This is a genomic window from Leptospira noguchii serovar Panama str. CZ214 (assembly GCF_000306255.2).
Lineage (GTDB): Bacteria > Spirochaetota > Leptospiria > Leptospirales > Leptospiraceae > Leptospira > Leptospira noguchii.
Window position 1 is genome coordinate 167501 of record NZ_AKWY02000020.1, and the last position, 115343, is coordinate 282843.

The 115343-nt window shown below is 35.5% G+C and carries 108 protein-coding genes and 2 pseudogenes (2 of these 110 running past the window's edge); 66 read left to right on the forward strand and 44 right to left on the reverse strand.

Annotated features, from left to right (window positions below; translation table 11 throughout):
- The 4 genes from LEP1GSC059_RS09480 to LEP1GSC059_RS09500 all read left to right on the forward strand — a co-directional run.
- Nucleotides 1-976: the 3' portion of a 1-acyl-sn-glycerol-3-phosphate acyltransferase gene (locus LEP1GSC059_RS09480; protein WP_020980657.1), read on the forward strand. 167 nt of this gene lie to the left of the window's left edge; the window shows 976 of its 1143 coding nt (coding positions 168-1143); the start codon falls outside the window, past its left edge; its stop codon occupies nt 974-976.
- 20 nt (nt 977-996) lie between these two features.
- The gene (locus LEP1GSC059_RS09485) at nt 997-1908 is read left to right on the forward strand and encodes a hypothetical protein (RefSeq protein WP_020980679.1); all 912 of its coding nucleotides are present in this window, start codon (nt 997-999) and stop codon (nt 1906-1908) included.
- Nucleotides 1905-2693: a magnesium transporter MgtE N-terminal domain-containing protein gene (locus LEP1GSC059_RS09490; protein WP_002179715.1), complete on the forward strand. Its 789-nt coding sequence runs from the start codon at nt 1905-1907 to the stop codon at nt 2691-2693. Before LEP1GSC059_RS09485 ends, LEP1GSC059_RS09490 begins: the two co-directional genes overlap by 4 nt.
- 793 nt (nt 2694-3486) lie before the next feature.
- Entirely contained in the window at nt 3487-3687 is a 201-nt protein-coding gene (locus LEP1GSC059_RS09500) for a YgaP family membrane protein (protein WP_002179936.1), read from the forward strand.
- 242 nt (nt 3688-3929) lie between these two features.
- On the opposite strand, the gene LEP1GSC059_RS09505 is transcribed toward LEP1GSC059_RS09500, so the two are convergent.
- The 3 genes from LEP1GSC059_RS09505 to LEP1GSC059_RS09515 all read right to left on the reverse strand — a co-directional run bounded on the left by LEP1GSC059_RS09505 (nt 3930) and on the right by LEP1GSC059_RS09515 (nt 7668).
- A complete protein-coding gene (locus LEP1GSC059_RS09505; protein WP_002180014.1) occupies nt 3930-4577 on the reverse strand; it encodes a hypothetical protein in 648 nt (215 codons plus the stop codon).
- A gap of 179 nt (nt 4578-4756) precedes the next feature.
- Nucleotides 4757-5494 (reverse strand): LytR/AlgR family response regulator transcription factor, encoded by a 738-nt coding sequence (locus tag LEP1GSC059_RS09510; protein WP_002179774.1) that lies wholly within the window; start codon nt 5492-5494, stop codon nt 4757-4759.
- 281 nt (nt 5495-5775) lie between these two features.
- Nucleotides 5776-7668 (reverse strand): PAS domain S-box protein, encoded by a 1893-nt coding sequence (locus LEP1GSC059_RS09515; protein ID WP_017213449.1) that lies wholly within the window; start codon nt 7666-7668, stop codon nt 5776-5778.
- A 204-nt stretch (nt 7669-7872) separates the two neighbouring features.
- On the opposite strand from LEP1GSC059_RS09515, the gene LEP1GSC059_RS09520 reads away from it, so the two are divergent.
- Together LEP1GSC059_RS09520 and LEP1GSC059_RS09525 are read left to right on the forward strand one after the other, a co-directional pair.
- Nucleotides 7873-8301, forward strand: coding sequence for an Hsp20/alpha crystallin family protein (locus LEP1GSC059_RS09520; protein WP_002180045.1), 429 nt, complete (start codon nt 7873-7875; stop codon nt 8299-8301).
- Between the two features lie 104 nt (nt 8302-8405).
- Nucleotides 8406-8798: an Hsp20/alpha crystallin family protein gene (locus tag LEP1GSC059_RS09525; protein ID WP_002179744.1), complete on the forward strand. Its 393-nt coding sequence runs from the start codon at nt 8406-8408 to the stop codon at nt 8796-8798.
- A gap of 52 nt (nt 8799-8850) precedes the next feature.
- Here the strand turns inward: LEP1GSC059_RS09525 and LEP1GSC059_RS09530 are convergent, their stop codons facing one another.
- Together LEP1GSC059_RS09530 and LEP1GSC059_RS09535 are read right to left on the reverse strand one after the other, a co-directional pair.
- Nucleotides 8851-9510 (reverse strand): LIC_20245 family lipoprotein, encoded by a 660-nt coding sequence (locus tag LEP1GSC059_RS09530; protein ID WP_036057406.1) that lies wholly within the window; start codon nt 9508-9510, stop codon nt 8851-8853.
- The gene (locus LEP1GSC059_RS09535; RefSeq protein ID WP_002179918.1) at nt 9507-11819 is read right to left on the reverse strand and encodes an ATP-binding protein; all 2313 of its coding nucleotides are present in this window, start codon (nt 11817-11819) and stop codon (nt 9507-9509) included. The genes LEP1GSC059_RS09530 and LEP1GSC059_RS09535 overlap by 4 nt, the downstream gene beginning before the upstream one ends.
- Before the next feature lie 55 nt (nt 11820-11874).
- Between LEP1GSC059_RS09535 and LEP1GSC059_RS09540 the strand changes: the two genes are divergently transcribed.
- A complete protein-coding gene (locus LEP1GSC059_RS09540) occupies nt 11875-12483 on the forward strand; it encodes a lytic transglycosylase domain-containing protein (protein WP_017213446.1) in 609 nt (202 codons plus the stop codon).
- Between the two features lie 413 nt (nt 12484-12896).
- A complete protein-coding gene (locus tag LEP1GSC059_RS09545) occupies nt 12897-13586 on the forward strand; it encodes a TetR/AcrR family transcriptional regulator (RefSeq protein WP_002180006.1) in 690 nt (229 codons plus the stop codon).
- Nucleotides 13587-13821: 235 nt separating this feature from the next.
- On the opposite strand, the gene LEP1GSC059_RS09550 is transcribed toward LEP1GSC059_RS09545, so the two are convergent.
- From LEP1GSC059_RS09550 to epmA, 3 genes are all read right to left on the reverse strand, one after another.
- Complete coding sequence (locus LEP1GSC059_RS09550; RefSeq protein WP_017213445.1) at nt 13822-16095, reverse strand: aconitate hydratase; 2274 nt, start codon at nt 16093-16095, stop codon at nt 13822-13824.
- 305 nt (nt 16096-16400) lie between these two features.
- Complete coding sequence (locus LEP1GSC059_RS09555; protein WP_020980698.1) at nt 16401-17549, reverse strand: OmpA family protein; 1149 nt, start codon at nt 17547-17549, stop codon at nt 16401-16403.
- A gap of 238 nt (nt 17550-17787) precedes the next feature.
- On the reverse strand, nt 17788-18735 hold the full coding sequence (epmA, locus tag LEP1GSC059_RS09560) for an EF-P lysine aminoacylase EpmA (protein ID WP_020980669.1): 948 nt from the start codon (nt 18733-18735) through the stop codon (nt 17788-17790).
- A gap of 88 nt (nt 18736-18823) precedes the next feature.
- Between epmA and LEP1GSC059_RS21785 the strand changes: the two genes are divergently transcribed.
- Both LEP1GSC059_RS21785 and LEP1GSC059_RS09565 read left to right on the forward strand, forming a co-directional pair.
- Complete coding sequence (locus LEP1GSC059_RS21785) at nt 18824-19045, forward strand: hypothetical protein (RefSeq protein WP_081099763.1); 222 nt, start codon at nt 18824-18826, stop codon at nt 19043-19045.
- A 56-nt stretch (nt 19046-19101) separates the two neighbouring features.
- Complete coding sequence (locus LEP1GSC059_RS09565; RefSeq protein ID WP_017213443.1) at nt 19102-19431, forward strand: hypothetical protein; 330 nt, start codon at nt 19102-19104, stop codon at nt 19429-19431.
- An 898-nt stretch (nt 19432-20329) separates the two neighbouring features.
- Here LEP1GSC059_RS09565 and LEP1GSC059_RS09570 read toward each other — a convergent pair.
- Nucleotides 20330-20725, reverse strand: a complete 396-nt coding sequence (locus LEP1GSC059_RS09570) for a DUF4279 domain-containing protein (protein WP_017213442.1) — start codon at nt 20723-20725, stop codon at nt 20330-20332.
- A 228-nt stretch (nt 20726-20953) separates the two neighbouring features.
- Between LEP1GSC059_RS09570 and LEP1GSC059_RS09575 the strand changes: the two genes are divergently transcribed.
- Together LEP1GSC059_RS09575 and LEP1GSC059_RS09580 are read left to right on the forward strand one after the other, a co-directional pair.
- Nucleotides 20954-21679: a response regulator transcription factor gene (locus LEP1GSC059_RS09575; RefSeq protein WP_000849259.1), complete on the forward strand. Its 726-nt coding sequence runs from the start codon at nt 20954-20956 to the stop codon at nt 21677-21679.
- Entirely contained in the window at nt 21676-21954 is a 279-nt protein-coding gene (locus LEP1GSC059_RS09580; protein ID WP_017213441.1) for a helix-turn-helix domain-containing protein, read from the forward strand. Before LEP1GSC059_RS09575 ends, LEP1GSC059_RS09580 begins: the two co-directional genes overlap by 4 nt.
- A gap of 516 nt (nt 21955-22470) precedes the next feature.
- Here the strand turns inward: LEP1GSC059_RS09580 and LEP1GSC059_RS09585 are convergent.
- The 3 genes from LEP1GSC059_RS09585 to LEP1GSC059_RS09595 all read right to left on the reverse strand — a co-directional run bounded on the left by LEP1GSC059_RS09585 (nt 22471) and on the right by LEP1GSC059_RS09595 (nt 24105).
- Entirely contained in the window at nt 22471-23130 is a 660-nt protein-coding gene (locus LEP1GSC059_RS09585) for a hypothetical protein (protein ID WP_017213440.1), read from the reverse strand.
- Nucleotides 23131-23132: 2 nt separating this feature from the next.
- A complete protein-coding gene (locus LEP1GSC059_RS09590) occupies nt 23133-23432 on the reverse strand; it encodes a 4a-hydroxytetrahydrobiopterin dehydratase (RefSeq protein ID WP_002179969.1) in 300 nt (99 codons plus the stop codon).
- Nucleotides 23433-23691: 259 nt separating this feature from the next.
- Nucleotides 23692-24105, reverse strand: a complete 414-nt coding sequence (locus tag LEP1GSC059_RS09595) for a hypothetical protein (RefSeq protein ID WP_001104042.1) — start codon at nt 24103-24105, stop codon at nt 23692-23694.
- A gap of 232 nt (nt 24106-24337) precedes the next feature.
- Between LEP1GSC059_RS09595 and LEP1GSC059_RS09600 the strand changes: the two genes are divergently transcribed.
- The 5 genes from LEP1GSC059_RS09600 to LEP1GSC059_RS09620 all read left to right on the forward strand — a co-directional run bounded on the left by LEP1GSC059_RS09600 (nt 24338) and on the right by LEP1GSC059_RS09620 (nt 27038).
- Nucleotides 24338-24616 carry a DUF883 family protein gene (locus LEP1GSC059_RS09600; RefSeq protein WP_002179703.1) on the forward strand — a complete coding sequence of 93 codons (279 nt, stop codon included), beginning with the start codon at nt 24338-24340 and terminating at the stop codon, nt 24614-24616.
- Between the two features lie 16 nt (nt 24617-24632).
- Nucleotides 24633-25016: an LBF_4227 family protein gene (locus LEP1GSC059_RS09605; protein WP_002179734.1), complete on the forward strand. Its 384-nt coding sequence runs from the start codon at nt 24633-24635 to the stop codon at nt 25014-25016.
- Entirely contained in the window at nt 25013-25273 is a 261-nt protein-coding gene (locus LEP1GSC059_RS09610; RefSeq protein ID WP_017213437.1) for a hypothetical protein, read from the forward strand. Before LEP1GSC059_RS09605 ends, LEP1GSC059_RS09610 begins: the two co-directional genes overlap by 4 nt.
- 187 nt (nt 25274-25460) lie before the next feature.
- Nucleotides 25461-25919 carry a hypothetical protein gene (locus LEP1GSC059_RS09615; RefSeq protein WP_020980684.1) on the forward strand — a complete coding sequence of 153 codons (459 nt, stop codon included), beginning with the start codon at nt 25461-25463 and terminating at the stop codon, nt 25917-25919.
- Nucleotides 25920-26597: 678 nt separating this feature from the next.
- Entirely contained in the window at nt 26598-27038 is a 441-nt protein-coding gene (locus LEP1GSC059_RS09620) for a DUF1761 domain-containing protein (RefSeq protein ID WP_002179854.1), read from the forward strand.
- A 604-nt stretch (nt 27039-27642) separates the two neighbouring features.
- Here LEP1GSC059_RS09620 and LEP1GSC059_RS09625 read toward each other — a convergent pair.
- Genes LEP1GSC059_RS09625 through LEP1GSC059_RS09645 form a run of 5 tightly spaced genes read right to left on the reverse strand, consistent with a single transcriptional unit; the run spans nt 27643 to nt 34216 of the window.
- Entirely contained in the window at nt 27643-28053 is a 411-nt protein-coding gene (locus tag LEP1GSC059_RS09625) for a hypothetical protein (protein ID WP_002179776.1), read from the reverse strand.
- On the reverse strand, nt 28050-29510 hold the full coding sequence (gene pyk, locus LEP1GSC059_RS09630; protein ID WP_004445967.1) for a pyruvate kinase: 1461 nt from the start codon (nt 29508-29510) through the stop codon (nt 28050-28052). Before pyk ends, LEP1GSC059_RS09625 begins: the two co-directional genes overlap by 4 nt.
- 38 nt (nt 29511-29548) lie before the next feature.
- The gene (locus tag LEP1GSC059_RS09635; protein ID WP_020980726.1) at nt 29549-31510 is read right to left on the reverse strand and encodes a hypothetical protein; all 1962 of its coding nucleotides are present in this window, start codon (nt 31508-31510) and stop codon (nt 29549-29551) included.
- A gap of 12 nt (nt 31511-31522) precedes the next feature.
- Nucleotides 31523-32572, reverse strand: a complete 1050-nt coding sequence (gene asd, locus LEP1GSC059_RS09640; protein ID WP_002179712.1) for an aspartate-semialdehyde dehydrogenase — start codon at nt 32570-32572, stop codon at nt 31523-31525.
- A gap of 51 nt (nt 32573-32623) precedes the next feature.
- Nucleotides 32624-34216 (reverse strand): hypothetical protein, encoded by a 1593-nt coding sequence (locus tag LEP1GSC059_RS09645; protein WP_020980673.1) that lies wholly within the window; start codon nt 34214-34216, stop codon nt 32624-32626.
- 502 nt (nt 34217-34718) lie between these two features.
- Between LEP1GSC059_RS09645 and LEP1GSC059_RS09650 the strand changes: the two genes are divergently transcribed.
- A complete protein-coding gene (locus LEP1GSC059_RS09650) occupies nt 34719-36287 on the forward strand; it encodes a hypothetical protein (protein WP_017213431.1) in 1569 nt (522 codons plus the stop codon).
- Here LEP1GSC059_RS09650 and LEP1GSC059_RS09655 read toward each other — a convergent pair.
- The 6 genes and pseudogenes from LEP1GSC059_RS09655 to LEP1GSC059_RS09680 form a co-directional block, all read right to left on the reverse strand.
- Nucleotides 36258-37706 carry an MBOAT family O-acyltransferase gene (locus LEP1GSC059_RS09655; RefSeq protein WP_020980671.1) on the reverse strand — a complete coding sequence of 483 codons (1449 nt, stop codon included), beginning with the start codon at nt 37704-37706 and terminating at the stop codon, nt 36258-36260. The two genes, LEP1GSC059_RS09650 and LEP1GSC059_RS09655, sit on opposite strands and share 30 nt — an antisense overlap.
- A 1021-nt stretch (nt 37707-38727) precedes the next feature.
- A pseudogene (locus LEP1GSC059_RS23645) lies at nt 38728-38942 on the reverse strand (hypothetical protein).
- 651 nt (nt 38943-39593) lie between these two features.
- Complete coding sequence (locus LEP1GSC059_RS09660; protein ID WP_002179690.1) at nt 39594-39965, reverse strand: phosphatidylinositol phospholipase; 372 nt, start codon at nt 39963-39965, stop codon at nt 39594-39596.
- 48 nt (nt 39966-40013) lie between these two features.
- Nucleotides 40014-40940: a hypothetical protein gene (locus LEP1GSC059_RS09665; RefSeq protein WP_061231616.1), complete on the reverse strand. Its 927-nt coding sequence runs from the start codon at nt 40938-40940 to the stop codon at nt 40014-40016.
- An 82-nt stretch (nt 40941-41022) separates the two neighbouring features.
- Nucleotides 41023-42033, reverse strand: coding sequence for a hypothetical protein (locus LEP1GSC059_RS09675; RefSeq protein WP_002179898.1), 1011 nt, complete (start codon nt 42031-42033; stop codon nt 41023-41025).
- A 1-nt stretch (nt 42034) separates the two neighbouring features.
- Nucleotides 42035-43405 (reverse strand): helix-turn-helix domain-containing protein, encoded by a 1371-nt coding sequence (locus LEP1GSC059_RS09680; protein WP_020980712.1) that lies wholly within the window; start codon nt 43403-43405, stop codon nt 42035-42037.
- A gap of 245 nt (nt 43406-43650) precedes the next feature.
- Between LEP1GSC059_RS09680 and LEP1GSC059_RS09685 the strand changes: the two genes are divergently transcribed.
- The 5 genes from LEP1GSC059_RS09685 (at nt 43651) to metF (ending at nt 50039) form a co-directional block, all read left to right on the forward strand.
- Nucleotides 43651-44403, forward strand: a complete 753-nt coding sequence (locus LEP1GSC059_RS09685; RefSeq protein WP_002179679.1) for a ParA family protein — start codon at nt 43651-43653, stop codon at nt 44401-44403.
- The gene (locus LEP1GSC059_RS09690; protein ID WP_017213423.1) at nt 44387-45232 is read left to right on the forward strand and encodes a ParB/RepB/Spo0J family partition protein; all 846 of its coding nucleotides are present in this window, start codon (nt 44387-44389) and stop codon (nt 45230-45232) included. Before LEP1GSC059_RS09685 ends, LEP1GSC059_RS09690 begins: the two co-directional genes overlap by 17 nt.
- 487 nt (nt 45233-45719) lie before the next feature.
- Nucleotides 45720-46610, forward strand: a complete 891-nt coding sequence (locus LEP1GSC059_RS09695; protein ID WP_020980699.1) for a helix-turn-helix domain-containing protein — start codon at nt 45720-45722, stop codon at nt 46608-46610.
- A gap of 23 nt (nt 46611-46633) precedes the next feature.
- Nucleotides 46634-49147 (forward strand): discoidin domain-containing protein, encoded by a 2514-nt coding sequence (locus LEP1GSC059_RS09700; protein WP_020980731.1) that lies wholly within the window; start codon nt 46634-46636, stop codon nt 49145-49147.
- Between the two features lie 10 nt (nt 49148-49157).
- On the forward strand, nt 49158-50039 hold the full coding sequence (metF, locus tag LEP1GSC059_RS09705; protein ID WP_017213420.1) for a methylenetetrahydrofolate reductase [NAD(P)H]: 882 nt from the start codon (nt 49158-49160) through the stop codon (nt 50037-50039).
- Nucleotides 50040-50348: 309 nt separating this feature from the next.
- On the opposite strand, the gene LEP1GSC059_RS09710 is transcribed toward metF, so the two are convergent.
- Nucleotides 50349-51173: a 1,4-dihydroxy-6-naphtoate synthase gene (locus LEP1GSC059_RS09710; protein WP_020980690.1), complete on the reverse strand. Its 825-nt coding sequence runs from the start codon at nt 51171-51173 to the stop codon at nt 50349-50351.
- Between the two features lie 1040 nt (nt 51174-52213).
- Here LEP1GSC059_RS09710 and LEP1GSC059_RS09715 point away from each other — a divergent pair.
- Both LEP1GSC059_RS09715 and LEP1GSC059_RS09720 read left to right on the forward strand, forming a co-directional pair.
- Nucleotides 52214-52744, forward strand: coding sequence for a DUF1564 domain-containing protein (locus LEP1GSC059_RS09715; protein WP_017213419.1), 531 nt, complete (start codon nt 52214-52216; stop codon nt 52742-52744).
- Nucleotides 52745-53184: 440 nt separating this feature from the next.
- Nucleotides 53185-54045: a Cof-type HAD-IIB family hydrolase gene (locus LEP1GSC059_RS09720; protein ID WP_017213418.1), complete on the forward strand. Its 861-nt coding sequence runs from the start codon at nt 53185-53187 to the stop codon at nt 54043-54045.
- Here the strand turns inward: LEP1GSC059_RS09720 and LEP1GSC059_RS09725 are convergent.
- On the reverse strand, nt 54016-54234 hold the full coding sequence (locus LEP1GSC059_RS09725; RefSeq protein WP_036057411.1) for a hypothetical protein: 219 nt from the start codon (nt 54232-54234) through the stop codon (nt 54016-54018). The two genes, LEP1GSC059_RS09720 and LEP1GSC059_RS09725, sit on opposite strands and share 30 nt — an antisense overlap.
- Before the next feature lie 108 nt (nt 54235-54342).
- Between LEP1GSC059_RS09725 and LEP1GSC059_RS09730 the strand changes: the two genes are divergently transcribed.
- The 10 genes from LEP1GSC059_RS09730 (at nt 54343) to hemG (ending at nt 65484) form a co-directional block, all read left to right on the forward strand.
- Complete coding sequence (locus tag LEP1GSC059_RS09730; RefSeq protein WP_002179831.1) at nt 54343-55212, forward strand: Rossmann-fold NAD(P)-binding domain-containing protein; 870 nt, start codon at nt 54343-54345, stop codon at nt 55210-55212.
- Nucleotides 55197-56825 (forward strand): type 2 periplasmic-binding domain-containing protein, encoded by a 1629-nt coding sequence (locus LEP1GSC059_RS09735; RefSeq protein WP_020980660.1) that lies wholly within the window; start codon nt 55197-55199, stop codon nt 56823-56825. Before LEP1GSC059_RS09730 ends, LEP1GSC059_RS09735 begins: the two co-directional genes overlap by 16 nt.
- Nucleotides 56794-57747: a porphobilinogen synthase gene (hemB, locus tag LEP1GSC059_RS09740; protein ID WP_017213416.1), complete on the forward strand. Its 954-nt coding sequence runs from the start codon at nt 56794-56796 to the stop codon at nt 57745-57747. Before LEP1GSC059_RS09735 ends, hemB begins: the two co-directional genes overlap by 32 nt.
- Nucleotides 57744-59075, forward strand: coding sequence for a glutamate-1-semialdehyde 2,1-aminomutase (gene hemL, locus LEP1GSC059_RS09745; RefSeq protein ID WP_017213415.1), 1332 nt, complete (start codon nt 57744-57746; stop codon nt 59073-59075). The genes hemB and hemL overlap by 4 nt, the downstream gene beginning before the upstream one ends.
- Nucleotides 59075-59998, forward strand: a complete 924-nt coding sequence (locus tag LEP1GSC059_RS09750) for a sensor histidine kinase (RefSeq protein ID WP_020980725.1) — start codon at nt 59075-59077, stop codon at nt 59996-59998. Before hemL ends, LEP1GSC059_RS09750 begins: the two co-directional genes overlap by 1 nt.
- On the forward strand, nt 59995-60687 hold the full coding sequence (locus LEP1GSC059_RS09755; RefSeq protein WP_002179894.1) for a response regulator transcription factor: 693 nt from the start codon (nt 59995-59997) through the stop codon (nt 60685-60687). Before LEP1GSC059_RS09750 ends, LEP1GSC059_RS09755 begins: the two co-directional genes overlap by 4 nt.
- Nucleotides 60677-61699 carry a uroporphyrinogen decarboxylase gene (locus tag LEP1GSC059_RS09760; RefSeq protein ID WP_020980681.1) on the forward strand — a complete coding sequence of 341 codons (1023 nt, stop codon included), beginning with the start codon at nt 60677-60679 and terminating at the stop codon, nt 61697-61699. The genes LEP1GSC059_RS09755 and LEP1GSC059_RS09760 overlap by 11 nt, the downstream gene beginning before the upstream one ends.
- Complete coding sequence (gene hemN / locus LEP1GSC059_RS09765; RefSeq protein ID WP_017213414.1) at nt 61696-63045, forward strand: oxygen-independent coproporphyrinogen III oxidase; 1350 nt, start codon at nt 61696-61698, stop codon at nt 63043-63045. Before LEP1GSC059_RS09760 ends, hemN begins: the two co-directional genes overlap by 4 nt.
- An 84-nt stretch (nt 63046-63129) precedes the next feature.
- A complete protein-coding gene (locus LEP1GSC059_RS09770) occupies nt 63130-64095 on the forward strand; it encodes an LA_0442/LA_0875 N-terminal domain-containing protein (protein ID WP_002179878.1) in 966 nt (321 codons plus the stop codon).
- 108 nt (nt 64096-64203) lie between these two features.
- The gene (gene hemG / locus LEP1GSC059_RS09775; RefSeq protein WP_017213413.1) at nt 64204-65484 is read left to right on the forward strand and encodes a protoporphyrinogen oxidase; all 1281 of its coding nucleotides are present in this window, start codon (nt 64204-64206) and stop codon (nt 65482-65484) included.
- Between the two features lie 162 nt (nt 65485-65646).
- Here the strand turns inward: hemG and hemH are convergent, their stop codons facing one another.
- Together hemH and LEP1GSC059_RS09785 are read right to left on the reverse strand one after the other, a co-directional pair.
- Nucleotides 65647-66759 (reverse strand): ferrochelatase, encoded by a 1113-nt coding sequence (gene hemH, locus LEP1GSC059_RS09780; protein WP_081099792.1) that lies wholly within the window; start codon nt 66757-66759, stop codon nt 65647-65649.
- Nucleotides 66760-66827: 68 nt separating this feature from the next.
- Complete coding sequence (locus LEP1GSC059_RS09785; RefSeq protein ID WP_017213410.1) at nt 66828-67925, reverse strand: putative porin; 1098 nt, start codon at nt 67923-67925, stop codon at nt 66828-66830.
- Between the two features lie 206 nt (nt 67926-68131).
- Between LEP1GSC059_RS09785 and LEP1GSC059_RS09790 the strand changes: the two genes are divergently transcribed.
- From LEP1GSC059_RS09790 to LEP1GSC059_RS09800, 3 genes are all read left to right on the forward strand, one after another.
- Nucleotides 68132-69049, forward strand: coding sequence for a ParA family protein (locus LEP1GSC059_RS09790; RefSeq protein ID WP_017213409.1), 918 nt, complete (start codon nt 68132-68134; stop codon nt 69047-69049).
- The gene (locus LEP1GSC059_RS09795; RefSeq protein WP_020980703.1) at nt 69042-69752 is read left to right on the forward strand and encodes a ParB/RepB/Spo0J family partition protein; all 711 of its coding nucleotides are present in this window, start codon (nt 69042-69044) and stop codon (nt 69750-69752) included. The genes LEP1GSC059_RS09790 and LEP1GSC059_RS09795 overlap by 8 nt, the downstream gene beginning before the upstream one ends.
- 98 nt (nt 69753-69850) lie before the next feature.
- Nucleotides 69851-70453: an NADPH-dependent FMN reductase gene (locus tag LEP1GSC059_RS09800; protein WP_002180047.1), complete on the forward strand. Its 603-nt coding sequence runs from the start codon at nt 69851-69853 to the stop codon at nt 70451-70453.
- Between the two features lie 407 nt (nt 70454-70860).
- Here LEP1GSC059_RS09800 and LEP1GSC059_RS09805 read toward each other — a convergent pair whose 3' ends face one another.
- Nucleotides 70861-72015, reverse strand: coding sequence for an acyltransferase family protein (locus LEP1GSC059_RS09805; protein WP_020980662.1), 1155 nt, complete (start codon nt 72013-72015; stop codon nt 70861-70863).
- Between the two features lie 95 nt (nt 72016-72110).
- On the opposite strand from LEP1GSC059_RS09805, the gene LEP1GSC059_RS09810 reads away from it, so the two are divergent.
- The 5 genes from LEP1GSC059_RS09810 (at nt 72111) to LEP1GSC059_RS09830 (ending at nt 76791) form a co-directional block, all read left to right on the forward strand.
- Nucleotides 72111-72470 carry a cyclic nucleotide-binding domain-containing protein gene (locus LEP1GSC059_RS09810; protein WP_002180072.1) on the forward strand — a complete coding sequence of 120 codons (360 nt, stop codon included), beginning with the start codon at nt 72111-72113 and terminating at the stop codon, nt 72468-72470.
- A 209-nt stretch (nt 72471-72679) separates the two neighbouring features.
- Nucleotides 72680-73426 (forward strand): SDR family oxidoreductase, encoded by a 747-nt coding sequence (locus LEP1GSC059_RS09815; RefSeq protein ID WP_002179955.1) that lies wholly within the window; start codon nt 72680-72682, stop codon nt 73424-73426.
- The gene (locus LEP1GSC059_RS09820; protein WP_002179901.1) at nt 73402-73947 is read left to right on the forward strand and encodes a low molecular weight protein-tyrosine-phosphatase; all 546 of its coding nucleotides are present in this window, start codon (nt 73402-73404) and stop codon (nt 73945-73947) included. Before LEP1GSC059_RS09815 ends, LEP1GSC059_RS09820 begins: the two co-directional genes overlap by 25 nt.
- Nucleotides 73948-73975: 28 nt before the next feature.
- A complete protein-coding gene (locus tag LEP1GSC059_RS09825) occupies nt 73976-75244 on the forward strand; it encodes an NAD(P)/FAD-dependent oxidoreductase (RefSeq protein WP_017213407.1) in 1269 nt (422 codons plus the stop codon).
- A gap of 602 nt (nt 75245-75846) precedes the next feature.
- Nucleotides 75847-76791 carry an ankyrin repeat domain-containing protein gene (locus LEP1GSC059_RS09830; protein ID WP_017213405.1) on the forward strand — a complete coding sequence of 315 codons (945 nt, stop codon included), beginning with the start codon at nt 75847-75849 and terminating at the stop codon, nt 76789-76791.
- Nucleotides 76792-76864: 73 nt separating this feature from the next.
- On the opposite strand, the gene LEP1GSC059_RS09835 is transcribed toward LEP1GSC059_RS09830, so the two are convergent.
- From LEP1GSC059_RS09835 to LEP1GSC059_RS09845, 3 genes are all read right to left on the reverse strand, one after another.
- A complete protein-coding gene (locus LEP1GSC059_RS09835; protein WP_002180035.1) occupies nt 76865-77245 on the reverse strand; it encodes a PIN domain-containing protein in 381 nt (126 codons plus the stop codon).
- A complete protein-coding gene (locus LEP1GSC059_RS09840) occupies nt 77226-77468 on the reverse strand; it encodes a hypothetical protein (RefSeq protein WP_002179888.1) in 243 nt (80 codons plus the stop codon). The genes LEP1GSC059_RS09835 and LEP1GSC059_RS09840 overlap by 20 nt, the downstream gene beginning before the upstream one ends.
- A 168-nt stretch (nt 77469-77636) precedes the next feature.
- Nucleotides 77637-78236 (reverse strand): hypothetical protein, encoded by a 600-nt coding sequence (locus tag LEP1GSC059_RS09845; protein ID WP_004443084.1) that lies wholly within the window; start codon nt 78234-78236, stop codon nt 77637-77639.
- 321 nt (nt 78237-78557) lie between these two features.
- On the opposite strand from LEP1GSC059_RS09845, the gene LEP1GSC059_RS09850 reads away from it, so the two are divergent.
- The 15 genes from LEP1GSC059_RS09850 to LEP1GSC059_RS09920 all read left to right on the forward strand — a co-directional run bounded on the left by LEP1GSC059_RS09850 (nt 78558) and on the right by LEP1GSC059_RS09920 (nt 93783).
- Nucleotides 78558-79361, forward strand: coding sequence for an SDR family NAD(P)-dependent oxidoreductase (locus LEP1GSC059_RS09850; protein ID WP_036026903.1), 804 nt, complete (start codon nt 78558-78560; stop codon nt 79359-79361).
- Between the two features lie 9 nt (nt 79362-79370).
- Complete coding sequence (locus LEP1GSC059_RS09855; RefSeq protein WP_002179897.1) at nt 79371-79793, forward strand: SRPBCC family protein; 423 nt, start codon at nt 79371-79373, stop codon at nt 79791-79793.
- A 62-nt stretch (nt 79794-79855) separates the two neighbouring features.
- Nucleotides 79856-80227, forward strand: a complete 372-nt coding sequence (locus LEP1GSC059_RS09860) for a hypothetical protein (protein ID WP_002179965.1) — start codon at nt 79856-79858, stop codon at nt 80225-80227.
- A gap of 312 nt (nt 80228-80539) precedes the next feature.
- Nucleotides 80540-81610: a DUF1574 domain-containing protein gene (locus tag LEP1GSC059_RS09865; protein WP_002179825.1), complete on the forward strand. Its 1071-nt coding sequence runs from the start codon at nt 80540-80542 to the stop codon at nt 81608-81610.
- Nucleotides 81611-82092: 482 nt separating this feature from the next.
- Nucleotides 82093-83412, forward strand: a complete 1320-nt coding sequence (locus tag LEP1GSC059_RS09870; protein ID WP_020980707.1) for an LIC20035 family adhesin — start codon at nt 82093-82095, stop codon at nt 83410-83412.
- Between the two features lie 135 nt (nt 83413-83547).
- Entirely contained in the window at nt 83548-84162 is a 615-nt protein-coding gene (locus LEP1GSC059_RS09875) for an LIC20036 family protein (RefSeq protein WP_002150854.1), read from the forward strand.
- A 249-nt stretch (nt 84163-84411) separates the two neighbouring features.
- Entirely contained in the window at nt 84412-85386 is a 975-nt protein-coding gene (locus tag LEP1GSC059_RS09880) for an AAA family ATPase (RefSeq protein ID WP_017213402.1), read from the forward strand.
- 6 nt (nt 85387-85392) lie between these two features.
- Nucleotides 85393-86223 (forward strand): DUF58 domain-containing protein, encoded by an 831-nt coding sequence (locus LEP1GSC059_RS09885; protein WP_002179866.1) that lies wholly within the window; start codon nt 85393-85395, stop codon nt 86221-86223.
- Nucleotides 86220-87089 carry an LB_053 family protein gene (locus LEP1GSC059_RS09890; protein WP_017213401.1) on the forward strand — a complete coding sequence of 290 codons (870 nt, stop codon included), beginning with the start codon at nt 86220-86222 and terminating at the stop codon, nt 87087-87089. The genes LEP1GSC059_RS09885 and LEP1GSC059_RS09890 overlap by 4 nt, the downstream gene beginning before the upstream one ends.
- On the forward strand, nt 87086-88024 hold the full coding sequence (gene batA / locus LEP1GSC059_RS09895; protein ID WP_002180059.1) for a VWA domain-containing protein BatA: 939 nt from the start codon (nt 87086-87088) through the stop codon (nt 88022-88024). Before LEP1GSC059_RS09890 ends, batA begins: the two co-directional genes overlap by 4 nt.
- Entirely contained in the window at nt 88021-89064 is a 1044-nt protein-coding gene (batB, locus tag LEP1GSC059_RS09900; RefSeq protein WP_017213399.1) for a VWA domain-containing protein BatB, read from the forward strand. The genes batA and batB overlap by 4 nt, the downstream gene beginning before the upstream one ends.
- Entirely contained in the window at nt 89061-89747 is a 687-nt protein-coding gene (gene batC / locus LEP1GSC059_RS09905; protein WP_002179777.1) for a TPR repeat-containing protein BatC, read from the forward strand. Before batB ends, batC begins: the two co-directional genes overlap by 4 nt.
- A complete protein-coding gene (locus LEP1GSC059_RS09910; RefSeq protein WP_020980661.1) occupies nt 89744-91375 on the forward strand; it encodes a BatD family protein in 1632 nt (543 codons plus the stop codon). The genes batC and LEP1GSC059_RS09910 overlap by 4 nt, the downstream gene beginning before the upstream one ends.
- Nucleotides 91372-93195: a molecular chaperone HtpG gene (gene htpG, locus LEP1GSC059_RS09915; protein WP_017213398.1), complete on the forward strand. Its 1824-nt coding sequence runs from the start codon at nt 91372-91374 to the stop codon at nt 93193-93195. The genes LEP1GSC059_RS09910 and htpG overlap by 4 nt, the downstream gene beginning before the upstream one ends.
- Nucleotides 93196-93213: 18 nt before the next feature.
- A complete protein-coding gene (locus LEP1GSC059_RS09920) occupies nt 93214-93783 on the forward strand; it encodes a hypothetical protein (protein WP_017213397.1) in 570 nt (189 codons plus the stop codon).
- Here the strand turns inward: LEP1GSC059_RS09920 and LEP1GSC059_RS09925 are convergent.
- Nucleotides 93764-94255, reverse strand: a complete 492-nt coding sequence (locus LEP1GSC059_RS09925; RefSeq protein ID WP_017213396.1) for a hypothetical protein — start codon at nt 94253-94255, stop codon at nt 93764-93766. The genes LEP1GSC059_RS09920 and LEP1GSC059_RS09925 overlap by 20 nt on opposite strands.
- Nucleotides 94256-94503: 248 nt before the next feature.
- Here LEP1GSC059_RS09925 and LEP1GSC059_RS09930 point away from each other — a divergent pair, with 248 nt between their 5' ends.
- On the forward strand, nt 94504-96108 hold the full coding sequence (locus tag LEP1GSC059_RS09930; protein ID WP_036026897.1) for a PhoX family protein: 1605 nt from the start codon (nt 94504-94506) through the stop codon (nt 96106-96108).
- Between the two features lie 7 nt (nt 96109-96115).
- On the opposite strand, the gene LEP1GSC059_RS09935 is transcribed toward LEP1GSC059_RS09930, so the two are convergent.
- Together LEP1GSC059_RS09935 and LEP1GSC059_RS09940 are read right to left on the reverse strand one after the other, a co-directional pair.
- Entirely contained in the window at nt 96116-96460 is a 345-nt protein-coding gene (locus tag LEP1GSC059_RS09935) for an STAS domain-containing protein (RefSeq protein WP_002179716.1), read from the reverse strand.
- Nucleotides 96457-97356 (reverse strand): NAD(+)/NADH kinase, encoded by a 900-nt coding sequence (locus LEP1GSC059_RS09940; protein WP_002180067.1) that lies wholly within the window; start codon nt 97354-97356, stop codon nt 96457-96459. The genes LEP1GSC059_RS09935 and LEP1GSC059_RS09940 overlap by 4 nt, the downstream gene beginning before the upstream one ends.
- Nucleotides 97357-97547: 191 nt before the next feature.
- Between LEP1GSC059_RS09940 and LEP1GSC059_RS09945 the strand changes: the two genes are divergently transcribed.
- Both LEP1GSC059_RS09945 and LEP1GSC059_RS09950 read left to right on the forward strand, forming a co-directional pair.
- Entirely contained in the window at nt 97548-98468 is a 921-nt protein-coding gene (locus LEP1GSC059_RS09945) for an ATP-binding protein (protein ID WP_017213395.1), read from the forward strand.
- A complete protein-coding gene (locus LEP1GSC059_RS09950; RefSeq protein ID WP_017213394.1) occupies nt 98465-98965 on the forward strand; it encodes a hypothetical protein in 501 nt (166 codons plus the stop codon). The genes LEP1GSC059_RS09945 and LEP1GSC059_RS09950 overlap by 4 nt, the downstream gene beginning before the upstream one ends.
- An 82-nt stretch (nt 98966-99047) precedes the next feature.
- Here LEP1GSC059_RS09950 and LEP1GSC059_RS09955 read toward each other — a convergent pair whose 3' ends face one another.
- The 9 genes from LEP1GSC059_RS09955 to LEP1GSC059_RS10000 form a co-directional block, all read right to left on the reverse strand.
- Nucleotides 99048-99392 carry a nucleotide pyrophosphohydrolase gene (locus LEP1GSC059_RS09955; RefSeq protein ID WP_002179981.1) on the reverse strand — a complete coding sequence of 115 codons (345 nt, stop codon included), beginning with the start codon at nt 99390-99392 and terminating at the stop codon, nt 99048-99050.
- Nucleotides 99389-100456, reverse strand: coding sequence for a DUF1574 domain-containing protein (locus tag LEP1GSC059_RS09960; protein ID WP_036057416.1), 1068 nt, complete (start codon nt 100454-100456; stop codon nt 99389-99391). The genes LEP1GSC059_RS09955 and LEP1GSC059_RS09960 overlap by 4 nt, the downstream gene beginning before the upstream one ends.
- A gap of 10 nt (nt 100457-100466) precedes the next feature.
- The gene (locus LEP1GSC059_RS09965; protein ID WP_017213392.1) at nt 100467-101864 is read right to left on the reverse strand and encodes an MBOAT family O-acyltransferase; all 1398 of its coding nucleotides are present in this window, start codon (nt 101862-101864) and stop codon (nt 100467-100469) included.
- Nucleotides 101861-103021, reverse strand: a complete 1161-nt coding sequence (locus LEP1GSC059_RS09970; RefSeq protein WP_020980656.1) for an SGNH/GDSL hydrolase family protein — start codon at nt 103019-103021, stop codon at nt 101861-101863. The genes LEP1GSC059_RS09965 and LEP1GSC059_RS09970 overlap by 4 nt, the downstream gene beginning before the upstream one ends.
- A gap of 13 nt (nt 103022-103034) precedes the next feature.
- Nucleotides 103035-104447, reverse strand: a complete 1413-nt coding sequence (locus tag LEP1GSC059_RS09975; protein ID WP_017213390.1) for an MBOAT family O-acyltransferase — start codon at nt 104445-104447, stop codon at nt 103035-103037.
- Between the two features lie 71 nt (nt 104448-104518).
- A complete protein-coding gene (locus LEP1GSC059_RS09980) occupies nt 104519-105904 on the reverse strand; it encodes a hypothetical protein (RefSeq protein WP_155243425.1) in 1386 nt (461 codons plus the stop codon).
- A 323-nt stretch (nt 105905-106227) separates the two neighbouring features.
- Nucleotides 106228-106818: an LIC20162 family protein gene (locus tag LEP1GSC059_RS09990; protein WP_002180085.1), complete on the reverse strand. Its 591-nt coding sequence runs from the start codon at nt 106816-106818 to the stop codon at nt 106228-106230.
- A 4-nt stretch (nt 106819-106822) separates the two neighbouring features.
- Nucleotides 106823-107965 carry a glycosyltransferase family 4 protein gene (locus LEP1GSC059_RS09995; RefSeq protein WP_017213387.1) on the reverse strand — a complete coding sequence of 381 codons (1143 nt, stop codon included), beginning with the start codon at nt 107963-107965 and terminating at the stop codon, nt 106823-106825.
- A gap of 19 nt (nt 107966-107984) precedes the next feature.
- On the reverse strand, nt 107985-109394 hold the full coding sequence (locus LEP1GSC059_RS10000) for a glycosyltransferase family 87 protein (RefSeq protein ID WP_017213386.1): 1410 nt from the start codon (nt 109392-109394) through the stop codon (nt 107985-107987).
- A 227-nt stretch (nt 109395-109621) separates the two neighbouring features.
- On the opposite strand from LEP1GSC059_RS10000, the gene queA reads away from it, so the two are divergent.
- Together queA and LEP1GSC059_RS10010 are read left to right on the forward strand one after the other, a co-directional pair.
- A complete protein-coding gene (gene queA / locus LEP1GSC059_RS10005) occupies nt 109622-110674 on the forward strand; it encodes a tRNA preQ1(34) S-adenosylmethionine ribosyltransferase-isomerase QueA (RefSeq protein ID WP_020980680.1) in 1053 nt (350 codons plus the stop codon).
- Nucleotides 110675-110698: 24 nt separating this feature from the next.
- Nucleotides 110699-112321 (forward strand): AAA family ATPase, encoded by a 1623-nt coding sequence (locus LEP1GSC059_RS10010; protein WP_002179851.1) that lies wholly within the window; start codon nt 110699-110701, stop codon nt 112319-112321.
- Between the two features lie 10 nt (nt 112322-112331).
- Here the strand turns inward: LEP1GSC059_RS10010 and LEP1GSC059_RS23650 are convergent.
- Nucleotides 112332-112606, reverse strand: a pseudogene (locus tag LEP1GSC059_RS23650) (hypothetical protein).
- On the opposite strand from LEP1GSC059_RS23650, the gene LEP1GSC059_RS10020 reads away from it, so the two are divergent.
- The 3 genes from LEP1GSC059_RS10020 to LEP1GSC059_RS10030 all read left to right on the forward strand — a co-directional run.
- Nucleotides 112577-113923: a hypothetical protein gene (locus tag LEP1GSC059_RS10020; protein ID WP_020980709.1), complete on the forward strand. Its 1347-nt coding sequence runs from the start codon at nt 112577-112579 to the stop codon at nt 113921-113923. The pseudogene LEP1GSC059_RS23650 and the gene LEP1GSC059_RS10020 sit on opposite strands and share 30 nt — an antisense overlap.
- Nucleotides 113924-114026: 103 nt before the next feature.
- Nucleotides 114027-114332 (forward strand): YbaB/EbfC family nucleoid-associated protein, encoded by a 306-nt coding sequence (locus LEP1GSC059_RS10025; RefSeq protein ID WP_002180083.1) that lies wholly within the window; start codon nt 114027-114029, stop codon nt 114330-114332.
- 440 nt (nt 114333-114772) lie between these two features.
- A protein-coding gene (locus tag LEP1GSC059_RS10030; RefSeq protein WP_020980683.1) for a hypothetical protein crosses the window boundary here: on the forward strand, nt 114773-115343 show its 5' portion. Its footprint extends 182 nt past the window's final position; the window shows 571 of its 753 coding nt (coding positions 1-571); the start codon lies at nt 114773-114775; its stop codon lies off the right edge, out of view.

Genomic DNA, 115343 nt, shown 5'->3' on the forward strand with positions numbered 1-115343 from the left:
CCCCTATCCTACCATCATTATGGGCAATCACGTTGAAGAAGGAGACGTCCCCGCTCTCTCCGTGATTCATAGAATGGTTCAACCAAAAATTAAATTTGCAATTCCTGCAAGGGAAGACATATTAAAAAAAGATTTTTTAATCAAAGAGTTTAGACCCAAAGGTACTTTAAAATTGATTTTAGGAATGATCGATAAAACAAATCTAATTCCAATTTTTTTAAAATACATCGGATGTTTTCCAGTCAAACGTCCGTTTCGAGACAACGCTAGAGAACTTCTAAAAAGTGGAGAACTTAGAAACATGGTCGACCAAGAATGGAATTCTTTAGTCGAAAGAGTTTCTTCCGGTAAAAATCTTTTTTTATTTCCAGAAGGAACCTACAATCATGACGGTTATCTGAATCAAATCAAAAAAGGTGTCTATTTTATTCGGACAAAAATCAAAGACGTTCATTTTATTTCGTTCACCCTCACATACGATTATATTTCTGCAAAAAAAACACAACTTCACATCGCCTATGGAGCGAATTTTGACATTCCCGAAAATGCAAATAGCGACGAGGTAATCAACATCGTAAAAGAAAGACTAGGAAAAAATTATGTAGTTACTCCAGGCAATCTTCTTTCGATGATTTTAATGCGACTGAATACCGAAGCAGCGATCGGGAAAGAAGTACTTTTCAAACGGTTGCAAAATTTCGCTACAGAAATCAAAAGAAGAGGAAAAGAAATCCACGTTTCTGGAAAGTTATTCTCCTCTCATTTGGAGAATAACTTTCAGAACATTTTAAAAAAAGGATTAGAAAATAAACTTCTAAAACTGAACGGAAACGGAGAGGTGCTCGGAACCGAAAAACTGATTCAGCAAGAAGGAGACATTAGAAATTTAAAAAAAAGAAATATACTTTTATATCATTCAAATCAACTTACTTATCATAAATCCGAGTTGGATAAAATTTTTCTTTCTTTAACTTAAATCAAGGATATGAAATCAGAATGGGTTTTTGGAAGCGGTTATTTTCCTCAAAAAAAAATTTTCGATCCGCGGCAAAAATTTGGATCGAAGATCCAGAAAAATTACAGAAAAGCATCCATCGGATCTTAGACCTACTATTTAATTCTACTCTCAAAGAACTAATGCCCGAGAAAATTTCTTTTTCTTTGGAGTCCTTAAGTGGTGTTAAAATTCCAGAAGATAAGATCAGAATTATATTAAAAGAAATTAATATCCAAGAAACTTTTGCTTTCCGTTCGACTTCGGATGCGATGAGTTTAGAAACCCAAGAAGCGATTTTAAAGCTCGCCGCCGGGACCGTAGCGGCTCCGTCCAAATTTTTTCTGATGAAAATTCTAAATCAATCTCCCATTCAAGAGATGTTTTCTTTAGGTTTAGAAAAGATACTATTAGAATTTAATAAAAAACTCAATCCTCTTGCGGGTATGTTTCAAGCCGCTGGTTTTGAAAAACAAATCTCAGGTTTTCTTTCCACTTTACTTCCTGGTTTTACCGAAAAGATCGCTGAAATGATCCACAACTCTTCTGAAAGTGAAGCGGGTAAAATTTTTATTTCTAATACGTTAAAAATTCTTTTTCAAACCGGCTTTTCCGATTTAGGTCATTTAGAATCTTCTGACTTTAAAAAACATCTGGAAGAACTTAAGGAAGCAATTTCTAAAGATCCTATTTTAGAAAAGAATTTAGAAAAACTTTATGAAACTTTTAGAGACACAATCTTAAATGAATACAGAGGAGAAACTCTGAAAGAATTTTTAGGTTATTCCGAAAAGGAATACATTCTTTTTAGGGACTCAATTTCTAAAACAGTCGCCGAAAACATTCTCGCCATTCATAAACAAAAACCTCTGACAGAGCTGGTTGCCGGTCTTTTAGAGGACATACTGGGATGAAAAAAGTAATCAACCAAATCAGTAAGGCTTTGGAATACCTGGATAAACTAGGTACTGGCAAATCCTTTCAGCTATTTCGTTCTTTAGGTTACGAAAAGTTATACTCTATTTCCGAAAAAGTGGATCATAAAAATCTTCTTTATATCAGTCAAAATCTGAACGAGAAAACGATCATAGAATTTTTAAACCGTATTCCGGAAGAAATATTAATTGATCTTATTTCGAAAGTTCCTCCAGAAGATATTACGTATTTTGCAAATAGTATTCCTATGGACGACCTTATTTTATTGTCCACTTCGATTCCCCCTAAGTTTATTGCAGAGATGTCTCTGAAAACCGGGAAAGAATCTGCTACCGAACTTTTAAAAAACATAGGAACACAAAAATCTATCGAATTGTTAAACGAAGTAGGAATTCAAAATTTCATTGAACTTTCCTTAATAGTTCCTACCATTCAACTAATTCCTATCGTTCGAGAATTGACTCCTAAACAATCTGGGATTTGGGTTCGCAAAAGAGGCATCGAAGATATTCCCAAACTGATCGAAGCGTTTGGTGTTCAAAATCTTTTAGTATTTTTAAGAACTCTAGGTTTTGAAAAAAATATTCATATCATGGACGTATTAGGCTTAGAAGAATTGATTGAACTTGCATATACAATTTCCGGAATGAAACTTCCGGGATTACCCACATCAGGCAAAAAACAGAAAAAAGTCTCTAAAAAAATCCCAAAACAATCTAAAAAGAAAACCGCATCTTGGAAGAAAAATATTAGAAAATTCTAATATTTTTAATAAAAAGCCAACACTCCAGTCTATATCGAATTGCTAAAACTAAATTTTATTGTTTTTAGAAGATTTCGTTATTTTTAAAAAAATTATCCGTTAATTTTCGATACCATTTTCATGCATCTGAGTAGTAATTTGTGAAAATTCCCACAAATTCCAATTTTGAAAAAGTCTTTATTAGAGTTGTTGAAGAATCTCATAGTTCAGATAAACAAAATTGCTTCAATCAACTGTTTCTATGAAACAGAAATGAATGAAGAATTAATTTTTCAACAACTCTATTATAAATTTAAACAAATCAGCTTAATATTTATTTTTGATATGGATTACTCGGACGCACGAAAATAATACTTATGCTGAATTTGTTTCAAAACTTAAAATGTCGAATCTACTTAAAAAAGTTAATATGGATAGTTGAGTAAATCAGAATATAGTGCACTTTTTAAAAGAATCGATATTTCACTGATTCTTAACGAAAATCAATAGATGCTATAAGCAAAAACGATTAAATATGGAAGTTAAAACAACATGTTTCCTAACCAACCTGTAAAAAGAAATACTTTGTGCCTCTATAATCATATTTGCCAAACTTTACTATTCAGATTCATACTGTAAAAGACTCACACAAATTGTTCGCGGATTTTAAAAATGAATTAATACTTCATCTTTCTTTAAAATTAAATCCCTTACATAAACTTTGAGAAATATTTTTTTATTTTCTAAATTTGTTGCTAAATGATCTTTTTTAGTTTCTTATAATAGATAAGAACTTCTCCAAGGAGACAAATATATGAAAGTGAACGAAGGAAGTATTGATCGAATCTTACGAATTATTGTCGGTATCGGTTTAATCGGTTTTGGATATTGGTTTCAAGGTTCGGTTGGAATTGGAATGATGGTTGTAGGTCTCATTCCCTTAGGAACCGGATTGGTAGGATGGTGCCCAATGTATTCTATTTTAGGATTCAATACCTGTCCGTTAAAAAAATAATCCCGATTCAATAAACCGAAGTTTTATTTTTAAACTTCGGTTTAATGCAAAATTCTTAGAAATATTCAATAGAGTGCCGCAATTTTGAGTGCAGATATAAAAACTCGGTTTAGTTATCAGATAAGTATATTAGAGTTGTTGAAAAATTAATCCTTCAACTGTTTCCGTTGCATTGAAATAGAAAATGAAGCAGTTTTGTTAAACCCCACTACTATGACTCTATACATTCCTCTGAGCAATTTCTATTCTGCAAATTCTAAATTCCTGTTCTCAGGACTGTTAAACCAACGTAACGCTGTTTTCGAAACCAATTTCCATTTTTGCGGTTCGTCAAAATGACTATGAGTTCCGGGAATTAGATAAAGACGTTTTAATGGAGTATGAATCTGATTTAAGAATATTTGATTAGATTCAATACTTTTGAAATCTAGCTCCCCTAGAATATTCAAAACTGAAATTTCACTAAATACCATATTTAAAGGAGGCAAACCATCTCCAATCAAAACCAGACTTTCAATTTCCCCTTTTAAAATCGACACCGCGCGAAAAATTCTATCTGCAACGTTTGATAGACCCAAATAAGAAAATTGTAATTCTCTTGTCTCGGGTAAACTTCTAAGTTGAGAAGTTATTTGAATCAATCTATCTGCTAATAAAGATTCATCAAATCGATTTGCAGCAATTCTTTTTTCATCTTGGGTTAATAATTCAGGTACAAAAAAAGTAGCAATTGTACATTCGTTCAAAATGTCTCGAAGTTGGATGAATTGGTTGTAGTATCTTTCATTCCTCTCTCCTAATACAATAATTACTAACAACGTAGAGTTTTTCGGACATCGTAAATCTCCTCTGATTTTGATTTGATTTACTGGAACAGTTAAAGTTTGCATAATATTCTTCCTGTTGTTGGATTCGATATTCTAAGCGTGTAATCCAACAAAAGTCAACTGGCGAAGGGAAATTCTGCAAATATATGGGTTTTACTGCAAACTAAGAGGGTAAAAATAACAGAACTTTTTGCCAACTTTAGCACATTAGGTGAAAACTATGATAGAATTTTTCAAAAACCTTACTCTAACAACTCTTTGATCTTAGAAATATATTTTCTCCCAACGGGTAACTGAGTTTCCTCTTCATCTTTTAAATAAACAATATAATTTCCCATATTATCACTTTGAAGATGAGAAAGTTTTTCTAAATTTATGATGTATTGTTTGTAAATTCTTAAAAATTTAGAGGGCGGTAACTTAGATTCCATACTTTTCAAAGATTTATACGTTACATATTCTCTGGAATCGGTATGCACTAAACTGAAATTATCCCTGGACGAAATATAATTGATTTCTTTGTAGGGAATTAAGAAATGATTTTCTTTTTCAAGTATAAATAGTCCGTGTTCATTGAACAAATTCTTCACAACCGGTTCCGCTTTTCTTTCTAAAAAGCCAACAGCTCGGTCAACCGCTTTATAAAAACGTTCTTTCGAAAAAGGTTTTAAAAGATAATCGATAGCTCCCATCTCAAAGGCATCTATGGCTTTATCTCGAAGCGCAGTTATAAAAATGATATAAGGTGGGGCTTCTAATCGTTCTAGAATATCCAATCCGGAAAGTAATGGTAAATTGATGTCAAAGAACGCAAGATCAACTTTTTCGGAAAGAAGATACTCCAACGCTTCTTCTCCATCCTTTGCCACTTTCGAAAGTTTCAACTCCGGACGGGAAAGACAGAAATTAACTAGTAATTCTCTGGTGGGAGCCTCGTCTTCAACGATAAACGTTTTCCATTCTCTTTTGGCGTCAGTCATAATCTAACCTATTTCAAAATTTCAAATGCAGGTATTCATACCAAAATACAAACGAAAAAACAATTTAAAACCTAGTAAACTTTGGTGGAAGAACAATTATTTACTTTGAACTTGTCCCAAAACCTCAAAATGTGAGAGTTACTGCAAAATTTAACAAGATTAGAACTACTCGAAAGTTTGCAAAGTGCCACATGTGAACTAATTTATAGGAGCTACTGCGTTTTATTAAAAATTTCTAAAGAATGATCGCATAAAATTCTTTGAGATTTTGGGATAAATTCTTATTTAAATTTAGGATTTTGAAATGAAATACTAACTAAAGTACCACCTTGCGAGTGATTTTCGATTTTAACTTCTGATTCGTAAAAATAAAATTTAAGACGCTCTGATATGTTTATAAGAGTTCTGGAATGTGTCTGATCCGATTTTAAACCGACCCCGTCGTCACGGATCACTATGTAAGTTTTTCTCTCATTGGTAAATGCATTAACCGATATATTACCTTTTCCTTTCTTATTTCTTAACCCATGTAAATAAGAATTTTCTACAATTGGCTGAATAGTCAAAGGAGGAATCTGGCAGTTGGAAAAATCTCCTGTCTTTTCTACTTGTATATCTAAAAAATCAGAAAATCTAAGTTTTAATAAAAGAAGATAATTTTGCATAAATTCCCATTCTACTTCAAAAGGAATCAGTTGTTTGGTCGCGTGATCCGTCAAAAAACGATAGTTATCGGCTAACATTAAAATGGCGGAATCGGCCATCTCCGGATTAGTCTGCAAATACGAATGAATAATACTTAAAGTATTAAATAAAAAATGTGGACTCATTCGATCTTGAAATGCTTTAAGATTGTTCTCTGCGTGCCTTGCCTTCTCCTCGGTTTCTTTTCTTTCAGTTATATCATTTCGAATCGCTAGATACTGATAGGGTTTTCCTTTCTTATCTAAAATTGGAGAAATAGTCGTGTCTACCCAGTAAAATCTTCCGTCTTTTGCCTTGTTTTTAATTTCTCCTTTCCAAATTTTTCCCTTAGAAATTGTTTTCCAAAGGTCTATAAAAAATTCTTTAGAATGATACCCAGAATTTATGATCCTATGATTTTGTCCTAGTAGTTCATCCCGCGAATATCCACTTATATTACAAAAATTCTGATTTACATATATGATCGTTCCGGTTCGATCTGTAAAAGCAACAATCGAAACAGCGTTCAATGCGGTTTGAAAATCAGAAAGTTCTTTCAAAGAACCTGTTAACTCATGTTCAATTTCTTTTGTTGGAGTAATATCCACTCCTACAAACCATTTTTCCGAACTAGATTCACAAGATAAATTAGAAAGAGATATAGTTTTTGTTTTTCCATCTTTTGCAAAAAATTCCAATTCCCAACTTTTAAAATCAGAATTGAAAATTTTAGAATTAATTTCACTAAAAGGAAGAACATTCAATTTTTTGAATAATATTTCCTGTATAAATTCGTCTTTATTAATCACTTCCTTTTTTGTATATCCCAAAACCCGTTCACATTCAAGATTCCAAGAAACAATTCGAAAAAAACTGTCTACTGCCATAAACAGAACTGGCATATTTTCTAAAACTTTCCGAATACCTTCTTCACTTTCCTGCAAAGAACATAATATTCTCTTTTCAGAAATCAAATCTCCAAAATACTGATTGATACAATTTAAATAAGAATCTATAGTTTCCGTTTCAATTATTCTATCTTTTTCAAAATACAAAAGAAAGGTCCCCATAATTTCATTCTCTTTTAAAACTGGAACAATTAGAACCGATCGTAATCGGTCCCTCAATTCAACGGGAATCGAATATGTGAGATCTAATGAATTTTTCCATAGAATATTCTTATTTGTTTTAGAGTTTAGTATCCACGCTTTTGGATCTGTTTTAAATAAAGAAGTTAAAGAGAGTTTTTTTTCTTCCAATACATTCTCTATTAAGGAATCGCTCAAGTCAGCTTTCAAAATAAAACAATCAGAATGAGAATCAAAAAGCCAAATTTGGCTATATATGTTTCCAACTTTGACAGATAATCTCTCCAAAGTTATTGAAAGGGATTTTTCCAAAGAAATATTATCCCCACATAAAGTGGAAAATAGTTTTAAAAAATCCATTGTCAATGTTAGTTGTTTTAATTCTCTTTCGATTTTTTTCATCTTAGATTATTTTCGTTCGAAGTTACGGTTTTTTCGATCAGAATCTATCATAATAATGAAATAAAAATATAGATATAAATCCGAAAACCCTGCAAATCCGCAGAATCCAATCAATTCCGAACGGTTTATCCCAACGTGTCTTGACGGACCTAAAACAAAATGATATAAAATTTTTCACAAACAACAACTATAAGGAGATTTTCAATGAATAGTCTTACGAAAGTACAAGACCCATTTTTAAACTTTAATGATATGGAACATTTTTTTCAAAACTGGAATGATAATTTTCATAGGAATGGCGTCAGACACATCCCCGCTATTAATGTAAGCAAAACAAAAGACGGATATGAACTAGAATGTGCAGCTCCGGGCCTGGAAAAAAAAGATTTCAAAATTGATTTAGACGGGAGCCTAATAACAATCAGCGCCACGAAAAAAAACGAATCTAAAGAAGAAAATAAACACTACAGCAAAAGAGAATATAATTATTCTTCCTTTTCTCGCTCTTTTAACTTACTGGAAACAATTGATAAAGATAAAATTTCCGCGAAATACGAAAATGGGATCTTAAAACTTAGTCTTCCAAAAAAAGCAGAGGCGGGTAAATTAGAACATAAAATTAATATTGAATAACGACAAATTCGCCAAACAATAATTTGGCGGCATTTAACTTGAATTTCTCCTAAATTGGTAAATCGAATAACGATAAATTTAAGACCTGCAAAAGGAGGTCTGCTATGGGCCATCTTACAAAAACAAAAAATCTAAACTACATCGATCCTTTTTTTCAAGACTGGGATAATTTTATCCATAAAAATTGGGTTTTAAATTCTCCAGATGTAAATGTACATCAGATGTTCGACCGTTATATACTGGAATGTGCAGCACCTGGTTTAAAAAAGGAAGATTTTAAAATTGAATTAAATGGAAATCTTCTTTCGGTTGAAGTTTCCAAAAAAAGTTTATCTGAAACAGAATTGAACTATTCTTCTTTTAGTCATTTTTTCAATCTTCCACAAATAATCGAATCGGATCAAATTTCAGCAAAATATGAAGACGGAATTCTAAAATTAGAACTCCCGAAAAAACAAGAGTCCGAGCAAACAAAATTGAAAATTAAAGTTTACTAATTTAATCAAACCACCAAATAATAATTTGGTGGAGTTTTGTTTTTATGTAGGTTTAAGGTATTTCTAATTTTTTTTTCGCCACAACCAACTCTTCCGTACTTTTACGAAGAGAAACTAAACGTTCTTCCATAAGTTTTAAAGAAGAACCCTGATCATTTTTACGAGAATCTTGAAAAAATTTCATACTATACTCTAAAATCTCAACCATATCTTCCGTTTTTTTGATTTTAGAATCCAAATAAAATTCCATTTCAGGTCTTACGACTTCCCTTCCTTCCAACAGTGCCATTCGAATTTCAAACATTCTTTCTTCATCTTTTTTACGTTTGTCTTCTTGTTTTTTAGTCAACTCTCTAGGAATCAGCGAATTGTTTGGAAAACGATCTGCAAATGACTTTAGTCTTTGAATCACTTCTTTTCGAATTCTATCTTTTTCCTCAAGGGACAAACTAGAATATCCGTTCTTTGACAACGTTGTTTCTGAAGTTTCCTTCGAAAAAGACAAGTCTTCCGACTCGGTAAAGTTCAAAAAATTTCCGGATTCAAATAGAGAGTTTTCTTCCCTAATTATGGTACTTCGACTGAGCCCGTTTGACAGTTTTATACTTTCAGAAGAATCATTTTTGGAAACTTTCTCTTCTTTTAAGAAAAGCAAACACACAGAAGAACATAAGAAAATTAATAAAATTGAATATAATATTTTTTTGTTCATTTAGAAGACTGCAGAGGTAAAAAAACTCTAAAATTACTCCCTCCATTCACTCTGGATTCTAAAGTAATTTCTCCATTCATTTTGTGAAGAATTGTTCTAGAAATCGAAAGCCCCAATCCCGTGCCCCCAACCCTTTTGTTTCGATCGTTTGGAATTCGGAAAAACCTCTCGAACACTTTTTCGATATATTTAGGATCGATTCCTACTCCTGTGTCTTTGATATTAATTTCCAGTTTGTTATCACCGGTGAATTTTACCATTTTGATTTCGATTTTTCCCTTTTCTGTATATTTGATCGCGTTTACGAAAAGATTTGTAATCACCTGAGAAAATTCGAAACGAATCCCACGAACCTTCAATCCTTTGATTAGATCGAGTTCTACAACCAAACCTTTTTCTTTTGCGGAAGGTTCATTTGAATATAACACTTCCTCAACCACCAAAGCTGGATCAAAGTTTTCAACCAAACCAGAGTTATCTTCTCCACGAACTTCCTCAAATTTTAAAAGATTTTCTATCAGGTGATTGAGTCGTTTGATGTTTTTTTCAATCACGTCCAACATACCGCTTTGATCGTTGGATAAGGAAGTGTTGATCTCAGTTCTTAGAAGTTCAAAGTAACCTTGTATGTTTGTCATCGGAGAACGTAGTTCATGACTGATATTAGAAATGAATTCGTGTTTAGCCTGCTCCGTTTCTTTTTTTTCAGAGTCATACAAAATATGAACCTGATATATCTTCCTGGCTCTTTCAAACAAAGCCGTGATACTCAAAGAAACATCCATCTCCGACTTATCCCTCAACTTCATTCTTGCTTGATCCACACGAAGCATCGTTTCCAAAGACTTAGTCGGAGTTGACCAATCTCCCATCTCCTTGATACCAGGAAACAGATCTTCTAGTTTCAAATTATGCACGTTATCTTTACTATAACCGGTCAGGCTTCGGAAATTATAATTTCCCGCAATCAACGTTCCAGAAACAGAATCCAATAAAATTACCGGAATAGGAGAAAACTCAAATAAATAATTAAAACGATCATCCAAGAATTGAAGTTCTATATTTCTTTTATCCATCTCGAGTCCCTGCATCATCAGAACGTTTTCAAATGCAGATGATCGGACTTCTTGAGCACGAATATCTTGAAATAAAAAATCTAATATGGAATTGATTCCAGTTCTGATTGCAGACGCAGTTCCTTTAAGAGGTAATATAGGTAAACGTACTCCTTTTTTAGAATTGTAGATATTCAAAACCAAATTATGAATGTCTGAAACTAAATCTCCTAACTCTCTTCGATCTCCAGCTTTTTCCAAGATTCTATTGGATTCGTCTTCTCTGCGGAAGTGTTCTTCCATCAGTGCTGTCTTTTTTACTTTCAACGCTTCGGGATATGTAGGAATTGGATCTTTAGCGGCCAAATCAAGAGCTTCTAAAAGAACCGACGGAGGATCCGTTAGATGTTCTATAGCTCTCCAATAAATACTTCCTAAATAATTTAACTCTTCGAGTGTTGCAACCGGAGAAAGAATCTCTTTTAGGTCCTGAGAAGGTTGTTTATAAAAATAATGAAGTTGTTCCAACTCCACTTTGAAACCAGGTATGTTTTCCTGAATTACGTGTTCTGTAGAATCACTCGTGTTTTCAATTAAAGCTTCGATTGCACGATACAAAGCAGTCTGGACCTTATTGATTTTATCCGGATATGTCTTCGCAAACTTTCCGTTAAACGCAAGTATGTTGACCGGAAGACGATACGGCGGTAAATCTCTGCCTTCTGAAATTCTAAATCCGTTATTTAAAAAGTGAAACTCTTGAACTGAACCGATAAATCCAAGAGTTGTAGTCTGTGCAAATTCATATTCTAAAAGATAAGATCTGGAATAAATGAACTTATAAGAAATTTTTTTACGAAACCGACTAGAATTTATAAACTCTCGAGCCAGTAGTTTATCCACCGAAGTATTTTGTAATACGGGTATTAAATACGAAGTCCCTTCCAAAATAGAATCTGTGCTTGAATTGTATCTGGAATAAAAAGAATGAATCATTCGAGAGAGAATCATTCCTCGAACGATGGATTTGTTCGGTACGGTTTTTTTTAAATGAAGATCTAACCAAGTGGTAAACGGGATTTCTCCCACTTCTATTTTTCCTGAACTTAAAAAAGCTAAAATCGCGTCGTAACTTTCTAAAACTCGAATCTGGACCTGAATTCCTTCCTTTTCGAAAAAACCTCTAGATTTAGCATATAAAATTGGAAACGCGGATATTCTGGATGTGACGGCAATTTCAATCACAAAAGACAATATTTCCTAAGCTGCTGATTTATCAAGAATCCCTTGAAAAAGTCAAAAAAAGATCATGATTTTGGAAGAATCTTCCGAGAGACATAATATGAGAATTGAAGAAATTCCAAACGTACAATTGGTCTTAAGTAGAATCCAGGAAATCGAAAATCGTTTTGTAAAAGAAGCTCCAATTCAATCAAAAGAACAAACATTTGACTCTATTTTAAAAGCGGAACGGGAAAAATCCATTTCCAATTTTGAAAAGGAAAAAAGTTTCGGCAAAGATCTAAAAAATATAGAACCAAGTCTCTCCAAAATTATCCACCAAGAATCCGAAAAAAACAATCTTGATCCTAGACTGGTTCAGAGTGTTATCAAAGCAGAATCTAATTTTAAAACAGATGCGGTTTCTCCCAAAGGCGCAATCGGTCTAATGCAACTCATGCCTTCCACTGCAGATTCACTTGGAGTTGAAGACCCTTTTGATCCTGCGGAAAACGTGGCAGGAGGAACTAAATTTTTGAGCGACCTTTTGAACAAATACAAGAATTTAGATCACGCTCTGGCTGCTTACAACGCTGGTCCCAGCGCCGTAGATCGTTACTCCGGAATTCCTCCTTACAGAGAAACTCGTAATTACGTGGAAAAAGTAAAAAAGTTTTATTCTTCAAAGACTGAATAAAACCCGTTCTATAATATTTCAAACATCGTATATTCTAATTTTAAAATAAACTTAATAACTGCTTGATCTTATTTCAAGAAAAACAAATATCCTTTTCAGATTTAACGGTTACTTTAGAATCCAAACGAACCCTTCCATCAAGCCGTATTGATTTCTTTTTCTTTGTAAAATAATTCAAATAGAAAGTCGTTTTTTATAAATTCAGACACGAATGGCTTGGATTAAAAAATATCTTTTCATATCTATGAATTGTATGATAGTTTTTGCGTTTTAAAAGTTCAAAGATGTATAATAGTTTAATAATCTTTAAACATATTCAATTTAGATCCCATAGACTATTTAAAATAGATTCAATTACTTTTTCGAAATAGTGAGTGACACTATCTACCGTTTTAACTTTTATAGGGAGCAAAATGAAATCGCTTAAATCAAAGATAAACTTACGAACAAAAGATAACGTTATCTCTGAAGCGATGATTCGCAAAAGAGATCGGGCCGCTACCGAAACGGCTATTCTTTTAGCGGCTATTCAAGTTTTTGCAAAAAAAGGTTACGATGGAGCGAATACTAAAGACATAGCAAAGGTTGCAAATGCAAATGAAGCTTTGATCTTTAGATACTTTGGAAATAAAAAAGGACTTTTAGAAGCGATTCTCACTCGATCAGAAGAAATCAAAAAAGAGAACTCTAATCGCATTTCTGAAAACTCAGAAAGTTATTTGGATTTAGAAACAAGTCTTCAACGTATGATTAGTCGTAAATGTAAAGACTTTAAAGAAGCCGAAGACTTTATGAAAGTTGCAGTAAGTCAGGTCATTTTAGATTCTGAAGTAAGTCGAATCATTCAAAAGAAAATTTATACAAAAATCATTCCCGAATTTATGGGAGAATTGGAAAAGTTTAAAAAAGTAGGTAAAATCGATTCTAAGGCAGACTTAAAATCGGTTGCTTATGCGATCTCTTCTCTTACTTTTGCTTTAGGTTTTATGGGCCAGTGTGTATATAAAATACCTCACACTGAAATTCAAGCCACCATCAAAGAAGCCTCAAGAATTTTTAGAAAAGGTTTAGAACCGGAAACAGCTAAAAAAAAGTCTAGATAACGTTAGTTTGATATATGATATGTAGAACTACTTTACAAGTAAAGATTTCTATACTTTAAAAAAGTAAAATATTTCAATATATCTGATCAAATTTTAAACACAAAAAATCATAACCCCCGAACAAAAATACGTTATGTGCAGTTGTATGATTTTAAAGATAAAAGTTTTCCTTTCAAACTCCAATTGAAATTTAAAAGGAAAACTTAGAAATTTACACCAACAAATCTTTCGCGAGTTATCCTTTTTTCTTTTGTTCTTCGCTGATTAAATTAAGCGCACTACCCGCTTTGAACCAAACAATCTGTTGTGAGTTAAAAGTATGATTGGCTTTAATCTCTTCAGAAGAACCGTCTTTGTGGTGTAATACGAGAGTCAAAGGAACTCCCTCTTGGAAAGAAGTCAGACCCAAAATATCAATAGAGTCCTCTTCTTGGATCTTATCATAGTCCGACTTATCCGCAAACGTAAGAGCAAGCATCCCTTGTTTTTTTAAATTCGTTTCATGAATTCTAGCAAAGGATTTTACGATAACCGCTCTCACTCCAAGATGTCTAGGTTCCATTGCAGCGTGTTCTCTGGAAGAACCTTCTCCATAGTTTTCATCTCCTACTACGATGGACCCGATTCCTTTGGCTTTATAAGCCCTTGCAGTTTGAGGAACTGACTCATAACTTCCTGAAAGTTGATTTTTGACTTCGTTGGTCTTATCGTTAAACGAATTCACCGCTCCGATCAAAAGGTTATTGGAAATATTGTCTAAATGTCCTCTGTATTTTAACCAAGGACCCGCCATAGAAATATGATCCGTAGTACATTTCCCTTTGGCCTTGATGAGAAGTTTCAAACCTTTTAAGTCCGTTTTTTCCCAAGGAGTAAATGGAGCAAGAAGCTGAAGACGATCCGATTTAGGATCTACCGCAACGTTTACTTTAGAACCGTCCGCAGCAGGAGCGATAAAACCGGCGTCCTTTACGTCAAAACCGTTTGGAGGAAAATCAAGACCAGTTGGCGGGTCCAATTTTACATCTTTTCCATCCTTGGTTTTTAAGGAATCTGTAATCGGATTAAAATCCAATTTACCAGCAATCGCAAAAGCGGTTACAATTTCGGGTGACGCAACAAATGCGTGAGTCCCCGCAAGACCATCATTCCGTTTCGCAAAATTTCTGTTAAACGAAGTGATGATCGAATTTTTTCTCTCAGGATCTTTTGTATGACGGCTCCACTGACCGATACAAGGACCGCAGGCGTTTGCAAGAACCACTCCTCCTATATCTGAGAATGTTTTTATCAGGCCGTCACGTTCAATTGTATAACGTATCATTTCCGAACCTGGAGTTACAGTGTATTCTGCCTTTACTTCTAAGTTTTTATCCGCCGCTTGTTTTGCTACAGAAGCGGCACGGGTAATGTCTTCGTAAGAAGAATTTGTACAAGAACCAATCAAACCTACTTCTAAGTTGGTAGGCCAACCGTTTTGTTGAACCGCTTCCTTAAACTTAGAAAGAGGAGTCGCAAGGTCAGGAGTAAAAGGTCCGTTGATAAAAGGTTCGAGTTCCGACAAATTGATTTCTATAACCTGATCAAAATATTGAGAAGGGTCCGCATATACTTCTTTATCCCCGGTTAAATGTTCCGCAATTTTATCTGCAAGATCGGCGACGTCTTTACGATTTGTCTTTAAAAGATATTCTCTCATGTTCCGATCATAACCAAACACCGAAGTAGTGGCTCCTATCTCCGCGCCCATATTGCAGATCGTTCCTTTACCAGTGCAAGAAAGACTGTCTGCCCCTTCGCCGAAATATTCCACGATTGCACCGGTCCCACCTTTTACGGTAAGAATCCCAGCAACTTTTAAGATAATATCTTTTGCAGAAGCCCAACCAGAAAGTTTACCTGTGAGTTTTACACCTATGAGTTTTGGAAATTTTAATTCCCAAGCCATACCAGCCATAACGTCTACGGCATCGGCACCACCAACTCCGATTGCGATCATACCTAAACCACCTGCGTTTACAGTATGAGAATCGGTTCCGATCATCATTCCGCCTGGGAAGGCATAGTTTTCTAAAACGACCTGATGGATAATTCCAGCACCCGGCTTCCAAAAACCGATTCCGTATTTGTTAGAAACGGAAGAAAGAAAATCGTAAACTTCTTTGTTTACCGTGTTTGCCGTTTTTAAGTCTTCTGCCGCACCATCTTTCGCTTGGATCAGGTGATCACAGTGAACGGTGGACGGAACTGCGACCTTACTTCTACCCGCAGACATAAACTGCAACAGAGCCATCTGAGCCGTAGCGTCTTGCATCGCAACTCTGTCAGGCGCAAAATCCACGTAAGACTTTCCTTTTTCATAATGGGTTTTGGGTTCGCCATCCCAGAGATGGGAATAAAGAATTTTTTCGGTAAGAGTAAGAGGTCTTCCAACGACTTTTCTTGCTTTTGTAACAAGGCCCCCGATCTTATCGTATCGGGAGCGAATCATTTCTATATCGAATGCCATTGTTTTCTCCTGAGTGAACCTGCCCTTCTACGAGTTGTCCTTCCAGTTCATCAACAAAATAGGACAAGTTATAAAATTCATGCTGTTGCAAGCATTTAGTTTGTATAGGATTTTTCAGAGGAAGATTGAAAAATAGGGTTTTGAAAGCTTTAGAAAAGAATTTTACAACTTGCCACTTAAAAACCTGATTCACCAATGCAAAAGCAAATCATTACACTTACGAATTCAAACACGGTCTGAGTTTTTCAACCAAACTTTCTTATATCAACTCAGGTTAAAATCGACAAAAAAATTTGAGTGAATCCTCAGTTATAAATTCTAAGCTCCACTCTACGATTCATTTCCTTCCCCTCTTCCTTAGAATTATCGCCGATAGGAACACTTGCACCTTTAGGAATAATTTCAAAACGATCTTTGGAAATACCGTTCCCAGCAATATAATCTCGGACCGTTTGTGCACGAAGCAAAGAAACTTTTTGATTGGTGTCTTCGGTACCTTCCAAAGAAGTATGACCAATAACTTTAACTCGGATCGAAGAATCTTGTTTCATCCAGCGAGACAGGCGATTAAGACCTGGCCTTGACTCTTTATGAATCTGAATGCTGTTTTTTTCAAAACGAATTACATTAGATTCAATTTCTCTAAATTGAGGATTGGAAGAAAATTCTTCTGTGGAAGCGAACGAGGAAAATAAGGATTTAGATTCTAACTTTTTTCCAATTTGAGGTTTTAAAATTGTAAGAGCGTTTTTTGGGATTTCCGATTCTTCTTTTTTAGATCTTACATTTTTTTTTCTGATTTCCTTTGTATTTATAGATTTTACTTTTTCCGTCGAAACGTCGGATTGTTTTTCTTTTGGATCAGAAACGATCGTAGATTCCACTTTTACGATCTGTTCGAAATTTTCTCGATAAAATAAGGTTCGAAAAAAATAAACCAAACCTAGTAAAATCAAAAGACCAGAAAGAAAAATTAAAGTAGGAACGATTCTTTTATTTTTTTTAGAGTGAGAAGTTATGGATGAAAGATTTGAATTTTCTCTCCAGCCTCTCGTAGAAGTTTCTGTGATTTCAACAACTTCGATTTTGTCTTCCCCCCAACTAGAAGGAAAGTTTACTTCCGGAACCTCAGAATCATCAATCACAATGGATTCTACATTACTTTTCTTTTTAGCTTCTTGCACTTTTTTAGCAGCCCATTTACGGATTTCTGAACGGAACCATTCGTCCGATTTTTCGGTGAATTTATAATTCTCACGAATGTATTCGATCGTATGTTTTTCTATGTCCGTATAAGCATTGTTATCCTTGACAATTTTTAAAAGACGTTTTGCGTCGTTGATCGAAATCCTACCGTCCCGTTTACCGGAAGTGAATTCTTCCACAAGTTGGATCAACTTACGATCGTATTTTCTACCTTTGATGGTAATATAGTAGTTTTCTTTCTTCGCCATAATCTTTTACCGCACCAAAATTTAGAGAAGAATTTATTCCCTGCAACTAAAGTTTTATTCTTTTTTATAAATTCGGTATCAACCATTCAAAAATTGATCTAGAACGCGATCCATAGAGAGCGTTCTGCTGAGTTTGACGCGATCCATAGAGAGCGTAGCTTGCATTCAACACGGTCTGTCAAGCGCCTGCGAGGCAACGTTCTACTAAGTTTATTATAGGTCAGCCTTACGACCAATCCTAAAATTTACCATAGTAAGGACTAACTTCTCGCAGAGAATTTCCTCCTAAAATACAGAGAAAAAGTCTATCCAAGCCGATCGAAATCCCACAGGAATCTGGAATTCCTTCCTGAAGAGCCCGTTCCAAACCGGAATCAATTGCAAAAACTTCCTTTCCTAAATTTTTCCTCAGTTCCTTTTCAAAATGAAACCGTGAAATCTGTTCAATCGGATCGGTCAATTCCTCAAACGCATTTCCCAACTCTAAATTTCCGAAATAGAGTTCGAAACGTTTTGCGAAACCGGATCGGATTTTAGAAAGAGCCGCTAACTCCGGAGGATAATCATATAAAAAAGTGAATCCTTTTGGTAAATGTTTTTCAACAAGATTTAAGAATACAATAAAAAACGAATCTTCATAAGCTCTTTTTTCCGCTGGAATTTCGCTTAACGTATGTTCCGTGATCACTCTGTCCAGTTCCAATTTAGAAATTCCACAAAAAGCGTATCTCTTAAGAGATTCTTCCACGGATATTTTTTGAACCTGATTGCGATCAAATCCGTAAGAATGAAATTCTTGATCTAATACTTCTAAAAGATCTGTGCAAAAATCCATCAAACCTTCGAGTGAAATCCCAACGGTATAAAATTCTAACATTAAAAATTCAGCACTATGAAACGGACTCCCCTCCTCTCCGGAGCGAAACGTATGAGTAATTTCGTATATTCTTTCTAGTCCTTTGGACAATACCTCTTTAAGGGAATATTCGGGAGAAGTAATCAAATATCCTTTTTCTTTTCCGGAAGGAGATCTTACTAAAAAAGGATCCAAATAGGGTTCCATGGAAGGAACAGATTTCAGACAAGGAGTATCTATTTCTAAATAATTTCTTTTTTCAAAAAACTTTCTAAGAACGGATAAAAACTTGGCTCTCTGGATTAAAATTTCCTGACTCAATTCGTTCATGTTACTTCTTGTCGGTTCTTTATGATTTAAAAGAGCAATTGAATTTTTCAAAATTTTCAGATGTGGGAACTCTTACAAATACGAAAAGATCTCTTCTTCTAAGAAAACCAAAATCCACTTAATAATAAGTAGTAGTTCCCACATTTTAGTATTTACGGTAATTTCAAGGTTTTGTAAGAGTTCCCACACCCATTTTTTCGCGGTAAAACAAAATTTTAAGGAACAGATTTCTTATACCGAACTCACGTTAAATAGTAGCTCCCACATTTTCTTTAAAAACGAAAGGATCCATTTAAAAAATTGTCGTTGAATTTTCATTTCTTAAGAAAACTCTTTCTTTGAATCAAAATTTTAAAAAGATCCGACATGAATCCGATCCAAAGATACGAACGTTTTGAAATTAAAAGAAACCGTCAAACCACGGAAGTTACCCCTTTGATTTCATCTTTTGACGAAGTAGCTTTAGACGAATTGAAATCCGTACTTGCTCTTTTATTTTATCAGTCTAATCTCCATGTGAAAATCAATCTAAATGAAGTCAAGGTCCTACCCCTTCCAGCCGTAATGAAACTGATTTCTTTTGCGTTTGATCTTAGACTTAAAAATAGAACGTTAGTTATATCGGGAGCAAGCGGCTCTTTAAAAAAACTAATTCAATTCTATAAAATGGACAGTGTCATTCTAATCCTTTCCTAAACATTTTCTTTCAAAAACATAGAACACAAATGAGTCGTGCAGAATCTCTCAAAAAAGAACGTTAGTCTACATTCATCGTAATTTCAGAAAATATAAAAGTTTGTAAACAGTCCCAATAGTAAAAAATAAATCTACGGCATTTTACTGATTTCTATAAATTGAGTTTCTAGAATTCCATATAAATGGTAATTTAGTTTACAATTCGATATAAAAAAAATAGATAATTTTCTAAAAGTAAAAGTCCCTACATTTTCAAAGTTTAACTGCAAAATCTAGGTTTGTAACAGTTCCTACAAATTAAGTCTCATTGATTTGTATTGAGGTATAAAATAGATTTTTTAGCACCAGTGTTTATGTAAGAGTTCCCACACTTTCAAAAAGATTACTATTTTTTACCCATCAGATTATTCAAAATGTTACCTTTTTTAGATTAGAGCTGTTGAAAAATTAGTCTTCTTGCGTTTTTCCATTAAAACGAATCGATAAATCCGTTTTGGTTAGTCGCAGATTTGGATTTTTTTAACAATTCTATTATTCTTTTCAATTTTCTTACACCAAACTCAAGTTAGACGGTAATTTATTTCAAAATTACTACTCAGATGTATGAAAATAGTACTATGATTTGTTTCCAAAAAAATTAGAATGTGGGATTTCCTTCAAAAAGTTATGAGTTAGGCGCAATTTTTGAGTATTTCTACATCTTCGCAAAATTACCTATTTATTTTTAGTACCATTTTCATGAGTCCTAGGAGTGATAACATTCTATCAGAATCAGTAAAAAGTCTATTTTACAGTGGCTTCATTTTTCTAATTTTCTACATAAACTTATTTTAAGTACTTTATAAAATTTTAATATAAAAAAATTATTTATCAACTAACAGTTATTTGATAAATAGAATCATTCTTTCTGCCAAGGTTGGAAAACCAATTTAATTCCTAAATTTCCCAAAAGCAAAAGAATACGAGAAGAAATTTCCGTCTCTTGTTTTGAAGAATCCGAAAACTCTACAGAAACGTACAAACAAAGGGAATGTTTAGTTCCAAATTCCTTTACCTTATGGCGCGAAGATAATACCTTTTCCAATATCTGTAAGATATGTTCTTCTAAAGGCTCTTGAGCGTTCAAGGTAGAATGTAGTTGCCAATGACCAAAACCGAGAGGTTTGCCTTCCTTATCGGTGACGCCTATCGGAGTACTGAAGTCAGGTTCAAGGCCTAATTCACGAGTCACCGATTCAGAATCAAGATCGTCTTCGTTTACGGAAAGAATCACCCATGTCAGTGGATTGCTCATAGTTTTTTTACACACTTTCGAACTTTAATGATATTTGATATTAATTTAACACAATCTACGTTTTTACCACAGTTATTTAAAAAAACTTCGATCTTTAAAATCGAAAATCGATAAGAGATTTGGTAAAAATATAGCGAACAAAAAAAATTCCTTTATTAACATTTCATTGGTTTTATCTGTTGCAGATAAGGTAATTTTATCCTCTAATTATTTCACGGGAGTTTGGCAATGAAAACAATTTTAGTTATAGAAGACGATCCGGATATTGGAAATTTAATTCGAAAATCCTTGGATTCGGCTCACTATTCGACAACACTACAAACAAGTGGAGAAGAAGGTCTTAAATTTTACAAAGCAAATCATCCTGACATGGTTATCTTAGATCTTTCTCTTCCGGACATAGATGGAATCGAAGTTTGTAGAACCGTTAGACGAAATGACGAAAATACTCCTATTTTTATAGTAACGGCAAGAAACGAAGAAATCGATAGAATTATGGGACTTGAATTAGGCGCGGATGATTATATCACAAAACCGTTTTCCGTTCGAGAACTCAAGACAAGAGTAGATGTATTCTTTCGCAGATGGGATAAAAAAGCGGGAATCAAACCAAACGTAGGTGCTAGCGGCGAAATCATCCGAGGCGCTTTAAAAATTGATCCGGTCCGCAGAAGAGTAACTCTCAAAGACAATATAGTAAATATTTCCAGAAAAGAATTCGATATTCTGCAACTGATGGCGGCTTCTCCCGGAAAAGTTTTTTCCAGAGAAATGATCTTAGAAGCGGTCTGGGGAATGGAATGGGATGGTTTTGAAAGAATGATCGATTCTCATGTTAAAAGAATCCGCTCTAAACTAGAAAAAAATTCAGCTCAACCAGAATGGATTGAAACGATCTGGGGAATCGGTTATAGATTTACTGACAATTATGATAACATTGTTATCCCTGATTGAATTCTACTTTAAAAAGTTCTCCCGTACTTTTTAAAATTTCAAAGCCCGGTTCATACGGGCTTTTTTTATGGGTTAGAATTATATTCTTTTTCTACTTTGGCGCTTTAAAAATTGATCCGGTCCGCAGAAGAGTAACTCTCAAAGACAATATAGTAAATATTTCCAGAAAAGAATTCGATATTCTGCAACTGATGGCGGCTTCTCCCGTTATTAGAAAGATGAATTTAAACTTATTTGTGTTATTCGCTATTTTAACACTTTTTCAGGAAAACTAAATAACGCGAAAGGGATCAATGCGAGGTCAATAAATTGCAACTAAAGACGATTGTTATATTATGTTTCCTGTATGCAATTTATTGACCAAAGCTGAGAGCCCGGTCCGGCGGCCTAAGGCAAGCCGGATTCGCCCAGATTGTCTTACGTCAAACTCACGTGATTTATCAAAAATGAGTGTATTTTTTTTACGATATACGTTTTGTCCTGATGTCAATTGGTAAGTTATAGAACTTTCTATAAGTAAAATCTAATGTGAATTCGGTCTAAGTAAAGAATAGATAAACATTTGATTTCAGACTTAAAGATGTTTTTTTGGAAAAAACGAAATGCCTCTAAACCACTGAGTAAATTAACGGCTCAATTGAAAAAGCGAAATTACAATAAAGACATAGTTTTATTGTAATTAACGTGAGTTCGACGTAAGAAAATTGGGGCGAATAATAAACTCAATGCTGCTCACTATGGATCGCAGCATAATAATAGCTTTCGCATTTGTTATGCCGAACTCACGTTAATTATAGATTTCCAGTCAACAGTTTTGCAATTTCTTTTGCTTTGGTAATTTTCATCTTATCTAATATTCGATAGATTTGATTTTCGAATTCGTTTTGTTGTTCTCTTATTTTTCTTAGCTCTAAAACGAATTCTTTTTCGGGTAATTTATATTTCGCTTGAATATCATTGAAATCGTCAAGATTGGATTCTGTATAATTTGAAATTTCTATAAATCCATTCGCTCTTCTGTAAAATATCCAAGGATGTCCAATCCACAATTGTTTCCAAATGCTGTTTTGTGATTCTAAAATTTTCTCCCATTCTCTAAGATTCCCAATATCTCCACAACACATAGGAGTTATGATAATTGAATTTCCACTTTTTATAACAATTCCTCCATCCAAACTTCCAACTTGGTCTTCGTATTCGTCAAATTCAACTTCTTCTAGTTCTGTTTTTAAAATGGTTTCTAGTTCAAAGTCATCGATTGTTCTTATATCCACTAAATAAGAACCTTGATAAATCGACTTTAAATTTCCTAAATTCCGATCGGAGATACACTGAAGCCAAAATTCATTCCATTCTTCCGGATTTTCAATTTTAGTTGTATCCGGTATATCATACTCTTTTTCAGAATAGTCATATGGATTAACTTCAATCACATTCAAAAATTGTAACATTTTTAGCCCTGGCGTATTTTTTCGCATTCTTCCGCAAAACGAAGATCCAAATCGGTGATCGTATTTTTAGAATGTGTGAAAATTTCCACCGTAACCTTTCGATAACTTAGAAAAAGATCCGGATGATGGTTCAATCTTTCAGCGATATGTGCAAGAGAATTTACAAACTCCAATCCGCTTAAATAAGTTGAAAATGAAAATGTCTTGGATAAAAATGGAACTTCCTTTTGAAACTTGATTTCCCAGTCACTAGGAAGTTTTTGTTTAAAAAGTTCTAAGTCTGCTTTATTTAAATCGCCCATAAAGATCTCCCGCAATGTATTATATTTTTATTTTATTATAGTTTTATTATAAAACAAGAAAACTTAGGATTTGACATTCCGGTAAAAATCTTGTATTCAAAAAACTGAAATGTGGGAACTCACACTGCAGCAGGAATTCTTTTTTGTTAAATCGCGTTTTTATATGCAGCTTTCTTTAATTACTTTTCTGAAGGGAAAGAAAGGTTGTCTTTTGCCGCTACTGCTCTTTGAACAGCAATTCAGGTAGATTTCGCCTAACTTAAAAAACCTTTTTTAGGGTTTGTTTGATTTTTTCAGCGTCGTCTATCGCACCATTGGAAAGAGAACCGGCTCTTGCCATCAGATTGACCGCTCCGTCCATTCTTGCTTTTAATTCTTCTATCTTTTGAAGTTGTTCGTTTAAAAATACGATTTTAGAATCCAATTCCATTTCTCTTCTTTCTAGTAAGAGTTTAAAATTATCTAATTCTTGAATTTTCTTTCTGGTTTTTTTAGCCTCGCTGTCCACGTCTTTTCTATAATACTTTTCCAGTTCTTTTTCAGCTTGTAGATGGCGGTCCCTTTCCGCCTTAAATTCTTTTTTCATCAACTTCAATGCTTGTCTGTAGGCTTTATTGAAGATTCTTTGTTTTTGACGTCTTCTCAGACGAATCAATTTCATAATCCAGTTCATACGCTTGTTCCATCATTTTTTGCAAAAAATTTTTCACCTTGAAACGTTTCGATCTTATATAAATTTTTTTTAGGATTTAATCATCGGAGACGTTTCATTTTTTCTTAGATGAATTTTTCCATCCTTTTTATTAGACCTCAAAATTCGAGAGAAAAAACCTACCTCCAAAACGGCGAAAGTAGTTGATTCCTCAACGGAAAACTTAGAAAAAGAATCGGGAGGAAACAAAACAATGGCATCCAAAACAGAAGATTTTAACGAGGAAGTAGAGTCTCTAAAAGACAAGGCAAAAAAAATCACCGGAAAAGCCCGCGAAGAATATTTGGAACACGTATCCGATTTTAAAGAAAAAATCAAACAAATTTCGGGTGATACTTCCGAAAGGGCAAAACAAGTTATTGACGAAACCGGAGCTTATATCAAAGAAAACCCACAAAAGGCAGCGTTGATTGGCCTAGGAGTAGGACTTGGAATCGGACTACTTGTAGGAATGCTCATCCGCAGAAAATAAAATATCGTTTCAATCAATGACAAAAAAAAGAAAATCAGATTCCACAAAGGAATCGCATAACAACGAATATACAAAAAGAGGAAACGATCTCAAGTCGCATTTTCTCGCTTTGGTAGATTCCATTTTGGAATACTTCCAAACCCTTCTTCTCTACGGACAAAAATTTTTAACAAAAAGATTTCAAGCGGGACTTCAAGCCTACATTTTTTTGAAGATCGGATTCCTCTTTCTTGCGTTTGGTTCTTTAGGCTTTTTAGGAGCCTTTTTTATTTTTTTACATAGAATCTCAGGCGGAGATCTTTTACTCTCTAGTTTAGGAGTTGGTGTTGTGAGTTTTTTTCTTTCTCTTTTTTTTCTTTGGCTCGCAGCCTCTTCTTTTAAGATAAAGGATCGATTATGAAAGAATTTCCGGATCTAAATCCATTTGAAGGAAGCGATCAATTTCTCGGAAAAAATCCTTCTGATATGAGTTTAGAAGAATTGAAACTCTATCTGCACATTCAAAAACTCAGAGTTCGTTTAGAATTTGAGAAATTTCAATCTTCAATTAATTATACAGGTATGGTTTTAGATGCACTTGAGAAGTTCGGGATAGGAGAATTTCTTCAGTCTTTTTTGAAGGTTCCGGATAACGTAGATCTTCCGGAGGACGTTTGATTTTTTAAATAGAATTTTTGAAAAAACCCATATCTATAAACGATTTTTCCCATTTGTTTTAATGAAAAAACGGAAGAAAATTAATTTTTTAACAACTCTAATTTATTTCATAAGTATTTGAAACTATTAGTGAACGATAAAGTCTGAAAATCATGCCGCCTATTATATAACTCATTAGAATCTTCGTATGAATACTTTGACCGATATATTTTTGCAACAGATTGTAGAATTATTTTTTTATATCATTTTTGGAGGAATTTCCTTCGCAGTCGTTTTTATAGTAATCTCCCTTACCCTAACAGGATTCGCTTTTCTATTTCAATGGAGTAAGACTGATCTAATATTGAAATTACAAAACGTTTTCCGATTTTTATTTTTGCTTTTCGTAGTTGGTGCGTTAGGAAATTCTTTGTGGTATTTTTTTTTAAAAGAACAATTTTATCATGCCGCCGATGTGCTAACTTATTTTGTTCCTGTTATACCCTTTCATAGTCGATATATCGATTTTGAATGCGGAGGTTATTTATTCAATGGAATACAAATGTGGCATCTAAGATTACTTTGGTTTGCCTGGGCTATTCCTTGTTACGGTATTGGTATATTCTTATTTTTAATCGACTATAAAAAACGCTTAAAACAATCATAACGTTCAACTTCTCGAATATGTTTGTACCTCATTTCTAAAGTAGTCAGAAAACTAATTTTTGAGGATGATTATCAATTAGATTCTGTTACGTACTCGGAAAAGATCATACATCCTCGATCAAAATTCTCAAATTTCATCTCCTTATAAAGACCAAAGTCTGGTTGAATTAATTTTTAAGCCTTCATGGTCAAATTTGAGACTTGCATAAATAGAGTTGTTGAAAAATTTTTTATTGATAGGTATAGCTCTGTTTTGCGAGACCAAAAACTGTTTTTTCTAATTCCTTACAAAGGACAAGATTAGAGTTCATCGATGTAAATTTGATTTATATCCCAATAAGCTACGAGAAAAGGCATTAGATAATTAACTTGAATTTGATATAACGCGAAAGGGATCGATGCGAGGAAACTAAAGCAGATTGTTGTGTCTTCTTTACTATATACAATTTATTGACCAGAGTTTAAAACTCGGTCCGGCTGTTTGTGGCAGCCGGATTTGTCCAGATTTTCTTACGCCGAACTCACGTTAATTAAATAATAAACTTTATAATTTCTGAATATATGCTTACAGACAAATTGAATAACCAAGAAAATTTTTGATTTGGATTCTTTGAAAGAAGCGCTTGACATCAGCTTAATTCCATTTTACGAATATCTTTTTAAAAAAGGAAGAATAATTATGCATCCAGAATTACATATCAACTTTTTAGCGGTGTTAGTCGCGGTCGTTGTCAACTTTATCATAGGGTCCCTTTGGTACGGACCGATCTTTGGTAAGGTTTGGAGAAAGGAAATGAATATTCCTTTGGATTTCAAACCCGAACAAAAGGAAATATGGAAAGCGATGGGAATCATGGTAATCGGTTCGTTTTTCACCGCTTATGTTTTGTTTTATACTACGAACGTATGGAGGGCCTCTTCTTGGAACGCGGGAGAAGACCAAGCCGCCTGGGTATACGGATTCTATTCCGGAATTTATACTTGGATCGGATTCTATCTTCCCGTTTTTCTCAATGTGGTCGCATTCGAAGGCAGATCTTGGAGATTTTTTTTCATCAGCGCTGGTTACAACTTGATTGCTCTCCAAGCGGTTGCGATGATTCTTTCTTATTGGAGATAATTTCCGTTTTTCCTTGCATTTGTTTCAACTGTATTTTAAATAATTTGAATGTATTCTAGAAATAAATATAAGGATTTCGATTTTTCAGAACCAGACTGAAAAAATTCTCCAAACAATTTTTACTACAACACCTTTGTCGGAGTTAAAACAAATATTCATTCGACTTTATCTTTTTACTTACGGACTTTTTAATTGTGTTTTCCAAGAACCAAAGTTTAAGACAGTTAAAATAACGCGAAAGGGATCGATGCAAGGTAAATAAATTGAAACTAAAGTCGATTCTTGTATCCTATTTCCTATATACAATTTATTTACCAGAGCGGAGAGCCCGGTCCGGCTTGCCTTAGGCAAGCCGGATTCGCCCAGATTTTCTTAGACCGAACTTACGTTAAAATATTAGAGTTGTTGAAAATTTCATAGTGACGATCAATAAAACTACTTCAATCGACCATTTCCATGAAGCAGAAACTTAAGTGGCGATTCATTTTTCAACAACTCTACTGATAACCATTGTAAATGGCTATAATCCTTTAAGAAATCGTAAGATGATTTATATAAGAATCTATATATTAAGTTTTCCCAATAATCAAAAGCGCGGGCAATTTTATGGGACAACGCCTATTCGGATTAAATATTCATTAAATTCTTTATAGTTTTTCAACTTAAACCATGGCTCTAATTGATAATTGAGATGTGCAAAATTACCTTCACGAGTATCATAAAGCCACCTACCACTATAAACTCTACGATGATCGTCATCTACTTCAATGTCAATATTGTGTGTCCAATTTCTCCCAAAGTCTTGAGGTATTTCAGTAACAGTCTCAAGAAACATCAATTGACTTTTAAATTCTGCAATTTCAGATTCCGTTTTTATGTTCTTAAGAAATTCAAATTGAGAATTACGAAATATTACTGATTTGATATTGGCATGTTGAAAATCAAAAGGTTTTCGATTTTGTAAGCAACAACTTAAAAATAAGGAAGATAAAATTAAAGGAATCTTCAGTTTCAAAGTTTTTCCACTTCCGAATTAAAATACGTTTTTACTTCTCGGATTTGGATCGTTTCTACTCGATCCTCTCCCGCAATGATGTCCGATAAAATTACAACCTGATCCCCGTCTTCAATCCTTCCCGTTTTTTTTAAAGTTTCGATTGCAAGTCGGATCGTCTTTTCAGGATCTTTGGAAAAATCGATTCTATGCGGGATCACTCCTCGAGTCAACCAGAGCTTTCGCCTAACAGTGGTCATGTTAGTAAACGCATAAATCAAAGGATAATGAGGATGAAAACCGGCCACGTTCAACGCGGTGGTTCCCCTTCTTGTAATTACTATAATCGCGGGACACTTTAGAGAATCTGCAAGTTTTGCAGCAGCTCTCGCCATCTGCTCTTTTTTATCCTGCGGAATTTTATCCTTAACGTAATCCACACCACCGGTTTTTTCTACACGTTGTGCGATCTTATCCATCATTTCCACACAACGAACCGGAAACTTACCTGCTGCGGTTTCACCCGAAAGCATAATCGCATCCGCTTCTTCATAAATTGCATTGGCGACGTCGGTCACCTCTGCCCTTGTAGGTGAGGGATTATGAATCATAGATTCTAAAAGATGTGTGGCAACAATCACCCTTTTTCCTTTGAGAGCGCATTCTTTAATAATGGCTCTTTGTAAAATCGGTAATTCTTCGATCGGAACTTCTACTCCCAAGTCCCCTCTTGCAACCATCACTCCGTCCGCGGCTTCCACGATTTCTTTCATATTACGCACCGCTTCTTGATCTTCTATCTTTGCGATAATTTGAGCGTGCCCATCATTTTCTTCTATAATTTGTTTTAACTGATTGATGTCTTCCGCAGAACGAACAAAAGAAAGTGCGATAAAATCTACGTCTTCTTCTAATCCGAACAAAATATCTTTATGATCCTTTGGAGTAATTGAAGGAAGATTGACCCGAATTCCCGGAAGATTGATATGTTTTCTAGAACCCAACCTTCCACCGTCTAACACCTTACACTTAAGAGCAGAGTCATTGATTTCTTCTACGACAAGATTGATCAAACCGTTATCCACGGTTACTGGATCCCCTACTTTTAAATCCTTAACTATATCCTTATAATTTACGAACACAGATTGCTCTTCAGATTCTTCTCCTGGAATAATATGGAAGGTGAATGTCTCTCCTACTTTGAGATCTAGATGATCCACTTGAAGATCCCCTGTTCTGATTTCCGGTCCTTGTGTATCGAGTAAAATTGCGATCGGGTTTTTCAATACGTCCTTATTGAGAGACTTAATATTACGAATAATACTTCTGTGAAAGTCGTGGTTTCCATGAGACATGTTCAAACGTGCCACGTTCATTCCGGCTTCGGCAAGAGCCTGAATCATTTTTTTGTCCGAGGTCGCAGGACCAATTGTACAGATAATTTTGGTTTTTCTAAAAACAGAGGATTCGCTCTTCATGTAATACCTTTATTCGGGAGAGCGCAACTTAGGACAATTCAGATTTTAGGTAGGGTTTTGCGCAAAAAAGCTTCGAGAGAAATACAAAAGTCAAATAAATCCTGATCAGGCATACTTGCATTTTTTTGTTCGTCTATGATCGAAGAAACTTTATCTAAAAGCTCCTTTCCTTTTTTCTTTAAATAACGTTTTGTAATCAAAATCGGAAACGTGTACTTATCTTCCTGATTTCTTACCATAAAAGAATAAATATCATTTTTCCCGAATTTTTTAAGAAAGTTGATCAAACCGTCTTCGTCTATTTCCCCATCCATCTCATACAAAAGAATGTTTCTATCCGGATATTGTTGATTAGACCAATAGTCGTCTAAAATATCTAAAACCCTTTCTAAAAGTTTTGCGTTTTGTGGATCTACTTCCTTAAACGTAGTTTGAGTTTTTTCCTGTTTCAGATTTGTAGTTTGTTGTTTACGAACATTTTTTTCCGCAAGTTCTTTGGCATCTTTTTCTTTCAGTCTTTTTTCTGCGAGTTTAGTCGCGTCTTCTTGAATCTTTTTACTCCTAACTTCAATGATCTTTTTATTCAACTCAATCGTATTATGAGCCTTGATTTGATCGGCTTCGGATTTATGAACCGTAACGTTTCCAAAAATATTTCTCCAAAGTCTCGTAAAAAAAGGAAGATATTTAAATAAACTAGAAAGTTCTAACTTATCAAAGGCGGTCGCTAACTCTTTATCTTCAATAAAGTCTTTTATCCTCATTCGATCCAAGATTCGGATTTCGTTATCATTTCCGGTGGAAGCAAAAATTTTTCTCGCCGCTTCGATAGCTCCGGAAACAGCAAGCTTATGAAGAACGTAATGATAAAGAGTATTTTTATCCGCAAACTCTGTATGAAGAATCTGATCGTGATTGGCAACTAAAGTTCGAATCTCTTCTTCGATCTGTTGACCTCGAAAGCGCAAAAAGTTCAAATCTACGAGACGGTTGGCGGACTTAATGTAATCTACAATTTCTCCCAACTTAACTTTCTTTTCTTCTTTTTCTTTTTTTTCCTTATCTTCTTCTTCAACGTGAAGCATAACCATCAGTTCTTCCATTGCCGTTTTTTGATCTCCATACGCTGCACTTAAATACGGCATAATCGAATTGACAAGAGAACGAGTGTTTTCTTTTTCCTCGTCGGATAAAACAGCTATCGCACCAATTTTTTGTAACTCTGGAACGATATTATCCATTAGAAAAATCTTATAGGCTTCAATTCTATTTAAAATCTCTGCATGAATATTATAATAAAATACGGAACGATTTCCTGGATTGAGAGCCTGTTCGTTCCTAAAAAAGAACAGAACTTTTTGTTCTACTAATTTTTTTAGAACGGGTTTGAGATGAATATTAATCGTGATCTGTTTTAGTTCGGGATTAACGTCAAATGGATCTTTGAAAAGATTACCAATTTCTGTGGAAGCATATGTACTAGAAAGTTTATTTTCCAAAATTGCGGAATGAATCCGCTTGATAAATTCATTTTTACCCAAAGACGTTCTATTTTCACGAATCCAACGCGAAATCGAATTGAATGTAAGTTGATTAATACCCTCCACGTAACGATGACTTGTAGAAGTATCTGTCAGTTGTGGTCTGGCAAATACCGAATTCATTTTAAGACAAGATTCGATCGTGCCGTCGGACATATCTCCCTTAGGATTTAAATCCACCATACAAATTTTTTTAATGATGGGGGGATTGTATTTTGTGCAAAGTTCTTTGAGGAATTGTAAGGTCTTGTCTTTATCAAGACTCAATTCCTTAGACAATTGATCCACATTGGGAAGCACCTTGTTTGCGAGAAACTTATCTGTCCAATCAGAGACGACAAGTAAAAGCTTATGAATTTTCTTATATTGAAAATCGTTTCTGGCCTCAAGCGACTGAGTCAATTGTAATGCGGTATTATAATCCGCTACCTTGAGTTCAGGAGATTGAGGTTCCAGCATGGAATGACATTATTATCCCAAGAAATTTTTTTTGTAAAGAAGTTCTGCATTTAATAATGCAGCGCCCGCAGCTCCTCGAATTGTATTGTGACTTAAAACGACATATTTCCAATCAAAAATAGGATCCGGTCTGAGACGGCCTATCACCGTAGTCATTCCTTTACCAGTATCCAGATCTAACCTAGGTTGTGGTCTATCTTCTTCTTCTCTAAAAAGAATAACCGGATTTGGCGCTGAAGGAAGGCCTAACGTCTGTGGTTCTCCAGAAAAATCTTTCCAAGAGGAAATAATTTCTTCCCTAGAAGGTTTCTTTTTGAATTGAACGGAAACACAAACCGTATGACCGTCAAAAACGGGAACACGATTACAATGTGCGGAAATGGAAAAATCGGCGTGTAAAATTTTTCCATTCTCAACCTTACCCAAACATTTAAGAGGTTCTATCTCCGCTTTTTCTTCTTCACCTCCGATATGAGGAATCACGTTTCCTAAAATATCCATCGTTGGAACTCCAGGATAACCAGCGCCGCTGATCGCCTGCATGGAGAAGAGCATAACGGACTCAATTCCAAAACGATCCAAAAGAGGTTTGAGAGAAATTGTAACACCCATGATCGTGCAGTTCGAATTGGTAATGATCTTACCTTTCGTTTTTTGAGAAGTTAAAACTTCCAGATGAGAAGAATTTACCTCCGCAGAAAGAATCGGAACCGTCGGGTCCATTCTATGATTTTTAGAATTGGAAATGATATGAATGCCGGCGTTCGCGTAATTTTTTTCTACTTCACCGGCGATGTTAGAATCTAAACCAGAAAAAGCTAATACAGCGTCTTTTGTTTTCGCTGGATCGGGAGTAGTGATCACTAAATTTTTAGCATAGGCAGGAATATCGGAAGAAATTTTCCACCGAGTTTTCATTACTTCACCGTATGTTTTACCGGCGCTATTCTCAGAAGCGCAAAGGTGAGTAACTTCGAAAAAAGGATGACGATCCAACAATTGAATGAACCTCTGACCAACGGAACCAGTGGCGCCTAAAACGGCAACTTTGACCCTACTCATAAATAAAATGAAACGCCTCTCAAACTGTAATTCGCCGAATACGGCTATAGATCATGGTTTTAAAAGATTACTACTCTGTCTTTCAGAAATTTTGACGAATTCATTCGCATAAATCGAACTCATTTTCATCATACCCGGAAACGTAAAATGATGATAGTCACTAAAATCCTGCATGGACAGAGAATCTTTTAAATCGCTAAAAAAAACCAAATCCCCCGAAAGTCCTTTTAAAAATAAAAGATGATCTTGATACCAATTAGATTTTACGTACCAATCTAAACTGATCGGATTTTCAGGATTGTTTACGATCCAAAGAGGGATTTTTTTTTCTTTTAAAAAGCCGGAAATTTTCTGCAAATATTGGAAGTGTAACACTGGAACAAAATTCTCTTCTTTAATTCTAAGTTTCGCATCCTTGAGCGCAATCAAATAGCCGATCCCGGGTCTTTGATCAAAATCTTCAAGCAATCTAAAATTAAAGTATTTAGAATATTCTAGATCACTCATATATAAATAACGAATATCCTCGAGCCTTTCCTCTCTGGTATACTGCATACCGTTTTTAGGAATCTCGGTTCCAAAAGTTTGTTGAAGCCTAACCCCCAGCCGGTCGTAATTCCAGTCCTTGTTTTCTCCTAACGCAAAAAAGGGAATCCAGGTGGAAGAAAGTTCCGCAGTAATAAGTAAATCTGGACTTTCAACCACAAAGGAATTGTCCAAAAGGATTTTCTTCCAACCAGGTTCTGCAAAAGAAAAAGACTGAATTATATTCTTTTTTTTGAATGTAATTTTCAAAGGACCAGACGTAAGAATTTCAGGTACAATCTGAACCCAAAAACCCTCCGTTTTCATCTTTTTCGTAAGGATAAAAGAGAATTTCTTACCGGTCCAACCCAGAGAAGTTACTCTTTCCGGAATTTGAACTCCATTGTATCCGTGATAGCTAGTATTTCTACCATAACGGTGATCATAAAGAGAACGAAGATTTTTCCAAAAAACATCTTTGTAACGATAAAAACCAAAAAGAAACGCGGAAACGTATTCGCTGGTTTTTGCAAATCCAAGTTCCGAAAAGAATTCGATCGCAGTTTCTAAAGGAAAGATAAATCTAGATTGAGGAGCTTCAAAAAAATCGAGCGCGTCCAAAAGCAAAATTTTTGAATCGATCGTTTCGTTTTTATATTCTGGGTTTAGAGAATACGCACGATGTAATCTCCAGTCGATAAAGTTAATCGGAAAAATTACAAAATCCGGTTTTAACTCCGCGATCTTTTGGCGACAAAGCCAAGCGTCCAAAGGAGTCATTCCAGCATAGGAAAGAAATTCTACTTCTACATTTTTACCGGATCTTTTGAAAATATCTTTCTCAAAAGATTTTCGATCGAAAGAATAATGAGCGATACTAGAACCTATAATTAGGATTCTATAATTTCTTTTTTGTTTTTCTTGAAGAGAAAAATATTCGTATAAAAAATTATAGAAGTGATTGGAACTCCAAGGAGATTCGTTCGGAACTTTCCAAATCAAAACCCGAAAGAAAAAAAAATCTAAAAGAAATAAAATTAAAAATCCAACGATTAAAATCAATCCGTGATTGGTTCGTTTGGATGTCGTTTTAAAAACTGTATTTTTTATCAAATCCAAAGTATAACTTCCTTTTTATAAAAAATCCTAAAAATCTCTACGTAAAAGTGTTGTTTGGCGACCTTCATCATAAAGTGAAAACGTATTTCGACCCATAAAGAGACATTCTGCTTAAGTTATTGAAAAACGAATTCTCCCTCTTCATACTGTTTCATGAAATGGTCGATTGAAGCAATTTTGTTAATCGCTGCTATAGAATTTTTCAAAACTATAGCAGTGTCAAACACAACAGATCGGAATATTCTATTTAGCTCAAAGATCCAATCGATTCCGCATTGGCCTCACATCACTTTATAGAATTTTACTGCTCGGAACTATAATAGATCCCGACATTTTTCGCTTAAATAAGGTTTTGCGATAAAAATTTAAAATACTCAATTTTTAGAGATCGATAAAACAACAAATTCTTAAAATCAAACTTTATGTCCAGGAACTTCTTTTTAGCTTTACCCTTGACTCGAAAAGAAATTCGTTTTACAAATCGAGTTTACTTTTTAACAGAATGTTACAATACACACTCAGTCTGATTTTATTTTTAGTTTCCCTTTTTTTTTCTTTGGCTTCCAGTCCGGAAAAAATCTACCTCAATTCGGACATACTCTATCTTCCAACCCTTGTGTTGGACGTATTTAGAGACGGGGGCGATTTTTTTTCATGGTCTTTTACTCCTTCTCCCTATTTCTTTCCAGACCTTCCGATCATTTCTATTTTGTTATTGATTTTCGAAAACGCACAAAAAGCGTTAGTCGCATTTGCATTCATACAAACGATCTTGTTTTTGGTTTTGATGGAACGTTTTTGGATTTTTGCAGAAGAGGAAATAAAACAAAAACCATTAAATCCAAAAGAAACAAAACGGATCCAATCTTGGGTATTGGTTTTAGTGTCGTTTATACTTTTAATGACAAAAAATTTTCCAGCCCTTTATATCCTATTTTTACCTTCCATCCATTTAAGCGCGTTCTTGACTTTATTATATGTCTGGCCAACGATCCACAAAACATTCCAAAAACATAAAGTATGGATTTTATCTTTATGGATCACGCTTACAATCGCATCTGATCAAATCCTAATCGTAGAATTAATCATTCCAGGAATAATGGCAGGACTATTACAATCGCGATTTTCATTCATTACTCAAACAAAAAGCGATTCCAAATGGAAACGTTTTTTACCTGAAAGTTCAAAGATCTTATTCGTATCCGGAATCGCTGGTTTAATTTTACATAGAATTTTAAAATCTTTTTTATTCATAGAAAAACCAGGAAGAATTCCAATTCAAAATTCTATAACTCAGGCAACAAAAGACGTTACTCTTTTTTTAACCCAAGCACAAACCTGGATATTTTCCGGATTTCAAGAAAACGTACCGATAGCCGCAATTCTAATTTTGATTCTAATCATTTCTTTGATAGTCGGTTTTATAAAAATTCGAAAAACGAAAACGATTTCTTTTTTATTTTTCTTTTTAGTAATACTATTTTTTTCTCCGATTTTAACCGGATCTTATATAGATGAATATAGCCTGCGTTATGCGACACCTTCCTTGATATTGGCTCCGTTTTTTTTGGCCTTTTTAGCCGGATTTCCAAAACAATTACTAACACTTTTAATTTTTATTATATTCGTATGTACAATCGGACAAAAAAAGACTCCAAACATCGAAAACACGTTTTTTAAACTTTTCCGGACAATACCACAGGAAGCGCTGTGTATAGACGAAATAACAAGAAAAACCCCGATTTATCTTGTCATTTCTGATTTTTGGACCGCAAAAAAGATTCGGGTCTTTTCCAAAGAAAAAGTCCAGTCGGTTCATGTTTCGTACGGAACATTAGAAGGTTCTCATACGATTTCAAATAGAGAATGGTATTTTAAAGATAGTTCGGGAATTATTGCGGTTTTTACGGAAGGATTAGGAGAGGATCGTTTATTGGAAATTTATGGAAGACCATTTTCCATAACCAAATGCGGAGAAAGAAAACTTTATCTCTATAAGGATGATCATCAAATAATTAAAGATACCCTACGCAGAACTTTTTTAGAAAACAAAATAAAGAAACGGTTTTGATTCCGCGGTTAAGACCACAGCAATCATAAAACCTAAAACGCTCGCAAAAGCAAATAAAACCCAAGACAGATTTTCTCTAAAATTGGAAAAAGCCCCGTATAACTCCTCTTTTTTTCCAATCCAAGTAGCCAAAAACACAAAGAACAAAATTATTAAAAACTGATTCTGCATTGTATAAGTCGGCTCGATACCGCCATGAAATGAAAATAAAGTTTTCAAAAGTCCAATCGATCCAGAAAAAGTTTTCGATCTAAAAAAAATCCAGATCAAACAAACTGAAAATATTACAAAAATATGATATACTAATTTAATGCCGCGGCTTAAAAAAGAATTTTCTTTCCAAGAAAGATTGATCGAGTCTTGGACACATTTTTCCAAAATAAGAAAAAACCCATGCAAAAAACCCCAGACTACAAAATTCCAACTTGCCCCGTGCCAAAGTCCGCCCAAAATCATAGTAATCAAAAGATTTCGATACGTAATAAAATTCGAAATACGATTTCCTCCGAGAGGGATGTAAAGATATTCCCTAAGCCAACCGGAAAGAGAAATATGCCACCTTCTCCAAAAATCTGAAAAGCTCATAGCAGTGTAAGGAAGTCTAAAATTCTCAGGTAAACGAACACCTAAAAGAAGAGCTGAGCCAATCGCGATGTCCGTATAACCCGAAAAATCGCAGTAGATCTGAATGGAATAAGAAACAACCCCCATCCAAGCAAAAAGGGTCGAAACCGATTCCGGAAATTGATAAACGAAGTCGGAAATAGTAGAAATTCTATCCGCAATCACAGTCTTCTTTACAAGACCCGAAAGAATCAACCAAAGTCCTTCTCGAATGGGAACGTATTTCCAAGAGAACATATTTTGCAAAGCGGGTAAAAGGGTTCTCGCGGAAACGATCGGACCAGCGACAAGCTGAGGGAAAAAGGAAAGAAACAACGCATAACGGAAAAAATTTTTTTCCGCCGGAATCTGTTTTCTATAAACATCTATAGAATAACTTAGCGATTGAAACGTATAAAATGAAATCCCAACCGGTAAAATTACCTTCAAACTCGGTGCGGAAAAATCCCAACCTAAAGAATGAAACAAAATCAAAAACGAATCTGTAAAAAAATGAAAGTATTTAAAAAAACCTAAAACAGAAAGATTTCCAAATAAGGAAAGAACGAGAAGAAGTTTCCGCTTTGAAAGTGTTTTTTGAAAATTCAAAGCCATTCCCACGGAATAATCTAAAACCGTAGTAAAAAGAATTAAAATTCCAAATCGATAGTCCCAAGAAAAATAAAAAAAATAACTAACACAAAGTAAAAAATAAAGAACAATCGATTTTTTTTTCAGAAAGGTCCAAGTAAGAATCCATCGAATACAACAAACGATTACAAAAAAAAGAAAGTATTGCGGAGTAGTAAAATTCATCTAAAAATCGTATCCAAAATTCGGGTAAAACAAAAAATTTTCAGCCGTTTTTCAACAGTTCCGACATTTTACGATTTGGCCAACACTACATTTTATGCAGCGCCCGAAGTAATAATAGAAGTTGTTGAAAAATTCCATAGTGGTGATTAACAAAACTGCCTCAATCTACCGTTTCCATGAAACAGATGGAGAATTAATTTTCAAAAATGGCTTACATTTTATTCTCTAATTTCTACAATTAAAAATATGATCTCGCATTCTTTTTTACTTTTTCCCTGTATAAATAACTTTTCTAAAAGAAAGTTCCTACACCATAATTCTTGTTATTTTACGCGAATTTGTGGAGAAAATTTTGGCGAATAAAAACTCAATATTGATTCCTAAATACCGGCATTCTTGATTTGACAGAGCCAAGAAAACCAGTACGGCAACACGGACTCACTTCTTTAAGGTTCGTTTGGAGAACCACAACATAATCATTCACTTCGTATTGATTATAGAGAACTTTTATTTTTTAATATGTTACCCATAAAATTCATAATTATTTTAATCTTTTATTTTAGATTATTTTTAATCCATTATTATAAATAATATTTAAGCGCGCAATAGGGGCCTATGTATTTATTTGCTTTCCAAATTAGAGATTTTGTGTACAAAATTTATGACGGCCGCAAAAACGGTAATTTGAATTTTTTAGAGACTCTGTATTTATTAAAATAGTGCAAATCTATCGCTAAAAAATTATTTAAAAGAATATGCGTCGTTATCAATTTTAAAATTTGTTTGCAAAATTGTACTTTTTCAGAGCAGTCCCCGCATTTAGAAATCAAGCTATAGCATTTTCATGTCTAAATTTTCAGAAAACGGATCATAGCTAACTTAAATTACATTTCAAAATCAATATTCGCTTCAGAATTCGAGCAGCATAAGCAGCAGGATCGCTTTATTTTAATCATTAAGCTTATTTTTATTTAATTTAAGTAGATTATTTTTAATCAAATATATGACCTTTAAATAATCACTATATAGTCCATTTATTTGCAACTCCGCAATTCGGGCAAATTGCTGAAATTTCGGCTTTTACTCTTCGACCTTTTGGAGTTTCTATTTTTCCAATCGCTACAAATTCAAAATTCACCCTTCTGGGACATAATGTCCCGCTCCGTACTTAGCAGAGCCTTCTATCATATATGAACAGGCGTGACATTTTACCCGCAATTTAATTACTTCAGCCATAGCTTTTGGCTTCTATTCTCCTAAATGTAGACGTTTCGTAAACTTATTTTCTGCCCTTTTTACATTCATATGAATTCTCATTACTCATGACAAGCTGGCATGGTTTCACATGTTCACGGTCTTGGTAGCACCGGGGCTTTAGACAAGATGCAGAATACGAAGCTTTATTTAGAACTGCCCATAAGTGGGCTTTAACAGTTCTCATTATTAGGGCGCTTATAGCTTTGCCTTTTATTTGCTTAAAATTCCGAATTATCGAAAAATTTTAGAACTGTCCCTACTATTTTCTATTCATTTGCTCATTTTTGGTCATTTATTTAGGTGGCACACCCATTTCTCTTCTTCTTGCTTACTTGAGCTATTCGCAAAAATACCAAAAAACGGACTAAAAGATTTTATACTCCTCTATTAAATTATTAATTTTTCAAAAATATATCTTTTAAAGGTACCAATTGTTATGTCTTTTTCACATATAGCACTATTCTTTATGTCGTTTACACTATGTGCTTATTTTTAGGCATTTATTTATTTGCCCATTAGCTGCCTCTTTTTATAGAAGGTCCTCTTTTATGACAAGTTTTTCGACACACAGTGACGATTATTCGACATTTAAATTTTTATTTTTTGTCCTGTGGTCAGCACAGGGACTTTTTAATGTTTTAAGGCTTTTTTAGAAGGTGTTTTTAATAAATCAGTTGTTGATGTCTGTATTTGTTTTTCAGAAGATTTAGAATTATTTACCGGTGAATCAAAATTTGTATCGATACCTTGTTTTTTATTTCTTTTAACCATATATACAAAATGTCGAATATACTGTCCGTAGGGCTCGGGTAACGTCTTTGGATCAAAGTCTAACGGATTATCCAAAAGAGATTTTACAACTACTTGGCTTAGATCTTCTTTACTGGTCATCATAATCGTTTCTAAACGTCTGCAAATCTCATAATCATTTACTTCAAGAGACATCTTTTTCATCGCATTTAACAATTTTTGAAAAGAAGATCGTTTCACTTTGGAAGCCATAAACAAAGATTTTCAACTGCGGCTTGAAAAACAAACAAATTTAGAATTTTATCCGACAACAAGATTCTGATAGAAGAAATTATCAAATTGGAAAAACAGACTTTGAAAACGAGTAAATTCGTCGTTAGTAGATACACTCAAAGGAATTTCAATTTTAATAGTAAGGCTCTTCGATCTGAATCCTTTTGCCAACACAACCTCAAAATCACTTCTTAATTTCCAAGGCAATCGATCGATGAAATTATAAACCCTGCACCAGCAGGCCTGCCAAAACGCAGATGACTCATTCTTCTGCTTCCAATCTACAACAAGTTTTTCCTTAAACTTCGTCAAAAACTGCAACCTTTCCACTTTTGCAATATGAGTGAAAAACCCTTGGTCTTCTACAATATGAAACCAGCTTTTCGTTGTATCTTTCTCTAACACAATGAAATATAAAAGATTTCCAAATAGCTTCAAATTAAATGGATTTTTCTGAAGTAAAAATACTACCGCACAGTTTTTTGGTTCAAAAAACTGACGCGCATCTAAAATGATAAAAATATCCGCTTTTTCTAAAATCGAAACTGAATTCTTTGCTAAAATTGTTATCGGATAAATAAAATTTTGTGAACTCCCGGAGGAAAAGAAAAAAGGAATATCAAAATTAAAACCGCGTAACTGATTTTCTCCAGACAAGATCGGAAACTCTTGGTCTTCTGAATCCAAAGAAGAAACTTTTTTGCGAGTTGAATCTGATAAAGTTACAACAACCGTATCTAAATTCAAAGTAAGGAAATCTTCTTGATCTAAAAGTGAAAGTGAATCAGAAACAGAAGTCAATAAAACACGGTTCACTTCCGTCTGATGAGTGGTGAGAACATCCGAAATTTCTAAAATATCATTTTCAGAAGCATACAAAGTATGGAGCAAACCAAGCCCTAAAAATGAGAGCAAGAAATGTGCCAAGAAGAATGTTTTTGTTCTAAAAAACATGGTAATTTTCTATAATTTGCCTGTTTTTCAAGAAAAAGGAAGCTTTTTTTAGTGTTTTTTGAAAGTTTTTTTAAAAAATACTTCAAGCACTTTTGCGAAAAAGACGTTTTACTCGTAGTTTCCATTCCCAGAGAATAATCCCCTTTTCTTCTTCCTGTGCACGGTCTTGTTCTTTTTCAAGAAGCGCGTAACACATACTTGCAATTTCAGGTCCAAAGTTTTTTTCAAGCTCGACTTCAAATTCGTGAATTTTCATTTCAAGAATCAACTCAGCAAGACGAAATCCTTCGTCCAAATTAAGAAGCTTTTGTTTTACTTGTTTTAACTCGTCTTTTTCAAATTCGTTTCGAATCATAACTGCAAAAAAAGTTCGAATGAAAGAAACCTCTTCCGGTTTTAATTGAAAATCCAAAAGTAGCTGTTTTACTTTTTCGAGATCCATTCTTCTTAAATGGATTCGAGCTAAAAAAACAGGATTCCCAGAATGAATATTTAAATTTCCAGAATCCATAATATCTGCAGCTCGGACTTTGTTAAAATCCACGACTCCAGATTCTTTTCCTTTATCTGTTTCGGTGGTAACTTCAGGAGCTTTATGAGAAACTACTTTTTTCCGAACGATCAACATGTTCAAAGACGGAAATCGAATTTTCAATGCGATCAAATCTTGACGCGGATACGATTCATCTAAAACAAGATGATGCATTTCTATGCCCTCATCTCTAGATCGAATCAAACCTTCACTATTTTGAAAATGATATACTACAACCGGAAGAACATCACAGTCGCTTCCACTGTTCAAAAAAATCGTTCGAACTTCGTTTCCGGAATTAGAATGTTGATATGGAATCACAAGTTTACTCTGTTTGACATTTACAAAACTCAACTCGCCCAAACGAAAATGAGAAAGATTGAATTGAGATCCCAAAAAAGCAATTCTCGGAACCGAAACTACAATCGAATTATTCTTGGAACCACGAGGAATCTCTGGTCCTTTTTGAGTAAAAACGACATAGGTCATTTTTGCCAGACGAACTTTGACTAAAAATCCACCGGGAGTTTTTCGTTCTTCATAGAGAGAATCAAGATCCACTTTAATCAATCTCCAATTGTTTAAGTTTATACTGCAAAGATCCCCTAGAAATACCAAGGGCACGAGCCATTCGAATCTGATTTCCACCAAATAATTTTTGAGCCAGAAGAATTTTCTGTCTTTCGACAGCTTCCACCGCCGTACGGAGATCAAGATCCTCAGAATCCGGAATCGTCAAAACTCGATCCCGAATTTCTTTTCGGTCTAAAATTTCAATTTCCGAACCGGAAGAACTCAAAATAGATTCTTCTAAAAGATTACGCAAGCTAGAAAGATTTTTATCAAAATTCATATTAAGAATCTTTTGTAAATTTTTTTCCGACAATCGAAGATCTTCGCGGCCCATAGACTCTTTTAGTTCTTCTAAAATCAATTGAACTAAAGAATTTATTTGAGGAGAATGGAACGAGTTCAAACTAGGAATAAAAATCGTTCTTTGCAGTAAAAATTCCCGAAACGGTTTAAAAATTTCAAAAGATTCAACTCCCTGAGTTTCCGTAAAAATCAACTTATAATCAACAGATTCTTCAGAAAGAAGTTTGAAAAAAAACTTTTGATGAATCGAAGAAAATTTTTCAGTACCTTCGATTAAAATTGAACCGGAATCAGTCATACGAATCCATTCGTCTAAAGACTTTTCCAATTTAGAAATTTGTTCTGGTAAAAACCCAATAACCAAAATTCCTTTTTCCGGACTTAGATTTCGATGCAACCATTTACCTAAAGTTTTTTTTCCAGAACCGGAAGGGCCCGAAATTCTAACCCAAGAATTTTTACTTTTGAGCCAATCTGGCAAAGGTAAAATCCCACACGCCTCCGCTAAAAATTCTCCAACACTTTCTTTTTTAAAATCGGTAGAAACCGAAGACGAAGAATGAGCGCGCAAAATAGAAACATTTGATCGAGGACTATCAGAAATTATCTTTGAAAGTAAGGCCCAAAGTGTAATAATTGCGTCGGAAGGTTTTTCTAAAAATTCGACTAGAAAAAAACCTTCTAAAAAAGAATCTCCACGAATAGCGCCGACCAAACAACCAACAGAATTTGGATGAAAAAGGTTATGTTCGGTAGAAGAAAACCAAAATGGAAAAAAATCAGAATTTGAATTAAGCCTATCCAAATTTCCAGTAGACCTGGATAAAAAAGAATAGAAAAAGCCGTCTTCACCATAACCAACGCTGGCAATTTCTTCTAAAGATCTACCCCTATCAAAACTCAGAGTAAGAACCCCGCAGACTCCGTTGGAAATACGAATCCAATCATCCAAAACATTTGAAAAATCTTCCTTTTTACTCTTAGAGGAAGAAAAATCGGAAAAGAACAGATTGAATAAAGACGGGTGCACAAAAGAAAGATGTTTAAAATTAAGCATCCTGTCAACTAAGTACAGAAGCCATGTCGGACGTCCGACACTTTGAATAAATAACAATAAATTAAAGGAAAAAATATCAATTTTAGATAAATGATTGAATATAAAAAAAGCATGTTCCCATTTGGAAATAAAGATCAAAAACAAAACGGTTTATTTAATTCTTAAAACAAAATTTATACAAATCAAATCCGACAAGATAAGGATTCAATGTCGGATATCCGACAATAGAACATAAGGTAGAATTCATGATAGTTGTATCTATAGCAAATCAAAAAGGCGGAGAAGGCAAAACTACAACTTCTCTCAATTTATCCATGGGACTGGCAAGAAGAGGAAAAAAAACCCTGCTCGTCGACATAGATCCCCAGGCAAATTCAACAGGCATTTTTACCAATCCGGAAAGTTTAGAGAAATCTATGCACGGAGTTTTTAATTCAAGAATGACAATCAAAGAAATTATGATAAAGACGAGACAACCCGATCTCTTTTTAGCACCCTCTAAAATGAATCTTGCCGAAGTAGAAACACTTTCCGGAAGCTCAGTAGACGCACCTTATATTTTAAGAGACTCACTACAAGGATTAGAAGGAATTGATTTTTGTATTATAGACTGTCCGCCCAGTTTATCTATCTTTACGATCAACGCACTGGTTGGCTCCAATTATGTATTGATCCCACTCCAAGCCGAAAAATTTTCGGTCGATGGAATCGTAGGGCTTCAACAAACGATCACTAGCATAAAAAAAAGAATTAACCCAAATTTAGAAATTTTAGGCGCTTTAGTTACACAACTCAAACCCCAGACTCTATTGACAAAAACAATCGTTCCCGTTTTGACAAAATATTTCCGAATTTTTGAAACGAGCATTTCAGATGGAGTAGCAGTCGGAGAATCTCACTTAGCTAAAAAATCAGTATTCGAATACAACAAAGTGAGCAAACAGGCCCAAGAATATGAAGGATTTATAGAGGAGTTTTTAAATGAGCTCAAAAAGTAAACGACTCGGCTCCCTCGCGGATGTCTTTCAAGCAGAAAAACTTGAAGGGACCGTTCGAAAAATTCGACTTGATAAAATACTTCCGTCGGAAAACCAACCTAGACAAGACCGAAAAAAAGGCGTAGACGACCTTGCAAGAAGTCTGGAAAAAGATGGGCTTTTACAACCAATTATCGTAACAAAACAAAATCCGGAAGACGAAAACTACAAAATTGTAGCCGGAGAAAGAAGATATCACGCAGCAAAACAATTAGGCTGGGCAGAAGTAGAATGTAAAATTTTAGACCGAGACGAAAAAGAAACATTCCGACTTGCCATAATAGAAAACCTCCAAAGAGAAAATTTATCGCCCTATGAAGAAATAGAAGCCATGTCGCATTTAAAGACAAGTTTCAAATACACAGATCAAGAATTAGGAACTCTTTTTGGAAAAAGTAGAAGTTACATGACGGAACTTCTCGGAATTTCTAACTTAAACAAAGACGAACTTAGGTCTTGTAAAGAAGCGGGAATTGAAAGTAAAAATTTACTGATCCAAGCGGTTGCGGCATCTCGAAAAGGGACTTTTTCCGAATTCCTAAATTTGTTTCAAACAGGCGCACTAAAAACAGTAAAGGACGCAAAATCTTTTAATCGGGAAGAAGAAAATTTATTCACCCCTAAAATTACAACCAACACAAACCCTAAGACATCAAATCCAAAATTAACAGAATACAAAATTACCAAAAAACAAGGCCTCATTCAAATCACCTCCCACGACGAAGCACTGTTAGGTGAAATTTTAAAATTGATAAAAAAAGAAATCCGTAAAAAATTCGGGGCTGTATAGCCTTGATGTCGCTTAACAAAATGATTAAACGACATTAAAAGTACATACAAGTACTTAGTAAAAGAAAAAATTAAAAATAAGGGAAAAATAAACCAATGGGTTGACAAACCCACTCTTGAAATGTTTAATGTGACATAATATAGTAAACGGAAATATAGTACCGCCTCTCCGATCAAGAGGCTTGAAAATATTATTTAGCGTGAGTTCGATAAAAAACGAATGTGAAAATCACAAACAAAGGTATTCAATTAGTTCACTGATAGACCTACCTACTAAAACCGAGAAATTCAAAATTCGGCTAAAATCGGACCCACGTTAATAAAATCCGGATAAAAAAATTCCCCTGGCCTGAACCAGGGGCCGGATTCTCCCGAAGGAATGTTGTTGGATGAGACATAACTATCATTATGTCAGATAATGTCAACTATCTTCGGGATTTTTGCTTAAAATTAATGTACTTTCTTATGAGGAAGGATTCCGAAAACAAATGGGTGAGCATTATCCATATATAAAATTTTTTGCAGATATAATAGAATCTGGGGTCTGGGCCAACTTATCTTCGGCAGCCAAAACACTCTATTTAGTGCTGCTTAAATTTAGTGATCAGCATTTTAAACCAGTTTGGCCGAGTACAGAAGTGCTACTAAAATTAACCGGCTTTAAAACAAAAAAGTCAATCATACAAGGAAAGAGAGATCTGATTCAGGCGGGGTTACTTCAAGTTACTCCAGGAACGGGGCATACAAGTTCACGGTATTATTTCTGCTTTAACTATGCGGGATCCAAAATACCACCCCAGGGGTATAATTTTGGAAACCCAGGGGGTGGGAGAAAAGAAACCCAGGGGGTGGGAGAAAATGGCTCTCAGGGGTTCGGGGAAGTAGCCCCAAACCATATAAACATAACAATCACTAATAACCAGCACCAAGAACCAGAAAAAAGAAAGAAACAAGTAAGTTTAGATGAATTAGAGAAAGAATACGGATCAGTGACTTTAACAGAAGCATTTTCTATAGCCAAAGGACGTGGAATGGAGACAAACTTAAGGTATGTGCAGGGAATATGTAAAAACCTAACAAAAACAAAAGACAATTCTATGCCAGAATTTAATCAAAATCAAGGAACATACGAGGAAAAGGAGACGACTTGGAACGGATTTTTACGTTGGTCAAAAGATCGATTGACTAAATCCAGTATAGAAACACTAGAAAAAATAAGAGTAGAACCAGATGGAAGAACACTTTGCATCTTAGATCCAGTAACCGAATCCTTGCGGATGATTATAGCAAAGTACTTCACAGAGGAAATCCATCCTCCGATATTGGTTATATTTTCCGCGAAAAACGAAGAAAATCGAATTACTTCCACAAAACACTAAAAAGAAAACCAGGAAAATCTTGAATGAATTCTGAATCAATTCGAATCAGCCACCCCGGTTTGATCAAAATCCGTGAAATCAAATCTGCAGGAACCTACGACCTAAAAGATGGAAAATTACTACGTTATTCCGAAGTCAAAAATTCACCGGGAATTTCTTCGTTAACGCTTCATTTTGAAAGTATATCTAGTCTAAATCAAATTCGTCTTCATTCGAATTCTCAAGAAATCGCTTTTTTCCCAGATACGTTTCGATTTGAAATTTCTATGGATGGAATTGTTTGGGAACCAATTTTACAAGAGACTGGATTCAAACGTTTGAATCAAAAAACGGGGCAATGGAATTTTTCACTCGTTCAAGCTAAATACCTGAAATTAATCAGTCAGGTTTCGGAAAAAGACAATTTAGGGAAATATAAAATTTCTCTTGGCCAGTTGGAAGTTGGGATTTCAGGAATCGTTAAAATCCAAGTCAGTTCAGAGCAGGATCGATTTTGGGTAAAAGAAAATTTAATAGACCAAAGACCTGACTATGGTTGGTCTTCTAAAGAAGTTTCAAAACCAGGAGAAGAATTTTTTCTAATCGACCTGGGATCTATTAGTCGAGTAAACGAATTACGTCTTTTTACTCCAAAACTGGATCCAACTTTTTTCCCAGAAAGTTTTACGGTTTATTATAGCGAAGACGATCTTTCTTGGAATCAATTGTTGGAAGAAAGCCAATTTCTGTCTGAGCCAGGAGTCTGGTATCAATGGAGGTTTTTGCCGACTAACGTACGTTATTTGAAGTTAGTCGCTCGACAAAAAGAGAAAAAAAATCAGGAATTTTACCAAACTAAAATTGTAGAATTGGAATTATATGCAACTCCACATCTCAGTGATTTAACAAATAAGCCCACCGCAGAGCCTCTACCCTACGCCACGGTTCTAAGATCCGGATTGGTGCGTCTTGCTGTGGATGGAGAAAATTCGGAAGGGGCCGCGGTTCAATCAAACGATCGAAGACTTAGAGACGCTTCTACTGAATATAAAGGAATTGTAGAACTTGCCGGAGATGGAGAAGAAAAAGAAGGGCTTGTAGTTCAAGGAAATGATAAACGGCTGAAACACGCTACTGAGATGGCTTATGGTTTGGTTCGGCTGGCGTCCAATGGCGAAAATCGGGCGGAACGAGTTGTGCAGGGAAATGATGACCGTTTGCGAACAGCTACTGTGTCCAGTCTTGGGATTGTAGAATTGGCGGAGAATGGAGAAACAAAAGAAGGCGTTGTAGTTCAAGGAAACGACGATCGGTTGAAAATTGCCACGTCGAAAAAATATGGATTGGTAATTCTTTCGGAATCAGGTGCAGCTGAGCCGGGAAAGGTGATTACTGCGGATGACCCTAGGTTAAGAAAGGCCAGTACGGAATTTCCCGGTATTGTACGTTTTGCAAAAAATGGAGAAGAATCCTCAGAGGCTGCGGTTCAAGGAAATGATAAACGACTAAAAATCGCCACAACCGAAGCATACGGGATTGTTCAATTGGCACAATCGGGTGAATCGAAAGAAGGAGTTGTGGTTCAAGGAAATGATAAACGACTTCGAAGTGCCACTACTTCTTATCCTGGAATTGTAGAATTTGCAACCCTTGGTAATTCAGTGCCCGGAAAAGTAGTTTCTGCAGATGATCCTAGATTATCTGATAAAAGAGAACCTAAACCGCACACTCACGATTATGCACCTATTGGCCATGACTTTAGTTCTCATACAGGTTTGCTGAAAGTAAAAGGAAATACTGAGGCGGCTTATACAAATATTTCTCCTCCTCCGGAAAATCATTCTCCAATTTACGGAAAAAATGAAAGTGAAAAAGGAGCCGGAGTTGTAGGTGTTGCACGAAACACAGGACTGATTGGTTATGGAGAAAAATTTGGGGTTCGAGGAGATTCTTCTTCGGCAGATAAAGATTCTGCAGGTATGATTGGCCTCGCCAAACACGGGTTTGGTGGAATTTTTCATTCCAGATCAGGAGTTGCTCTTTTAGCGACAGGAAAAGGAATTCCTTCTTTGGGAGAAACCGGATCTGGAAAGGCTTTTCTTGCGGAAGGAGAATCGGAGTTTTTTGGTACTGTTCGTATTTCGACAGGAAAAAGTGCGGATTGTATTGCGAGATTTTTTCCTGTAAATCCATCGGATGTAATTTCCGAGGGAGATATTTTGGTGATGGGAGAAGACGGTAGGTTGCAAAAAGCGAAATCGGCTAACGCAACGCATACGATCGGAGTCGCCGTGAAATCGGCAGCGCTTCTGTTTGGTGGTGGGCCTGCTTCTAATGAACCTCATTGGTTAGTTGCGGTTTCAGGAGTTACGACCGTAAATGCGGACGCATCTTCCTATCCGATTCAACCAGGGAATTTATTGGTGACCGGTTTGACCGGTGGGCACGCTGTCCGAATTTCGGCGGAATCTTTGCGTCCAGGTTCACTTTTCGGAAAAGCTCTGACTTCTCTTCGTAGTGGCCGAGGACAAATCCAAATCCTTCTTTGTTTTCAATAATCGGGAGTTTATGAAAAAGGTATCTGAAATTTACGGTTCCGCAAAAGGGCCGGTGTATTCTTTTGAATTCTTTCCTCCAAAAACTCCAGAAGGAGATTTGAAATTGATGGAGACCATGAAGGAATTGTCTCTACTCGATCCGGATTTCGTTACGGTTACTTATGGAGCGGGAGGTTCTACAAGAGACAAAACCGTACAAATTTTATCTCAGATTTCTAAGAATTATTCTATCCCTACGGTTTCTCATTTCACTTGTGTAGGTGCTAATAAAGATCAGATTCTTGAGACTTTGAAAGGAATCCGATCGTCTGGGATTGTAAATCTGATGGCATTGCGAGGAGATCCACCGAAGGGAGAAGGAGAATTTAAAAAAGTAGAAAATGGTTTTGGGAACGCGACGGAACTCATTTCTTTTATTCGCTCTGAAAAGTTAGATTTTTGTATCGGCGGAGGTTGTTATCCTGAAAAACATCCGAACGCAAAAACTTTAGAAGAAGACGTGAAGAATTTAAAACTAAAAGTAGATGCAGGAACTGATTTTTTAGTATCTCAGCTTTTTTTTGTGAATTCTATTTTTGAAAACTTTTTGAATTTAGTCAGAAAGGTCGGAATTCAAGTTCCTGTTATTCCGGGAATTATGCCGATCACTTCTTTTTCTCAGATAGATAGATTTCGTTCTATGGCCGGTTGTGAGTTCCCCTCTTCTCTCATCCAAGATTTGCAAGAAGTAGAACATCGCCCTGAGGAATTTTACAGAAGGAGTTTAAACTTTTCTGTAAAACAATGTAAGGAGTTGTTGGCGATGGGAGTTCCTGGAATCCATCTTTATACTCTCAATCAATCGCACGCTAGTTACGACATTGTAAGAGAACTCAAAGGTGAATCTGTTTAAAAGTTTTGTGTCTGGCTGTCCTTATGGTGTGTAATCGAATATTATAAATTTTGATATGAACTTTCGTTTTGAAAGTAAGATTAGATACTAACAAGAGTCAACTCCTATCAGGTATTTAAGAACAATCAAGGTTGTTCAAATATAACATAACCGATCGTTGTGGCTGTATGAGTTTCGATTCTTTTCGCTTAATGCGTGTTTGTTGTAAACAATTAGAAAAAGTATGAGTTCTAGATAACTTATTATATAGTTTTCGACAATAGATGAAAAATATAAACCACTTTTAAAAGTGATAGTTTTTTGTTTGATTTAAAAGAGTTCTTTTTCTTTTCCAGGTGGTAAAAAACCTGCGTTTACGCCTTTTTGATACAATGTGAGAATTGCGTCTTTACCTTCACTTCCAAGGGAACGAGTGAATTGGTTCACATAAAGATCGATGTGCGAGTCTACAACTTCTCGTGTAGTATCCTGAGAATGTTTGAGTATGTATTCATAAGTGGCTTCTCGATTTTTATAAGCAAGGTCCAGGCTTAACTTTAAAGCGGAGTCGAAATTTTCTTTCCATTTGTTTTCTATCTCTCTTTGGAATGCAATGGCGCCTAACGGAATAGGTTTGCCTGTGGTTTCTTCCCACCACTCGCCTAAGTCTTGTAATTTGGTTAAACCTTGTCTTTCATAGGTGAATCTTTCTTCATGAATTAAAACTCCTAAATCTGATTCGCCTGACAAAAGAAGTGGAATAATTTTGTCGTAACGAACCGGGATTGGATGGAAATCATTGTTTAGAAAAAGTTTTAGAAGAAGATTTGCGGTCGTCAATTCTCCTGGAATGAGAATTTTTTTCCCTTTGGGGTTTCCCGGTTTTTTTTCTTTTTTATAAACGAGTATAGGCCCGCAATTTCTGCCCAGTGCGGAACCCGAATCTAATATAGAATATCGATCCATAACTGAAAAATACGCCGCGAAAGAAAGTTTTGTTACTTGGTATTTTCCTTGGAGTGCGGCTCGGTTTAATTGTTCTACATCGTGAAGTTCTTCGCGAACTTGAAATTGTTCCGTCGCTCTACCTTTTGTTAGGTGGTAAAATAAAAATGTATCGTTTGGACAAGGGGAATAGGCTAAACTGAATTCCATATTTTTACTAGGTTTTAACTTTTTGTCTTAAAAAGAAAGTCTCTTCTTGCAATCTTATTTTTCCTAAATTTGTAGTACTTCCTAGAAAGAATAGCTGTAAAAACCGCTTGTGTTTTTGATAGAAAAAATTTTCAAAAGTTGGAATGACTACAAATAATCGGTTTGCGTTTTTGTAACATTCATTTTTCTTAATTTACTTGTTTAAGCGCAGAAAACGGTATCAAAAAATGAAGAGTGATTTTACAAAAATACAAATTCCCTAAAAACTGCGTCTGATTCAAAATGAGCGTCTTTTTTGAAATGATTCGACATTTTAACTTTTGAAACAAGTTCGTCATAATATTCTTTTTATACATCTGAGTAGTAATTTCAAAGTTTGGAGTATTGCCGCAGAATAAGGTCTGGATTTATTATGAGTTCCTACAATTATTTTACAAATAAACTTTTTGTAAAATGTGGTAGTGCCCATATCTAACTTTTTCACAGAAGATTTTAATTTTCGTAAAAACTTCAAAGTAACATTTATAGTACCACGATCTTTATCACAAACCGCTGTTTCGCGTAAGTTCTATAGAACCCCGATGCGAAAGCGATTGAAGCATAGGGAACTCAAGCCACACTCTCGTTCGACAGATCGCGTTGGAAACTCAACACAACGCTTACTATGGATCGCGTTCTAAGCGAAAGTTTTACAGAGGATTTGTCGTAATTTCCACAGATTTACTACTCGGACACATAAATAGAATACTTGGGTTGATTGTTTCAAAAATTTGAATGTTTTGGTCTTGCTCTAAAATGCCGTAAATCGCGAATTTGCAGCATTTTTTAAATACTGCTATTTTTTTGCAAATTCGGTCGTTAATAACTTGGTACTATCTTCATACGTCCGAGTAGTAATATTGAGATCCAAATACTTGTGGGGTTGGTTATGATAAGGAACAACATTGAGTTTTTTATTCGACAAAATTTTCTTACACCGTTACGTTAAAATTTCTTCATAAACCGTTCCGTTTGGAAAGTTCGCAGAACTGTTTTCTGGTATGGACATTCTTTTATTGGACGACGGTCAAAAAATTGAATCTGCTTTGGTAGAAGATTCTGTTGGTACAGATTCTCTTTTAGTTCCAGATGTTTATTGGAATCGTTTGAATCTTCAAGAAAGAAAAGCGCTTCGGGGTAAACTTCCTTTTTTATTGAGAAAATATTCTAAGCAGATCGCTTCTATGAAACGTCTTCATAACCGGGCGGGTAAAATCAAATACAATCGGGACGTTGGTAAAATGAAGAAGTTTAGTATTCGGGTTCATACCGGTGTTTGGGCTACTTTAGGTGTGTTGGCGGCGGCTCATGGGGTTTCGAGGTGTTATCTTTTTAATTACATGCTTTGGCTGGAGGACCTTGGTGGAAAGAAGGATTTTTTTGTGAAAAGTTTGAACCGGGGAGTTCCTAGCTTTCACTGGACTTACGAAATGACTTGGAAGATCAACAGGAGACAAAATCTAATCTCAAGAGAATTACAATTTGAACCAAACCCAATGACAGATAAATACCCATACTACCTAAAAGAATAAAAATCACTCAGATTTAATATAAAAGAATTCTAATTCTTCTATAAAAAGGATCGGACCAGGAACCAAAAGAAATTTCTTATTACACACCTATTTAAATGTGAATTTGGCATGACGCGAAAGGGATTGATGTGTTAAACTTAAGCCGCGCTCCCTCAAGCTCAGCGTCTCGCTTCTATTGGCGCTCGACAGATCGCGTTCTATAAATTGTAATTTAAGACCAAATGCCGTATTACATTTCTTTCATGCAATTGATTGACTGTAGCTGAAAGTGTAGTCCTGTTTTCTTTCGTTGAATTCACAGAATTCCTTTTTGGATTTATGAGCCTTTAAAGTTCAATAAAAAAAGAGACATTTTAATTGTAAAAAATTACGTTTAGAGGATTTTTGAATTAGAAAAATTATTCTCTAAATTTTTAGATCTTGGTGGATTGAAAAAATCCATGTATTTTGACCCTACTCAAATTCATACCATCGCAGTCGACTTGGACGGAACACTTCTCAATTCTAAAAGTAGAATTTCTCCTTTAACGTATTCGGTTCTTCAAAAAGCGATCGACCAAGGAAAAAACTTGGTGATCGCCACCGGAAGAAGATTCTATTCCACTTTTGGATTTGCAAAAGAATTCAAAGGAGAGGTTCATGTGGTGTCCAACAACGGCCAGATTTTACGTAAGTCTCCGAGTGCGGAAAGAATTTCCGAAAGCTACTTGGGATTAGAAGCCGTTCGAAAAATTCTTCAAATAGGAAAAGAGTTTCATACTCCTCCCATCTTACACGTGGATCAATTCGAAGAAGGGGTGGACATGCTTACCGAAATTCCGATTACCGGCAAAGTATATCATAATTATTCCGGTGGAGATCATTCTAGAACCAAGGCGGTCGGAGATTTTCTTTCTACAGATCTTGAAAAAATTTTAGTCATCTGTTTTCTTTCTCTTCATAAAGAAGATTTAGATTCCCTCATTCGTAAAATTCATTCTTTAACGGAGTCCTGTGAATTTAGATGTATTCTCACTAAAATTCCTGGGGTTTCTTATTGTGTGGAAATCATCAATGTCTCTGTATCTAAGTGGTCCGGTATTTCTAGATTTCTTTCCTTAAAAGGTTTGGACGGAAAAGGTGTTATTTCTTTCGGAGATGAAAGAAATGATCTTGAAATGATCCTTCATTCTGGTGTTGGTTTTGCGATGAAAAATGCAATTCCTGAAATCAAAAAGTCCGCGAGGAACGTTACGCGATACAGTAATGAAGAAGATGGAGTCGCTCTGGCTTTAGTGGAAAATCGGGTTGTTCTTTTTTGAAGTAGAAGACGGTGCTGCGTCGCAACTTTTACATACTCCGTTATAACAACCAAAGTCTTCTTCTTTTAAGTTAGTCGGTTTGCCGACCAGTTCTTGGATAACGGATAATAATGGAAAAAAAAGTCGAATTGCCGTTAGACTAACGATTCCATATACGATCCAATCCTGAATTTGCAAACTTAGGTGCATAAGCTCAAATTGAAAATCAGTCTCAATAAAGTCAATAGAAACTTTTTTATAAGAATGACACTTCTTTGACAATCAGCGCTTAAAAACTGGTATAGTTCTTTTATTGGTATGTGGTCCACTCTGAGAGTTTATCATTCGGTTCAAAAAGATCGAGAAAATTTAGAAATTCCAGGTTCTTATTCTTGGTCTACTTGTATGCGTACGATTTGGATTACAGATAGTAGAATTCATCGTGAACCTTCCGATTTTCCGGTTACTTTAGAAAAATATTCCGGTTATCACGGATACCGTTTTGTTCTCGAAGTCATTTCCGGTCTTCATTCCAAACTTTTAGGTGAAACGGAAGTTCTCGCTCAATTTAGAAACAAGTTTAAAATTCTCCCCTCCTCTGCTTTTGGTGAATATCTAGCAAAACTTAGAGATTCTCTCATTCAAGATTCAAGAAGTATTCGTTCCCGTTATCTACAAAATATAGGAGAACAATCTTACGGCGGGCTTGCAAATAAATATCTTAAGGATCAAGATTTTGTTTCTGTTTTAGGAACGGGACAACTCGCAGAAAAAATTCTTCCTTGGTTAAAACATAGGGATGTAATTCTTGTCGGTCGTAATCAAAAACGTATATTAGAACTTTCTAAACAATTTGACGTGTCTATAAAATTATTAAGCGAATGGAGTCCTGTCGGCGGGGCGATCGTGATCGCTGCTCCCATAGATCTGAGCGACTGTATGAATTTGATCACCAGTGGTACGGTTGTGGTAGATTTTAGGGAAATTCCTTTGGAGAAAGATTGGTCTGATACAATCTCGTATATATCGTTTGCGGAAATGTTGGATTCTATTCGTGAAACCGAAGAAAAAACTTTGCAGATTCGGAAAATGCTCCAGCCATTTTTAGACAAACTTGTAAAAGAAAGAGAGTTAGAAGCTCAGCAATTTATTTTCGGTTGGGAAGAACTGACTTGTCCCGTGTTTTAAAGATTGGTTCCCGTAAAAGTTCACTTGCGAAACTTCAAACGTATCTTGTACTAGAAGCCTTAAAGAAAAATTTTCCAGAAATTCAAGTGGAACTTTTTTTCAGAGAAGCGTCCGGAGATCAGGATTTACAAACTCCTCTTTGGAAAATGGGAACAAAAGGAGTTTTTACGCAAGATCTTACTTCTGATCTTGTAGAAAAAAAAGTGGATTTAGTCATTCATTCTTGGAAGGACTTGGATTTAGAGGGTCGTCCGGATACTACGGTTGTCGGAGTTTTAGATCGTGCGGATCAAAGAGACGTTCTTCTTTGGAAAAAATCTTCCCTTTCAAAATATTCTCCTTCGGTATTAAAAATACATACTTCTTCTCCAAGAAGAGAATATAACTTAAAAAAATTCTTAAGCTCTTCTTTGCCTTCTCGTTATACAAATTCTTCCCTTGTATTTTTGCCTATTCGAGGTAACATCCAAACTAGAATTCGTAAATGGAAAGAATCGGACTCGGATGGTCTTGTACTTGCCAAGGCTGCTTTGGATCGTCTTTTGTCGGAAGATTTTTTAAATTCGAGAGAATTAGAATATCAAGAAATACGAAAGTTTTTAAAAGATTCTATGGATGAATCGGTCTATCAAATTTTTCCTCTTTCTTTAAACCCAACAGCTCCGGGACAGGGTGCAATTGCCGCGGAAGTGCGAACTGAAGATGATTGGGTTTTAGGTATAATTCGAACTTTGAGTAAATCGGAAGTTGTTTCGGCTGTGGAAGAAGAGAAAAAAATTTTAAAACGTTTTGGCGGTGGTTGTCATCAAAAGATAGGAGTTTCTATTCTTCAAAAACACTATGGAAAAATTTTATACCAAAGAGGACTTTCCGATTCCGGCGAAGTTTTAGAAATTGAAGAGCAGTTTTCTGAAGTTTTTGCTTTGCCTGCAGATTCTGTATCTAAGGTGTACCCTGTTCCTGGAGAAGCGATCAAACAAAAAAGAATTCCATTAGATTCTTCTAATGGATTGACGTTTTGCAAAGACGGTCAAAAAGACAAGACAATCTTTCCCGAAGAGTTGGTTTTAAAAGACTGGCTCGTAACCAGGGGCAATGCCTTTCCTAGTTTAGATTCTAACTTAGAACATAAAGGTCTTATTTGGACTTCCGGTTTAAAAACCTGGTTCCAACTCGCTCAAAGAGATATTTGGGTTCATGGTTCTTTGGATGCCCTTGGGGAAGAAGAACTTCCAAAACATTCCATTTTTGGAAAGTCTTTGGATTTTGTAAAATGTACTCATATAGGATCCACTGAAATCGCTTCCGACTTGGGGCGAGTTCTTACGTATCAAACCCAGGCGATGGAAGATCATCCCGATCTTTCTAAAAAGACTCATTTTTTTTGGATGAGTGCGTCTCAATTCGATAAAGCGCTTTCCATTTTTCCTCAAATCTGTAACGGGTTTCATGCTTGTGGCCCTGGGATCACCTACTCTCATATCCGAAAAGTTCTGGGAGAATCTGCAAATTTATCTATCTTTATACGTTATGAGTCCTGGCTTGCAAGTCTAGGGCTGAAAGAATTCAAAGGAAAAAAAAGTGGAAACCAAACAGAGAAGAATTCGACTTAACGCTGGGCTTAGAAATCTTGCGTCTTCGGAAAGTTTAAATTCAAAAAAACTAATACAGCCTATTTTTATCGTAGAGGGTTCAAAAGAAAAAGAAAAAATGGACTCTCTTCCTGGAGTTTTTAGAGATACGGAGTCTTCCGTTTTGAAACAGGTGGAATTGGATCTCAAAGCGGGTGTAACTCATTTTATACTTTTTCTAATTCCGGAACTTAAATCCGATTCCGAAATTCCTAAATCTTTTTATGAACGTTCTATTTCTTCTTTAAAGAAAAATTTCCCGGAAGCTTTTTTGTGGATAGATACTTGTATGTGTTCTCTTACCACTCACGGTCATTGCGGGCTTTTGCAGCCGAATGGAAAAATAGATAATCCCGCTTCCGTAAAACATCTTTCAAATATCGCTTTGATTTATGCACAGTCTGGCGCGGACGGAATTGCTCCGAGTGATATGATGGACGGAAGAATTAAAAGTCATCGTTCAATCTTGGATACAAACAGATTTTCGAATATTCCAATTTTAAGTTATTCTACTAAATTTAAAAGTAATTTTTACGGACCGTTCCGTGCGGCTGCGGATTCGGCTCCGACGCACGGGGATCGTTCTTCGTACCAAATAGACGTCAGAAATCGAGAGGACGCTATTCTTTCTTCCATACGTGACAAAGAAGAAGGCGCAGACTTTTTAATGGTTAAACCTGGAATTACTTCCATTGATCTGATTGCTCCAATCCGTGAAAAAACAGGGCTTCCCACGGGAGTTTACCAGGTCAGCGGAGAATACGCTTCGATCCATTATCTTTCACAAAACGGTTTTTGCGACTTTGATTCTGCGTTATCCGAAACCTGGCAGATTTTTTCTAGAGCAGGAGCTTCTTATTTAATTACGTATGCCGCCAGAAGAGGTAAGGAGATTTTATCTTGAGTCAAGACAACCCAACCTCTAAACTGATTTCCAATTTTTGGAAAGGAAAATCTTCCGAAGAACTTTTTGAAAGAGCAAAAAAAGTTTCCCCTGGGGGAGTTCATTCTCCAGTCCGCTCTTTTCGTTCCGTGGGAGGCACTCCCGTATTTTTTGTTTCTGCAAAAGGAGCAACGTTAACCGACATATCTGGTAAAGAATACATTGATTACTGTTTGAGTTTTGGTCCTTTGATCTTGGGTCATAGAGATCCAGAAGTAGAAGAAGTAGTTCTTGAAACTGCCGAAATTGCCTGGAGTTTTGGGGCCGCGGAACCCTACTCTCTCGAATTGGCGGAATTGATTTCAAGCCAAGTTCCTTGGGCTGAGAAGGTTCGTTTTGTAAATTCGGGAACTGAAGCTGTGATGAGCGCACTTCGTGTTGCACGAGCCGCTACTGGAAGGGAAAAAATTTTAAAATTCGATGGATGTTATCACGGCCATTTGGACGCCCTTCTCGTAAAAGCTGGTTCTGGACTTGCAGGTGAGCCCTCTTCCGATAGCGCCGGAATTTCTGCAACGTCAATCGCGAACACCCTTGTGTTGCCTTTGGACGATGAGGTTTCCGTAGAAAAAATTTTTGAAACCGAAGGAAAAAATATTGCCGCTTTGATTATAGAGCCGCTTCCGGCTAACTATGGTTTGTTGGTCCAAAGAAAGGAGTTCCTTTTAAAAATTGTAGAGATTGCTAAAAAATATGGAACGTTAGTCATATTTGACGAGGTGATTTCCGGATTTAGAACCGGTTTTCAAGGGATGTCCGGTTTACTTGGAATTTATCCCGATTTAGTGACGTATGGTAAAATTATAGGTGGAGGGTTCCCTGTCGGTTGTTACGCGGGCAGAAGGGATCTTTTGGATCTGGTTGCTCCTTCCGGTCCAGTATACCAAGCGGGTACTCTGAGCGCAAACCCATTTGGAATGAGAGCCGGGCTTGCTACTTTAAAAAAAGCGCAAAGAGATTCCATTTATTCAGTGTTAGATGGTAGGACTAAGGTTTTTGCAAACGAAATGATCAAACTTCTAAACAATAAATCAAATCAAGAATGGGAGGCAGTTGTTCATTCTTCTTTGTTTTGGTTTCGAAAAAAAACGCAACAACCCGTACGTAGGATCGACCTGATCCCGGAAGGACATAAGGAAGGATTTGCAAAAGTATTTCATACTTTTCTAAAGAATGGAATTTATCTTGCTCCTTCCGGTTACGAAGTAGGATTTTTATCCTGGGCGCATAATGATGACGTTATCACAAAAACTTTAGAAATAGCGGATAAGGCACTTAAAACTTTCTGATGGTTTCTTTTTGGAAAAATTCTAGAATTTTTTTTGCGATCATCTGGCTTTTGATTACCGTTTCTTTGGGAATATGGTGGTTTCTTCTCGGGCTTAAGCTTACAAATACAGTAGCTGGTCTCAGTGCGAAATTAGATACTTCTTCCTCTTCAGAAAGTCTTTTGATTTTGGAAAGACAGAGTAGAATGATCAAGATGGAAGGAACTTTTTTTCTTTCTATGCTTTTGTTAGGGGGTGTAACTCTGATTTGGTTATCCTACCGAGACATTCGTAGAAACAAAATGATTCACGATTTTTTTTCTACCGTAACACACGAAATGAAAACTCCTTTGGCTAGTCTGAGACTTCAAGCGGAAAGTCTACAGGAAGAGTTGCCAAATCATCACGAAAGCAAACTCATTTATAGATTACTTAAGGACTCTGTAAGAATTGAATCCCAAATGAATCGTGCGATGTATCTTGCGAGTTTGACAAGATCAGAAATTCTTTATATAGAAAAAACGAATGTACGTTCTGTGTTTCTTTCTGTAGGAGAGGATTTTCCGGAATTAAAAATTGATCTTTCTAATCTGGAGGACGTATTTGTTTCTGCAGATAGAAAGGCACTAGAAAGCATTTTTAAAAATCTCGCAGAAAATTCCTTAAAACACGGAAAGGCGAACGTTTTAAATGTAATTTCCGAAAAACAAAAACAAAAACAAAATCAGATTTTAATAACAATTACGGATAACGGGGCTGGTTTTGACGGAAAGTATAAAAGTTTGGGAATTCCATTTCAAAAACACGGAAGTACAAGTGGGACTGGAATTGGTCTGTATATTATAAAAAGATTAATGAAGAAAATGAAAGGTTCTATGCGGATCGTGCCACAAACTTCCGGATTTAGGGTGGATTTGATCCTTACGGAGGAGTCTGTCAGATGAGAGCCAAACTTTTGTTAGTCGAAGACGATCGTTCTCTTGGGGAGACTCTACAAGAACGTTTACAAAAGGAAGGATATGAGGTTCTTTGGACGGTTTCGGCGGTTTCGGCGAAAAAGTTGGTCAAGGACGAAAAGCCTCATCTAATTCTTTTAGATGTACGTCTGCCGGATGGAGATGGTTTTACTCTTGCGGAAGAGTTAAAAGAAAATAAAGATTGTCCTCCATTTTTATTTTTAACTGCACAGGCAGGTGCTCCAGAAAGACTCAGGGGATTTGAGTTAGGCGCCGAAGAATTTATACCAAAACCGTTTCATCTCAAAGAATTACTTTTAAGAGTCAAACACGTATTAGAATCTCATAAACATTCCGTGGAAGAGACCAGATTTATATATAAGGATTTCATGTTAGACTTTCAAGGATTTCAGATTAAAAGAGGAAACGAAGAATTCCCTCTTTCTAAAAGAGATTGCGCCCTACTCCATTTTTTAGTAAGCGAAAGGGATCGAACGGTCAGCCGCGCGGAAATCTTAGATAAACTCTGGGGAGAAGAAAGTTTTCCCACCAATAGAACGATAGATAACTCGATCGTAAGACTTAGGCAGGCTTTCGGAGAAGAAGGAGAAAAAGTGATCCGTTCCGTGAGAGGAGTCGGTTATCAATGGACCGGAGAAATCAAAAATGCCAAATGAGAAATATACAAATGCTTTAAATGGAATCGCGCAAAAAATTCCTCCGGTATGGATGATGAGACAAGCAGGTCGTTATCATAAGCACTACCAAACTCTCAGAGCAAAATATTCTTTTGAAGAACTATGTAAAAATCCAGATTTGGCCGCAGAGGTCGCCTATGGTCCCGTAAACGAATTTGATTTTGACGTTGCGATTCTTTTTTCGGATATACTTTTTCCTTTAGAAGCTTTGGGAATGGGACTTCATTATACGGACTCGGGACCAGTGTTGGATTTAGAAATTCGTTCTAAAGAAGATTTGAACAAATTAAAGCCAGTAGAAGATTCAATTTTTCTTATGCAGTTTCAGAAGACAGCGCTACAACTGACTCGGGAAAGATTACCAAAAGAAAAATCACTGATTGGGTTTGTGGGTGGTCCTTGGACTTTATTTACGTATGCAGTTTGTGGAAAACACGAAGGCAATTTATTTCTTCCTAAAACCTTGACGGAAGTAAGAAAAGAATTTTTAAAAAAGATAATCCAATTTTTAAAAGAGAACATTTCTATCCAATTAGAAGGAGGGGCTGATTTAATTTTAATCTTTGATACCGCGGGAGGGGATCTTTCGCCAGAACTTTTTAAAGAGATCGTAGTTCCGGGAATAAAAACCTTGGCCGATTTTTTTCCTGGAAAGGTCGGATATTATGGAAGAGGAACTTCGACGATACACTTCGAGATGATTCGGGAAATTGCCACACTTACAGGTTTTGGATTTGATCATAGATGGGATTTAAGAGAAATTTTTAAGTCAGAAAAAAGGATGATTCAAGGGAATTTTGATCAGTCCTTATTGTTTTTAGAAAAAAAAGAATTTAAGAAAACTCTAATGAATTATTTGGAACCTTTTAGAAAACTTTCCCCTGCAGAAAGGATTGGTTGGGTTTGTGGTTTAGGGCACGGAGTAATGCCAAAAACGCCGGAATACAACGTGAAAACATTCGTGGAAATTGTGAGAGATACGTTTCGATGACTGTCGTGAAAGATTTAATTGCAAAATACGATATCCCTGCGCCTAGGTATACGAGTTATCCTACCGTGCCGTATTGGTCCGAAAATCCTACTACAGAAGAATGGTTAGAAAAAGTAAGAAAACGTCTTCGTTTTGAACATACGTCGCTTTCTTTATATTTACACATACCGTTTTGTGAAACCCTATGTTCTTTTTGCGGATGTAATACTTCGATTACAAAAAATCACTCTGTGGAAGATCCGTATGTAGAAACTATTTTATTAGAATTTTCTAATTATCTAAACGATGTGCCAGAAATAGCAAAAAGAGAGTTAAAAGAATTGCACCTAGGAGGAGGAACTCCTACATACTTATCTGAGAGAAATTTGGAAATTCTTTTGGATTCAATATTAAAAAAAATGAATCTACCTTCTAAATACGAGTTTTCTCTTGAAGTAGACCCACGTAGAACCAGAGATACACAACTAAAAATATTACGCGATTTCGGATTTAGTAGAATCAGTTTAGGAGTTCAGGATTTTGATCCAGAAGTGCAGAGATTGGTCAATCGGACACAACCTTTTGAGATGACGGAAAGAATCACCGAACTTTCTAGAAAACTAGGGTATACTTCTGTAAACTTTGATTTAATTTACGGACTTCCAAAACAAAATCTGCAAAACATGAAACGCACCGTAAAAAAAACTTTAGAGTTACGTCCGGATAGAATTGCGTTCTACAGCTATGCACATGTTCCTTGGCTCAAGGCGTCTCAAAGATTGTTTACAGAAGTAGACTTACCTTCTGGTTCCGCAAAACGAGAGTTATACGAAGTTTCCAGAGAAATGTTTTTAAAAGCGGGTTATATCGAGATCGGAATGGATCATTTTGCATTGGAATCGGATTCACTTTTTCAAGCGGTAAAAAACGGAAACCTGCATCGAAACTTTATGGGATACACTTCCAAAACAACAGATATGCTTTTGGGTCTCGGAGTTTCGGCAATTTCGGATAGTTGGGATTGTTTTCATCAAAACGAAAAAATTGTCAAAAAATATCAAAAGCGTATCCACGCCGAAAGATTCGCCACACTTCGGGGACATAAGTTGAATGAGGAAGATTTGATACAAAGATCTTTGATTTTGCAATTATCGACCAATGGAAAGGTTATAGTACCGGAGGAAATTTTGGGAGAAGTGAGGCTGTATTTAGCCTCTATGGAAGACGATACTTTAGTTAGATGGGAAGGAAATCTTCTCTCTTTGACCGAAAAAGGTAGACCTTTTCTTAGGAATGTTTGTACAAGTTTGGATTTGAGGTTGCGTAGAAAAAGTCCTGAATTGAGAGTTTTTTCAAGTTCGATTTAATTCGATCTTGGGTCAAAAAGTTGTCCAATAGATTATAGGTAAGAAGTTACAATCTTAAAACTTCTTACCACGGGAAGGTCCGTTTTGAAATCATCTTTAAAAAAACTCGTTTTAGTTTTTGGCATATCTTTTATATTCATTTTTTCGATTTCGGCGGAGACTGTTCTACTTCAAGAAGGCGGCAGTTATCGAGGTAAGGTAATTACACAAAATCAAAAGACACTTACGATTCAAACAAAACACGGTAAACACGTAATATCTAAAAAAGAAATTTTAAAAGTAATTTATAAGGATGTGAGCGAAGAAGAGGAAGAAAACGTTCGCAACGCTGAAATCCAAAGATTAGAAGAAGAAAAACTTACAAAACAAAGAAATCTAGAATTAAAAAAACAGCAAGAGGAAGAAGAAAGACTTAGAAAAGAAAGAGAGGCTGCGGAAAAAAATAAACCGGTTCCACCGCCTCCACCACCACCTAAAAAACCGGAGGTTTCTAGAGTTGGGGCTCTTGCAAGATCCGTAGTACTTCCAGGTTGGGGACAATGGGCAAGTGGAAGAAAGTTTGCGGCGATCATTTATCCTACTCTTTTTTTGGCTGCTGGTTACGCAGTATATGAGAATAATCGCAAGTATGTAGTTGCCAAAAGAGAATACGAAAGTTACGGAAATCCATACTCAAACAGTTCTCTCGCACTCGCTGCTTTAGGAATGCCCAATCCCGAGTTACCTCCCGTAATTACCGACCCGCTTACTCTTCATCTTTATAATCAGGAACTAAGTCCTTATCAGGATAAAAGGGAAGCAGTAGATAAGGCCTATAAAAATCTGCAAACCAGCATAGGTGTGTTAGCTGGAATTTATGTGATCAACTTGATGGATGCGTTTATTTTTGGCGGGCAAATTTCTTCCACGGTAGGAATTTCAAACGGAGCGACTAAGGGATTGATTTTTGATTACAACCCGATGGCGAATTCCGGAACAACAAACGGCGGTTTTACGAACGGGCCTACTTTTGAGTCTAAATATACATTCGGCTACAGGTATCAATTCTAGGATTTGGTTATATTAGAATTCAATAATTCTTTTAAGAATAATAGAAAGAATCTACTTTCTTTTATGATTGCTGATTTACAATCTTTCGATTCTTTTTAAAATAGATCCGTGAAAATACAATCACCGGATTATATAGTTATCGGAGCGGGTTTTACAGGACTTCTTTATTCTACCCTTGCTATTTTAGAGGGAAAATCTGTGTTTCTTTACGAAAAACAGAATCGATCCGGAGGATTGGTAGGCTCCATTCAAACACCATTTGGACTTGTAGAAACGGCTGCAAATGGAATCTTAAATTCGTACCAACTCGAGGAACTAACGTCCGCGCTTGGTTTGAAAATTCTTACCGCAGAAAAAAAATCCAAAAAAAGATTTATCTGGAAAAACGGATCTCCTACTATATTTCCGCTCACTTTTTTAGAAACCTTACGTGTGTTATATGGAATTTTAGTAATCTCCGCTGAGATCCGAACGGGAGAATCCGTTTATCAGTGGGGAGTTCGTGTTTTGGGAAAAGGTGCGGTAAAAAACGTATTGGAACCGGGTTTTAGTGGAATTTATGCCGGAGATTTAAAGGATATGTCCGCTGAACTAGTGTTAGGCGCTTGGATTACTTCAAAGGGTTCTCTTTTAAAAAATATTCATGAGAGAATTCAAAATAAAAAAACAGAACGAAAGGTCCTTAAACAAAAAAGAGGAACGGTGAGTTTTAGGTGCGGTTTAGGAGAACTTCTAAATGCAATGGAAACAAAAATTAAATCGTCTCCAAATTCTAAGATATATCATTCGCAAGAATCCCCTACCCTAAACTCGCTTAGAAAAAAATATCCTAATTCAAAAATCATTCTTTCCTGCGGCTTGGAATCTTCTTTAAAATTATTATCATCAAGTTTTCCGGTTTTTAAAAAATATGAAAAATTATGTAAAACTCTGGGAGTTGTAACCGTCACTCGATTTGGTTACCAGCCTCTACTCGAAAAAAAGAACGGATTTGGAATTCTTTTTCCTTCCGATTCTGGGTTTCGGGTTCGGGGTATTTTATTTAATTCTTCTATTTTTTCGGAAAGAGTTTCTAAAGGACATTACTCGGAAACTTTTATCTTTGGAGGCGCTCTAGATCAAGAAATCGTAAAATTCAAAGAAAGAGAGATTATAAACGTGTTAGAAGAGGATCGAAAAAAAATATCGTTTCAAAACGACGAGCCGTTGAATCACTACGTTACGGTTTGGAAATCAGCTCTTCCATTATACGATTTAGCTCTTCTTGAATTTAACAAAGAATTAGATCGAAGTCTGCCGGAAGGAATTTTTGTAGAAGGAAATTTTAGATACGGCATTGGTCTCAGTTCCATTTTAGAAAGAGCTTGGAACGTTATGCGAAATCAATAAGGATACGCATAAGATAACGTGAGCAGGGCGTAAAAACCCATAAGTTGAAATCTGAACTTTATAAATCTATTCTTTTACGAAAAAATTGACCTAAGATAAAACGAATTTCTTCCACCGAATTCGCGTTAAGTTAGGGGTTTAACTCAAAAATTTAAAACGAAATCATCTTAAATTTTTTAATGGATGATATTGTGTACATTCTACCGAATTTAAATTATGGCCTCCTAGTTTTTTACAAAGACATTCTTTCTTTGGAGTCCGAGAGGACTCTAACGCTATTTTTGCCATCGCTTCTATAAATTTAGGATAAACTCCGGGAGCCGGAATTCGATAGTATTCTAAAATTCCATTTTGATGAGCGACTTTTTTAAGTTGTTCTCCGATTTCTTCTAAGGTTTCCAAGTGATCGCTTACAAAACTGATCGGATATACGGCTACTCTTTTGATTCCTTTTTTTCCAAGCTCTTCTAACATTTGGATCGTATTTGGCTCTGTCCATTTGGAAGGCCCTACCCTACTCTGAAAAGAGATATGGCATTCTCCTAAAAATCCTTTCTCGTAGAGTAGTTTTTTAAGATTTTTTACATTGAAGTCTATTTCTTCTTTGTAGCGATCACCTTTTTGAATTAGGCGAATCGGAATTCCGTGTGCGCTAAATACTAAGTCGATCGTTTTCCAATTAGAAACTTTTAAAAAAGAATCGGAATGTAAAAACTCTTTCCGATTGAGTCTACCTTGGAAAAAATCTAAAATTAAATCCCGAATTGATTCCAAATAAATTTGAGAAGAATGAAAAGGTATAACCCAACCTTCGGCACCTACCGGACAAAATCCAATGATTTGTTCTATAAGTTTGGCGGTGCTTAGAACGGTGGATCTGGAGAAATGAGGATATAATGGAAATATAATATTTTTTTTACTCGGAATCAGAGATTCCGCAGACATGTCCCTGATATTTGGATGACCACAGGTCATTGTAATACTACTTTCCCAGGTTTTTCCGGTAATTTTTTTGAGGGTTTGGGCGATCGCGACCGCTTGTTTGTTGGTTTCCGAAACTAAAGGAGAACCTCCTCCAAATCCCATCGACTCGTAGATTTTTGCAATTTTAGGAGCTCTTCTTTTTGCGATCCATCTTCCTAATGGTTTTCGGATCCATTCTGGAAGTGGAAGATCAAAAACAAAAGGATCTTCAAAAAGATCGATCAGAAACTTTTCGATTTCAAATTTGTTTTGTGGACCACCTAGATTGATAAATAGAATTCTATTCTTCAGATCGTTTTCCTTTCAAAGTAGGCTTAAGTTTTACCGATTTTATTAAAGAACTTAAAATTGTAATTTCCTTAATACAAAAATCCAGTCAGAGATAGTTCAACGTTCCATTCTTTTAGATTCATATAATTTTTATAATGGCCTAGGTGTTGGGATAAAATGTCGTTTTCACTGAGCCCACCTTTGGTAAAAAAATGTCCGTCGCCGAAAAGTCTGTGTTCGTTGAGTTTAAGAAACATCAGATAATTTCCGAAAATTTTCCCCGCTCCTATGTTGAAGTCGATTCCAAAACCGGAAACGTCTCCGATAAAATTGAGGGCTCTTTGATAGTGGAAGTCTCGAAAATGTCCCGTCCAAAAAATTCCGGAAAAAGAAGTTTCAAAGACCCACTCTCCGTTTGAATATCTATAACCTAGACCCAAAGGAAATTCGTAGGTGGAATATGAAAAACTTAGACCCAGTCCTATTCTATTTAAAAAAACTGGACTAGAATCGAAAAATTGAAACACGTCGTAGAGAATATATTTCATAAACGTATATTGAAATCCACCGGTAAGATAAAACCCTTTTCCTTCTTTTCTATAGTCCGCTTCTCCGTCTCCGAAGTATCTTCTTAGTATAAGGGATTGGCTGTTGTTTTTCATAGACAAACGTCCTCTCCCATCCGCAAAATTTCGAGAACCTATAAAAGTGTAAGGTGTATCATAGTAAGAAAACTCTCTCGTTGAAATTTTGGTTCCTCTTTCGACCGTTGGATCTCCTAAAAAGAAGTCCTCGTCCCTTCCCTCTCCCGCGTTTACATAACGTCCGGTGGTTTTGATGTTTAGATCGGCTTCCCATTTTTCCCAACGAAGAGTAAAACCTAATCCGGCGTAGTTGAAGTCTCTCGCATACGTGATTCTAGAGCCTCCTTTAAGTCCGGAAAGATTTGGATATTTGGTGCCGGTTTCGAAAATATTATCTCCTCCGTTTCTTCCTGCGAGTATCGTAAAAGAAGACTGCCGTAGTAGCTTCTTAAAAAAAGTTTCTTCGTTTGTAATTGGTTTTTCTTTTTCAGGAAAAGGTTTGGTGATTTCGTCAGAGTTCGGAATGGTGATCTGGGAGTAGATCGGTGCAAACGAAAAAAGGTGTAAGACTAAAATTAGAAGGGGTATTTGTTTTATTTTCATAGGTTTACTGTCTGAATTTAAATTACCGACGATTCTGGGGTGCAATCATTTCACCCCGAAAGATTGAATGGACGGATCAAGACAAATTAACTCGCCCTACCCTACTCACGCAATACAGTTTTTAGTGTTTTTGAAATCGATGCGACATAGTTTGATTTGACAGTGTGTATGTGTCCGAATGAAATTGACTAGGAGACTAAAGGTTCATGAATTCTAAAAATCTAACAGTCCGGCAGATTTTAGATGAGTTTGAAGTGTCCTCGGAAGAGGAATTTCTATCCAAAGTAAAGGAATGGAAAATTCCAACTTTCGGAAAAGGAAAATTCGATCGTGAAATAATAGAAAAATATTTTCAAAGAATGGACAAACGAATTTACGATTCTTCCATCATCGCGGTCTCCAATCAAAAAGGAGGAGAAGGTAAAACCACCGTTTCGGTATGTTTAGCGGAGGCGCTTGCTAAGTCAGCGTCTGTGCTTCTTGTGGACTGGGACGCTCAGGCTAATATCACCCAGCTTTTTTTCGGTGCCGTAGAAAATTCGGTGTTTCATTCTCTGGGTTATAAGGGAGAGGATCAAATTCCGGTAAAAGATTTAGTGATCAGCCTCGCTCCGAATTTGGATCTATTGCCTTCTTCCATTCATCTGGCCAATTTTACGACTCCGTATGAAAGAGACGATTTCGAACTTTTGAAAGACGCGCTTAAGCCGGTTCGTTCCAGTTATAAATATATTATCATAGATTGTCCGCCTTCCTTAGGTCTAATTTTAGAAAATGCTTTGATCGCCGCCGATCAAGTATTGATACCAATTCAAACACGGGCTTTTAGCGTTCAAGGCCTGAAAGATTTACATTCTACAATTTTAAAAATTAAAAAGAAAGCAAATCCGTCCCTAAATCTTTTAGGGGCTGTTCTCAATCAATACGAAGACGCGCGTGCGCTCGCGGGACTTGCGGACGCCATCCGAAAATATTTTGAAGTTTTTGATACGGTTATCTATAGAAGAGAATCAATTCCCCAGGCGCAGGCCAAGAAAAAACTTTTGGGAGAATACGACAACAAAGCTATGCAGATGTTTTCTTCTTTGGCGGAGGAATTAATGGAGAGGATTTCAAATGGCTAAACGATCTGATTTTGCGGGAATGGATCTTCTTACCGCCTTTGGAGAAAAAGAATCCTCTAAAGCGGAAATGCAACTTTCGGATATTATTCCCAACCCATATCAACCTAGGGTTTTTGGAAAAGAAGAGGTTTCCGATCTTGTAGAATCTATGAAACGATTGGGATTGATCGAGCCGATTGTAGTTCGAAAGTCCGGAAAAAAATATCAAATTGTGGCGGGAGAAAGAAGGTATCAGGCCGCAAAAATTCTTAAATGGAACACGATTCCCGCCATCGAAACCTCTGCGTCCGAGGACAAATGTTTTGAAATGGCTCTCGCGGAAAATGAAAAAAGAAAAAGTCTTAATCCTTGGGAAGTAGGACGCGCGATTCAATTTTTGAGAAAAGAAAAAAAGAAAACTGCAGAAGAAGTTTCTAAAATTCTAGGATTTACCGAAAGATACGTAAAACAATTGAGTTCTATTGCAAGGCTCGATCAGAAATCGGTGGCGGATCTGATTAAGTCCGGAAAGGATGCTTCTGTAAAAAACCTGGAAACACTTTTAAAACAAAAAGAGGGTAGGGGGGGTGAAATCATTTCATCCCGGAAATTGGTCCAGTCTAAAGTTGTTTTACAAATTGGAAAACTTTCTTTGCAACAAAGGGAAAAATTTTTAAAAGAACTTTCTTCTTTAAAAAAGAAATACGGGATCAAAGATTATTAGAAGTAGTTTTAAAAACTTATCGTGGTGTTTGAAACGATGATAGACACCTAAAAAAAATTTTAAATTGATTTTTAATTAAATTTTTAAACGGAGAAAACATGAAGTTCGTTATTGTAGCCGGTCCTCATAGAAAGATTTCACAATCGGCCAAGGTCGCAAATTGGATCGGAAATAAACTTGAAACCTTGGGTCATCGGAGTTGGATTCTTGATTTAGGAAATCATAAACTTCCGATTTGGGACGATTCTTTTTGGGAGGGTGGAGAGTTTTGGGATAAGATTTGGAAACCGATAGAAACTGAGCTCAAAACCGCGGAGGCCTTTGTTTTTGTAACTCCGGAATATTCTGGTATGGCTTCTCCCAGTCTGAAAAATTTTCTTCTCTATTGTAATTCTAATCTGTTAGGCCACAAACCGGTTTTGATATGTGCAGTTTCTGCGAGTAGGGGAGGGGCTTATCCAATTGCCGAACTTAGGATGAGCAGTTATAAAAATACCAGGCTCTGTTACATTCCAGAACATATTATTGTCAGAGACGCGGAACACATTTTAAACGGACCTGAACCTGTAAATCAAGAAGATACTTATATTAGAAATCGGATCGATTTTGCCCTCAAAATTTTAGTAAGTTATGGAGAAGCTCTAAAACAAGTTAGAGATTCCGGTGTGACCTTTCGAAAAGAATTCCCGAATGGAATGTAATTCAAAAAAGAATTTTTAAATTTGCTGTTAAGGGCTGTGTGGGATTTACTCATTTCAATATCACTAGGAATTGTATAATCAATTACCTTGAATTCGTGGATGATTCTCACTTTAAAAACAGAATTCTAGGATATTTCTGAATACAGGTCATCTCAAAAATATCCTAGAATAATCAGAATTGGCATTTTAAACAAAGATAAAGTATTTTTGAAATGGTTTGTAGTGAAATAACAAAAAAATACGCCGAAGGAACGATTTTATCTATATTCGTATGCTTTAGTATATTAAATTTTCTTAATAATATTAATAATTCAATGTCTCCTTCTGTAAAAATTATATGTGTTTTAAGGAGCTGCAGTGGATTTAAAAATACTTTATAGTAAAAACTTATGAGAGAATTAGAATATTTAGATTTTTTGAAGTATCCAATAAATTGTTTTAGTAAAAAATAACCAAGTGACAAGAGGAACGACTACATTTAAAAATCCGACGATAAAAATCAATGGCCAGGCAAAACTGGAACCCCAATCAAAAGGATTTAGAGCGTGCATTAAATGAATCAGGATGGGGTGTAGAAAAAAAATTCCCATACTATTTTTACCTATAAACGCGAAAACGGAAATAAACTTTTTATGTTTGTTGTTTTCTTGAGAGTTTTCCGCCCAAAAAAATAAAAATAAAAACATAGCTATAGGATAAAAGATAAGATGATTGGAAGAATCAAATTTCCAAAAATAACCCACAATATCCACTACAACTAAATAGAACAAAATTCCGCACAAAAGAATCCTACTAAAAGAGTAGGACAGAGGACCAGACTTTTCGAAAAGTAGTAAAAAATTTTTAGGTTCTTTAAACCACTTTCCGGCAAACATACCAAAGATGAAAAAGAAAAAAAATCCTGTGGGTAAAATCGGTTCTATAGATTTTAAAACCGGGTTGTCAACGTAATCAAAAAAATGATTGGATAAAAAATTTATTAAAAGGGCAAATAAAAAAAAAGTTAAAACTACTTTTGAAGATTGTAAATTAGATATAAATAAATTCAAAAAATAGAATATTCCATAAAATGAAACTAATAGAGGAACAAAGTAATAAGGAGCACACCAGGTTCCGAGTAGAACTCCTTTAAAGAATTCTACTAGTTCTGGAAACGTTCCCAGTTTTATATAAGAAGCCAAAAAACTTACGCCTAAGTAAGGGATTAAAAAAGAAATTAATTTTGGTTTCCAGTAATCTTTCCAGTTCGTGAATTTTAAAAAAATCCCGGAAGAAAGAATAAAAGCCGGAACTCCAAACCTGGATAAGTTAGAAAGAAAAAGAGTAAATGAAGAGGCGCTTTCGTACGGACCAAAATACTGATAATACGAATTCACATGAATAAAAACGATTCCAGTAATGGCAAGTCCTCGGATGAAATCTACGGATTGGCTTCTATTATTTGAAGTTTCTTTTTTTGGAAAAGAAAGTAAGATTTGAGAAGGTATCTCTGAAGTGATGCAGATGATAACTAGTATACAAAGTCCAAATGTATCTATAAGTAATGAAAGGTTAGAAATCATAAAAAGAGTGTGTTTTTTTTAAAGATAAAATTAATATTTAAACGTCAGGATGCGATTTTATGATAAAGAAGTAAATCTTTTAGGCGGTTTAAAAAATGAATACGTTGGAGATTCCAGCTGGTGGAATCGTTTTTAAAGAAGGAGATATGAATAACGCAATGTATGTGATTCTTTCAGGCTCCGTCGAAGTTTTTTTTACTCGGAAAAATACAATCCAACGTCTTGCCGTGATGAACAAAGGGGACTTCTTTGGAGAAATGGCTTTGTTTCGTGCAATGCCCAGAACCGCAACTGCAAAGGCAATTTTAGATTGTAGACTTGCCGTGATAGAAAGTAGACAACAATTAGAAAGATTTCTAGTTAAAAATCCAGATTTTTCTGCCAAGATGGTTCGGATTCTTGCGGATCGTTTGGCACACACGGACGAAATTCTTGGTTCAAAATTGGAAGAATGAAATTTAAAATTCTGTTTGCTATTAGCCTAACATAAATTAGGTGTAGTGATGACTAGACAATTGCAATTTTTTATGTAAAATTTGTGTTTCTCAAACGATTCCAAATAAAATTCAAAAAGTGTATTGTATTTACGAAAGAATTAAATAAATGGATTTTTCTTGAAATTAATGTTTGAAGCGGGTTACAATTCTAAGTTAAGTTGTCTTCTATGAAAAATGTGATCATCACAGGTGCAAGTTCTGGGATTGGAAAAGAATTAGCCAGGCTTTACGCACAAGCTGGAGCGAACGTAGCTCTTACGGCGAGACGAAAGGACGTTCTCAAAAAAATTGTAGAAGAATTGAAATCTTCCGGAGCGAAGGGTAAAATACTTTTTGCTTCTTTGGACGTATCTGATTCGGACCAAAATTTTAAGGTCATTCCTAAATTGATCAAAGAACTAGGTGGTTTAGATCTGATCGTTTTAAATGCGGGTATCTCTACTACCTCTTCATTTGGTGGAAGAAGTTTTGAGGCGGATCGTGCAGTGATTGAGACCAATTTGATTGGTGCTATGGCGGGCGTAGAAGCAGTTCTTCCGATTTTTCAAAAACAAAAATCGGGTCAAATTGTAGCGATCTCTTCCGTTGCATCGTTTAGAGGACTTCCTGGTTCTGCCAGTTATTCTTCTTCTAAGGCGGGATTATCCGTTTATATGGAAGCACTTAGGGGAGAAGTAAAACGATATGGGATTTCCGTCAGCGTAATTCATCCTGGATTTATAGATACTCCGATCAACAATCGGATGAAGTCTCGTCCTTTTGTAATCTCTGTGGAAAGAGGTGCACAAAAAATATTTAAAAGAATTGAAAACAAAGTTTTATCGGCTACAGTTCCTTGGTTCCCATGGGTTTTCCTGGGTTATCTTATGAAAAACATTCCAGAATTTTTATGGTCGAAGATCAGTCTGAAATAAATTTACCCTTTGAAAAACAGAAAGTTAAAAATCCGATCCGGGTTTTATTTGTATGTCTTGGAAACATTTGCAGATCTCCTGCAGCAGAAGGAGCTTTTTGGGATCTGGTCCAAAAAAGAAATTTAGAATCTTTTTTCCTCGTGGATTCTTGTGGAACTTCTAGATATCATATCGGAGAACTTCCAGATCCTAGAACCAGACAGATCGCGCGAAAAAGAGGAATTGAACTGACTCATAGAGCAAGACAGTTTAGAAGGGAAGACTTTAAAGAATTTGATTACATTCTGACGATGGATAAGTCCAATCAGAAGGACGTTTTATATCTCGCGTCTTCGGATGAGGAAAGAAAAAAGGTACAATTGTTTCGATTTTTTCAAAAAGATTCAAAAAAAGATCCAGAAGTTCCAGATCCGTATTATGGAACTTTGAAGGATTTTGAAGAAGTACAAAATATTGTTTCAGATGCCGCAGAAGACTTTCTTGAATTCCTGCTTTCTAGAAAATTGGATTTAAAAACCTAATCCAAGAAGCGGGAGAAAATATTCACAAATGGGTGAATCCAATCAAAAGAAAGTAGTCGTCATAGGCGCGGGGTTTGGCGGTTTACAGGCCGTTAAAAAACTATCTCAAAATAATAATTTAGACATTACCGTAATCGATAAAAAAAATCACCACCTATTCCAGCCGCTTCTGTATCAAGTGGCTACCGCGGTTTTAAGTCCTGCAGATATAGCGATTCCTACTCGTTCTTTGGTAGGAGAAAGTAAAAACGTGACCGTGGTTTTAGGAGAGGCGACTAAAATAGATCCCAAGACAAAAACGGTTTATTATCAAAATACTTCAACAAATTATGATTATCTAATATTATCCGCGGGCGCTAAGTCCAGTTATTTTGGAAACGATCACTGGGAAAAATACACAATAGGTCTCAAAAATTTAAAGGACGCTTTAAAAATTCGTCATAAACTTTTGATCTCGTTTGAAAAAGCCGAATTGTCCGGTGATCCGGAAGTGGTTAAGTCACTTTTAAATTATGTGATCATCGGCGGTGGTCCGACAGGAGTGGAACTCGCTGGTTCTATCGCAGAACTTTCCCATCAGATCATTCGGGATGAATTTCATAAGATTGACCCTGCCTTATCTAAGATTACTTTGATCGAAGCTTCTCCCAGATTGTTAATGACCTTTGATCCTTCTTTAGGAGAGTTTACAAAAAAACGTCTGGAAAGTAGGGGAGTAGAAGTTTTGACCGGAACCAGAGTGGTTGACATTAACGAACGAGGGATTCAACTCGAAGGAAAAATGATTCCTACTCAAACGGTGATCTGGGCGGCGGGAGTTCAGGCAAACAGCATCGCATCTACGTTAGGCGCTACTTTGGACCGGGGAGGTAGGGTAATCGTGGACGAATTTTGCAACATCGAAGGTTATCCTGAAGTTTTTGTAATCGGGGACATTGCCAGTTATTCTAAAGGTTTAGAACGTCCGTTACCTGGAGTTTCTCCTGTTGCGATGCAACAGGGAAGATACGTTGCTTCTTTGATTCAAAACGATCTAAAAAATAAAAAACGAAAACCATTTCATTATATAGATAAAGGTTCTATGGCTACGATCGGTAGAACGGACGCAGTTGCTCAAGTGGGAATTCTAAAAATGAAAGGTTTGTTTGGTTGGTTTGCTTGGCTTTTTGTTCACTTGTTTTACCAAGTTGGATTTAAAAATAAAATTACAATTTTAATCACTTGGGTTTGGTCTTATATCGCTTTCCGTGCAGAAGCAAGGGTCATCCAAGACGAGATCAGTGCGGATAACGGTTAATAGTCGGTTTGATCGAAAGAGGGGAATTGAATTCTGGGACTGAAGGGTTTGTGCATGAATTCCGAGCTTCATTAAATTAATGTTATACGATATTGCTGGATAGGATGTAGACATCCTATCGATCAGAGATTTATCGAAATTAAGATGCTAATTTAAGAATGACTAAAAACGAAATCCTGATTCATTTTTCGAAATCAAAGAATACGTGTTTTGGAAAAAACCTTTTTAAAAACAATTTGGATTTCAAAAAATATTTTCAACTATTTAGAGCTTCGAATCTGAAAAAATAACTGCGGTTTACTACAATATTTCTCAAATTTGAGTTCTGACCGCTCTTTCTTGTCGATGCTCTAGCGTTAAAGACCGCGAAAAAGCAATCAAGACATCCCCGTTCAGGCCAAAAGATATTTCGGATGAAGCTTTTAATTTTTCGGAGAAAATTATCCGTTTTCTAGAGTCTTTTGATAGTGAATTTTATAAATGATCCGGATAATTGAACAGAGTTATTTGATTTTGTTTCCTTAAATCCAAAGCAGAAAAAACTTGAAAAAACGAAACAAAGTAAAAGCCATTCGAGATGGATTCTATGGAGAAAGAAATAAATGAGCGAAATGCTGACTCAAGCGATTTTAAAGGGAGATATTTTAGAGATTCGGAAATTTTTAGAAACCGGTAATTCCTTCGAAAACGTTCAGGTGGTAGATCCGAAGGGCTTTGGAAGGAGCCCTCTCCAATTTGCTGCCATTGCAGAGGCTGACTACGGCGGTTCTTCCGAAGTGACAAAAATTATATTTGAGAATTCAAGTGAGCCAAAACAAGCGGAAGCATTATTTTTCTTCGCTTCCGAAGATAATTACTTAGCCTATACAAAAGTTTTGTTGAAAGCTGGGATTCAACCCGACGTTTCAAAACAAAACCAAACTCCCCTTCAACTTGCGGTGGGAAATCACAATCTTAAAACGACATATTGGCTTCTTGCTTATGGAGCTGATTCGCAAAAGAAAGGGAAATACGGATCCGCTATTGAGATCGCGAATTCTGGTTCCGTATATGAAGAAATACTTAAGTCTGCGATCGAGGGAAAGGTGAAGTCCCCTTACTATTTTCTCGATCTGGAAAGAATCAAAGAAATATTGAGAAGTTGGACGAATTCGATACAGTTATTTTCGGCACAACATAACGATCAGAAGTTTTACGTATTCGGAATCGACGTAGGTCGGTTGGTGGCGAATACGGAAGAAGCGTTTCAAAAAACGTTGCAGTATTATGTGAAAAATTACGGGGATCAGTACAAATCTCAGGAAAAGATACAACATCTCCGATACAGTTCCGGTGATTTTTCGTTTTCTATTCCAATCGTCAAAACAGCGAACACGGATGTAGAAGTCGTAGGACTTGACTTTTCATTTTTAGAGCCACAAAAGGATGAAGATCGTACTGAAAAAGAATTACTCAGAGACGGACTCGTTTTCAATCGAGATTTTATTTTTAAACATACAAAAGTTTCCGACGATTTTAAAATATTTGCATTCGGTCATATTTACTAAAAAGTGAAAACCGAATGAAATGCTTTTTGAATAAATTTCAAGGCACGTTATCTAATTATACTTTCGACTTTTCTTAGTGAACTAACTTCAAGGTTATAAGTTTTGAAATCTTCGAGAAAATTTTATCTTCCGTAATTAGATGTGCTTTCAGTTCGAGAGTGCACTGACAAATATGCGCGTCTGCAACGGAAACGGAAAGTCCTTTGGAATAGAGTTTAGATCTAAGAAGTCCGACTTGAAACCAGGATTGTATTTCGTTTCCACAGAGGGGAAGATCTTCTAAAAAATCCTTCATCCGTTCTTGATCCGATTTGGAACGGATCCCGCTTAAAAGTTCCGCGGCTACCACTGGAGAAAGATAGGCCCTTCCTTCTTTGAGAGCCTCGTCTATGAGTTCGTTTCCCTGAGAAAAATAGCTGATAAAACTAGAAGTATCAATTACGAGAGCGCTCACGACTTACGTCCAGATCGATTTCTATTTTGATCTTGCCCTTTAAGTTTTGGGCCTTATCATAAGCTCTACTTCTTCGAATCAATTCCAGCCCGATCACAATTGTTTCTGTAATGCCCTTTCCGGTCACGTTTCTGGCCTCTTTTAAAAGTTTTTCGGGGAGATTGGCGGTGATTCTTTTGTCATATGTTTGCGCGACCATAAACTGATCTGTATCAAAATACATACGAATGTCAATATAAAAATCGAATTTTAAGAATGAATCGTTTCAAGCTGATTATTTTTACGATTTTAGAAAGTCAATTTGCGGTAAAAATTTATTAGACGGAGATCTTTTCCAAAAATTTTAATGATAAAATACTTTGTTTGAACAAACTTAAATTCGAAAAAAGATTTAAGGAATGCTTAAATATTCACAAAATCGTAATCCATTTTTAGTCCGAATAAAAGTAAATTTTCTCTGCACATCTCCTTCCGATTCGGAAGTTGATTTTTGAACTGTAACTAAAACAGCATAAACCTTTGTAGAACTAAATTCTTCTTTTGAAATAATACAAGAGCGATTGAATCGATCTGGAATTGGGTCTTCCGAATCGATTTTGTAGTTGTTTGGATTTAAGAGTTTTGTTTTTATCTCGGCATTTAAGGATAAAGGTATGTCTTTTTCCAAAAAGGTATCGATTGATATATAGGAAAGATTGGAATAAAATTTATCATAATTTGAATCCTGATATTTGGATTCTTCTTCCGGGGTATTGGTCAAACACTCCGGACAATAAATGCAATTCGTAGAGAGCCTTTTGGTTTCTTTGAGATCGCCTGCGAGAATCGAATTCGCAAATTGGATCCATACTTTTTGTATCTCCGATTCGGTTTGATTTTTTAAATCGATAGAATCCACAATCTTATTTAGATTCAGTTTATAAAATATCGAAAGACTTGCGATTGACATCATCAGCAAAAATAGAAAAATTTGGATTTTATATTTTTTCATAGTTTTTAGAAATTAAGAGCAAATTTTTTGAGTTACTGATCTCTATAAAATTGAGTACCGTTAATTTTATCACAAAACACTGATTCCATGCAAAATATTAGGTACTTTATTATATAGTTATAAGTAGTAACAGTTCTATAAAATAGATTTATTCTAATTCCATCAAGTTTATATTTTATAAGCAGAATCTTTCCGTGGTTCTTATCTTTCTTTTTTCATTAAAACAAGGTGTTCTATATTGGAGGACGTAACGGAATGTTCTTCTTTTCTCTTCAAAAAATTCTTGAATCCTTCTTTCTTACATTGAGAATGCTCCGTGATATGAATCCTTCATTTTGGTCAGGCAAAACGATTGTGTTAACTGGTGGTTCTTCGGGAATTGGAGAATCGATTTTAGAGATTTTATCTAAATTGGATTGTACTCTGATCAATCTTTCTAGAACTGAACCGAATCTTTTAAAACAAAAGAAAGGTATCGTTGCCGATTGGATTCATATTTCTACCGATTTAAGTTCTGAAAAGGAAATAGACAAGGCGGTTAAAAAAATTTCTAAAAACTATCGAGGGATAGACGTTCTATTTGCAAATGCTGGTATTACAACTCATTCTCGTTTTGATTCTACTAGGATTGAAACTTTTCGCAAAACCTTCGATATTAATTTTTTCGGTCCTATTTATCTCATTCAAAGATTATTACCTCAGATCAAATTAAATCGAGGCTCCGTAATTGCTACATCTACTGTAAGTGGGTTATACGGAATTCCAGGAAGAAGTGCTTATTCTTCTTCTAAGTCCGCGTTACACTCAGCTTTGGAAGCGGCAAGGATCGAACTTTCCGAAGACGGGTTGTCGTTTATCATTTTTTGCCCTCCTTATACTAAAACAAAACTACGTTCTTCCGGTTTGGATGGAGATGGAAACGTTTTGAACGAATCGCAACATTCTAGTAACAAAATTAGATCTCCCGAAGAAGTTGCATCTAAGATGATCAATTCTGTGGAAGATCCAGAATCTAGGCTGGTTATCATGGACAGCTCCGGTTTTTTTCTAAAATGGTTAAGAAATTTTGCACCCGCGTTTTTAGAAAGAACTCTATTCAAAAAACTTTATAAAGATTTTCACTAGAAGGAAAGTATGGAAACAAGAAGTATTGTCAAAGAATTTCAATTTGATTATCCTCTTATGAGGGTTTGGAACGCGGTTACCGTAAACGAGGAATTGATTCACTGGCTTGCGGATAAGGTAACGGGTCGTCCTAAAGAAGGAGCAAACTTTGCTTGGACTTGGAGGCTTGGGATGGAAGGAGATCTTACGACTAACGGTATTTATAAAAAGATAATTCCTTTTAAAGAATTGATACTGCTTTGGCAAGATCATCCTGCGGGAGAAATAGAATTGAAATTGGAATTTCATTCTTTAGGTGAGGATTCCTCTAAATTGGTTGTTATCAATTCAGGTTATCCGGTTGGAGATAAGTATGACGTGTGGGTCGAAGCCGCTTCTGAAGGTTGGGAGGAAGAGGGAAAACATTTGAAGGACTATTTGAAAAAATCTTGAACGCCTAAGGCCTCTTAAAAGGATGGTAAAAAGAACCTATTAGGAAAAGGTGATTTTTACCTGTGGAACTACCCGAATTAGAGACTTACTTTCAAACCCTCACAGATCTTACTGATGCGATTGCAGTTGTCAATTCTCCTTACGAATCAGACTTCGATTTTGATATCGGACAGTTAGAGCAATATTTTACAGACATCACTTCCAGACCTTGGGAAACTTCGGATAGAGATTACTTCAATCTTTTTTCCAGTCACTTTACGTTTCATACTAAGATCGTGGAAGAAATCATTCATGAAGCAAGAAGAGTTTTGATGCCTGAAAGAAGAATTCATGTAAAACGTCTGGTCACTTATCATAAACACGCGGAAGAATGGTTTGCCGAGTTACAAAAGAAACGCAGACAGTTTTCTCAGAAAGATATGGTAACTGCCTGAGACAGTCTTTTACTTTCTATAAAATCTGAGCCGGTGTTCCTACCGGCTCTTTTTTTGTGATTTGTTTCATGTTCTTCTCGCCAAAACGTTCTTTGTCGGAATTTCTCATTGCGATTTGTTTTTGCGAAATTCACTGTTGTGTTCGCTGAACTAAAAGAAAGTGATTGATAGGTTAGGATTTTACGGTTAAATACAATTTTGTGTTAGTTCCTACATTTTGAAAATAGAAAACGAATCCTGTGTAGGTCCCTACAATGAGTTTCAAAAAAATTTTAATTGCAAAAAGTATAATTTTATGACCGGGAGAATCTCTTGAAATCAAAACCGTTTCTTTGGTACCCAGTTCTTTTGTTTTTTGCGATTTTTTTATTGGACAAACTTTTCTTTTTAGATCAGGTCCGAGATTATGTAAAACAAGAATTCACTTATATTTATTACGACGTCAAAAAGGAACTTCTTAAAGAAATCGTTTCCAAGTACGGTTCCGACGGAGAATATACTAAAAACCCCGAAAAAAAGAAAAAGCTAATGATCCTTATGGGATCTTCTAGAATGCTCTACTTTCAAAATTCAGATCTTTTGGCGTTTTATCCTGATTGGGATATTTATAATCTTTCTTCTGCGGTTACGACTCCGGCTTATTATTTATACTTTCTCGAAAAACTCGTAAAAGACGGAGGGGTTCACCCAGATCTGATCGTAATAGAAACGGACCCGTTTCAGTTTAATAAAAACAGCACTACATTCAAAAAATCAAATTTAGCAAATAGTTTTGATCCTATCTTTATTATAAAATATGCATGGACTTTTGGAAAAGAAAACGTAAATTATTACTTTGCCAATTTTCTTTTCGGAGTCAGTTACAACAAACCTTATATCGGCAATGTTATCAAACGTTTCAAGAATGAAAATTCTGCAATGGGCGAATTATTGAAGACGATGACGATCGCCACTCTAAAATCCGATAAAGGAAATGCAATTTCTCCGGCAGGCGCTTATGTGGAAAAAGATTTTGGTAAAATTCAAGAGTCCGCACGTAAGACGATCGGTTGGATTTATCCTTCTTATGCTCCTTCTCCTATGCAGTATGAATTTTATAAGAAAATTTTTATACTACAAAGAGAAGAAAATCTAAGGATCTTATTTGTAAAACCTGGGGTTTCTCCTCCTATGGAAAAAGTTTTAGAAGAATTAAAAATTCCTGAAACTTGGTCACAAAGAGTAAAACCGATTCATGACGATTGGAAAGTTCCTCTCATCGATATGAGTAAAGATCCTTACTACGCTTGTAATTCTTACGCGGATAGCGGACATATTTCTTTGGATTGTTATCGTCCTTTTATTCGATTTATTTTGCTTCATTACTATTTAGATCCAAAATAAAATTGAATTTTTAAAAGTCGAACCGCGACAAATTCAATGTTGTTGTAGCATAATGACCTATTGAAAATTATAAAACTAGATTATGTTTTTCTAAAATACTTAACTTGAGTTTGACGTAAGGAAATGAGAAAAAATTCTAAAAGTATGAGTCTCTGCTCGCGGAACAATTTTGCTGAGTAGTTATCTTGGGTTGTGGTAAGTTAAAAGAAAAGAGTTTTGTTCAATTCAGTAAGTCCGTTGTATCGAGTTTTTGATTCGCCAAGATTCATTCACATGATTAAAGTTTAAACTATTAAATAGCTATTTTATTACGTAGTTCTGAGTAGAATCAACCCACCGTTTCAGTTTTGAATAAAAGTTAGAATGTGGTATTTTTAACAAATAAGTTGAAATCTCAGGATAAGTATATTTCTGATTTTCTTGACTTTTGAATTCTATTCTTTTACGTTTGTGAGAAGTTTTCAAACTTTTAAGGAATAATGATGAAACGATTTTGTTTGGCTATTGTTACGATTGCGATTTCTTATTGTAACTCCACTCCCAATGTGGAGAACAAAGGTAAAGATTTAGAAATTCAAATTCTTCCTCCAAATATTCGTGTGGAAAAGTATAAAGAAACTTTCAACATGAAAGCAGAAGGTCCGGTTGTCACTGATTGTGGTGGTAAACCTTGTTCTCCCGAACAGTTAGACGGTTTAAAACCGGATCAGATCAAAAAGTTCAAAAAGAATGGAGCTTGGAAAGAATATCAGGAAAAAGAAGATTCCGCTACGAAAAAGAAAGTTTCTGTTCTAGTTCGAATCGGAGAATATAAGGATGATAAAAGGGAAGGTTCTTGGAAAACTCTTTACGAAACCGGCGAGGTGTTGCGTGACACTCCTTATGTAGGTGGTGTTAAAGAGGGAGAAGAAAAGAAATTTAAAAGAGACGGTGTTCAAACAGAGAGTGTTGCTTATAAAGCCGATAAAAAAAATGGACCTTATTGGAAAAAGAATAACGAAGGTTTGATGGATGAAGAAGGTTCTTATAAAGACGATCAAAAAGATGGTCTTTGGACGGAATACTACGCAGACCCAGGTCAAAGCGGCGCTAAGAAAAAAATTTCTAACTATTCCAATGGTTTAAAACAAGGCCAGGAAATTTCTTATCATAAGGACGGAAATACGGTTCAAAGTGAAGGTTCTTATAAAGACGATTTGAAAACAGGCACTTGGAAAACTTACTATGACAACGGTTCGATTCAGACGGAAGGCGGTTATAAACCTAAGTTAGAACCTGGAACCGAAAAAGAAAAAGATCCAAAAGAAAAAAAGGCGCTTCGTTCCGGTTATTGGAAAGAATATTATAAAAATGGAAATATATTTGCCGAAGGTCAAAGAGAACATACTCGTAAAGGGGTTTGGAAATTCAACTGGAGCAATGGAAATCCTGCCTACAAAGGTGAGATGATGAACGAGTTTATGATGTCCTCTGCGGAAGCGTATAACAAAGAAGGACAGTTGATCGGAAAAGGAAAACTTCAGTTCTCCATCATGAACATAGATGAGGCTACAAACGAACTCAAAGCGAGTTATAAACCAGACATCCCGTTTACGTATTATAAGGACGGTAAAAAACAATTCGAGATCGTAAGTGATTCTAAGGCGATCGAGTACGACGATAACGGTTCTAAAACCGGAGAAGGGCCCATCATGATCGGCACGAATAAGAAAAACGGTTGTTGGACTGTTGGTTCTGGAAAGGTGTATTACATCAACGGAAACGAAAACAAAAGAATGGGAGAAATGCAGGGTTGTAAATAATCAATCGGCGGCTTAGAAAACGTCGTATTTTTTAGTTTAAAAGGCGTTTTCTAAGTTTTATAAAAGTTCTTTCACGTTTAAATAAAAACCAGATTTTAGAAGAGAACGTTTTTTGAAACTTACCGATAATATTGTATGAGCACTGAAAATTCTTCTCGATTCTTTTGGAAACGAGACTTAGCGATTTTTATCCCTACAGCGATTTTGTTTTTTATTTTGGGTTTTTACTTAAGAAATTGTAATTCAGGAATTCAAAGAAGCGCAAAGGTGACGTATAACGGATCTTTTACGCAAGGTGTATTGGTATCTATCGATTCTAAGATTTTAAAAATCGCCGAACCGGATCAAGAAATTCAAACAGATCTAATCGAAAAAATAGAATTTATAGCCGAAGAAAAATCTTCCGATTCTGCTGAACTTTCTGCAAACGATAAATTATTTGTAGGCACGTATCAATTGAACGTAGGTCCTCACAAAGGTACTCTTCAATTTTTTGGTGGAAAAAACGGAAAACTCTACGGGGTTCTAAAATTTTCAAACTGGGGAAAAGGAAAATCAGAATTTTTGAATGGAGTTTTTACGAAAGGAAATCAAATCCAATTCGTTCGTTCTTGTGCAGGTATCAAATGTTCGGAGTTAGGTAGTAACGTTCCATTTTCTCAAAAGTATATAGGAGTTTTAGAAGGCAGATCGATTTCAGGCACTTACCGAGGTAATAATAGTTCCGGTAATTGGGATGCAAAAAGGTAACAGAAATTAGCAAGTCGCTCTCGTTTTTCTTTGCAAAACAGTCTTACAAAAAATATATTGAGTATGATTTGTAAAAACTGATTCTTTAAACTGCATTCTAAATTATATATATAAAGATTTGTCTCGGCACAAAGTTTTTGGTTTGTATAGGCAAATTCAAACATACTGTACTCTGTATAAAACGAACAAAGTAAAGTTTGCACTCTGAATTCGCTTGAAGCAGATCTTAGGTTATCGAATTCTTACCCTATGGAAAAAGAAACACTGGAAGATGCCAGGATCAAACTGGAAACTCTTAAACAAGAGTTGGGAAAAGAAATTACGGGACAGGACGAGGTTATTCGAAACGTATTGGTTTGTCTGATCTGTCAAGGTCATGTACTTTTGGAGGGGATGCCCGGACTCGCAAAAACATTACTCGCTAGATCACTTGCAAGTGCTCTCGATTTAAATTTCAAAAGAATTCAATTTACGCCGGATCTTTTACCGGCTGATCTTGTCGGAACAGTAGTATTCAATCCAAAAACCACAGAATTTGAAACTAGAAAAGGACCTGTGTTTACAGGAGTTTTACTTGCAGACGAGATCAATAGAGCCCCGGCTAAGGTTCAATCTGCTCTTCTGGAAAGTATGGAAGAAAAGACCGTTACGATCGGAGACAAAACTTATAAATTAGACAAACCGTTTTTAGTAATTGCAACTCAGAACCCAATTGATCAGGACGGAACCTATCCTCTTCCCGAAGCTCAGATGGATCGATTTTTGATGAAGATCAACGTAGATTATCCAACGTTAGAAGAAGAAGTTTCTATTTTAGATCAACACGGAAAACTAAGCTCGGTAAACGGGAAGATTAAAAAGACTGTCTCTTCCACTGAAATTTTACGACTATCCTCTATGCTCGACGAAGTATTCATCGAAGAAAAAATCAAATCCTATATCGTTCGATTGGTTCGAAACACAAGGCCGGAAGAAAGAACCATTCCGGAACTCATTCCATATATCCGACACGGAGCTTCTCCAAGAGCTTCTTTAAGTATATTAAAAAGTTCTAAAGCAAATGCTCTTTTGAGCGGCAGGACATACGTCACTCCGGAAGACGTAAAGACATCTCTTGTAGAAATATTAAGACATAGAATACTACTTACCTTCGAAGCAATTTCAGAAGAATTGAATGTAGAGTCCTTGATTCGCACCGTTGTGGAGGCCACTCCGGTTCCTTAATTTTGTATGATCCGTAAAGAATTCTTATCAATTTTATCAAACCTAGAATTGGAACGTAAGTCCCGTTCTTTTAAAGAAAAGGCCGGAAACGCGGAAAGTTTTAAACGAGGAAGGGGGCTGGATTTTAAAGATGTAAGACTCTACGATTTTGGAGACGATACAAGACTGATCGATTGGAATGTAACTTCTCGTTTTGGAGAATTGTATGTAAGAGAATTTTACGAAGAAAAGGAAAGGCAAGCCATCGTTTTTTACGATATATCTTCTTCTATGGAATGGGGTTCGGGAGAATTTTCTAAAGCAGAAAATGCCTTTCAGGTTTTAGCTCTTATCTCTTTACTCTATGTACAAAAAGGAAATCGGGTAAAGATCATTCTCTATTGTGATCGGGTGGAATGGGAAACTGATTTTCTACGTTCTAGAAACGAACTACTTCCGGTGTTACGAAAAATTTCTTCTAAAGAATTGATTCCCAGAAAGTCAGAGCCACTTTTGCCATTTCGATATTTAAAAAATAGAGTCCATAGATACGCAGACGTATTTTTGTTAAGCGACTTTATAGGAGTCCACGGTTTAAAAAAATATTCCAGTCTTAAAAAACACTATTCTCTTCACGCGGTTCGTTTTAGGGACCCTTTGGAAATCAATCCTCCTAAATCATTATTATCTTTTTTTTATATTAGAGATCCGGAAGAATCTGGCGGAGGTCTTTTGGGAAAAAGTCTTTCTCCGAAATTCGAGTTAAAATCGTTACGTTCTTTTTTTCAGACCTCTTTATTGGATCTGACGGAATATGAATTGAAAACTAAGGACCTAATCCGGTATTTTTCGAAATGAAAAAACAGATTCGAATTATAGTATATTCTTGGATTTTAATGTTTTTTTCGAGTCTGGCCGCTGAGCCTGTAGAATCTGTTTCCCCGGAAAAAGTTTTGGTCGCGGAAAAAATCCGATACCAATTAAAATGGAATTTAGAAGAAGTAAAAAATGTTCAAGTCCCGGAGATGGGAATCCATTTTTTAGAAGATTCTCCAGATATACCTTGGTTTGAAATTGTATATTCCGAAAAAAAAGATAATTCTATCGTTGTGGATTTTGTTTTTTATGCCACGGGAAAATTTATGGTTCCGATCTTTTGGACGGATATAAACGGAAAAAAAGAATTTTCTAAAAAGGAAATTTTGATCGAATCTTCAATCCCAACTTCGGATACGGGACCCGCGGATATAATCCCGCCTTTGGCCTTTTCGGGATCTTATTGGGGAAGATTATTTGTCCTTTTGTTTCTAATAGTTCTTTTGATCGGCTTTGTAATTTACGCATATCACATTTATTCAAATAAAAAATTTCCTTTGGACGCGATCATTCAAGTAGAACCAACTTTAGAAAAGGTTGAAATTTATGAAATTCGATTGAACGAACTTTTAAAACAGGAAATAATTTCAGCCCGAGACTTTGCTAGATTATTATCTTATTATATTCGAGAAAAGTCATTTGGTCTTTCTGAAAAACAAACAGCTTCTTTTACGGAAACGGAATTGTTCCATTTTTTATATGATCAATTTCCATTTGAAAAACAAGAACTTCTGAGTTGGAAAGAGTTTTTAACCGAGAAAAAATTTAGACCTGAAAATGTCTACTTATCCAGAGAAGAAGCACAAGAGAAGTTTTTATATTGGAAGGGGATTTGGGATCAAAAATGAATTTTGAATATCCTTACGCGCTCCTACTTTTGATTCCGGTTTGGGCTTGGGCATTTGTATATTATAAAAACAAAATGTATTTAAGAAGGATGGAAATCCGTTTTCCGGGTAGAAGGGAAGGTGTTTTTTCCAAATTAGAACATTTAGGAAAATTTTTACCGATACTACGTCCGATTGCGATCAGTTTGATGATCATTTCACTTTCCGGACCGGGTAAAAAAACTACTTTTCTACCGGAGGAAAAGGAAGGGGTCGATATAATGATCTCCTTGGACGTTTCAGGCTCTATGTCTAGAAGTAGGGATTTTCTTCCCGAAACTAGATTAGGAGTTTCTAAAAAACTCTTAAAAAGATTTATCGAAAAAAGAAATAACGATCGTCTTGGTTTAGTAGTTTTTGCGGGTGCTGCTTATTTACAAGCTCCTCTTACAGGTGATCGAGAATCGTTGAACGAAATTTTAGGAACCATAGAAGAAGAAACAGTGACGGAGCAGGGAACCGCAATAGGAGACGCGATCATTCTTTCTACGTATCGATTGAGAAATTCTAAGGCTCGTTCCAAAGTGATTGTACTTATTACCGATGGAGTTTCCAACACGGGTAAAATCGATCCAGTAACGGCAACTGATCTTGCGGAACAAATCGGAGCAAAAATTTATTCTGTTGGAATTGGAAAAGAAGACGGTTCTTATGAAATTAATTTCCAAATTTTACAGGAACTTTCTGCCAACACTGGGGGGAGGTTTTTTAGGGCAGAAGACCCAGAGGAAATGAAAGCGGTTCTTTCCTCGATCGATTCTCTTGAAAAAGACCCTTTGCAAAATCCTCCCAAAGAAGTAAGAGAAACTGAATATGAAATCTGGCTTTATAGGGCTTTAGCGGTTTTACTTTTGGATCTGATATTACGTGCGTTTTTTCTAAGGTATTACGTATGAATCAAGAGTTTTCTGCCAATTTAAAAAACATTTTTTTTGCTCTTGTATTCGTATGGATAATATATTTAATTTTTAGAATATTTATAATTTATAAAATACGAGAATGGAAAATTTTTTATCCCGGTTTAGAACGTTCTTCTTCGTTTCCGGACACTCGTTTAGTATTGATAAGAATTTTATTAATTTTTGCGGTTTTAGTCTGTGTCTTTTTTGCAGGTCTAAAAACGGAAATGAAAGACGAAAAAAAGGAAGAATCTTTTAAAGGAGTGGATATACTTTTTTTAGTGGACGTAAGTCTTTCTATGCAGGCGGTAGATAATTCTCCCACCCGGTTGGCTAAATTTAAAGAAGTATTACTTAGAATGTTACCCTCTTTATCCGGAAACAGATTTGGAATGATCGTATTTGCAGGAAGTCCGTTTTTATATTGTCCGATGACTTCTGATGTGCCTGCATTTTCTGATTATGTGCGTGGTTTAGATGTGGATATGGTAGGAGATCGTGGAACCGATTTAAAACAGGCTTTTGCAAAGGCGGAAGTGTTGCTTCATTCCGAAAAAGTATTTCGGAATCGAATTTTGATTTTAGTGACGGATGGAGAAGATCAAAACGATCCGAAACCGATTTCATTTCCTGCCAGTTTTCAAGTTTGGGCGGCTGGAACGGAGGTCGGAGGCCCGATCATTTATAATGATGAAAACTCTGGTTTAAATGGTTTTCTTTTGAAGGATGGAACTCTGACTTCAAACTCTAATTCCCCCGGAATCATACATTCTAAGATGAATCGAACTTTTTTAAAAAATCTCGCGGATAAAAACGATGGAAGTTTTTATTCACTGGATTCAAATCCACCCAATTCTGCAATACTACAAAAAGAAATCTTTTCTTTAGAAGAAAACTTATATTCTAGAAAAAAAGATCTAAAACGCGCGGAAGGTTCTGGTAAATTTTTATTTGCGGCTGTTTTATTCCTATTGTTAGATTGGATTTTAGTGGAATTTTTTCTGTTTTCTAAACGGGAATCGGACGTTGTGACATGAAACAAATTCGTACATTTAAATATTTTGTAATTCTAATTAGTTCGGTTTTAACGGCGTCTTTGTATGCGATCGAGTTGGATCCGGGCGGGAATCGGATTGGGGAAGGTTTAGAATATTATAATCAGGGAGAATACTTGGAATCTTTGAAAAGGTATCAGGAAGCAGAGTCTTATTTTCCTGAAGATCCTAGATTAGAATTCAATCGTGGAACTGTAGAATTCAAATCGGGTAACATAGATAAGGCGATCCGTCATTTTGAGAAGTCCGCAGATTCCACTTCTCCCGAAGTTCAATGGAAATCCAGGTTCAATTTAGGAAACAGTTATATGCGTGCCGGAGATCGTAAAAAAGCCGCAGAAGAATTTATCAAGGCTTTAAAACTCAATCCGGATTTAAAGGAAGCCAGAAAAAATTTAGAATATCTTCGTAAAACCCCACCTCCTTCTCAGAATTCTAAAGATTCGGATTCGCAAAATTCTAACTCTAAAAAGGAAAATCGTTCTAAAAATCAAACGGATCCATCCTCAGATAAAAAACAGAAAAACGGTCAAAACGCTGATACTTCGCCTAACAAAGGAGATCGCCTAACTAAAGAGGAGACGGAAAGAATTTTAGATTCTTTAGATTTAAATAAGGTACGCAGAAAAAGCGGAAGAACCAAAGACAGAGAGGTTTTCTGGTGAACCGATTTTGGATCATCTTTTTTTTATTTTGTATCGGTTCTATTTCTGCGGAAGAAACCAAATTTTACGTTACGCGAAACACATTCCCCCTCGGAGAAGAATCCTATGCCGTTTTTGAATTGGATATGGCTTCCAGGTTTTCGATCCCTCAAAAATCCTATTCCAATTCAGACGTTTCCGTAACTTACGCTGGTTCAGAAGAAAATACTACGATCATCAATTTTCAAGTTTTTAGAAAAAGGCTTTTGAAATTTAGAATCCAGGCTTCCAAACAAGGTATGTTTACACTTCCAACTCTCAGTATAGAAGTGAACGGTAAAATGTTTTCTCCTCCTCCCTTAAAGATTCAAGTATTAGAAAGATCTAAAATTGCAAAAAGAGGTTCTTTTTTTGATCGCTTTTTTCATTTTGAAGAGGAGGCTGTACCCGAAAACGCGGATCTAAAAGTAATCTTTCAAACAAGTAAAAAAGAAGTTTGGGTCGGAGAACCTCTCATAGGTTATTTTACTTTGTATTATAGGGATGTGCGTAAACCTTACTTTGACCGAAATCCTGCGGATTCTATTCGTTTTCCGTATTTTCGAAGTGAAGTGATTTCCGGAGTTGCGGTAAAGGTTCCAGATCAGGTTTTATATGAAGGAAATGTATATGATATTGCGGTATATAACAAAGAGATTTATTCTTTAATTCCTCTAAGAGCTGGAGAATTTCAACTCGGTAAAACCACATTCGCTTTGGAAGGTCAGCTTCAATCTTACTTCAACGTAAAAACGATTCCTACAACTCCAAATCAAATCCGCGTAAAAGAACTCCCTAAATTTGAGGGAAAGTTCAGCGGAGCGGTAGGTAAATTTAAAACTCAGGTAAAAATTGAAAACGATCCAAAGACGATTCAAGAAGGAGAAACCTTATATCTAAAACTAACGATCGAAGGTGAGGGGAATCTCTCTTCTGTAGCGGAACCAATTTCTAATTGTAAAGAAGGAAGGAATTGTATCCCAGAAGTAACGTTGTATGACACTTCTCGTTCTTGGAAATTCACCGAGTTAGAAAACGGAGGATACGGTTTTTATTCAGTAGCTCGTTTTGAATATGGGATCCCCATGAGAAATGTTGGGATCTGGAAACAAGAACCAAAAGATTTTATTTTTTTTGATCCAGTTTCTGGAAATTATCAGACGGTTTCTTTTGAGATTCCTTCTGTAAACGTTTCCGTTCGAACGGACAAAAATTCTAAAAGTCAAGAATCTTCCGAAGAAAATCGAACTTCGATTTTTTCTTTTTGGATTTTGACTTTCGTTTTCGTACTTTTATCTTTTGTAATTTGGTTTTATTTCCAAAAACCAAATTCTACTTTTCTAATATCTCTTCCGATTCTTTTTCCGATCTTAGGAGTTCCAATTTTAAAAGAACTTGACTTACAAACGGGAACTAAAAGAGGCTTGGTATTGAAGCATTTCTTGCTTTCCAAAGGGATTTCCGAAAAGGACGTTTCTTTTTTGTTGGAAATTTCAGAAGCCAAATCTGGTTTTACGGAGCTTGCGCTTCCATTGAATCTAAGGGATAAAAGAACTCTGTTACGTATCGCAAATTTTATTTTGAAAAATAAAATGGAGGAAAATTTATGAGTGAAGAAATCAAAGGAAAAATTTCCGTAGAAACGGAAAACATATTTCCGATTATTAAAAAATGGTTATATTCAGAAAAGGATATTTTTCTTAGAGAACTTGTATCTAATGCAAATGATGCGATCACTAAGTTAAAGAAAATTGCATTTTCCGAAGAATTTGAAGGTGGCACCGATTATAGAATTGATCTGGATTTTGATCAGGAAAAAAGAATTTTAACAATAGAAGACAACGGAATCGGAATGAGTTCTGAGGAAGTTCAAAAATATATCAATCAAATTGCGTTTTCGGGCGCAGAAGAGTTTGTAAAAAAATTTCAAGGAGAAGGCGCCAAACCGGAAATCATAGGACATTTTGGATTGGGATTTTATTCCTGTTTTATGGTTTCTACAAAGGTGACTTTAGAAACTAAATCGTATCAAAAAGGTTCTACTGCGGTAGTTTGGGAAAGCGAATCCGGAACCGAATTTTATTTACGTTCTTCGGATAAAACCACAAGAGGAACTAAAATTATTCTTCACTTAGACGGAGATTCTGGGGAATATCTAGATCAATGGAAACTCAAAGAACTGATTCGTAAATACTGCGATTTTCTTCCGGTTCCAATTTACGTTAAAAACGAACAAGCAAATAAACAAACTCCTCTTTGGTCCGAAACTCCTTCCTCCGTCACCAAAGAAAAGTATGATGAATTTTATAACTATCTTTTCCCTTTTTCGGGAGAACCACTTTTTCATGTTCATCTAAACGTAGATTATCCGTTTCGTCTTCAAGGAATATTATATTTCCCTAAACTAAAACACGAGTTAGATGTAAATCAATCTGGAATTAAACTCTATTGTAATCATGTATTTGTAAGTGACGACTCAAACGACTTGATTCCTAAGTTTTTGACTGTACTTAAGGGAACTATTGATATTCCGGATCTTCCTTTGAATGTTTCCCGTTCCTATTTACAAAGTGATCCTTTGGTAAAAAAGATTTCCGCTCATATCGTAAAAAAGATAGCAGATCGTTTAAACGAGGAGTTTAAAAAGAACGAAGAAGAATTTAGAAAGAATTGGGACGAAATTTCCATTTTTGTAAAATACGGAATGTTAACTGAAGATAAGTTCTACGAAGCCGCAAAGGATCTAATATTTTTCAAAACTTCCAATGGGGAAATCGTTCGTTTAGAAGATTATTGGAGTAAAAACAAGGAAAAGAATAACGGCAAAGTATTTTACGCTTTTGAGACTTCTTCCGTATATATGGATTTGCTTAAGTCTCAGGGACTCGAAGCGATTTTAGTAGATTCTAAAATCGATTCTCACTTTATTCAATTTTTAGAATCTAAAAATCCGGACATGAAATTTCAAAGAGCCGATTCCGAGCTTGCCGAAGGGGTAGTGGATAAGGAACATTCTTCCCCGATTGTAGATTCGGATAACAAAACAGAGGCGGACAGAATTCGGGAATTTTTTGAAAAGGTACTAAAACGGGATGGATTAGAAATTAAGGTGGAACCTCTCAAAGCAGAGACTGTGCCCGCGGTGGTTTTACTTCCGGAACATCTGCGTAGGCTGAGCGAAATGAATATGTTAGGCGGTCAAAAACCTCTCGATCTTTTAAAGAACCATACTCTCGTAGTTAATACTCGTTCTTCTCTCGTAAAAAATATTTTAGGTTTGTCTAAAGGACTTAGTTCGACTAAGGCCAATAAGTTGGCTAGAACCGTATATGACATGGCTCTTCTTTCTTCTAAAATATTTGATGAATCTGAATTTTCAGAATATTTAAAAAGGACTACGGAAACTTTAGAAGAGTTGAGCGGCGCTTAAAAAAGTCAGAAAAAAGACTTGGAATTTCGAAGTCGATCCGATACTTATACTGTGCGTTTTATGGATCGGCTTCGAATACAAATTTTTATCTTTATCTTCTTTTTCTATTGGGGGCCGTTACTCTCTCAAGGAACACAAAGTTCTGCTGGACCCGTTCTGGAAGAGAACGCAGACATTCATAAAAAAAATGCGGGCACTCTGGATAAGGAATACTACGAATATTATTTCCGAACGATTCCAGACGTAGACGCTCTTGAAAAAGCAAAGTTAGAATACAATTTGATTCGTTCTTTTAAATTAGAACTTAGAAAAAGAGAACCTTCTATAACTCAGGACTATCTAAAACAGATCAAAGCCGCTAATATTCGTTATGAAAGGGTAAATCCGGATTCCATTTGGATGCGCGGTATCCGAAATCAGATGCAACATATTCGATTTCAAGAATATATGTATATTGTAATATATGATAAATATTTTCTATATATTTCCTACGAGATCAATCCTTCTCGTTATGTGATGGAACCGTATCAAGTGCAGTTGATTTTTCAAAAAGAAAATCCTTTTTTTATCAAACTGCCTGATCCCTGAAAACTCTATAATAAAATCCGACGGCAAGTAAAATTAAAGAGAAACAAAGCCCAATTTTGGAAAACATTTCTAAAAAATTGAAATCGTTTATGGATAAAGAATTTTTTTTGATTCTGGCCAACATGCGGATTTTTCCGAAAGTTTCTAAAGTTTGTATTCGTACTTCTATGCTATCTCCTACCCGAAGCCGTTGATATAAATTTTCATCCACTTGTTCTGTAATTTCGTATAACTTTCCAAATTCATCCGGGACTCTGTAAGAAACTAGATAGGCTCTTCCTCCTGATTTTTCTATACGAACCGATTCCGTAAGAGTACCAAAAACAGTAGGACCTGGCTCTTTCAATTTTTGATAAATCCAATCCAGCTGTTTGTTTTCTGAGTGGACGAATAGATAAAAAGGAAGGAAAAATAAAATAGAACCGAAACCAATCGTAAATAATATTTTATAAAATGGAGTTGAATACTTCATGAAAGAGTTCTAAACTGTTAGTTTTCAATTCCTTCGGATTATTACAATCAAATAAAATGAATACGAAAAATGAACCTGATTGTGTTTTTGCTTTGTATTGATAAATAAAAGAATATCTTTATTTTCAAAGAAAACGATGAAGAATTTAATTTTTGGATCTACTAAATCTTTTAAAAAATTTTAATCATACTTAATTTCATTTTGGAAATTCAGGATGCTACCTTGAGTAGTTTTGAAAATTTAGACGTATGAATTTATCCAGGTCTCAATTCTTGCGATATTTAGGAAAGGGTGCTGCTGCTTTGGCTCTTGCAAGATCCGGAATTCTTTCTTCTTCTTCAAAACCTTTAAAGTCAAAACGGAATAAATTTCCAAAATTCCAACCAATTTCTCCAAGCGAACAAGATTTTTTAATCTTACCCTTCGGTTATAAATACAATACGATCGCTCTTTATGGAGATAGAATTAATATTCAAGGAGACACGTTCGGTTTTAATTCTGATTTTAATTGTTTTTTTCCTTTAGAAGGAAAAAACGATACGGGTCTTCTTTGGAACAATCATGAAACTTTAGGAACATTAGAATATTATGTAAATGGATACGACAGTCAAAAACAAGGGCCAAATTTAAGAACAGACAAACAGATAGAACAATATCTGTATGCGTTAGGTGGTTCCGTGATCCATATTTCTAAAAAGAAAGGAGAATGGATTCTGAACCCCGATTCCAAATACGGAAGAAGAATCCACGGTCTTACAAAATTTCGTCTAACGGGTCCGGTAGCTGGGAGTCCAGCAGTGGGAAATACAAATCTGGTTTTTGGAACGTTTGCAAATTGTGCGGGGGGGCTAACGTTTTGGAATACGGTTCTTTCTTGCGAAGAAAATGTAGAATGGATCATTGAACCTTGTAGACTTCCCCACGAAACCCATTATGGTTGGGTAATTGAGGTGGATCCTTTTGATCCAAAGTCCGTTCCTGTAAAACATACTGCGTTGGGAAGGTTTGCACACGAAAACGCGGCGCTTGTATTGTCTACTTCCGGAAAGTTGGTGGTATATATGGGAGACGATGCCCGGGATGAATTTGTATATAAGTTCGTATCTAAAAAATCCTATGATCCTTCTTTAGGTGCAAAAAATTCAGCTTTATTAGAAGAAGGAATTTTATACGCCGCAGACTTTGATAAAGGAATTTGGATTCCGTTAGATTTGGAAACCAATGAAACATTAAAAAATTATAAAACAGAAAATGGTAATAGACAGTTCGAGACTCAAGCGGACGTTTTAGCCTATTGCAGAGCCGCCGCAAAAATCTGCGGTGCAACTCCTATGGATCGTCCAGAGGATATAGAAATTCATCCTTTGGACGGGACCGTTTTTATCGCGATGACAAACAACGATAAACATGGGAATTTATTTGGTCAGATTTTACGAATCCGGGAAAAATCGAAAGACCACGCCGGTTTGGAATTTGATTTTGAAGTTTTTATTGCGGGCGGGACTAATTCTGGATTTGCCGCTCCAGACAATCTTGCGTTTGATAAGGACGGAAATCTTTGGGTCGTAACAGACATTTCCGCTAAGAATTTAAACAGATCTGTATATAAGAAATTTGGAAATAACGGATTGTTTGTGATCGGGACCGATACGGGTCGGGCGTATCAATTTGCTTCTTCTCCAGTAGGAGCCGAGTTGACTGGGCTTTGGTTTACCCCCGATCAAAAGGAATTGTTTCTTTCTGTACAACATCCGGGAGAAACCACAAAAGACTATAAAAAACCAACCAGTCATTGGCCTCACGGAGAAGATTTTCTACCTAAGCCCGGAGTAGTTGCAATTTACCTAAAGTAGTAAGATGTTATTTTGTCGCTGCTTCGAGCGCCTGAGTTTCCGTGTCAAAATGAATAAAAGGTTTCCAGAGTCCTAAAAGGTTAAAGATCTGAATCACTTTTTCAGAAGCTTCCGTCAGAAAAAGTTTTTTACCGTCGTTTGAAAGTTTATGTTTTAATTCGAAGATGGAACGTATTCCGGAACTGGAAACATACTTCAGCTCGTTTAGGTTTAGTATCACTACGTTCGGATGAGGAGGATCTATGATTTCGGTTTTAAATTCGGTAAAACTACTTTCATCCAGTCTTCCATCCAGTGCATAAACAAAAATTTCTGTCGAAATTTCTTTTTTTTTAATCTTCAATTGACTCATGACTTACGAACCACTACGTGTAATTTTTTTTGAGAGAGGCTAAATTCAGCTTTTGCTCCGGGGGGAAAATCGTAAATCGTTTCCGCAAGAGAATCGATTGAAATTCCACCTTTCATTTCTGAAATCAGGCTAAAACTGTCGGTAACTGTAAAATGGTCGAGAGTATACCGAGTATGTTCCTTTTTTCTAAGTTCTCTACAATAGACTTTAAAAAAGGGAGATTGTTTATCAAAACTTGTATCTGTATTTTCGCAGGACATGACCCAACCTGTGGAACCGGCTCCTGTGTACACTAAAAGTCCGGAACATTTTTGTTCTTCCATTTGATTTTGATGGCAGATCAAAAAACGACTCGTTAGATCGGGGCTGTTGTTTCGGATCGAAATTTCGCTGATTCCTCTTAACGTGTTAATTTTTCTACCGTCCGGATAATGAATTTTGACTTCGATTAACGGCCATTCTTCTAAGATTGTATTTTCCCAATTTGTTTCCAGAGCTTTTTTAATATCTTCCACATGAAAAGAAAGAAGAGCCCCCACCGATGTAGGCGGATCAGAATTACAACCTAAAACGAGAGTGTCTACCGCGTGATGAGCAACAAAGGTAAAGTGATTGTCTCCTCCTAACGCGATCACTAGATCATAATCGGAAGGAGGTTTTTGTTCCAAGTCTTTTCTAAAGGTAAAATCCCCATTTGGAAAAAGAAGTTTCAGAGTTTCACGATTGGAAATTTGCCTGAGATGTGATTCGTGAATTCTCGCAAAAGAGTCGTTTTGAATTTTATAAATTTTTTGAATTTTTTCAAGAGATCCCCATTCTTCTAAATCCAGTTCGAACTTAGTTCGTTTGCCTAAAATCAGGACTCGTTGGGCCGTCTTTAATCTATTTAAGGACATCCTGATACAAGAAAACAGATTTGTTTTAAATGATCGAGATTTTTTTGAAGAATACAGAAGATGAAAGATACATTTTGTTTTTTCAGTGTGACTAGAATTATCACTTGAATCCATAACATCTCAAGTTAGTTTAGAAATTGACTGCTTTACGATTGAAAATGTGAAATATAAAAACGAAATAAAGTGCTTTTATGTCCCAAGAAGAGAAACGAATTCGAGAATTAGAAGAAGAAAATAAAAAACTCAAACGGCAGATAGAAAATACGGCACGTTCTCCTTATCTAAAAAAGGGAATGGCAAACGTTCGGTATTACGCCAGAATCTTTCGAGAAGAAATCGTAACCAATGAGATTCGAGGAAGAATTGACGAAAGTCTGGGAACGCTGTATGAAATTAAAAATTTTGTTTATCGTTATTCTTTGTTAGCTGAGTTGGATCCAGATACGATCCGGATTATCGCCACCGAAGCGATTCAAAACATCGTGGAACACGGTTATGGAAAATACGCCGAAATCGAATTAGAATTACATAATGAAGTTATAAATCCATTTTTTAAGATGTCTTTCAAACACGAGATGCAGCCGGGGATGAAATACACTCTTTCTCAAATTAATGAGAACGTAAAAAAAGGAGACGTTTCCTCTGAACATTTCGACATAGAAAATTCTAGGGGCAGAGGAGAATTTTTGATGAAGGAATTGGCGGACGAAAGAAGGATCTTAAACGGAGTAGAGATCACTCCCGAAGGAAATAAAATGCATTATTTCAAAAGGGTTTTGATCAATTATAAAGATCCAAAAGGTCCGAGGGATGTAACGAGTTTTGATGAAATTAAAGAAGAGATTGATCGATTGGACCCGGAAGAGGCGCTCTGTTATTTTCATATTGATCATAGAAAAAGTAAACTGTCTTCGGTTACGGTTGTGGTTGTTTCCTCTAGAGAAACCAAACTTAGAACTATGATGGAAACATCCGGTTTTTATCTCGTCCATAAAGATAAATATTATAGGACTGTATTTTGTTCTTTCGAACCTACGAAGGAATTTACTTCTTCTGAACTTGAGAATCTTTTTGAAAAAATTCGTAAACAAGTTGAGATTGAAAAAGAATGAACGACCAATCGGATCAATTCGGAGATGGCGATTCCGCGACAGACGGAGGATTTCCGTTTTATCCCTTTCGAGATTTTTTACTGGGAGAAGTTATATTCAAAACTTTGCAAGAAGATGGGATATCGTCTAAAGATGCAGAAGACGCGGTTCTTTCTCATTTAACTTCCGGTAAAAAACATTTTGTATTCACTCCCAACGCTAAAAAACAAACATTACTCAATCTTTATCCCGAAAAGATCCGGAGTCTTTTAAAAGCTAATCAGGAAGAAAAAATCAAACAAGAATTTTTTAATATGATTCAAGCTGAAGAAAGAATGGATCTTGCTTTGGAACTTTTAGAATGGTTGTTTACCGGTTTTGAAGAAAAAAGAAAATTGTTAAACGAATTGTTTTCTTTCTTCTTAAATGATAAAATTCTTTTGCAGGGCAACTTTTTGGATCGTTTAAAAATAAATTATGAAGAAGAAATTTTAAAAGATCTCAAAAATTTAGAGTGAACGTTTACAAAAAAGTAATCTGATTGATGCAAACTCGTTTTGAAATCCATTAAAGCAGAACAGTTTAAGAACTACTACTTTTTTACGCCTGAAGTTTTGGATTTTCCTTGTGGCGATTCTTATCTCTTTCTGTGTTTTTCTTTAAAGTAGCGCGTAACGCATCTTCTAAAGAAATGCCCATCTGATTAGCAAGACAGATTAGTACGAATAACATGTCTCCCATTTCCTTAGAAATTCCTTCCGGATCTTCCCCTTTTTTAAAGGATTGGTCACCGTATTTTCTCGCGACTAATCTAGCAAATTCTCCCATTTCTTCCATGAGGATCGCAAGATTGGTAAGTTCCGAAAAATACCGGACTCCAAATTCGGAAATCCATAGATCTACTTTTTTTTGAGCCTGATTGAAAGAGAGTTCATTTTCGTTCATCTTTGTGTATCCAATTGATCTACTAATATTTCAGTTGGTTCTAAGTAACAGCCTCCGCTCAAATGATGAGGATCTATATATTTTCTACATTTTACTTGGTCGCGAAACTCATTCATATCGAGTGGAGTTACATTCTTAAATTCTAATATTTCTTTACGGATGTTTTGCCAAGTAGGATAAAACCCTGCAGATTTAACTCTACTTTCCAAACCTTCATACAACAGTGGTGACCAAAGGATTACTTTGATCCTGTTTTTTTCAGCGGTTTCTAAAAATCGGAACAGAAATTTTTTCTGAACTGGAGAGAGGTTAATATAACGATAGATTTCGTTGTAATATTTTATCGCTTCTTCTTCTAATTTTTCCGGAGGAGTATTGGTCAATAGTACGTTTGGAATTCCTCCATTAAACTTATCTGATTCGGTCATGAGAAGATTTCGAACTGCAAGGATCGTATCTTTGGAACTAGGATCTTTGATTCTTCCCATCGCTTCTTTAAATCTAGGAGGAAACACCGTAGTTCTAAAAACCTTGGATCTTAAAAACGTATCCCAGTCATTTGTAGAAAACCAATTCGCATAACGCAAAAAATACGGAAGATCATAAGAGTAACGTAATGGATAACGGTTGCAGAAATCCGTCATTGAATCTGGATAAAATTCTAAAATCGCGTAGTCCGGTTTGATCCCAGAGGAAAGTATTTTTTCCAAATTGTAGTTATGATACGAAAAAGGCGCCGAAGGTGCAGAAAAATTATATATGATTAGATCCGATCTTTTTCTACGAATCACATCGAGTGAAAATTCCCCCATGTGTGAAGTCCCAAAAAAAATTAAGCTTTTTTGATTTTCTTTAGAAACTGACTTTTCTTTGATTAAGGCGGAAAATACTCTATCCTTCATTTCATAAAAGTAATATTCCGCTCCCGCTTCGGTATAGGGGCGAACTAACTGAGAAGATAAAAGACGATCCAAAGAAAGTGTAAAAGTAAAGAATAAGAGCGGAACCGTTAGTAGCTTTTTACGAAATAAAGGAACCAGGTTCGATCGTTTTAGGATGTTCATCATTCCTCCCTTAAAACTGAAAATAGATAAAGTCCTGACTTTTGCCCGCGTAATTGGAAAGAAGTAGAACTAATAAAATTAGAAAAATGGAAATTAGAATTTTACGATATTTAAAATAAAACCGAGGCCACTTTTCAAAATATTCCAATGTATGAAGTAAAATTCCTCCAGCCAAAAACGGAATTAATAAAGAACTTTTTAATATCGATTTTGTAGGTTCGGTGATCCACTGAACCCCGTAATAGAAAACGTACCAAGCATCCGAAATAGATTGAGCGCGAAAAAAAACGGCTCCTATCATAAAAATTGAATATACGAAAAAAGCACGAACCACCCACCATATAAATCCTTTTTCGGGTAGTTTTGGAACACCGATCTTTTCCAGCAATCGATCAATCACTAACCAAAAGCCGTGCCAAAAACCCCATACCACGTAAGTCCAACTAGCCCCATGCCAAAGGCCGCCTAACGTAAACGTAGTGATTAGATTTAAATAAACCCTAGGCTCTGAAGTTCTGGAACCACCTAACGGAATATAAATATAATCTCTGAGCCAAGTAGCGAGTGTAACGTGCCACCTTCTCCATAGATCCTGAACGTTTTGTCCGAAAAAAGGAGCACGAAAATTTACTGGAATATTAAAACCTAAAAGAAAAGCACAACCTCTTGCTATATCTGTATAACCACTAAAATCACAGTAGACTTGCCAGGTAAATCCCTGCGCCGCCCAAAAAAGAGAATTGCCGTCGTACTCGGAAGGGTTTCTATATACTGGATCTATCAAGGCGGCAATATTATCTGCGACTAAAATTTTCTTTGCAATCCCGAGTCCTAAGAGATACAAACCTGTGTAAATGTAAGAAGGTTTGATTTTTACCTTATCTAAGATAGGAAAAAAATCTTGATGCCTCATGATCGGACCGGCTACCAACTGTGGAAAAAATAGAATAAAAAGTACAAATCGAAAAAGACTGCAATTTTCAATAATCTTTCCGCGGTAAACATCCACTACAAACGCGATAATCTGGAACGTATAAAAACTAATCGCAAGTGGTAGAATAATTTGAAAGCCGAAGGTTTTTTGGTCTAAAAATCCCCAACCAGTCCAAGTGTAAAAGTTATCTGTAAAAAAATAGAAGTATTTAAATATTCCCAAATTGATCAGATCTAAAATGACGATAGTTCTTAGAACAAATATACTTTTCTTTTTAAATAGACTTTGAATTGCTAAATAATTAATATAAAGAATACCTAATAAATGAAAAAGAAAAGGTACACTCCACGTGGCGTAAAAAATCAAGGAAGCGATTACGATCACCCATTCTCTGTAACTTTTTCCGTTATAACTCCAATAAATAATATAAACACAAAGAAAGAACAGAAGAAATAGAGTGGAAGTAAAGATCATTTGTTTTCCTTTTCCAAAATTGCTTTCAAATCTTTCGCAAATGCGAGCGTTAGTTTTTTCATTCCGATTGAATTGAGATGAATCAGATCGTAGTAGTAATCTCCGTTATCAGAACCATCCAACATATCCTGATAATCGAATAACGGAACGGGATTAGAAGGATGGATTCTTTTCAGTTCTCTTTTCCAAACTTCGTTTCTTTCCGTAAGTCTCCACTTTTGTATGAGTTGGCTGTAAGGCGCTACTACTCCGATTATTTGTATGTTTTGACCATTTTCTTTTCCGATTCTTCTAATTTCGTCGTGTAAAATTTTAAGACGATCAAAGTACTGTTTTGTAACTTCATCTTCATTTGCGTGTGTTACTATATGATTTGCAATAATACAGGTATCAAAGATCGCCTTTTTATGAAATCGATCCGAACCTTCTGGAATTGGCTGGCCGTTAGCAGGATCTGTTTTTTCGATACAGTTGGAAATATCTTGAATAGGATACATGCTGATCCTTTCTAAATATGAATTTTCATAGTCCCAAGGATTCAGATTTTCTATTTTAAAACGTTTCCCAATATCTTTGATTCTTTTAGAAGGACTTAAGATCAAATCTTGAATGTCTCTTCTGTAAGCGATAGACTTCAAAGTGATATAGATAAGATCGTTTACATTTACTTGATAATCAAAATCGTAAATTCTAGAATACACTTCCAGACGATTGAATTCAGAGATCATCGCAAGGGTAGGTAGATTTAGAACTTTTTGACCAACCCAGGGGGTTGTCACTTCAAAGACGTGAACTACCGTTTTTATGTTTTTAAAGTGAGGAAGAGTTTTTAAAACGGCCAGATCTTGAACGATCAACTCGGTTCCCGGAATTGCAATAGACTGAACTTTTTTTCCTAAAGGAGAAAGTTCCTGATTTAAAATGGGAATGGACAAACCTTGATATGCAACCGATGTTCCCACGACCAAAATGTCCGGATCAAATTCTTTTTGTTTTTCAAGAACGTGATTCGTAATTCTAGAAACGTTAGCCGCGTATGAATTCTTTTTTAAAAAAGGTCTGTAACAACCGAATTGCATTCCGGTTTCGAGCCCAATTAGAATCAAAACCGGAATCCAAAATTTAGAATCTTTGATAAACGCAATATATTCTTTCATATCGGATTTTATCCTAAAACGCAAAGTAGAGAAAACTCTGACTTTCCGTGATTCCGAAAATCAAAAGCATAAATACGTTTGCCAGAAAGAAAAGTATGAATTTCCATCGACTTTGAACAATTTTTTCTATATTATTTTTTGCGAATAGATAAGATGCTATAAAACAAATCAATAATAGAATCCCATACGTATAATTAGAATATCCTTTGATTCCTACAAATCCGTTCGGTCCTAAAAATAGCAAAGACTTCATCATAGGGATCGCCTTTTCCATTGTCTCTGCTCTGAACATGATAAATCCAAACGTTAGGCAAAACATCGTAAAAATTCTAGCACAAATATCATAAACAATTCCTCCTTTCTCGTTTAGAAAAGAGGCAACTCTAGTTTTAGAATATTCTCTATGTGTAAAAATCATAATTCCCTGCCAGAGCCCCCAACTGATAAAATGATACGCTGCTCCGTGCCAAACTCCCGCAAAAAACCAAGTAATGAATATATTTCTATACGTGAGGAGCGTGTTTCCTCTTGATCCTCCGAGCGGAATAAAAATATAGTCCCGAATCCAAGTAGAAAAAGATATATGCCAACGAGACCAATGATCTGTTATATTTCTTGCAACCATTGGAAAATTAAAATTAGGATCGAACTTATATCCAAAAAGGCGAGCCACACCAATGGCTATATCGGTATAACCTGCAAAGTCAAAATAAATCTGCCAACCAAACGCGAGCGCTCCTGTCCAAATTTCGATCGGATTAAGGGTCGTATAATTTGCAAAAGTAAAATCTACTACTTTTGCTAGATTGTCTGCAAAAACAATTTTACGAGTAAAACCAATCAGAATCTGACAAAACGCAATTTGTATGTCTTCTTTTTGGACAGGAAGAGGAAGTTCCAAATCTCGAAAGAATGTTTGCGCGCGAACGATCGGCCCGGCTACCAATTGAGGAAAAAAGGAAACGTAAAGCGCAAAATCTAAAAAAGATCTTTTGGCTTCTATTTGTCCTCGATATACGTCAATTGTATAACTTAAAGATTGAAACGTATAAAATGAAATTCCAACTGGAAGTACTATATCATAATATGCGAATTTAAACCCTGCTGCAGGAGTGAGATCGTTTACCACTCCTAAAAAAAAGTTCGTATATTTAAAGTAGGCGAGTAGCCCTAAATTAGTGGCAAGGGATAATAAAAGCCAGAGTTTTCTTTTTTTAGCATCTGCAGCCGCTTGAATTTTGAGAGAAACGAAATAATCGATGACAATTGAATAGAGTAAAAGAAGGATAAATTCTTTTCTCCAAGACATATAAAAATAAAAACTTGCGCCTAAAAGAAAAATTCTTTGTATCTTTCCTTTTAATAGATGATTAAGAATGAGTACGATAGGAAAGAAAAATAGAAAGTGAAGAGAGTTAAAAAGCATTTTCGTCTAAATCAAGCTTTGGAATATCTGAAGAGCAGTTTTTCAAAATAGAATATACTTACAACTTCAATTTACAAACTTGGAGCGTTAGAATTCATATCAAAAATACTGGTTTTTTCCGATTCAGTGGAATAAATTTTTTCAGGAAGAATCGATTCTAGTTTGAATTCAATTCCTTGGATGTAACTTACAGTTTTTTTCTTAGAGTGGGGGAGTGTAGAAAAAGAAAAATTAACTAAAAATAAAAGAAGACACCAAACAAAGAGTATCGAATGATAAATTGCTCTACTTCCAAATGAAAATGTCTGAAACTCGATAGATTTTAAAGTCAAACCTGCAAGAAGAATCATACCTATCGAAGTCCCCACCCAAAACTCAAAGAAGTAACCTTCCCACCATGTATAAAATAAAATGGACGGAACGAGCCAAAACAAAAGTAGAATTGTCTCGGTTCGAAACCGTTTCCAGATATTTTTAAAATTGAAAAAAAACATACAAAGAATAAAAACCCAAAAGATGAGATTTAGGTTATAAGGTAAGGACTCTCTTTGTTCCCAAGAATGTAGACGAACTCTCAAGCCGTTTTTGATTCCTTCAAAATTGAGAAACGCATCTCCGATCCCTCGATAAAAATTCATTACATAATTTTTTGCCTCTGGAGAATTTCCCCATTTATCCTTAGTGGCATATAAAAAAAGCCAGTTCGCAAAATTTCTTTCACTGTCCAAAGGAGAAGAAAGATTTCTATTCAATAAAATAAAACCGACGTAAAGATAAGAAAGAGTCAAAATTCCAATCAGTAAAAAACAGTATAAAAGTGTATAACGTAACTTTTGAGGGAGTTCGAAATCTTTTCCTTTCCAAGTTCGAGAAAATAAAATTGAAATCGGAACCAAAGGTAAAAATAAAATATCCGATTGATGGAAATAAACTCCAAACAATTGAATTGTAAAAAGGATGATCAAAGAAATCGGAGAATGTCCTTTTTTAGCAAAATAAACACAAAACAAATACAAAGTCGCGGTTAAACACGAGTGAATTAGAGGAGTATCATTGTGTTGTGAATAGAACCAAAACCCTTGAGAAAAATGAACGGCTAAACCCAATATGATCGCGCCTAACGTATCTGAATAAATTTTACGATACATATAAATAAAACAAAAAAGAAAAAGTAATGCGGAAATTAAAATTCGTAGTCGAAGTCCGAACATCACAGAATCTCTTCCAATCCATTCTCTCCAAAGTTTGAGATATAAATAACCGCTACTTTCAAAACCTAAATGGTGAGGATTGTAAAAAATTCTCCAGATAAGATCGGAGTTGATATTGTAGGCGTAAACGATTGCGTCCCAATCGTAATGTCTGGAAAGAAAACGAAGATCGAAAAGAAAAACGGAAAACAAAAATAAGATCAGAAAACCGAAAAAAATTTTATTTTGCAAGGCTCGTGTCATCACTAAACATCCATTAAACGTATGTCTTTTGAAGTTTTTCTAATAGATTTTTGTAAAATCTCAAAACGTGGAAACTATTACAACTTTTAACGGTAGAGAAAAGTTTGTAAACAGTCCAAAGACAACGTAATCCATAGTAGGAATTACCGTACAATGGATCGTTTGATTTCTTTTCAGTTTTTGGGATCAATTCTAAAGTGAATCTCATCGGATCTAAATTTCTGCATAAGGTTGCGCCGTTTTTATAATTTTCACTAAATTAAAAATTTATTTAATAGAGGTTGTAGATAAAAATTTCCGAATTAATTCAAATCAATTTGTATATTCTAATATTCAAATAGTCCTCGGATTAAATTTTCGTTTTGACTTGGAAAAAAAAATGGAGAATAAAGTCCAGAAACCTTGCCTTCCGATTTTAGATCAGGAACAAAAATTACAATTCTTTCCAAACCTAAAAATCCTCTTAATAAACCGGTTTTATGTATAACTTGAATTCCGTTTTGTTTTCGATTCCACTGAAAGACATCCTTGTCGAAGAAAAACTTCCTTTCTAAAAAAAGAAAATCTCCTCTCAGAAATAAAAAGGTGAAACAAGTTCTACCGATAAAACGAACCCAATCTAAAATAAAAGCAAATCCTATATAACCGAAAACAAGGGCACCAACCGCCAAATACAATCTTTGGTCCTGTAAAATTGGAAGATTTAAAACTTTCGGAATCAATAGAAAATCGGTAAATTTTTGAAGATAAAAAGCGGAAATTTCCACCGCGAGATAACAACCGTATAACATTCCAAAGACGATTAAAGTAATAAATGCCGGAGGAATGAGATTGATTTTCAAGCGAATTGGAGTTCCCACTTGATTTGAATTTAGGGATTCCCAACCGGAGTAAATTTTTTTTTCATTCTGTTTCATATTTCTAACGATGTAATTCCTTTCTATGTTTCCAAAGATCGATCAAACCTTCTTCGATTTTTTTTGCTGTCTGATCCCAGCTCCACTGAGACGTATCCCAAACGGAAGACCTTTTTAGTTTTTTATTAGGTAATTGTAATAAAGAAGAAACCCAAGAATCTACATTCAAAGGTTCCGCAAACAAATCTACGTCTCTTTCTAAAATTTCATGGAACACGGGAATATCGGAAGCGACACAAATTTTTCCTTCCCGAAGAGCTTCTATCAAAGGAAGTCCAAAACCTTCATGGGTCGAAGGAAATAAAAACGCGGAACATTTTTGATATAACCAAGCAAGAACTTCGTCTGTTGGATTCTCTACAAAAAAAATTCCTTCGGATTCTAAATTACCTTCTTTTAAGAGTTTTGTCAGACCTTCTGATTTCCAACCTAAACGGCCGGCGATTACAAATGGAAAAGGATAAGAAGAATTTTGCTCTTTTAGTTTTAAATAAGCGTTAATCAAAGTGTTCAGATTTTTTCTAGGTTCTAAGGTTCCTATGGTAAATAAAAAATTTTCAGGAAGTTTTTGAAGTGGTTCTTGAAAAGAAGGAAAAGATTCTACTCCGGGATAGACTACTTTCAATTTTGGATTTAAATTCGATTTAAATTTTAAAATATCCTGACGTGTATTTTCGGAAAGACAAAATATAAGATCGGCACGATTTAATGTTTTAGGAGAAAGAATTTTATGCTGCCAAAAGTTTGCGGTCGTCATTGTCTTAGGAGCAGCCCGAAAATTAAGATCATGATAATTTACTGCCGTTAACGCATCACCGCAGATTAGAGGGAGCAACTGAAGAGTTCCCCAAAAAATATCCAATCGATCTTTTCTGATTCTTTTTGGAACTGTACAGTTCAGCCAAACGATCCCAGGAAATTTTCCGGTCATAAAAAATCTAGAATTTGGATTAGAAAGAATATCATAAAATACTGTATGAATTGGTTTATTGGAATAGAGATAGTATTCTAAAGGTGAATCGTTTCGAATCAATCTTCTTAAAACTTCGGCAAGGTATCTGGAGTTCCCAGTAATTCCATAGGCAAGAGGACGAACATCCACTCCTACTCTAGGTTTGTATTTAAGTTCGTTAGTTTGAATCGGCATCGTAAATTGGTTATCAATTTTAATTCTTTTCTGGAGTTTTATACTTCAGAGAGAATAAAAGCAAAACGTATTGAAAAATCGCAAAATACAAAAGATAAGAAGCCATCATTAATTTTTCTTCTAAACCGTTACCTAAAATCGAACGGTTAAAAAGAAGAATCAAAACTGAGCCTACTATAAAATAAAAAGACACTTTATCCTTTTCAAATATAAGTTTTATGGAATTTATAATCTTTTTTGGAAAAGAACTAGAAGTTGTTTTCCAAAAAGGAAGGACCGAACGTTCCGTAAAAGACCAAGTCCGATCGAGTAAAATTCCGGAAGGATATAAAAGAAAAACAAAAGCGTGTACCCAAGAAATTCCGCTAAATACAATCGAAAAAACGAACAAACAACCCAAAGTCAATTCTACATTACGTTTTGCAAATACTTTCCAGAAGAACGGAACTACAAGAGCTAAAGAAAGAATAGAATACATTCCTTTAACAACCCATTCATTCAATTCTTGTATAGGATATCCAAGTCGAGATTGGTTTAGAACATCCGCATAATTTAAGAAATATTTTGCAAGTGTTGCGTTCAAACTTTGATTGTTCTTCCAGGCTCTAAACAGAGGAGATTTCAAATAGTTGTCTAAAATCAATTGTTTCCAAGCCAAAGTCATTTCGATTGTAAATGAAGGTGCATATAAACAAGGAAGTAAAATCCAAAATAGAACAAATACAAACGTGTATAAAATTACCTGGTAACGTTTTTGCATTAGAAAAAAAAGAAGAAAAGCCCCCGGAGTCAGTTTGATTACGATTGCAAGAGAAAGTAAAAAACCGGATAACCAGTTTTTGTTGGTATGGACGGAAGTCAAAATCAAAAAAATTAGAATCAAACTAACTTGATTATTGTTCTGATGATTTTCTAAAAATCTTAAATTGAGGATACAAAGAACAATGATAAAAAGTAAATTCCCTTTTCGATGAAAACGAATGGAAAGAATATACAAAGAACCTAACAAAGCCAAAAAATTCAACGTAAGAAAAATTGCAGATGCAACTTCGTACGGAAACAGGGAAATCGGGATGAGTAAAAAAGCAAACGTAGGTGGGTAGATATAAGAACCAACTCCTTCCATCATATCTTTCAGCTGTAGAAAAACTTTTGGGGTAAAAATCTCTTCGATTTTAATTTCACCCGATCTAAGTTTTGTAAGAATTTCTTCGATCTGATCTAGGTTGTATAAATTGTTTCCTTGAGTAAATCGAATCGAAGCATTATAATAATCCCGAAAATCAGATCTGTTTTCGGATTTTAATATACCGTTGATAAAGAAGAGAGAAAAAAATAGGATGGTTCCTGCAACAATCCAGGTTCTCAATTGCATTCTGAAACACTTTTCAATTCCTTTAGAAAAGCCAACCAATAAAAAATCATACATTTTCTTTTCTGCTTTGTTTCTAAAGGGGAGCGTTCAACAATGGGCCCGATTTGTGAAGCAGACTTTTTTCATTTCTGTATACAAAACCCTATCAAATTGTTTTTTATTAAAACGGGTTTCAAAAATTAAATTTAACTTAAATGGTTTTGAGTCATATTTGAAAAAAGTTTCTTGAGATACTCTTTAGCCTAAAAAATTTAACAACGTTACGCTGTTCATTCAAAAAGATGTTATTTAAAGACCTCAAAGAATTTGAGTTTATATTGTCCGAAGAAAGGATTGCACGTTATCCGGTAGCCAATCGGGATGAGAGTAGATTAATGGTCCTGGATGTAAACACTGGAGAAATTTCGAGTGAACCTTCCTTTAAAAATGTAATTTCTTATTTAAGAGAGGGAGATCTATTAGTCGCCAATCATACCAAAGTAAGTAAACGTAGGGTTTATCTCAGGTCTAAAAATAGAATTCACGAGGCCATGTTTCTGGAAGAAAAAGAATCACTCTGGAGATGTAAAATTAGAAACTCTAAAAAGTTAAAGATGGGAGAACAACTCTACGATGAAAAAACAAAACTCATTTTATTTACAATCGAAAAGAAAGAAGAAGAATTTGTATTTTTAAAACCCAAACACCCGCTTCAAGAAGAGGACTTTCAACAAATCGGAGAGATTCCGATTCCTCCTTATCTCAAAAGAAACGCAGATTCTGAAGACGAAATCAGATATCAGACTCTATTTGCAAAAACACCAGGTTCGGTGGCTGCGCCAACTGCGGGTTTACATTTTTCGGAAAATATATTCAAAACTTTGAAAGAAAAAAAAATACAATTCTGTACTTTAGAACTCAAAGTAGGGTACGGAACTTTTCAACCACTTGCGGAAGAAAATTTCCAAAGTCAAAAATTACATCGAGAAGAATTTTTTTTAGAAGAGCCAAGCGCACAAATGTTGAATCTTGCTAAAAAAGAAAGAAGAAGAATCTTTTCGATCGGGACCACCACCTTGAGAGCGCTCGAATCCGCTTACGATCCAGTTACCGATTCATTTCGTTCTGGTCCAGGAGCTACGGAACTTTTTATTCTTCCGGAAGATAGATTACAAAGTTGTCAAGGTCTAATCACAAACTTCCATCTTCCGAGTTCTAGTTTGCTTCTATTAGTTTCCGCGTTTGCAGGAAAGGATTTGATTTTAAAAGCGTATCAAAAAGCAATCCAAGAAAAATTTAGATTTTACTCTTATGGAGATGCAATGTTGATTTTAGGAATAGAATTGATTCCTTAAGGAACTTAGCGGAGAATCGTTTTAGTGATTAAAAGAATAACTTCCAATCAATCGGCGATCAAACTACATGCAGGAAAACAGAAACCTAAAAACGGCCTTCCCGATTTTTTAGCCTTTCACAGAGAAGAACTCAGTTCCTTACCCAAAGCATTGGAAAATCCTGGAATCTTTTCTAACATTCTGATTACGGGACCGGGATTAGAATCTAATCTTACCTTATTGCAAGAATACATCTCTAGTTTGAAAAAAAATATCAAAGTCATCTGTGATCCTCATCCTGGATTTTTGACTCTCGCAGGATTTCCGGGAAATACGGAATACCGACCTGGTAAAATGGCTGAAGCAGACGGAGGTTATCTCTTATTACCTATGCGAGCCCTCACGGAAGATTCTAATTTATACTTTCTAGTCAAAGAAGTATTACAAACTGGTAAAATAGATTTTTTAACGTTACCCGAAATGACTGGTTCCAAAGAAATGAATCGTTTTCATCCTTCGGTTGATACTCGCTTTCGACTCATCCTAGCAGGAGAAGAAGGAGAAGTAGATTTTATTTCTGGAATCGATCCTGATTTTTATGACAGTTTTTCTTTTAAGATTCATCTACCATACGAGGCAGTGATGAAGACTAAAAAAAATCTTCAACTTTTTGGGGGATTGATTCATTCCTGGGAAAAACCAGGGTATCCAGAATTTGATTCATCCGCCGTGGACACGTTACTCGAAATAGGACTGAGATGGAATGATAGTAGAACAAGACTTTCTCTTTCCTTTGCAGAGCTTAGGACATTTGTAGGAGAACTTTTAGTACTCTATCGAAAAGAAAAAAAACCAATTACTAGAATTCAGGTAGAATCTGCGATCGAATCCGTAGAAAAAAGGATCGCCGTATACAAAAGAAGATATTTAGAAAGTGTAAGAGAAGGTTTAAATACGATTCAACTCAAAGGAAAAAAGACTGGGAGAATCAACGGTCTTTCCGTGATATTACTCCATTCTTCTTTAGCAGATTTTGGTCAGGTAAATCAAGTTTCGGCAAGAGTTGCACTTGGTTCCGGAAATTTTATCAATATCGAAAGAGAAGTAAATCTTTCTGGAGACTTACACGATAAGGGAGTTTTTATATTACAATCTTATATTAAAGGAATGTTCTCTCATATACAATCTTTCGGTTTGGACGCTTCCATTTTATTTGAACAAAACTATTCTCCAATTGACGGAGACTCTGCGAGTTGCGCTGAACTTCTTGCGATCCTTTCTGCGCTTGCCGGTCTTGAAATTCCTTGTAATATTGCAGTGACCGGAGCGCTTTCCCAGTATGGAGAAATTCTTCCGGTTGGTTCGGTAAATACAAAAATCTCTGCTTGGTACGAAATAATTCAGATTGTAGGAAATTCGAGGGATAAATATTCGGTTTATATACCCACTGCCAATTTACGGGATTTGAACTTGCCTTCTCCTATTCGTAAGGCTATGGACAAGGGAAAATTTCAAATCTTTACCTGTTCTCACGTAGAGGAATTGATTCCGGAAGTTTTTGGAATCCAAGCCGGAAAATTTGGCAAAAATGGAAAATATCCGCCCGGGAGTTTGTTCCATTTAATAGAGGAGAGAATCGACCGGAAAAAAGAAGAAGAACATATATAGAAACCGTAATCTACGTCGTAATAATGAGACAAAATCTTGAAAAAATTTCTTTCCTAATCATGGAAAAAATTCCAAACTGTAGAAAAGAAAGACTTATTTTTGAAATATTATGATTTATTTTTATACAGTCCAATTTGAGTAAATTTTGAGAGGAGAATTTTTTTAATCCAAATGACTTTTCGGGATTATTCATAGAACGGGATCTATATTTGAGACTAGTCCTTCGATTCTGATTACCGATAATAAATTAAGAACATGAAAATCATCGGGGTCATCAATATTCAATCCTCTTTGTTTATCAGTAGCCTTTCTGCGGTTGGGTTAGGTGTTCTTTTATCTATCACTCAAGTCAAAACCCCAGAGAACTTTCAAGAAATAGAATTTTCCCCTTTAAAAGAAAAAAACGAATTCAGTCCTACTTTCAAAGGAAAAAAAGAACCAAAAGAAATTCAGACATTTCAAATTTTAGGTTCTAAAGAAGTTCATAAAATAGAAAAAGATTTAGAACTTACAGAAAACAAAGGCTTCAATTTTACAGGAATGGGTAACGTTTGGAGAAGTTTTTCCCACAATTTAAATTGGAAACAACCAGATATTTTACTTAACGATTCAAATTTAGGTTGGTCAGGTGCGCGCTTTTTAGGAGTAAAACAAGATAAATTTCAAATGATGACTTCTATTCTTCCTACCGTACCTTTTTCAGAATTGTCTCCTTCTTTCAAAGGAAGGAAAGCGGACCCTTTCGGAGCCACAACAGGAATCAATCAAGCTAAGTTAGACTCCTTTGAATTGAGTTATGCAGTTTTACCGGGAGTAAACGCAATTTTGAAAACCGGAAATTCTCTACCTTATACCGCGGATCAAAGGGATCAGGGTTATTCGATGGCTGGATTTTCTTTTCAGCCAAACGAATATGTCAGTACTAAAATTGTTTCTGGAAGTTCTTTCGGAAATTCAAGTTTAACCACAAATAGACTTTCTTATTCTGCCAATTCTCCGTTTACAAACGTAGATCCGAATATTGGAAACAATCCGGTTCTTAGAAATCAAGCGATGGGAAATACAGGGGGCAGGGTAATTGAATGGCAGGCAAACATCCAACCCGTTAGACGTCTTTCATTTCAAACTTCTGTTTTGAACAAGGAAAAAGACAAAGGACTTTATAATCCGGAAGCAGCCCGCTTTTCTATGTTTATTGATTTTTCCAAAATCATTTTGAATGTAAGATATAGTTATTCTGCAGATCCAAATACTAGAAATAACGGACTTTATATCACTCCAGAATCTGACGCAACTACTCTCGGATTTACAATGCTTTTAGATCCGGCAGGAAGATACTCTTTATTCTTTGGAAATAATTACTACAATTTACTCTCTCAAAAAAATTCCGGGATCAATACTCAGGTTGACGAACCACTCCGTTCTTTTTCGGCGAGCTTCCGAGGAAAAACAAGTTTTCAGAATGCGATTTTTTTTATGAATTTCAGAAACAATCTTTCCAAGGGTGTAATTTACACAGACGTTGGACCGTATAGACTTCCTGCTTTCTCTCAATATTACACGGAATATTTTACTTCTCTGGGAATGGAACTTTCCTTCTAATTCGTTTTTAACATTTTTGAAATTGAATCGAAAAAGATTTTTCGATCGATCGTTTGAGTTTATAAAAAATCATAGATAAAAGTTTTTTGAGAGGGAATATAAAATGTTCGGTAACAAGTTAGAATCCATCAAACAAATGAATCAGATGCGCGTGAGAATGAAAAAAGTGGAAAAGGATCTTATGGCACTTTCTTTTGAAGCGAAATCTAAAAACGATCTAGTAACTTGTATTTCTGATGGTAAACTCAATATCAAAGACATATTTATCGAAGACGAACTTCTCGCAAAAAACGATAAAAAACTTTTACAGAAAAGTATCAAACAGGCGGTGTCTCGTTCTTTGGAGCTGGCACAAGATGCCGCAGAAGAAAGAATGGCGGAGTTTCGTGGAATTATGGGAATGGAGTAAACGCAAGCAAAGGCACGTTCAGAAGACTGTCGCTTGGGTTTGCGCAAATCTATATGAGTAATTTAGAATGTAATTCAACATGTTTGTGATAGTTTCCGTAATTTGTACAGAAAAATTCAGTTTTATAAAAATTGATTGAGAATTTGTAATTTAACTCGGAAATTTAAAACTTGTCCCAAATCCTAAAACGCGACCTGTCGAACAATTCATGGAGAGTGAGACGCTGAGTTTGGAAAGTGTTTTGCTTTAGTTACTTCGAGCCGACCTATAGAGTTTAGGAAGCGAAACGCTTTAGTTCCATAAAATGTGGGAAACTACTACAAGAATTTAACGAGATCAGAATTGCTCGAAAGTTGACTTAATTGGAACTACTGCATTTTATTAAAAATTTCTAAAGAATGATCACATAAAATTATTTGATGTTTTGGGACAAGTTCTTAATGTTTAGTTTAAAAAAGAAACAGTATGATTTGTTATCTTTGATAATTTATGTTTCTTTAATTGAATTTTGTTCGTTGAACCATTTAAAAACGGAAAACTTACTTCCGCTCAAGATCACCTTGCCTTTGTTATCTGGAGAATATTACTCTAATATTCAAAAATTAGAAGAAGGTTATTTTGTAAGACAGTTGTTTTTGGACATGACCCGAAAGCAGAATAAGTTTGTTTTTACACAATTGAGTGTGACGCTCAGTAAAAACCGAGAAGAAACTAGAATTGAAGGAATTGTAAAAGTTACGGCCCGAGGAGCCGAGTTAATTCCTGAATCTTGTAGAGTTTTTACAAACAAAGAATCCGGAAACCGATGGGCTTTAGTAAGAGTTTACGATTGTGATCATCTTTCTTTTCAAATCGAATCCAATCGGCCTAATTTCATTTCTATCGAACCGGATTTTATACCTGGAAATTCGATCGGCATTTATAGAAAATCTGCATCTTCCGATCCAAGTAAAATCAGCGCGCTCGTTTTGGAAAGTAAGGGTAAAGTCTTAGAGGTTTGGGGGCTTAGGC

Coding starts and splice junctions, on each gene's coding strand:
- LEP1GSC059_RS09485 (WP_020980679.1), top strand. CDS start 997: ATGGGTTTTTGGAAGCGGTTATTTTCCTCAAAAAAAAATTTTCGATCC.
- LEP1GSC059_RS09490 (WP_002179715.1), top strand. CDS start 1,905: ATGAAAAAAGTAATCAACCAAATCAGTAAGGCTTTGGAATACCTGGAT.
- LEP1GSC059_RS09500 (WP_002179936.1), top strand. CDS start 3,487: ATGAAAGTGAACGAAGGAAGTATTGATCGAATCTTACGAATTATTGTC.
- LEP1GSC059_RS09505 (WP_002180014.1), bottom strand. CDS start 4,577: ATGCAAACTTTAACTGTTCCAGTAAATCAAATCAAAATCAGAGGAGAT.
- LEP1GSC059_RS09510 (WP_002179774.1), bottom strand. CDS start 5,494: ATGACTGACGCCAAAAGAGAATGGAAAACGTTTATCGTTGAAGACGAG.
- LEP1GSC059_RS09515 (WP_017213449.1), bottom strand. CDS start 7,668: ATGAAAAAAATCGAAAGAGAATTAAAACAACTAACATTGACAATGGAT.
- LEP1GSC059_RS09520 (WP_002180045.1), top strand. CDS start 7,873: ATGAATAGTCTTACGAAAGTACAAGACCCATTTTTAAACTTTAATGAT.
- LEP1GSC059_RS09525 (WP_002179744.1), top strand. CDS start 8,406: ATGGGCCATCTTACAAAAACAAAAAATCTAAACTACATCGATCCTTTT.
- LEP1GSC059_RS09530 (WP_036057406.1), bottom strand. CDS start 9,510: ATGAACAAAAAAATATTATATTCAATTTTATTAATTTTCTTATGTTCT.
- LEP1GSC059_RS09540 (WP_017213446.1), top strand. CDS start 11,875: ATGATTTTGGAAGAATCTTCCGAGAGACATAATATGAGAATTGAAGAA.
- LEP1GSC059_RS09545 (WP_002180006.1), top strand. CDS start 12,897: ATGAAATCGCTTAAATCAAAGATAAACTTACGAACAAAAGATAACGTT.
- LEP1GSC059_RS09550 (WP_017213445.1), bottom strand. CDS start 16,095: ATGGCATTCGATATAGAAATGATTCGCTCCCGATACGATAAGATCGGG.
- LEP1GSC059_RS09555 (WP_020980698.1), bottom strand. CDS start 17,549: ATGGCGAAGAAAGAAAACTACTATATTACCATCAAAGGTAGAAAATAC.
- epmA (WP_020980669.1), bottom strand. CDS start 18,735: ATGAACGAATTGAGTCAGGAAATTTTAATCCAGAGAGCCAAGTTTTTA.
- LEP1GSC059_RS09565 (WP_017213443.1), top strand. CDS start 19,102: ATGAATCCGATCCAAAGATACGAACGTTTTGAAATTAAAAGAAACCGT.
- LEP1GSC059_RS09570 (WP_017213442.1), bottom strand. CDS start 20,725: ATGAGCAATCCACTGACATGGGTGATTCTTTCCGTAAACGAAGACGAT.
- LEP1GSC059_RS09575 (WP_000849259.1), top strand. CDS start 20,954: ATGAAAACAATTTTAGTTATAGAAGACGATCCGGATATTGGAAATTTA.
- LEP1GSC059_RS09585 (WP_017213440.1), bottom strand. CDS start 23,130: ATGTTACAATTTTTGAATGTGATTGAAGTTAATCCATATGACTATTCT.
- LEP1GSC059_RS09590 (WP_002179969.1), bottom strand. CDS start 23,432: ATGGGCGATTTAAATAAAGCAGACTTAGAACTTTTTAAACAAAAACTT.
- LEP1GSC059_RS09595 (WP_001104042.1), bottom strand. CDS start 24,105: ATGAACTGGATTATGAAATTGATTCGTCTGAGAAGACGTCAAAAACAA.
- LEP1GSC059_RS09600 (WP_002179703.1), top strand. CDS start 24,338: ATGGCATCCAAAACAGAAGATTTTAACGAGGAAGTAGAGTCTCTAAAA.
- LEP1GSC059_RS09605 (WP_002179734.1), top strand. CDS start 24,633: ATGACAAAAAAAAGAAAATCAGATTCCACAAAGGAATCGCATAACAAC.
- LEP1GSC059_RS09610 (WP_017213437.1), top strand. CDS start 25,013: ATGAAAGAATTTCCGGATCTAAATCCATTTGAAGGAAGCGATCAATTT.
- LEP1GSC059_RS09615 (WP_020980684.1), top strand. CDS start 25,461: ATGAATACTTTGACCGATATATTTTTGCAACAGATTGTAGAATTATTT.
- LEP1GSC059_RS09620 (WP_002179854.1), top strand. CDS start 26,598: ATGCATCCAGAATTACATATCAACTTTTTAGCGGTGTTAGTCGCGGTC.
- pyk (WP_004445967.1), bottom strand. CDS start 29,510: ATGAAGAGCGAATCCTCTGTTTTTAGAAAAACCAAAATTATCTGTACA.
- LEP1GSC059_RS09635 (WP_020980726.1), bottom strand. CDS start 31,510: ATGCTGGAACCTCAATCTCCTGAACTCAAGGTAGCGGATTATAATACC.
- asd (WP_002179712.1), bottom strand. CDS start 32,572: ATGAGTAGGGTCAAAGTTGCCGTTTTAGGCGCCACTGGTTCCGTTGGT.
- LEP1GSC059_RS09650 (WP_017213431.1), top strand. CDS start 34,719: ATGTTACAATACACACTCAGTCTGATTTTATTTTTAGTTTCCCTTTTT.
- LEP1GSC059_RS09655 (WP_020980671.1), bottom strand. CDS start 37,706: ATGAATTTTACTACTCCGCAATACTTTCTTTTTTTTGTAATCGTTTGT.
- LEP1GSC059_RS09660 (WP_002179690.1), bottom strand. CDS start 39,965: ATGGCTTCCAAAGTGAAACGATCTTCTTTTCAAAAATTGTTAAATGCG.
- LEP1GSC059_RS09665 (WP_061231616.1), bottom strand. CDS start 40,940: ATGTTTTTTAGAACAAAAACATTCTTCTTGGCACATTTCTTGCTCTCA.
- LEP1GSC059_RS09680 (WP_020980712.1), bottom strand. CDS start 43,405: ATGCTTAATTTTAAACATCTTTCTTTTGTGCACCCGTCTTTATTCAAT.
- LEP1GSC059_RS09685 (WP_002179679.1), top strand. CDS start 43,651: ATGATAGTTGTATCTATAGCAAATCAAAAAGGCGGAGAAGGCAAAACT.
- LEP1GSC059_RS09690 (WP_017213423.1), top strand. CDS start 44,387: ATGAGCTCAAAAAGTAAACGACTCGGCTCCCTCGCGGATGTCTTTCAA.
- LEP1GSC059_RS09695 (WP_020980699.1), top strand. CDS start 45,720: ATGGGTGAGCATTATCCATATATAAAATTTTTTGCAGATATAATAGAA.
- LEP1GSC059_RS09700 (WP_020980731.1), top strand. CDS start 46,634: ATGAATTCTGAATCAATTCGAATCAGCCACCCCGGTTTGATCAAAATC.
- metF (WP_017213420.1), top strand. CDS start 49,158: ATGAAAAAGGTATCTGAAATTTACGGTTCCGCAAAAGGGCCGGTGTAT.
- LEP1GSC059_RS09710 (WP_020980690.1), bottom strand. CDS start 51,173: ATGGAATTCAGTTTAGCCTATTCCCCTTGTCCAAACGATACATTTTTA.
- LEP1GSC059_RS09715 (WP_017213419.1), top strand. CDS start 52,214: ATGGACATTCTTTTATTGGACGACGGTCAAAAAATTGAATCTGCTTTG.
- LEP1GSC059_RS09720 (WP_017213418.1), top strand. CDS start 53,185: ATGTATTTTGACCCTACTCAAATTCATACCATCGCAGTCGACTTGGAC.
- LEP1GSC059_RS09725 (WP_036057411.1), bottom strand. CDS start 54,234: ATGCACCTAAGTTTGCAAATTCAGGATTGGATCGTATATGGAATCGTT.
- LEP1GSC059_RS09730 (WP_002179831.1), top strand. CDS start 54,343: ATGTGGTCCACTCTGAGAGTTTATCATTCGGTTCAAAAAGATCGAGAA.
- LEP1GSC059_RS09750 (WP_020980725.1), top strand. CDS start 59,075: ATGGTTTCTTTTTGGAAAAATTCTAGAATTTTTTTTGCGATCATCTGG.
- LEP1GSC059_RS09755 (WP_002179894.1), top strand. CDS start 59,995: ATGAGAGCCAAACTTTTGTTAGTCGAAGACGATCGTTCTCTTGGGGAG.
- LEP1GSC059_RS09760 (WP_020980681.1), top strand. CDS start 60,677: ATGCCAAATGAGAAATATACAAATGCTTTAAATGGAATCGCGCAAAAA.
- hemN (WP_017213414.1), top strand. CDS start 61,696: ATGACTGTCGTGAAAGATTTAATTGCAAAATACGATATCCCTGCGCCT.
- LEP1GSC059_RS09785 (WP_017213410.1), bottom strand. CDS start 67,925: ATGAAAATAAAACAAATACCCCTTCTAATTTTAGTCTTACACCTTTTT.
- LEP1GSC059_RS09790 (WP_017213409.1), top strand. CDS start 68,132: ATGAATTCTAAAAATCTAACAGTCCGGCAGATTTTAGATGAGTTTGAA.
- LEP1GSC059_RS09795 (WP_020980703.1), top strand. CDS start 69,042: ATGGCTAAACGATCTGATTTTGCGGGAATGGATCTTCTTACCGCCTTT.
- LEP1GSC059_RS09800 (WP_002180047.1), top strand. CDS start 69,851: ATGAAGTTCGTTATTGTAGCCGGTCCTCATAGAAAGATTTCACAATCG.
- LEP1GSC059_RS09805 (WP_020980662.1), bottom strand. CDS start 72,015: ATGATTTCTAACCTTTCATTACTTATAGATACATTTGGACTTTGTATA.
- LEP1GSC059_RS09810 (WP_002180072.1), top strand. CDS start 72,111: ATGAATACGTTGGAGATTCCAGCTGGTGGAATCGTTTTTAAAGAAGGA.
- LEP1GSC059_RS09815 (WP_002179955.1), top strand. CDS start 72,680: ATGAAAAATGTGATCATCACAGGTGCAAGTTCTGGGATTGGAAAAGAA.
- LEP1GSC059_RS09820 (WP_002179901.1), top strand. CDS start 73,402: ATGGTCGAAGATCAGTCTGAAATAAATTTACCCTTTGAAAAACAGAAA.
- LEP1GSC059_RS09825 (WP_017213407.1), top strand. CDS start 73,976: ATGGGTGAATCCAATCAAAAGAAAGTAGTCGTCATAGGCGCGGGGTTT.
- LEP1GSC059_RS09830 (WP_017213405.1), top strand. CDS start 75,847: ATGAGCGAAATGCTGACTCAAGCGATTTTAAAGGGAGATATTTTAGAG.
- LEP1GSC059_RS09840 (WP_002179888.1), bottom strand. CDS start 77,468: ATGTATTTTGATACAGATCAGTTTATGGTCGCGCAAACATATGACAAA.
- LEP1GSC059_RS09845 (WP_004443084.1), bottom strand. CDS start 78,236: ATGAAAAAATATAAAATCCAAATTTTTCTATTTTTGCTGATGATGTCA.
- LEP1GSC059_RS09850 (WP_036026903.1), top strand. CDS start 78,558: ATGAATCCTTCATTTTGGTCAGGCAAAACGATTGTGTTAACTGGTGGT.
- LEP1GSC059_RS09855 (WP_002179897.1), top strand. CDS start 79,371: ATGGAAACAAGAAGTATTGTCAAAGAATTTCAATTTGATTATCCTCTT.
- LEP1GSC059_RS09870 (WP_020980707.1), top strand. CDS start 82,093: ATGAAACGATTTTGTTTGGCTATTGTTACGATTGCGATTTCTTATTGT.
- LEP1GSC059_RS09875 (WP_002150854.1), top strand. CDS start 83,548: ATGAGCACTGAAAATTCTTCTCGATTCTTTTGGAAACGAGACTTAGCG.
- LEP1GSC059_RS09880 (WP_017213402.1), top strand. CDS start 84,412: ATGGAAAAAGAAACACTGGAAGATGCCAGGATCAAACTGGAAACTCTT.
- LEP1GSC059_RS09885 (WP_002179866.1), top strand. CDS start 85,393: ATGATCCGTAAAGAATTCTTATCAATTTTATCAAACCTAGAATTGGAA.
- LEP1GSC059_RS09890 (WP_017213401.1), top strand. CDS start 86,220: ATGAAAAAACAGATTCGAATTATAGTATATTCTTGGATTTTAATGTTT.
- batA (WP_002180059.1), top strand. CDS start 87,086: ATGAATTTTGAATATCCTTACGCGCTCCTACTTTTGATTCCGGTTTGG.
- batB (WP_017213399.1), top strand. CDS start 88,021: ATGAATCAAGAGTTTTCTGCCAATTTAAAAAACATTTTTTTTGCTCTT.
- batC (WP_002179777.1), top strand. CDS start 89,061: ATGAAACAAATTCGTACATTTAAATATTTTGTAATTCTAATTAGTTCG.
- htpG (WP_017213398.1), top strand. CDS start 91,372: ATGAGTGAAGAAATCAAAGGAAAAATTTCCGTAGAAACGGAAAACATA.
- LEP1GSC059_RS09925 (WP_017213396.1), bottom strand. CDS start 94,255: ATGAAGTATTCAACTCCATTTTATAAAATATTATTTACGATTGGTTTC.
- LEP1GSC059_RS09930 (WP_036026897.1), top strand. CDS start 94,504: ATGAATTTATCCAGGTCTCAATTCTTGCGATATTTAGGAAAGGGTGCT.
- LEP1GSC059_RS09935 (WP_002179716.1), bottom strand. CDS start 96,460: ATGAGTCAATTGAAGATTAAAAAAAAAGAAATTTCGACAGAAATTTTT.
- LEP1GSC059_RS09940 (WP_002180067.1), bottom strand. CDS start 97,356: ATGTCCTTAAATAGATTAAAGACGGCCCAACGAGTCCTGATTTTAGGC.
- LEP1GSC059_RS09945 (WP_017213395.1), top strand. CDS start 97,548: ATGTCCCAAGAAGAGAAACGAATTCGAGAATTAGAAGAAGAAAATAAA.
- LEP1GSC059_RS09950 (WP_017213394.1), top strand. CDS start 98,465: ATGAACGACCAATCGGATCAATTCGGAGATGGCGATTCCGCGACAGAC.
- LEP1GSC059_RS09955 (WP_002179981.1), bottom strand. CDS start 99,392: ATGAACGAAAATGAACTCTCTTTCAATCAGGCTCAAAAAAAAGTAGAT.
- LEP1GSC059_RS09960 (WP_036057416.1), bottom strand. CDS start 100,456: ATGAACATCCTAAAACGATCGAACCTGGTTCCTTTATTTCGTAAAAAG.
- LEP1GSC059_RS09965 (WP_017213392.1), bottom strand. CDS start 101,864: ATGATCTTTACTTCCACTCTATTTCTTCTGTTCTTTCTTTGTGTTTAT.
- LEP1GSC059_RS09970 (WP_020980656.1), bottom strand. CDS start 103,021: ATGAAAGAATATATTGCGTTTATCAAAGATTCTAAATTTTGGATTCCG.
- LEP1GSC059_RS09975 (WP_017213390.1), bottom strand. CDS start 104,447: ATGCTTTTTAACTCTCTTCACTTTCTATTTTTCTTTCCTATCGTACTC.
- LEP1GSC059_RS09990 (WP_002180085.1), bottom strand. CDS start 106,818: ATGAAACAGAATGAAAAAAAAATTTACTCCGGTTGGGAATCCCTAAAT.
- LEP1GSC059_RS09995 (WP_017213387.1), bottom strand. CDS start 107,965: ATGCCGATTCAAACTAACGAACTTAAATACAAACCTAGAGTAGGAGTG.
- LEP1GSC059_RS10000 (WP_017213386.1), bottom strand. CDS start 109,394: ATGTATGATTTTTTATTGGTTGGCTTTTCTAAAGGAATTGAAAAGTGT.
- queA (WP_020980680.1), top strand. CDS start 109,622: ATGTTATTTAAAGACCTCAAAGAATTTGAGTTTATATTGTCCGAAGAA.
- LEP1GSC059_RS10020 (WP_020980709.1), top strand. CDS start 112,577: ATGAAAATCATCGGGGTCATCAATATTCAATCCTCTTTGTTTATCAGT.
- LEP1GSC059_RS10025 (WP_002180083.1), top strand. CDS start 114,027: ATGTTCGGTAACAAGTTAGAATCCATCAAACAAATGAATCAGATGCGC.